73 protein-coding genes are annotated in these 82,741 nt (G+C 46.6%); 40 read left to right on the forward strand and 33 right to left on the reverse strand.

Annotated elements, in window-relative coordinates; genetic code table 11:
• The first annotated feature begins 165 nt into the window (after positions 1-165).
• A complete protein-coding gene (locus LRP50_RS18865; protein WP_274166004.1) occupies positions 166-528 on the forward strand; it encodes a DUF2799 domain-containing protein in 363 nt (120 codons plus the stop codon).
• A gap of 71 nt (positions 529-599) precedes the next feature.
• Here LRP50_RS18865 and dapD read toward each other — a convergent pair whose 3' ends face one another.
• Together dapD and LRP50_RS18875 are read right to left on the reverse strand one after the other, a co-directional pair.
• Positions 600-1,631: a 2,3,4,5-tetrahydropyridine-2,6-dicarboxylate N-succinyltransferase gene (gene dapD, locus LRP50_RS18870; RefSeq protein ID WP_274166005.1), complete on the reverse strand. Its 1,032-nt coding sequence runs from the start codon at positions 1,629-1,631 to the stop codon at positions 600-602.
• A 227-nt stretch (positions 1,632-1,858) separates the two neighbouring features.
• The gene (locus LRP50_RS18875; RefSeq protein WP_274166006.1) at positions 1,859-2,155 is read right to left on the reverse strand and encodes a YebG family protein; all 297 of its coding nucleotides are present in this window, start codon (positions 2,153-2,155) and stop codon (positions 1,859-1,861) included.
• An 81-nt stretch (positions 2,156-2,236) separates the two neighbouring features.
• On the opposite strand from LRP50_RS18875, the gene LRP50_RS18880 reads away from it, so the two are divergent.
• On the forward strand, positions 2,237-2,923 hold the full coding sequence (locus LRP50_RS18880; RefSeq protein WP_274166071.1) for a DNA-3-methyladenine glycosylase I: 687 nt from the start codon (positions 2,237-2,239) through the stop codon (positions 2,921-2,923).
• 49 nt (positions 2,924-2,972) lie between these two features.
• Here the strand turns inward: LRP50_RS18880 and LRP50_RS18885 are convergent, their stop codons facing one another.
• The gene (locus LRP50_RS18885) at positions 2,973-3,881 is read right to left on the reverse strand and encodes a LysR substrate-binding domain-containing protein (RefSeq protein WP_274166007.1); all 909 of its coding nucleotides are present in this window, start codon (positions 3,879-3,881) and stop codon (positions 2,973-2,975) included.
• Between the two features lie 107 nt (positions 3,882-3,988).
• Here LRP50_RS18885 and LRP50_RS18890 point away from each other — a divergent pair, with 107 nt between their 5' ends.
• The gene (locus LRP50_RS18890; RefSeq protein WP_476397365.1) at positions 3,989-4,945 is read left to right on the forward strand and encodes an SLAC1 family transporter; all 957 of its coding nucleotides are present in this window, start codon (positions 3,989-3,991) and stop codon (positions 4,943-4,945) included.
• Between the two features lie 123 nt (positions 4,946-5,068).
• A complete protein-coding gene (recC, locus tag LRP50_RS18895; RefSeq protein ID WP_274166008.1) occupies positions 5,069-8,464 on the forward strand; it encodes an exodeoxyribonuclease V subunit gamma in 3,396 nt (1,131 codons plus the stop codon).
• Between the two features lie 54 nt (positions 8,465-8,518).
• Here recC and LRP50_RS18900 read toward each other — a convergent pair whose 3' ends face one another.
• Positions 8,519-10,132, reverse strand: a complete 1,614-nt coding sequence (locus LRP50_RS18900; RefSeq protein ID WP_274166009.1) for a methyl-accepting chemotaxis protein — start codon at positions 10,130-10,132, stop codon at positions 8,519-8,521.
• 259 nt (positions 10,133-10,391) lie between these two features.
• On the opposite strand from LRP50_RS18900, the gene recB reads away from it, so the two are divergent.
• Together recB and recD are read left to right on the forward strand one after the other, a co-directional pair.
• Positions 10,392-13,949 carry an exodeoxyribonuclease V subunit beta gene (recB, locus tag LRP50_RS18905; protein WP_274166010.1) on the forward strand — a complete coding sequence of 1,186 codons (3,558 nt, stop codon included), beginning with the start codon at positions 10,392-10,394 and terminating at the stop codon, positions 13,947-13,949.
• Positions 13,936-15,933 (forward strand): exodeoxyribonuclease V subunit alpha, encoded by a 1,998-nt coding sequence (gene recD / locus LRP50_RS18910; protein ID WP_274166011.1) that lies wholly within the window; start codon positions 13,936-13,938, stop codon positions 15,931-15,933. The genes recB and recD overlap by 14 nt, the downstream gene beginning before the upstream one ends.
• On the opposite strand, the gene argA is transcribed toward recD, so the two are convergent.
• Complete coding sequence (gene argA, locus LRP50_RS18915; RefSeq protein WP_274166012.1) at positions 15,899-17,254, reverse strand: amino-acid N-acetyltransferase; 1,356 nt, start codon at positions 17,252-17,254, stop codon at positions 15,899-15,901. The two genes, recD and argA, sit on opposite strands and share 35 nt — an antisense overlap.
• A gap of 147 nt (positions 17,255-17,401) precedes the next feature.
• Between argA and LRP50_RS18920 the strand changes: the two genes are divergently transcribed.
• Complete coding sequence (locus LRP50_RS18920; protein ID WP_274166013.1) at positions 17,402-17,779, forward strand: DUF2850 domain-containing protein; 378 nt, start codon at positions 17,402-17,404, stop codon at positions 17,777-17,779.
• Positions 17,780-17,834: 55 nt separating this feature from the next.
• Here LRP50_RS18920 and LRP50_RS18925 read toward each other — a convergent pair whose 3' ends face one another.
• Positions 17,835-18,056 carry a hypothetical protein gene (locus LRP50_RS18925; RefSeq protein ID WP_274166014.1) on the reverse strand — a complete coding sequence of 74 codons (222 nt, stop codon included), beginning with the start codon at positions 18,054-18,056 and terminating at the stop codon, positions 17,835-17,837.
• A 227-nt stretch (positions 18,057-18,283) separates the two neighbouring features.
• Here LRP50_RS18925 and mltA point away from each other — a divergent pair, with 227 nt between their 5' ends.
• A complete protein-coding gene (gene mltA, locus LRP50_RS18930) occupies positions 18,284-19,375 on the forward strand; it encodes a murein transglycosylase A (protein WP_274166015.1) in 1,092 nt (363 codons plus the stop codon).
• Between the two features lie 98 nt (positions 19,376-19,473).
• Here the strand turns inward: mltA and LRP50_RS18935 are convergent, their stop codons facing one another.
• The 3 genes from LRP50_RS18935 to LRP50_RS18945 all read right to left on the reverse strand — a co-directional run bounded on the left by LRP50_RS18935 (position 19,474) and on the right by LRP50_RS18945 (position 22,743).
• A complete protein-coding gene (locus tag LRP50_RS18935) occupies positions 19,474-20,442 on the reverse strand; it encodes a TAXI family TRAP transporter solute-binding subunit (RefSeq protein WP_420791240.1) in 969 nt (322 codons plus the stop codon).
• Between the two features lie 124 nt (positions 20,443-20,566).
• Positions 20,567-21,400, reverse strand: coding sequence for a beta-keto acid cleavage family enzyme (locus tag LRP50_RS18940; RefSeq protein WP_274166016.1), 834 nt, complete (start codon positions 21,398-21,400; stop codon positions 20,567-20,569).
• Positions 21,401-21,423: 23 nt separating this feature from the next.
• Positions 21,424-22,743: an aspartate aminotransferase family protein gene (locus LRP50_RS18945; RefSeq protein ID WP_274166017.1), complete on the reverse strand. Its 1,320-nt coding sequence runs from the start codon at positions 22,741-22,743 to the stop codon at positions 21,424-21,426.
• 137 nt (positions 22,744-22,880) lie between these two features.
• Between LRP50_RS18945 and LRP50_RS18950 the strand changes: the two genes are divergently transcribed.
• Together LRP50_RS18950 and tcdA are read left to right on the forward strand one after the other, a co-directional pair.
• Complete coding sequence (locus LRP50_RS18950) at positions 22,881-23,792, forward strand: LysR family transcriptional regulator (protein ID WP_274166018.1); 912 nt, start codon at positions 22,881-22,883, stop codon at positions 23,790-23,792.
• 83 nt (positions 23,793-23,875) lie between these two features.
• Entirely contained in the window at positions 23,876-24,685 is an 810-nt protein-coding gene (gene tcdA / locus LRP50_RS18955; RefSeq protein ID WP_274166019.1) for a tRNA cyclic N6-threonylcarbamoyladenosine(37) synthase TcdA, read from the forward strand.
• Positions 24,686-24,777: 92 nt separating this feature from the next.
• Here tcdA and phaC read toward each other — a convergent pair whose 3' ends face one another.
• The 6 genes from phaC to LRP50_RS18985 form a co-directional block, all read right to left on the reverse strand.
• Positions 24,778-26,598: a class I poly(R)-hydroxyalkanoic acid synthase gene (phaC, locus tag LRP50_RS18960; RefSeq protein WP_274166020.1), complete on the reverse strand. Its 1,821-nt coding sequence runs from the start codon at positions 26,596-26,598 to the stop codon at positions 24,778-24,780.
• 63 nt (positions 26,599-26,661) lie between these two features.
• Positions 26,662-27,009 carry a phasin family protein gene (locus LRP50_RS18965; RefSeq protein WP_274166021.1) on the reverse strand — a complete coding sequence of 116 codons (348 nt, stop codon included), beginning with the start codon at positions 27,007-27,009 and terminating at the stop codon, positions 26,662-26,664.
• Positions 27,010-27,060: 51 nt separating this feature from the next.
• Positions 27,061-28,272 carry an acetyl-CoA C-acetyltransferase gene (locus LRP50_RS18970; RefSeq protein ID WP_274166022.1) on the reverse strand — a complete coding sequence of 404 codons (1,212 nt, stop codon included), beginning with the start codon at positions 28,270-28,272 and terminating at the stop codon, positions 27,061-27,063.
• Positions 28,273-28,321: 49 nt separating this feature from the next.
• Positions 28,322-29,062: an SDR family oxidoreductase gene (locus LRP50_RS18975; protein WP_274166023.1), complete on the reverse strand. Its 741-nt coding sequence runs from the start codon at positions 29,060-29,062 to the stop codon at positions 28,322-28,324.
• A gap of 550 nt (positions 29,063-29,612) precedes the next feature.
• Positions 29,613-30,035: a cysteine desulfurase sulfur acceptor subunit CsdE gene (gene csdE, locus LRP50_RS18980; protein WP_274166024.1), complete on the reverse strand. Its 423-nt coding sequence runs from the start codon at positions 30,033-30,035 to the stop codon at positions 29,613-29,615.
• A 15-nt stretch (positions 30,036-30,050) separates the two neighbouring features.
• Positions 30,051-31,274 (reverse strand): aminotransferase class V-fold PLP-dependent enzyme, encoded by a 1,224-nt coding sequence (locus LRP50_RS18985; RefSeq protein ID WP_274166025.1) that lies wholly within the window; start codon positions 31,272-31,274, stop codon positions 30,051-30,053.
• Between the two features lie 434 nt (positions 31,275-31,708).
• On the opposite strand from LRP50_RS18985, the gene LRP50_RS18990 reads away from it, so the two are divergent.
• From LRP50_RS18990 to rlmM, 4 genes are all read left to right on the forward strand, one after another.
• The gene (locus LRP50_RS18990) at positions 31,709-32,614 is read left to right on the forward strand and encodes a transcriptional regulator GcvA (RefSeq protein WP_274166026.1); all 906 of its coding nucleotides are present in this window, start codon (positions 31,709-31,711) and stop codon (positions 32,612-32,614) included.
• Positions 32,611-33,228 carry an alpha/beta family hydrolase gene (locus LRP50_RS18995; protein ID WP_274166027.1) on the forward strand — a complete coding sequence of 206 codons (618 nt, stop codon included), beginning with the start codon at positions 32,611-32,613 and terminating at the stop codon, positions 33,226-33,228. Before LRP50_RS18990 ends, LRP50_RS18995 begins: the two co-directional genes overlap by 4 nt.
• Positions 33,225-33,602: a DUF423 domain-containing protein gene (locus tag LRP50_RS19000; protein ID WP_274166028.1), complete on the forward strand. Its 378-nt coding sequence runs from the start codon at positions 33,225-33,227 to the stop codon at positions 33,600-33,602. Before LRP50_RS18995 ends, LRP50_RS19000 begins: the two co-directional genes overlap by 4 nt.
• A gap of 68 nt (positions 33,603-33,670) precedes the next feature.
• The gene (gene rlmM / locus LRP50_RS19005; protein WP_274166029.1) at positions 33,671-34,738 is read left to right on the forward strand and encodes a 23S rRNA (cytidine(2498)-2'-O)-methyltransferase RlmM; all 1,068 of its coding nucleotides are present in this window, start codon (positions 33,671-33,673) and stop codon (positions 34,736-34,738) included.
• Positions 34,739-34,839: 101 nt separating this feature from the next.
• Here the strand turns inward: rlmM and xni are convergent, their stop codons facing one another.
• The 5 genes from xni to queF all read right to left on the reverse strand — a co-directional run bounded on the left by xni (position 34,840) and on the right by queF (position 42,236).
• The gene (xni, locus tag LRP50_RS19010; protein ID WP_274166030.1) at positions 34,840-35,625 is read right to left on the reverse strand and encodes a flap endonuclease Xni; all 786 of its coding nucleotides are present in this window, start codon (positions 35,623-35,625) and stop codon (positions 34,840-34,842) included.
• 74 nt (positions 35,626-35,699) lie between these two features.
• Entirely contained in the window at positions 35,700-37,070 is a 1,371-nt protein-coding gene (gene ppnN, locus LRP50_RS19015; protein WP_274166031.1) for a nucleotide 5'-monophosphate nucleosidase PpnN, read from the reverse strand.
• A 301-nt stretch (positions 37,071-37,371) separates the two neighbouring features.
• Positions 37,372-38,928: a GGDEF domain-containing protein gene (locus LRP50_RS19020; protein ID WP_274166032.1), complete on the reverse strand. Its 1,557-nt coding sequence runs from the start codon at positions 38,926-38,928 to the stop codon at positions 37,372-37,374.
• Between the two features lie 131 nt (positions 38,929-39,059).
• Positions 39,060-41,330, reverse strand: a complete 2,271-nt coding sequence (locus LRP50_RS19025; RefSeq protein WP_274166033.1) for a tetratricopeptide repeat protein — start codon at positions 41,328-41,330, stop codon at positions 39,060-39,062.
• Positions 41,331-41,390: 60 nt separating this feature from the next.
• Positions 41,391-42,236, reverse strand: coding sequence for an NADPH-dependent 7-cyano-7-deazaguanine reductase QueF (queF, locus tag LRP50_RS19030; protein WP_274166034.1), 846 nt, complete (start codon positions 42,234-42,236; stop codon positions 41,391-41,393).
• A gap of 62 nt (positions 42,237-42,298) precedes the next feature.
• On the opposite strand from queF, the gene syd reads away from it, so the two are divergent.
• Positions 42,299-42,844, forward strand: coding sequence for a SecY-interacting protein (syd, locus tag LRP50_RS19035; RefSeq protein WP_274166035.1), 546 nt, complete (start codon positions 42,299-42,301; stop codon positions 42,842-42,844).
• A 5-nt stretch (positions 42,845-42,849) separates the two neighbouring features.
• Complete coding sequence (locus LRP50_RS19040; protein ID WP_274166036.1) at positions 42,850-43,623, forward strand: Zn-ribbon-containing protein; 774 nt, start codon at positions 42,850-42,852, stop codon at positions 43,621-43,623.
• Here LRP50_RS19040 and LRP50_RS19045 read toward each other — a convergent pair whose 3' ends face one another.
• The 4 genes from LRP50_RS19045 to LRP50_RS19060 form a co-directional block, all read right to left on the reverse strand.
• Positions 43,624-43,911, reverse strand: coding sequence for a hypothetical protein (locus tag LRP50_RS19045; protein WP_274166037.1), 288 nt, complete (start codon positions 43,909-43,911; stop codon positions 43,624-43,626).
• Positions 43,912-43,989: 78 nt separating this feature from the next.
• Positions 43,990-44,223 (reverse strand): DUF2789 family protein, encoded by a 234-nt coding sequence (locus LRP50_RS19050; protein WP_274166038.1) that lies wholly within the window; start codon positions 44,221-44,223, stop codon positions 43,990-43,992.
• Positions 44,224-45,867: 1,644 nt separating this feature from the next.
• On the reverse strand, positions 45,868-46,176 hold the full coding sequence (locus LRP50_RS19055; RefSeq protein WP_274166039.1) for a DUF3301 domain-containing protein: 309 nt from the start codon (positions 46,174-46,176) through the stop codon (positions 45,868-45,870).
• Positions 46,173-47,216, reverse strand: a complete 1,044-nt coding sequence (locus LRP50_RS19060; protein ID WP_274166040.1) for a DUF3549 family protein — start codon at positions 47,214-47,216, stop codon at positions 46,173-46,175. Before LRP50_RS19060 ends, LRP50_RS19055 begins: the two co-directional genes overlap by 4 nt.
• A gap of 179 nt (positions 47,217-47,395) precedes the next feature.
• Between LRP50_RS19060 and LRP50_RS19065 the strand changes: the two genes are divergently transcribed.
• A complete protein-coding gene (locus LRP50_RS19065; protein WP_274166041.1) occupies positions 47,396-47,722 on the forward strand; it encodes a YqcC family protein in 327 nt (108 codons plus the stop codon).
• A gap of 12 nt (positions 47,723-47,734) precedes the next feature.
• Entirely contained in the window at positions 47,735-48,466 is a 732-nt protein-coding gene (gene truC / locus LRP50_RS19070) for a tRNA pseudouridine(65) synthase TruC (protein WP_274166042.1), read from the forward strand.
• Positions 48,467-48,505: 39 nt separating this feature from the next.
• Here truC and LRP50_RS19075 read toward each other — a convergent pair whose 3' ends face one another.
• From LRP50_RS19075 to map, 3 genes are all read right to left on the reverse strand, one after another.
• Positions 48,506-48,883, reverse strand: a complete 378-nt coding sequence (locus tag LRP50_RS19075) for a DUF3461 family protein (protein ID WP_274166043.1) — start codon at positions 48,881-48,883, stop codon at positions 48,506-48,508.
• Positions 48,884-49,049: 166 nt separating this feature from the next.
• On the reverse strand, positions 49,050-51,671 hold the full coding sequence (gene glnD / locus LRP50_RS19080; RefSeq protein ID WP_274166044.1) for a bifunctional uridylyltransferase/uridylyl-removing protein GlnD: 2,622 nt from the start codon (positions 51,669-51,671) through the stop codon (positions 49,050-49,052).
• A gap of 59 nt (positions 51,672-51,730) precedes the next feature.
• Entirely contained in the window at positions 51,731-52,528 is a 798-nt protein-coding gene (map, locus tag LRP50_RS19085) for a type I methionyl aminopeptidase (RefSeq protein ID WP_274166045.1), read from the reverse strand.
• Between the two features lie 319 nt (positions 52,529-52,847).
• Between map and rpsB the strand changes: the two genes are divergently transcribed.
• From rpsB to LRP50_RS19185, 20 genes are all read left to right on the forward strand, one after another.
• On the forward strand, positions 52,848-53,576 hold the full coding sequence (gene rpsB, locus LRP50_RS19090) for a 30S ribosomal protein S2 (protein ID WP_028024348.1): 729 nt from the start codon (positions 52,848-52,850) through the stop codon (positions 53,574-53,576).
• 130 nt (positions 53,577-53,706) lie between these two features.
• A complete protein-coding gene (gene tsf / locus LRP50_RS19095) occupies positions 53,707-54,552 on the forward strand; it encodes a translation elongation factor Ts (RefSeq protein ID WP_274166046.1) in 846 nt (281 codons plus the stop codon).
• A gap of 87 nt (positions 54,553-54,639) precedes the next feature.
• On the forward strand, positions 54,640-55,368 hold the full coding sequence (pyrH, locus tag LRP50_RS19100) for a UMP kinase (protein WP_016958018.1): 729 nt from the start codon (positions 54,640-54,642) through the stop codon (positions 55,366-55,368).
• Between the two features lie 55 nt (positions 55,369-55,423).
• Positions 55,424-55,981 (forward strand): ribosome recycling factor, encoded by a 558-nt coding sequence (gene frr, locus LRP50_RS19105; RefSeq protein WP_028024345.1) that lies wholly within the window; start codon positions 55,424-55,426, stop codon positions 55,979-55,981.
• Between the two features lie 75 nt (positions 55,982-56,056).
• Complete coding sequence (locus tag LRP50_RS19110; protein ID WP_274166047.1) at positions 56,057-56,827, forward strand: isoprenyl transferase; 771 nt, start codon at positions 56,057-56,059, stop codon at positions 56,825-56,827.
• A gap of 10 nt (positions 56,828-56,837) precedes the next feature.
• Positions 56,838-57,686 (forward strand): phosphatidate cytidylyltransferase, encoded by an 849-nt coding sequence (locus LRP50_RS19115; protein WP_274166048.1) that lies wholly within the window; start codon positions 56,838-56,840, stop codon positions 57,684-57,686.
• A 66-nt stretch (positions 57,687-57,752) separates the two neighbouring features.
• Entirely contained in the window at positions 57,753-58,949 is a 1,197-nt protein-coding gene (gene ispC / locus LRP50_RS19120) for a 1-deoxy-D-xylulose-5-phosphate reductoisomerase (RefSeq protein ID WP_274166049.1), read from the forward strand.
• Entirely contained in the window at positions 58,946-60,301 is a 1,356-nt protein-coding gene (gene rseP / locus LRP50_RS19125; protein WP_274166050.1) for a sigma E protease regulator RseP, read from the forward strand. Before ispC ends, rseP begins: the two co-directional genes overlap by 4 nt.
• Before the next feature lie 32 nt (positions 60,302-60,333).
• On the forward strand, positions 60,334-62,733 hold the full coding sequence (gene bamA, locus LRP50_RS19130) for an outer membrane protein assembly factor BamA (RefSeq protein WP_274166051.1): 2,400 nt from the start codon (positions 60,334-60,336) through the stop codon (positions 62,731-62,733).
• Positions 62,734-62,755: 22 nt separating this feature from the next.
• Positions 62,756-63,265 carry an OmpH/Skp family outer membrane protein gene (locus tag LRP50_RS19135; protein WP_274166052.1) on the forward strand — a complete coding sequence of 170 codons (510 nt, stop codon included), beginning with the start codon at positions 62,756-62,758 and terminating at the stop codon, positions 63,263-63,265.
• A gap of 12 nt (positions 63,266-63,277) precedes the next feature.
• Positions 63,278-64,303 carry a UDP-3-O-(3-hydroxymyristoyl)glucosamine N-acyltransferase gene (gene lpxD / locus LRP50_RS19140; protein WP_274166053.1) on the forward strand — a complete coding sequence of 342 codons (1,026 nt, stop codon included), beginning with the start codon at positions 63,278-63,280 and terminating at the stop codon, positions 64,301-64,303.
• Positions 64,304-64,435: 132 nt separating this feature from the next.
• Complete coding sequence (gene fabZ / locus LRP50_RS19145; RefSeq protein ID WP_274166054.1) at positions 64,436-64,888, forward strand: 3-hydroxyacyl-ACP dehydratase FabZ; 453 nt, start codon at positions 64,436-64,438, stop codon at positions 64,886-64,888.
• A gap of 2 nt (positions 64,889-64,890) precedes the next feature.
• Positions 64,891-65,679: an acyl-ACP--UDP-N-acetylglucosamine O-acyltransferase gene (lpxA, locus tag LRP50_RS19150; RefSeq protein WP_274166055.1), complete on the forward strand. Its 789-nt coding sequence runs from the start codon at positions 64,891-64,893 to the stop codon at positions 65,677-65,679.
• Positions 65,679-66,827 carry a lipid-A-disaccharide synthase gene (lpxB, locus tag LRP50_RS19155; protein WP_274166056.1) on the forward strand — a complete coding sequence of 383 codons (1,149 nt, stop codon included), beginning with the start codon at positions 65,679-65,681 and terminating at the stop codon, positions 66,825-66,827. The genes lpxA and lpxB overlap by 1 nt, the downstream gene beginning before the upstream one ends.
• A 3-nt stretch (positions 66,828-66,830) precedes the next feature.
• Positions 66,831-67,433 carry a ribonuclease HII gene (rnhB, locus tag LRP50_RS19160; protein ID WP_274166057.1) on the forward strand — a complete coding sequence of 201 codons (603 nt, stop codon included), beginning with the start codon at positions 66,831-66,833 and terminating at the stop codon, positions 67,431-67,433.
• A gap of 73 nt (positions 67,434-67,506) precedes the next feature.
• Positions 67,507-70,986, forward strand: coding sequence for a DNA polymerase III subunit alpha (dnaE, locus tag LRP50_RS19165; protein ID WP_274166058.1), 3,480 nt, complete (start codon positions 67,507-67,509; stop codon positions 70,984-70,986).
• Positions 70,987-71,045: 59 nt separating this feature from the next.
• Positions 71,046-72,008 (forward strand): acetyl-CoA carboxylase carboxyl transferase subunit alpha, encoded by a 963-nt coding sequence (gene accA / locus LRP50_RS19170; protein ID WP_274166059.1) that lies wholly within the window; start codon positions 71,046-71,048, stop codon positions 72,006-72,008.
• 113 nt (positions 72,009-72,121) lie between these two features.
• Positions 72,122-73,438: a tRNA lysidine(34) synthetase TilS gene (gene tilS, locus LRP50_RS19175; protein ID WP_274166060.1), complete on the forward strand. Its 1,317-nt coding sequence runs from the start codon at positions 72,122-72,124 to the stop codon at positions 73,436-73,438.
• A gap of 67 nt (positions 73,439-73,505) precedes the next feature.
• Positions 73,506-73,817, forward strand: coding sequence for a c-type cytochrome (locus LRP50_RS19180; protein WP_274166061.1), 312 nt, complete (start codon positions 73,506-73,508; stop codon positions 73,815-73,817).
• 187 nt (positions 73,818-74,004) lie between these two features.
• Positions 74,005-75,354 (forward strand): sodium-dependent transporter, encoded by a 1,350-nt coding sequence (locus LRP50_RS19185; RefSeq protein WP_274166062.1) that lies wholly within the window; start codon positions 74,005-74,007, stop codon positions 75,352-75,354.
• A gap of 102 nt (positions 75,355-75,456) precedes the next feature.
• Here the strand turns inward: LRP50_RS19185 and LRP50_RS19190 are convergent, their stop codons facing one another.
• The 4 genes from LRP50_RS19190 to LRP50_RS19205 form a co-directional block, all read right to left on the reverse strand.
• A complete protein-coding gene (locus LRP50_RS19190) occupies positions 75,457-75,645 on the reverse strand; it encodes a DUF4250 domain-containing protein (protein WP_274166063.1) in 189 nt (62 codons plus the stop codon).
• Positions 75,645-75,851 (reverse strand): YaeP family protein, encoded by a 207-nt coding sequence (locus tag LRP50_RS19195; protein ID WP_274166064.1) that lies wholly within the window; start codon positions 75,849-75,851, stop codon positions 75,645-75,647. The genes LRP50_RS19190 and LRP50_RS19195 overlap by 1 nt, the downstream gene beginning before the upstream one ends.
• Positions 75,852-75,935: 84 nt before the next feature.
• Positions 75,936-76,793, reverse strand: coding sequence for a GGDEF domain-containing protein (locus tag LRP50_RS19200; protein ID WP_274166065.1), 858 nt, complete (start codon positions 76,791-76,793; stop codon positions 75,936-75,938).
• 102 nt (positions 76,794-76,895) lie between these two features.
• Positions 76,896-78,050: a patatin-like phospholipase family protein gene (locus LRP50_RS19205; protein WP_274166066.1), complete on the reverse strand. Its 1,155-nt coding sequence runs from the start codon at positions 78,048-78,050 to the stop codon at positions 76,896-76,898.
• Between the two features lie 214 nt (positions 78,051-78,264).
• On the opposite strand from LRP50_RS19205, the gene LRP50_RS19210 reads away from it, so the two are divergent.
• Complete coding sequence (locus LRP50_RS19210; RefSeq protein WP_274166067.1) at positions 78,265-79,197, forward strand: GGDEF domain-containing response regulator; 933 nt, start codon at positions 78,265-78,267, stop codon at positions 79,195-79,197.
• A gap of 51 nt (positions 79,198-79,248) precedes the next feature.
• Here LRP50_RS19210 and LRP50_RS19215 read toward each other — a convergent pair whose 3' ends face one another.
• Both LRP50_RS19215 and tsaA read right to left on the reverse strand, forming a co-directional pair.
• Positions 79,249-80,967 (reverse strand): proline--tRNA ligase, encoded by a 1,719-nt coding sequence (locus tag LRP50_RS19215; protein ID WP_274166068.1) that lies wholly within the window; start codon positions 80,965-80,967, stop codon positions 79,249-79,251.
• A 67-nt stretch (positions 80,968-81,034) separates the two neighbouring features.
• Positions 81,035-81,739, reverse strand: a complete 705-nt coding sequence (gene tsaA, locus LRP50_RS19220; protein WP_274166069.1) for a tRNA (N6-threonylcarbamoyladenosine(37)-N6)-methyltransferase TrmO — start codon at positions 81,737-81,739, stop codon at positions 81,035-81,037.
• Positions 81,740-81,864: 125 nt separating this feature from the next.
• Here tsaA and gmhB point away from each other — a divergent pair, with 125 nt between their 5' ends.
• On the forward strand, positions 81,865-82,419 hold the full coding sequence (gene gmhB / locus LRP50_RS19225; protein WP_274166070.1) for a D-glycero-beta-D-manno-heptose 1,7-bisphosphate 7-phosphatase: 555 nt from the start codon (positions 81,865-81,867) through the stop codon (positions 82,417-82,419).
• Positions 82,420-82,741 lie beyond the last annotated feature (322 nt).

An 82,741-nucleotide genomic window follows, 5' to 3' on the forward strand; every position in this document is an offset into this window, starting at 1 on the left:
TTTTCGTCTTTTTAAGAAAAGATGAAGGCAAAAAGTTAAAAAAGCCCTGACCTTACGGTCAGGGCTTTTTTGCGTTTGCACGTATTAACAAAAACTTATGAAATCGTACGGCTTATATTCAGATTTACGCGATATACTGCATGTCTGATTAGTGAGGAGGTATGCATGAGATTGATTTTAGTCAGTGTGTTCATAGTCTTTAGTTTGGCGGGCTGCGCTAGCAAGCATGTAGCTTCACTTTCAGCTGAACAAAATTGGTCGGGTTTGGCAAATTACGATGTTGAAGCAGGCCGTAAAGCGAGATCGAGCGAAGATCTGACGTCTTTGGGGGCTATTGATGCAGATCAGCAAAGACTCTATCTCTCAGTATACGAAGCGTATGCTCATGAATACTGTAAACCAGAAAATGGTTATCACATGGGTATTATTGGTAAGCCGAGAAATAGTGTATGCATCGATGACTCACCTAAAGGCTGGCTTTATGAAGACAACTGGAAAGCTGGATTAGAAGCAGGTAGGTTCTTCTAATTTCCATATTTGAAGCAGAAAAAAGACCAGCTATGCTGGTCTTATTATATTCACCGTTTACCAGTGCGAGCTTAGTTATTCGCGTGAAGCTCGGCGTTTAGTTCTACCGCAGATTTGTTGGTTAGACACTCAATCTTACCGGTCACTGAGTTGCGACGGAACAGAAGGTCCGGTTTGCCCGCAAGGTCGCGTGCTTTCACGGTTTCAACTTCAGTGCCGCTTGAGTCAAGCATGGTCACTTTAGTTCCTGCAGTAACATACAAACCTGATTCAATAGTACAACGATCACCTAGTGGGAAACCTAGGCCTGCGTTTGCACCCAATAGGCTGTTTTCACCAATTGAGATAACTAGTTGACCACCGCCGCTGAGTGTACCCATGATGGATGCGCCGCCACCGATATCGCTGCCATTGCCGACCATAACACCTGCAGAAATGCGACCTTCAACCATGCTCACACCTTCGGTGCCAGCATTGAAGTTAATGAAACCTTCATGCATCACCGTTGTGCCTTCGCCCACGTGCGCACCCAAGCGAACGCGAGAGGTATCGGCGATACGAACGCCTGCAGGGACAATGTAATCCACCATTTTAGGGAACTTGTCGACGCAATCGACCGTTAAGCTCTCACCTGCCAAACGAGCTTCGATTTGACGATCAGCAAGCTCAGGCAAGTCGATAGGACCTTTGTTGGTCCAAGCAATGTTATGCAGCAAACCAAAAATTCCATCTAGCACAATGGTGTGCGGCTTAGCGAGACGTTGAGAGATCAGCTGAAGCTTCAGGAAGCCTTCTGATACGCTGCTTGGCTTCTCATCTGAAGCTAGGATCACCAAAACCAAAGGTTGGCTTGATGACGCCGCTTTGTTTGCGAATGCAGCTGAAGCTTGTTGGTCAGCGACAGTAAATGCGGCTGCGATTGCTTCACAGTCACTTGCTTGTACATCGAAAGCGCCATTACCTTCTTTGTAAGAGACGATGTTCGCCAGCGCGGCAACTAATGCGTCAGAAGGATTGAGGATTGGGGTTGGAAAAAACGATTCGATGATTTTGCCATCTTTATTTTTGGTCGCGGTGCCAAGCGCTAGAGCAAAACTTGCCATGATGAGAATATCTCCTTGTCTCTTTACTGATCGCTGCGAAGGAGCAGTGATCGGTCAATAATAATGATTGCTTGGGGACATATTAAAGTGAAGGGCGGCAAGATTGAAGGGCGAAGAATTAGAATCCGTCAGATAAATGCACTCAGGGTAGATTTCGCGACAAATAGATCGAAATAAGTATCACGACAAAATAAAAAACGCCCCGTTATTCGGAGCGTTTTTAACAACTATGCTGCTTCGGCGTCGTCTTCTTTTGATGCTTCTGCTTTCTTTTTCGCTGGCTTTGGTGCTGGTTTGCGTTTCGCACCGAGTGCGCAAAGTACATCTTCACGATTTTGCGCTAAGAACATAGAAAGCTCTTCGCGTTGCCCTTCATCGGCAACAACGTCGCTCTTACCTAACAGTTCGAACAGCTCATCAGCCATGTCGAGCATTTTGTCATACGCATCAGCTTCCGCCTTAGAGGTAAAAGTCATCTTCTCTTCTCCATTGCGCTCAACCACATATTTGACGATAACGGCCACGGTTAACCCCTCATTAATTGTCTACTGTCTGTTTATACAGTAGAGTAAATATACGTGTCTAGTGTAACCGTAATTAGTGTGATGACATTGGAAAAATTCTCAGATATCTATTATCGCGCTGCTACCAGAAAAGGCAGCAATAGTGCTCTTGAACAGCGTTTGTCTCATCCTAAACCATTGGATGAATTGTCAGAGATCCCTGATGATCGCTGGTTAGCGACCTTTAGCCAAAAGATTTTCCAATCAGGGATGAATTGGCAAGTGGTGAGAAATAAATGGCCTAATTTTGAAGAGGTTTTCTGGGGATTTGATATCGAAAAAATGTGTTTGATCCCGCCAGAAATGTGGCAAAAGAAGGCGACAGATCCTGCCATTATCCGACATCTTGGAAAAGTGATGACGATTCCCCATAACGCACAGATGATCCAAGATGCTTGTCGCAAGCACGGGAGTTTTTCGGCGTTTGTGGCCCAGTGGCCAAGCTCAGACATCATAGGCTTATGGGCTTACTTGAAAAAGCACGGAAGCCGTTTAGGCGGTAATACGGGGCCTTACTCGTTGAGGTTGATGGGTAAGGACACATTTATCCTCTCAGGTGATGTAGAGGCGTATTTGCGTGCACATCAGATCATTGATGGTGGACGTGATACACGTAAATCTCTTCTAGCTGCTCAAGAAGCATTTAATCGTTGGCAGCAAGAAAGTGGGCGTCCGCTTTGTCAGATCAGTCAGATCATTGCATACAGCATGGGTGATAATAGCCACTAGCTTTCGGTGTTTGTTGTTCTCTGCAATGAGTTCACTTTCTCACGTTCGATTAGTCTGATATCTGCCATTGCTCACTGAAAGAGATGAAGCGATTTAGCAATGGCGAAAGATGTTTGTCTTTGTGGCGAACCAACCAATATTGACGCCTTAAATCGAGTGGAACTTCGATCAACTTTAATCGGTTATTTGCAACTGCGTGCCTTGCAGCAAGCTTGGAAAGATATGCGAGCCCGAGTCCTGCTGCGGCGCAATTGATGATGGCTTCGGTGGTTCGAAGTTCAAAAGCGATCGTCCAGTTCTCAAGTCTAGGTGCCATGCGTGAAAGAAAGTGTTCCCGTGTTCCTGATCCAATTTCACGCAACACCCAAGGGTGACTTTCTAAGTCAAACAGAGAGTATGCTTTTCTTTCTGATAAAGGATGATCAATAGCACAAGCGATACACATCTCGTCTGATAGCCAAGGTGTCATCACTAGGTCGTCACTGCCAAGCAAATGTTTATTCTCTCCTTGACCTTCAATCAAACCGATATCGAGTTCAAATGCCGTCAGTTTATCGATGACCGCTTGGCTATTGGAAATAACAAGCTCTTGGTCAATATGATTACTTTGGTTCCGAAAATCTCGCAGAAGGAAGGGGACTAACTGATTACCTATCGTATCACTCGCGCCAATGCGTAAGTGACCACTTAACTCTCCCGTTGTATCCAAGACTTTTAGAATTTCGTCGCTACGGGTGAGCAGTTCATCTGCCAACGGCAGTAAGCGCCTGCCGTGATCATTAATCAATAGACGATTATTAATCCGTTCAAACAGGTTGTGTCCGATTTGCTTTTCAAGCTCGCTGATCGCCATGCTTACCGCGGGTTTAGACAGATATAGCAACGCAGAAGCCGCAGTAATGGTTTTTTCCTGCGCAACAGCAACGAATACTTGTAATTGACGTAGAGATACAGACATAAGGTTAAGTATATCTGAATGTAGGTTTCAATATATTCAGATATATTAAAATACAGTACCGTTCTATCATAAGTCATACACTTTTTTTCTAACGATGTGACAGAACGATGCGTAGACGTTTAAATCTTCTTCCTACTCCTATGGCTGGTTTAGCTCTGGCAATAGCAAGCCTTGGCTGGAGTTGGGAAAATGCGGGTCATTTTGATGGAATGGCACAAATTATTGGCGCCATTATTGGTGGCGTTATGCTGCTGCTTATTGCGTTCAAGTTTATGTCTAACCCTAAAAATCTTTGGGCTGATCTCCAACACCCTGTAGTGGGAAGCGTTGTTCCTACCTTTGCCATGGGCGTCATGATTGTTTCCAATGCCTTGGGGAAATGGTCTCCTGTAGCCGGAGATTCGCTCTGGTTGTTAGCGGTTGCCACTCATGTGATTTTTTTGTCTTCATTTGTCTATCACCGTGCTAAGAAATTCTCCTTGAGCCATATGGTTCCAAGCTGGTTTGTACCTCCTGTGGGTCTTGTTGTTGCCGATGTGGCGTTTTCCGGTAACCCCGCATTGCGACCAATCGCCGATGCCATTTTGTTGTTTGGATTATGTTCCTACGCGCTATTACTACCGTTAATGATTTATCGCCTCATTTTTTGTGGTGAAGTCCCTGATGGGGCGAAGCCGACGATCGCGATCATGGCAGCACCTGCCAGCCTTTCATTGGCGGGCTACTTAACGGTTAGCCAATCTCCCTCTCCGTTGATTGTTGCTGTCTTGCTGGGTATTGCGCTGTTGATGACCGCAGTGATTTATCTCTCGTTTGTTTCGTTGATGCGATTACCATTCTCTCCGGGTTTTGCAGCATTTACCTTCCCTATGGTGATTGGTGCGACTGCGCTTTACAAGACGGCGACGTGGATGGACTCTATCGGTGTTGCTTCGCAATACGTCAATCAGATTTCAGTGATTGCGTTGGTTGAATTGGTTGTGGCTACGATTGTTGTTTTCTATGTATCACTGCACTATCGACGATTTATTTCGCTGCAATGGAAGCAACCGGTCGCCGCATAACCTTAAAGCCTGCATCTCGCAGGCTTTTTTCTTACTCTGCGCCCATGTGCCATGCCCTAAAATTGCACTCTTGAGAGCATTCCGCCACAATCTGTTCAATCATGTTCTCAAGAGTCTTGCCTCGTGTTCACTGTCTATCACTCTAACCAAGTAGACTTACTGAAAAGTCTGCTGGTCGCTATCGTTCAGCAGAAGCCGCTCGAAAATCCGTTCCAAAAAGAAATCATTTTGGTGCAAAGCCCTGGCATGGCCCAATGGCTAAAGCTAGAGATGGCTAAAGAGCAAGGTATTGTTGCTAACATCGAATTTCCGCTGCCTGCTACGTTTATTTGGCAGATGTTTACGCATCTATTGGAAGGGGTTCCTCAACGTAGCTTTTTCAATAAAGAAGCAATGACATGGAAGCTCATGAAAGTGTTGCCGTCCATGCTCGATACGCCTGATTTCGATGAACTTAAGCGTTATCTTGAGGATGATACCGACGAACAGAAGCTATACCAACTTGCGGGGAAAATTGCGGATATCTATGACCAATATTTGGTGTATCGCCCTGAGTGGATAAAAGCGTGGGAGAATGAACAACCCGTGCCTGAGCTTGCCGATGAGAAAAGTTGGCAGCCTCAACTTTGGCAGGCGCTTTACGATTACACACTACAGCAGGGCCAGTCACCGTTCCACCGTGCAAATCTGTATGAAGAGTTCATCGATACATTGTCATCCCATGTGACTAAACCTGATGGATTGGCCGGTATTGAACGCGTTTTTGTGTTTGGAATTTCGGCGTTGCCGCCGCGCTACTTGGATGCACTGAAAGCCCTGGGGCAGCACATCGATGTGCATTACATGTTTACCAACCCCTGTCGTTATTACTGGGGAGACATTCGAGACAAGCGCTACTTAGCTAAACGTGATGCGGCAATGGAGAGTCGAGTTAGCCGGATCAATACAGGTGATGAGCCTGCGCAGTTTTCTTTGGCGTTTGGCGGTGGAGATGCTGCAGCGGAAGTGGGCAACAGTTTGTTGGCATCAATGGGCAAACTAGGACGAGACAATCTGCTGTTGATTTCTGAGCTTCAATGCCAAGAGGTCGATCAGGGCTTTGTTGATATTCAACGTGAAAGCTTGCTTCAGAATATTCAGGCAGACATTCTGGATTTGATAGAGCAGGGTGATATTCAAGAAACCTCGACCAGTGAGAGTAAGCAGTCAATTTCGCCGGATGACCGTTCGCTCACCATTGAAGTCTGTCATAGCCCGATGCGAGAAGTCGAAGTCCTTCACGATCGACTGCTTGATATGTTGGAGTCTGAACCCTCGCTAACCCCTCGTGATATCGTGGTGATGGTGGCCGATATCAATGCTTATAGCCCAGCGATTCAAGCAGTGTTTGGTAATGCGCCGGGTGAGCGCTACATTCCTTTCTCTATCTCTGACCGCAGTGCCGATCAGGAAAGCCCAATTCTTACCACATTTTTGCGATTGCTGAGTTTGCCTGATAGTCGGTGCAGCGCTGCAGACTTGTTGGAAATCCTTGAAGTACCTTCTGTCCTACGCCGTTTTGGTTTTGATAACCGTCAATTTGAAAAAGTGAAGTTTTGGGTAGAAGAAGCGGGCATTCGCTGGGGGCTTGATGACGATACTGCCACTCATTTTTCGCTTCCCCACCAGCATCAAAATACGTGGCAATTTGGTTTGAATCGGATGCTGCTTGGCTATGCCATGCCAAGTGATCGCGGCTTGTACAATGATGTGCTTGCCTATGATGAGGTACAGGGATTAGAAGCCGATGTCGCGGGTAAGTTGGGCGAATTCTTCCGTGTTCTTAATGGTGCACAAGCCGCGCTGAGTCAGGCTCAAATTGGGCAAGACTGGGTCGCTACATTGACCGCATTGTTTGATGATATGTTTGCACTGGACACCGACGAAGAGCTTGCAGGAAAGCTGATACGTGATCAGCTCGATAATTGGCTAACTCAACTCGATGATGCGAGTTTTTTTCAACCGCTTTCTTTGGCCATTGTTCGTGATTATTTGAAAGAAAAATTGGGCGGAGAGCGTGTTAGTCAGCGTTTTCTTGCCGGTCAGGTGAACTTCTGTACCTTGATGCCAATGCGTTCTATCCCATTTAATGTGGTTTGCCTTCTAGGCATGAATGATGGCGATTACCCAAGGACGATTGCGCCTGTCGGGTTTGATTTAATGGCGGGGCGAACGCGACCTGGCGACCGATCTCGACGTGATGATGACCGCTACCTGTTCCTTGAAGCACTTCAGTCGGCGCAGCAGCGTTTATACATCAGCTATGTTGGACGTTCAGTGCAAGATAACTCCGTAAAAGTACCGTCGGTGTTGATCACTGAACTACTTGATTACTGTCGACAGGGTTATTGTTTACAGAGTGACAATGCGTTGCCTGAACATGCGTCGGGCGAAAACCTCATTGAGCATTTGGTTCATCACAACCCTTTGGTTCCGTTCAGTCGCCTCGCGTTTGAAGGGGACAGACAAAGCTATGCGTCAGAGTGGCTCCCCGCTGCAAAAGGTGAAGGTGAGCTTGCTGCCCCTTTCTTGGGGACCGAAGATTTGGTTGCTGAAAGTGGAGATGATGCCCGCATTGTTGAATTAGCTGAACTCCAGCGTTTTTGGCGTTTGCCCGTGCAGTACTTCTTCAATCGTCGATTGAAAGTCTTTTTCGAAGCGCCTGACGGTGCAATGGAAGATGCCGAGCCGTTTTCATTGGATAACCTCGAGCGTTATAAATTGCGCGATGCTCTGCTGTCTCACATCATTGAATACGGCAACAGTGAGCAATCACTAACAGACTTCTATCAACATCAAAAAGCCAGCGGGACGCTTCCATTGAGTCACTTTGGTGAGCTGACGTTAGAAAGTGAACAAGCCAGCATCCTTGGGTTATACGACAGATTAAAACCGCATTTTTCAGAACGTCGTCAACCACTCGAAATAAACCTGTCGATTCCAACTTCTCGCGGTACGGTATTATTACAAGGTTGGCTTGATGAACGTTATCGCGCTGGACGAGTGCTGTTTCGAAGCGGGAAAATCCGTGCGCGAGACAGACTGGCTGCGTGGATCGATCATCTTTGCCAATGTGCTGCGGGTGATAAAAGCGAAACGCATTTTATAGGGGTTGATGAAGACGTCGTATTAACGTCCATTGATGCCAATGAAGCTTTGAGCTATTTGAGCTTTTACCTTGAACAGTATTACTTAGGCACTGAGCGGCCTCTTCCTTATTTGCCGAATACCGCACTTGCAGGACTATTGGCGAGTATGGATAAAGCTGGCAATTGGTCTGATGATGATGTGACGTGGGAAAAAGCCAAAATCAAAATGCGTGCAGCGTTTGATAGTGGTTACATGACAACAGGTGAAGGCGAGAATACGTACGTGATGCGAGTGTGGCCACAAGCGGATGAGCAGTTGCTGAGCGATGTTCTCTCATGGGGGCAACAAGTACTCCTTCCCGCTATAAGAGCCGAAAAAAAAGAAGACTGATAATTTCTCATCAGTCTTCTCTTTTGCCTTGTGCGGTTAACTGCGCAAGGCTTTTTAAGCAGTAATATTGAACTTAGATAGTTGGCTGCGGCCTGTATCACTTAGTGATTTTACTTTGTCGCTGAGTGCGAGGGTTTCTTCACTGGCATCGCGGTTGTTGTGTGAAATGTCGCTAACGTTCACAACGCTACGAGCGACTTCCGAAGATGCACTTGCTTGTTGAGATGTTGATGTCGCGACGGCCGTGTTTAGCTGCTCCAAATCATTAATCAAGTCTGCCAATGAGGTCAGTTGTGTTTTTGCTTGGCGAGCGTGATCAAGGCTTTGGGCCGTTTTGTCTGTGCCGCTACTCATGATTTTCGCAGCTATCTGAGCGCGCTCTTGTAGCTTCTCAATGATGGCATTGATTTGAGTGGTGGACTCTTTGGTTGAGTGTGCGAGCTTTCTGACTTCATCCGCCACTACAGCAAATCCACGACCTGCACTGCCCGCGCGGGCAGCTTCAATGGCGGCATTCAATGCCAGTAAATTGGTTTGCTCTGAAATGTCATTGATCACAGTAACAACATCACTGATTTGGTCGCTAGATGCAGCAAGTTCGCGAATGTTTCGCTCTGCATCAATCACATCGCGGTTAACTTCTTCAAACTTGTTAAGAGAGACAGACAGTGCATTCTCGGCTTCGCCTACCAGAACGCGTGAGTGACGCGTGCTATTTTGCGCCGTCAGCGTGCTGGCCTCGACTTCTTTGATAGCCGATGACATCTCTTCCATCGCACTTGCTACCAAGTCTAATTCTTGGCTTTGAGTACGAATGCCGTCCGTTGAACGGTTAGCCAAATTTGCCATGGTATTGCTGTCGCTATCGAGCTGGTGGAGTGTGGTGTCCACGTTAGCCAATAAGGTCTGCAGTTGCTGGCAAGCATCGTTGAGGTTACGTGCCATTTCGCCGAGTTCGTCTTCGCTGTTGACGTCGGCTCTCGCGGTGAGATCACCTTCCGCTACGGCGCTTAAGGCTCGCTGGATTTCACGAATGGATGTCACCAGCATGCGTGATAGCGCAGTCGCCAATATGATGAGTATCAAAGTGAACGAAGCCGCCACCAGTGCCGATTTTCCTGCTTCTTGCCAAACCAAAGCTTCAAGATCGTCGATATAAATGCCAGTACCGATCAGAAGCCCCCAAGGTGCGTGGCGTTTTATGGCACTGACTTTTTCAATCGCTGTATTGCCGCCTGGTTTTGCAAACCAGTAACTACTAAATCCGCCATCTGACGGCTGTGCAGCCTGTCGCATGTTACGAAGTACTGCGCTGCCGTTACTGTCGCGGAATGTGTTGAAATCGCGCCCAATCCAGCTTTTTGAACCAGCAAGCATTGAGCCTTTTTCGTCGACGACAAAGTAGTAGCCATCGGATCCAAAACGTAAGGGCTGCAATGCTGCCATCGCACTTTTTAGCCCTTCTTTCGACGCATCTTCTTGATAGTGCTTGTCGACGATTTGCCAAGCAATATCAATGGTCTGCATCAAGTTTCCTTTTCTCTCTTGGAGAAGGTCATGGTGCAAATTTCGCACTTGAAAAGCGGTAAGTAGAATAATGCTAATCACTGAAATTCCGACAATAAGCAGCAACTTATTTCTAAATGTAAGGTTTGTAACAAACTTCATACTAAAAAAGGCTCAATTTATGTGTGTGATATAACAAATATGAAACATTAAGGGTGGCCTAATTTGAGTGGTGTATCAATAGATGCGCTTGGGATGAGAGTGGTTATATTGTGAGTTGTATCGCATACATTTTTTTCTGCGCGTAGTATGCCTAAATTTTAAAACCTTGATGTCAGTAAAGTCTGCATTGTCATTTCACTTACAATCACGCTCATACTTGATAAAATCTGATTATTCCTCTCACTTGAGTCGACATTTCATGCCAACCCAACCTCTTCATCCCATGTCATTTCCGCTTTTTGGTCATCGATTAATCGAAGCCTCTGCGGGTACAGGGAAAACGTTCACCATTGCTGGCTTATACCTTCGTTTGTTGCTAGGGCATGGCACGGATACGTCGGCACATGAAACCCCCTTAACTGTTGATAAAATTCTGGTGGTTACCTTTACGGAAGCGGCTACGCAAGAGTTGCGCGACCGTATCCGAGCACGTATCCATGATGCACGCCTTGCATTTAGCCGTGGTGAGAGTCATGACCCAGTGATAGCGCCATTACTTGAAGAGGTTCCGGATCATAAACATGCTGAGCAATTACTGTTGCAGGCAGAGCGTCAAATGGATGAAGCCGCGATATATACCATTCATGGTTTTTGTCAGCGTATGTTGACGCAGAATGCGTTTGAGTCCGGCAGTTTGTTTAGCAATGAATTTATTACCGATGAATCAACGCTGCGAGAGCGCGCTGTTTCAGATTTCTGGCGACGTCAGTTCTATCCGTTACCTAAGTCATTAGCAGGTGTTGTGCGCAGTTATTGGGGAGCACCGCTCGCGTTGTTACACGATATTAGCGTGTACTTGTCTGGGCCTCTGGTCAGTATTCAAGCCCCAGATATGCCTGACGATCTCGCTGAATTGCACAAAGACAATCTTGCCCGTATCGAGAACGTTAAAGCGCAATGGCGAGAAGCCAGCGCAGATCTGGAAGCGCTAATTTCAGGCTCAGGCGTGGACAAACGCAGCTATAGCAAGCGCTCCTTACCGAATTGGCTCGGTGAAGTTGGCGCATGGGCTCAGGTGAAAACGCAGGACTATGATCTTCCGGACAATTTGTCTCGCTTCTCTGCATCCATGCTGAGTGAAAAAACCAAAAAAGGGACAGTACCGACCCACACGGTGTTTGAGGCGATTGATGTATTGCTTGCGTCTCCTCCAACACTGAAAGATGCCTTAACGGCGCATGCGATTCGTGAAGTGCGTTTATTGCTGGCGAAAGAGAAAAGACGTTTTGGTTGGCTATCGTTTGACGACTTGTTATCACAATTGTCAGAGGCGTTAGTTCAAGACAGCGAAGGGGTCTTGGCGGAACGGATTCGTACTTTGTTTCCTGTTGCTATGATTGATGAATTTCAAGATACCGACCCTCAGCAATATCAAATTTTCAGTGATATTTATGCTGATGCGCCTCAATGTGGCCTGTTTATGATCGGCGACCCAAAGCAGGCAATTTACGCGTTTCGCGGTGCAGATATATTTACCTACATTCATGCGCGTCGACAAATCGCTGATCACTACAATCTGGGCACTAACTGGCGTTCAACTGCCAACATGGTCGCAGCTGTGAATCGTGTTTTTGCTCATGCGAATGCCCCATTCATTTATGACAATGACATTCCGTTTATCGCGGTTGACCATGCTCCGGGTGCGGACCAGAAACATTGGCACTTGGATGATTCGCCACAAGCAGCGCTGACGTTTTGGTTACCAGAAGCGCGTGACTTAGTGAGTAAGAATGATTACGAAGCCACGATGGCTTTGGCCACGGCAACCAGCATTCGCGAAATTCTGAGTGCGGGTGATGAAGATCGTGCGCATTTTTGCAAAGGTGAAAACAGAAAAGCGGTTCAGGCCAGTGACATCGCCGTGTTGGTGAGAACGGGTAGTGAAGCGGCGAAAGTCAAACAAGCCTTGGCAAGACAAGGTATTGCGTCGGTCTATTTGTCCAATCGCAGTAGCGTGTTTTCAAGCGCCCTAGCTGCCGATTTACAACGGCTATTGGCGGCGGTGCTGTCGCCTGATAATGAACGAGCACTTCGAGCAGCGCTGGCGAGTGGATTGTTTGCGCTGACAGCGACAGAACTTGATTCACTTAACCATGATGAAAAAGCATGGGAGAGAGCGGTGATTGAGTTTTCTACCTATCAGTCAGTGTGGTTTTCTCGTGGCATATTGCCCATGTTACGTCAGATGATGCAGCGACGCGGCATTGCAGAGCGATTGTTACTGGAAGAAGAGGGTGAGCGCTCACTGACTGATTTGCTTCACCTTGGTGAATTGTTACAACAGGCCAGTCAAACCCTTGATAGTCATCACGCAGTGATCCGCTGGCTTGCTGATCACATCGACACGCCAAACGGCAACAGTGAAGAGCAGCAAGTGCGCTTGGAATCTGAACGTGACTTGGTGCAGATAGTCACCATTCACAAATCAAAAGGTTTGGAATACGATTTGGTGTATCTGCCTTTTGCGTGCAACTTTAGACCGTCAGATCGACCATTCTTCCACGATGATGAGAATACGCCCACTTTGGCGCTGTCGAATCCTGAACCTGCCATTGAGTTGGCCGACAAAGAGCGTCTAGCTGAAGATCTGCGTTTAATTTACGTGGCATTGACTCGAGCCGTTTACTGTTGCTTCATTGGATTAGCGCCGCTAAAAGATGGCCGTAAATCCACGGGTGATACAGGGCTGCATAAGTCGGCATTGGGTTACTTGATTCAACAAGGCGAAGCGGGAGATGCAGATACGCTGCATTCCTCTGTGGCGGCGCTGGTTGAAGAACTGCCACAGTTTTCGGTGGTAGAACCGCCTGCGGACACAGGCAAGCTTGCCGTGCTCGAGCACAAAGATGACATCATTGCAGCCAAGCATTTCAAAGGTACCATTCGAAGAGATTGGCGTTTGACCAGTTACTCAGGGCTGGTGAAACAGGGCCACAGTTCGGCATTGCCTGACTTGCCCGCTTTTGACATTGATGCCGCAGATGAGCGTCATGAAGATGAAGAGCCGATCGACCAATATGGTTCTATTTTCCAATTTCCCCGGGGTGCGCGTCCCGGTACGTTTTTGCACACATTGTTTGAAAATGTCGATTTTGGCGAGGACATGTACAGCGACGAGGTAGCAGACATGATCCGCCATGCGCTAGCACTCGAAAACTATGACGAGGCATGGGTTCCCGTATTGCAGCGTCTACTCACAGACGTGGTGGCACAGTCGCTAGGAGAACAAGAGTTAACCCTGTCTCTGATTGATGCGCCAGCTCGCTTAACCGAGATGGAGTTCGTCATGCCCGTTGAGCGATTGCAGTGTGGTCGAGTCAATCGTTTGATACAAACTCATGATCCTTTATCGGCTCAAGCCTCTGACTTAGGGTTTGATACCGCAAGCGGCATGCTTAAAGGCTTTATTGACCTCGTGTTTTGTTGGCAAGGGCGATACTACGTGCTCGATTGGAAATCCAATTACTTGGGGGATTCGCCAGCGGATTACACCGAAGCAGCGTTGAATCAAGCCATGATCGATCATCGATACGATTTTCAGTACCAGATATATTCGCTGGCTCTGCATCGATTTCTTCGTCAACGGATTGCTAATTACGATTTTGAACGCCACTTTGGCGGTGTGTACTACTTGTTTGTGCGAGGTATTGAAGCCGATACGCGCCATGGCATTTTCTTTACCAAACCTTCTTACTCACTGATCGACGGGTTAGATGTGCTGTTTACCAACGGAGATAGCTCAAATGGCGATGAGTGAAATGCTACAAGCCTTGTATAAGCGAGGCATTATTCGAGCGATAGATCGCCAGTTCGCGTGCTTTATTGCAGATCAGCTAGCAGATCACGATGCCTCGATTTCAGGCTGGGCGGCATTGGTGAGCTTTGAATTAGGCAAAGGCAATGTGTGTGTGGATCTCGCGACCATAGACCCTACAAGATTGTTCGATTTGCCTGCGGCAGAATCTGCGCGAGTCGCAGCCTTGCTTCAACCTGAACAAGCACTATCCGCAATGACGCAGAGCCCTGTCGTGGGAACTGGGGCGAAAGCGACACCACTGGTTCTGAATGGCTCTAGGCTTTATTTGCATCGCTATTGGGCTGCTGAACAACGCGTTGTTGCTGAAATTAGCAAGCGCGTTGATGCGCTTGTGCTCCCTGATCAAACTCGCCAATTGTTGGACACGTTATTTACCCCTGACATTAGCTTCTTGAAAGCTCAGTTTCCATTATGGCCTCAGGAAGAACGTGCGCAAAAGTTGGTGGATTTCTTCGATATTATAGATGCTAATCTCGTTGATATTGATGCCATTAGCGCCTTGGTTGCATCGGGCGCAAACCACAATGCCATTTTGTCTCTTGTTCCTGATCATGCTCGTTTGAATTGGCAGAAAGTCGCGGCAGCCGTTGCTTTGAGCTACGGATTTACCGTGATATCAGGTGGCCCAGGTACAGGGAAAACCACCACGGTAGCCAAATTGCTGGCGGCACTGGTCAGCAGTAGTGATAAAGCGACGGGGTTGGACATTAAGCTGGTGGCACCCACCGGAAAAGCGGCAAACCGTCTCACTGAGTCCATTGGTCAGGCTGTGGCGGCTCTGCCTGTCGAGGCGAGTATTCGCGAGAAAATTCCAGCACAAGCCTCAACGATTCACCGTTTGCTTGGTGCCATTCCTCATCGCGTCGAATTTCGACATCATGAAGGAAATCGCCTTCACCTTGATGTGCTGGTGGTCGATGAAGCGTCGATGGTCGATTTGCCTTTAATGGCGCGATTGTTGTCAGCGTTACCCAATCATGCTCGGGTTATTTTGCTGGGCGATCGCGATCAGTTGGCCTCTGTTGAGGCAGGTGCCGTATTGGGTGATATTTGTGATGGCGCAGAGATTGGGTATAGCCCTGAGCGTGCGGCACAGTTGTCTTCACTCACCGGATTTGCATTGCAGGGGCACGAGAACGTACCGGCGGTATCTGACGGTGTGTGTTTGCTGAAAAAGAGCTATCGATTCCACGCGCGATCCGGTGTTGGTCAGTTGGCTTACGCCATTAATGCGGGTAACCCTCATCAAGTGGAAAACGTACTGAAACAAGGTTTTTCAGATATTGCGTTGCACGACTTAGATGGCGACGTTTATGGTCATGCTATCGCGCAGGCTGTCGAAGGTTACAGTGATTATCTCAATGCGTTACTAGCCGGAGAAGAACACAGACAGATACTGCGCCACTTCTCTAATGTGAGGTTGCTGTGCGCGCTGTCAGATGGGCCGTTTGGCGTAAAAGGGCTGAATACTGCCATTGAAAAGGCACTGTCAGCCAAGCGCTTAATTTCGCCGGGTGAGGAAGCGTTCTATTCCGGAAGGCCTGTTATGGTGACGCAAAACGATCACGGACTTGGGCTATACAATGGTGATATCGGCATTGTGGTGAAACACGAAGATGGATTGCGTGTGGTATTTGAAATGTCCGACGGGACGGTGAAGGCGTTCTTGCCCAGCCGCTTGCCTGAGCATCAAACCGCTTACGCGATGACGATTCACAAATCACAGGGGTCTGAATTCAATCACACGCTTTTGGTTTTGCCGCCGACACCGACGCCAGTGATGACGAGAGAGTTAGTGTATACCGGTGTTACGCGCGCTAAATCTCGGTTAGACGTTTATACCACCCGCGCCAGTTTGACGCGGGCAATACGACGTAAAACGCAGAGGTTTAGTGGGCTGGCAGACGCATTACGTGATCGTTAAGGTCAAGCGTGAGCACCTTTGAGCGGCGTTGCAGGTTATAGAGTTGCTGCTTCGCATCAGGTAACGCGCTAACGTCGGCTTCCTCAAAACCGTGCTCACGGAACCAGTGGATACTGCGTGTCGTGAGCACAAAAATGGTTTCTAATCCGTCCTGCAATGCTTGGTGTTTTATGTATTGCAGCAAACGCGTTCCTCGCTCGCTATCGCGATATTCGGGATGAACAGCCACACAGGCCATTTCCGCACTCTGGGACTCTGGGTAGGCGTAAATGGCTGCGCAACCTATGATTCGGTCATCTCGCTCAATGACAGTAAAGCGGGGAATTTCTTGTTCAAGCTGTTCACGAGAACGGCGCACCAATATACCTTGTTCTTCCAGCGGGCGGATGAGATCTAATATCCCTCCAATGTCATCGATGGTGGCTTGGCGAATGCGCTCTGCGCTTTCAGTAACAATTTGGGTCCCTATCCCTTCAATCGAGAACAGTTCTTGGATCAACGAACCGTCCACTTTGTAACTCAGTAAGTGACTTCTTGGCACGCCTGAACGGCATGCAGCTGTCGCGCCGCGTAAGAATCGAACCGTGCCTGATTGTGTATCTCCTGCTAATTCACGTTGTTGCAGTATTTCTTCCACTTGATGGGGAAATAGCTCAGACAAGACATTGCCATTAGGACCTATCACACCTTGCAACGAACAGAAACCAATCAGTTTGTCCGCATTGAGCCGAATGGCGAGTTGAGTGGCAATTTCTTCAGAGGTGAGGTTAAAGCATTCGCCAGTGACAGAGCTGGCAACGGGCCCTAATAATACGATGGCACGTTGATCGAGTTGGCGATGGATCCCTTCGATGTCGATCCTGCGGATCCGACCGCTGTGGCAAAAATCGATACCGTCATCAATCCCCAGGGGCTGAGCGATGACAAAGTTTCCACTCACGACGTTGATTTGTGCTCCTGCCATGGGCGTGTTGTTTAAGCTCATGGAAAGGCGGGCAGTGATATCGAGTTGTAATTGTCCTGCCGCCTGTTTTACGACCTCAAGCGATGCAGAATCTGTGACTCGTACACTATTATGATACGGCGTTTCTAGCCCTTGTTTTTCTAATTGTTGGCTAATTTGAGGGCGCGCACCATATACCAAAACAAGGCGGAGACCAAGGCTGTTGAGAAGTGCAATATCATTGACGATGTTGCCAAAGTTGCTGTCCGCGATCGCTTCACCACCCAACATGATGACAATGGTTTTATTTTGGTGTGCGTTCACATAAGGCGCTGACTGCCTAAATCCATTTACAAGTGCTGTACTACGAAGTTTCAACACCTTACTCCATTATTATGATTTTATATGCTTCAATTGTGACTAACTATTCTTGTCTTGGCAAGTGGAGTGATACGCCTTCAAACTATTGATGTCTACCTTTATCAGCAGTTACAGAGTTTTTATAATATGATAGTTAATAATTAGGTGTTTTTTCTCATTGGTGAGATGGTATTTGTGGGCATTGTTGGACAGGCTGTCGCGCTCTTTGTTTTGTTGATCGCCGGAACCTTAGGTTTTTTGGTCGCTAATGATATTCCCATTTTTGAGGATGCAGATCCCACTGTCATTTACGGTGAATGGATAGAGCAGGGCGTTGCGCCGTATGCCGCCGATCGTTTTGAGGTGCGTCGAGACGGTATTTATATCAAAGGGGCACGCACGACAAGCCATTATGAATTTACAGGCAAAAAGTTAATTTATACCGTTGGCAATAACACTTACCTCTATGTTGTTGAAGACGCAGAGACCATTCAACGGGAGAAGCCTTATCACTACAGTACGCCTTTTACCAAGGTGCGTTAACTTTTATGAGTTAAGCTCGGTTGAAGCATTCGTTTCAACGCATTAACGCCAGAACTTAGAAATTGCTTGGGAGTACGCGGAGTAACTCTGTCACTGACGACTGCCCCAATGCCACTTGTCGAATACGATCCGCAACATCATCATTTCCCCCAAGGCAACGACGAATACTGGTATTGATCATTTCAGTACTGCTTCCATCACTGGCAAGCGTTCGAATCCACTGATACTCAATCGAATCTATATCTAATAGTGTTTTGCGACCAATCTTTAGTTCCACTTCGAACTCCTTTTTGAAATGAATGTTTAGTTTTTAAGACACTTTCATTACGAATGATTAGAACCAATTTTGATGACATTAATGTGACAGAATGTTTCAAAGTGAATGGCGTTCGAGCTCGATCGCATTCTGAGCGCGACCAAAAGTAAGGGTTTACTGGGTTTTATTTGCAGAATATACCGGCTTCTGTCACCCTCTTTTTATTGTTTTATCTATCAGGATTAACCGTGAATCGCGCACTTTGTGTTGTTGGCATTTCTATACTTTTGGCGGCATGTGCTCGCCCTACCGATCGTGGGCAGCAGTATGTTGATGGACGTTTTAACGATGTACTCAATCCGACTGAGTTGGTCACATCAGACAAGTCAAAAGATTACACCTTGTTTCCTGCTCAATTAGAAAAAGTAGAAACCTTGTCTCCATCTTTATCGACTCCGAATCAGCCGTTATATGACAGCGTGAAGGCATGGCTGAAAGAAAGTGGCGAGCCAACGGCATTGACCGACTATGGTATTCGCTTGGAGCAAATGGGAGGGGGCGATGGTTTTGGTAATGTGCTGTTTACCGGGTATTTCTCCCCTGTGATAGAGATGCGCCATGAACCTGATGCTGTTTTTAAGTATCCGGTTTATGCCATGCCGGTGTGTGGTGACCGCTGCCCAACACGCGAGGAAGTCTATAATGGAGCGCTTGAAGGGCTTGGGCTTGAGTTAGGCTATAGCGCGTCACTTATCGATAATTTTATTATGGAAGTTCAAGGCAGTGGTTTTATCCACTTTGGTGATGACGACCAGCTTGAGTATTTTGCCTACGGTGGGAAAAATGGTCACCCGTACGTGAGTATCGGTAAAGTGCTGATTGAACGAGATCAAGTCCCTAGAGAAAAGATGTCGTTGAAAGCAATCAAAGATTGGGTTGCGGCTCAGCAAGACGAAGCGACAGTCATTGAACTGCTGAATCAAAATCCATCTTATGTTTTCTTTGCGCCGAAAGCAGCGGCACCTGTCTCAGGAACTGCTGGCATTCCATTGTTGTCGGGCGCATCGGTTGCTGCTGATCGTGAGTACCTACCAATGGGTAGTGTGCTTCTCGCTGAAATCCCACAGCTTAATGAGGAAGGCAATTGGAATGGGCAACATGTGCTCAAACTGTTGATGGCGCTTGATACCGGCGGTGCGGTGAAGAAAAACCACCTTGACCTGTACCACGGTATGGGTGAAGAAGCAGGCATTAAAGCCGGGCATCATAAGCATTTTGGGCGAGTTTGGAAGCTCACAAAGCCCGTTGAAGAAGGCGCATCTGATGTGGGTACTAAATAGCTTTGAAGCCTATTCACATCGGTGAGTTACTTTTCGACAGACAAGAAAAAGGCGGGTTTTTAAACCCGCCTTTTCGTTTTCAGAGCAATGCTATCAAATTATTTGATTAGGCCAGCTTCTTTGTAGTATTTCGCCGCACCTGGGTGAAGTGGTGCAGACAGGCCGTCAGAAACCATTTCTTCTTTTTTCAGGTTTGCGAAAGCTGGGTGAAGACGACGGAAGTCATCAAAGTTTTCAAACACAGCTTTAACCACGTTGTAGATCACTTCGTCTGGTACTTCTGATGAAGAAACAAACGTTGCACCCACACCGAAGGTGTTTACATCACCGTCGTTACCACGGTACATGCCACCTGGGATAGTTGCAGAGCGGTAGTAATCGTTATCAGAAACCAGTTTCTGAGACGCGGTGTTGTTCACTTCTACCACGACGCTATCACATGCTGTGGTTGCTTCTTGAATCGCACCACTTGGGTGACCAACGGTGTAGACCATGGCGTCGATTTTGTTATCACACAGAGCTTTAGACTGTTCTGCTGCTTTTAGCTCAGAGACTTGCTTAAAGTCATCCATTGTCCAACCCATTTCATCCATCAGCACTTCAATCGTACCGCGCTGGCCTGAACCTGGGTTACCAATGTTTACACGTTTACCTTTAAGATCATCAAAGGTTTTGATGCCAGCGTCTGCACGAGCAACAACAGTGAACGGTTCAGGGTGAACAGAGAAGACAGCACGCAGGTCTTTGTATGCGCCTTGGTCTTTAAATTTGCTTGAACCATTGTATGCATGGAACTGCCAGTCTGACTGGGCGATACCCATGTCTAGCTCGCCAGCGCGAATTGTGTTGATGTTGTAGATAGAGCCACCCGTTGATTCAACTGAACAGCGAATGCCGTGCTCTTTCTTTGATTTATTGACCAAACGACAAATTGCACCACCAGTTGGGTAGTACACACCAGTGACACCACCAGTACCGATAGTCACAAACTGATTAGCCTGTGCAGGCACGGCGGTTAAAGCAGCTGCAAAGCTCATTGCGGCCAGTGTTGGTTTTAACGCTTTCATGCTTTATTTTCCTTGTCTACGATGTGATTACTAACGCGGTGCGAGTCCGCTTGTTATAAAACTGTAATCCCTATGTGAGAATGAATTATCTGACAGTTGCTTTTTCGATCGCAAGAGATGTACTTCACGATTCAAAGCTACGAAAGATATTTTTTCTTAAGTCTTCCACAGAGTTGATATATAAACCCATATTTTGAGACAAAACAGAAATTTGCTGTACAAGTTCTGCATTGTTTTCCGCATGATGTCCTCTTAAATTTATTAGATTATTTTCGAATCCAACCCGAACATCCCCACCCAATGACATGGCTGCCGTTAAGCACTGATGTTCATGACGACCAAAAGCACATATAGCCCATGAAATCCCCATATCAGAGAGACGCTTAATGTCGAAGTCGAGTAAATCTCTTGGCGAAGACAACATGCCTTTTTTGTACTTTCCTAGTACCAATAGTAGGTGATGACCGACGTTTGGCAAAATGTTGTCATTAAGCATTTGAAAGTACAAAGATAAATCTGCCGCATCATACAAAATATATTGCACATAGATTTTGCGCTCTGCGAGTTCAAAAAAGAAGCGGCTGGCATCTTTTTCGAAGCTAGCATTAGGGCGAAGTTCTCGAAGTGCGAGCGACACTGCCTCGGGCTCGGTGCCTCTTACCAGTGCTATTTGTTCGTCTGGTTGATACAAACCCACGGCTTCGGTGGTTTGCTGAATGACCAAGCGCGAATCAAAACGTGCTCGAATTTCGGTGAGCCACTCTCGGTTTAGACCCACGTCTAGAGAGTGTTTTCCTTGTGCGTCTCGAACATGCACGTGCGCCATGGCGACGCCAGCATCAGCACATTGTGTTAAACACACGCCCATTTCATCAATCGAAAGAGGGAGCTGCCCATGTTCATCCTTGCCTCGTCTCGCGCCATTAGGCGCGACAATAATGGTTCTTCCTGAGTGCACAATTAGTCCTTAATTCAAATGCATCACGCAAATACGTGGTCCATGGTGATACTGAGTCGTCGCACGAGTTCATCAATTTCACTGTCGGTAATAATGAATGGTGGTGCCAAGAGTATGTGATGCCCATTTACGCCATCCAATGTTCCGCCCATGGGGTAACACATCAGCCCGTTGTCCATGGCTGTTTTCTTCATTTGCTGGTGGAGCGGACGGTCAGGCGAAAAAGGTTGTTTACTGGTTTTGTCTTGTACTAATTCAAGCCCAATAAACAAACCACGACCGCGAATGTCTCCAACAAATGGATGCGAGCCGAATGACTCGTTTAACTGTTTGACTAAGTATTGTCCTTTCTCTGTCACTTCTGCCATTGCGCCAGCTTCTAACGCGTCTAACGTCGCACAAGCGGCAGCGCACGCCAATGGATGCGCCATAAAGGTATGTCCATGCTGAAAGTACCCCGTTCCTTGTGAGATCGCTTCGTAGATTTTGTCGCGGATCATAACAGCACCAATGGGTTGATAACCCGCGGCTAACCCTTTGGCTAATGTCACCAGGTCGGGCACGATATCTTCCTGCTCATAAGCAAAGTAGGTGCCAGTTCGGCCACAACCGCACATCACCTCATCAAGAATGAGTAGTACACCGTATTTATCGCATATCTCTCGTATACGCTTAAAGTAGTCTTTTTCGGCAACCAGTGCGCCAGCAGTTGCACCGACAACAGGCTCGGCAACAAAGGCAATTACGGTTTCTGGCCCAACGGCGAGTAACCGCTCTTCCAATTCATTAGCAACACGCTGACCGTATTCAAAATCACTTTCTTCTGCTCGTTTATCACGATAGGCATAGCAAGGTGCAATAAGCTCACCATTCTGAAGCAAGGGCGCGAAGGGCTCTTTACGCCATATGTTTCCGCCAACGCCCAGTGCACCTAACGTATTGCCATGATAACTCTGTCGTCGAGCAATAAAACGCGTACGCGATGTTTCACCTTTTTCAATGAAGTATTGGCGAGCCATTTTCAGCGCAGCTTCAACCGCTTCGGAGCCACCACTGACAAGATAAACATGATTGAGATCGCCGGGCGCTTTATCGGCTAGCCGCTCGGCGAGCTCTTCTGCGACAGGGGAGGTGAAAAATCCCGTATGCGCATATGGAATGGCAATGAGTTGCTTTTGAATGGCGCTCAAGACGCCTTGGTGGCTATGCCCTAAGCATGACACTGCCGCACCGCCGCATCCATCGAGATATTGCTTTCCGTTGCTATCAATAAGAAATACGCCATCACCCCCTGATACTGATGGGAGTTTTGAGTGGCAATGGCGTTGCAGTATGTGTGTCATTGTTTATTCAATCCGCTGTGTAGGTGATGTGATGTGAATTTCTGCACTAAGTATTAGCGGGTTGGAAATTGAACAGCAAACGATATAAATTCAGAGGGTATTCCAAAAATTCATAATAGAAGCGAAAGGTGACAACGATGTCCATGCCGATCCCACCAATGAAAACGTTGCGTACCTTTACCGTTGTCGCGCAAACCTTGAGCTTTTCAATGGCTGGAAAGCGATTAAACCTGACACAAAGTGCTATCAGTAAACAGATCCTGCAATTGGAAGATATGATGGGGTGCGCGTTGTTTGAGCGAAGTGGTGGCAAGGTCGAGTTAACGGAGGCGGGGCGCCGATACTTGCCTTCAGTGGTTGAAGCGTTAGAAAACCTTCAGCACGCCACGTCAACCATTATGCAATCTTCTGAAACCAAAAGCCGCGTGGAAATTTCGGTTCCGCCCTCAGTAGCAAGTATGTGGTTGGTGCCTCGGTTGAATGCGTTTCGAGCTCAGCATCCCAATATCGAACTGGGTGTAAAGGCGAGCGTCACGGCAGATACACAGAACTATTATCAAAGTGATATTGCGATTCACTGCTTGCCACTTTCAATTCAAGAAGAAGAGGCAGAGTTACTGATTCGAGAAAGGCTGCGTTTGGTGGTTAACCAAAGCCAAGTGCCTTCTGAAATTTCGCATATCGACGAATTGCTCTCATTGCCGTCCATTAGTCACATCACTCGCCCTCAGATTTGGAATCAGTTTTGGCACCATTACTCCGTGGCTCCAAGCGGCCCGACGTATGGTACAGGGTTCGAACATTTCTATATGGCGATTGAAGCGGTTAGACACCAACAAGGGATGGCGTTAATTCCAGATTTTTTACTTCATGATTATTTAGATAACGACGTAGTCAGTAACCCATTAGCATTGCGTTTTGACAGCGCATACGGCTACTTTTTGTTTAGCCATGGTTTTAAGCGCAGATTAGGGCCCGTCAAACAAGTTATTGATTGGTTGAAGCGTGAAGTAATAAGACCAAGATGCCAGCCTTCTCAGCGCCTATAAACGTTGAGATAATGGACATTTTCGCGTCAAACGCGTATAAACCGCACTCCATGATGACCACTCAAAAGACTGAGCGATTTAGTATGACCACAACATCCCCAGCATCAGAAAACTATCAACAACGCTTTGGCGGCACACGTCGTTTATATGGCGCGACAGAGCTTGAGATATTAAGGCAAGCTCACGTCTGTGTGATTGGTATTGGTGGTGTGGGCTCTTGGGCGGTAGAAGCGCTGGCGCGTAGTGGTGTGGGTGCATTGACATTGATTGATATGGACGACATTTGCGTGACGAACGTGAATCGCCAAATTCACGCAATGTCAGGGACCATAGGCCAAAGCAAAATAGAAGTCATGGCAGATCGTGTTCGTGCAATTAACCCCGATTGTCAGATCAATTTAATTGATGATTTCATCTCGGAAGACAATATTCCCGAGTACATCACTAAAGATTTTGACTATGTGTTAGATGCGATTGACAGCATCAAACCCAAAACAGCGTTGATTGCATACTGTAAGCGCAACAAGATAAAAATCATCACCGTGGGTGGGGCTGGTGGTCAAATCGACCCAACACAAATTCAAGTTGCCGACCTAACGAAAACCATTCAAGACCCTTTGGCCGCGAAATTACGTAATAACCTGCGTCGTTTTCATAATTTCACCAAGACACAAGGTCGTAAGTTTGGCATTGATTGTGTGTTCTCTACCGAACAACTCAAATACCCTCAGCCTGATGGCAGTGTCTGCGAAACCAAAGCGACCGCAGAAGGGCCTAAACGAATGGATTGTGCGAGCGGCTTTGGCGCTGCCACCATGGTCACAGCTACGTTCGGGTTTGTCGCGGTATCACGCATTATTGCGAAGTTAACGGCGAAGGCTTCAGCCAAGTAATATTGTTCTGTGTAGCGAACTTTAAGCTACGCAAACCACATAGAAAAAAAGGCCACTACGTGGCCTTTTTTGATCTGAATGGCAATGCAGAATTATGCTTCAGCTTTAGAAGGGGTTTCTGATGTTTCTTCAGCGTCACGCTTAACAGCAATAGGTAGCACTTGTTTAACGTAGTCGCCAGGCGCTATCGTCAAAACAGGGAAGTTGTCAGATCCAGCTTTGTAAGGCTCAACTTTCTCTTTCGGACTGTATGCTTCCAGCCACTTATCCCAATGCGTCCACCAAGAACCTGTATTGTGCTCGGCTGAGTCAAACCACTCATCCGCAGATTCGCTTAGTTCATCATTTACCCAGTAACCATACTTACCTTTCGCAGGGTGGTTCACAATACCAGCGATGTGGCCTGATTCACCAAGCACGAAGGTTTTATTGCCACTGACGTTGAGCGCACCACGGTAGGTGCCTTGCCAAAGAGCAATATGGTCTTCTTTAGCGGATATGAAGTAGGTAGGGATTTTGATTTTGTTCAAATCAATCCACACTCCACCAACTTTAACGCCTTTGTCTTCAACCAAACGGTTATTAAGATAAAGCTCGCGTAGCATGAAGTTGTGCGTTGCAGCAGCAACATTCGTGCTATCACTGTTCCAGTACAGGAGATCGAAGTCGACAGGGCTATTGCCCTTGAGGTAATTGTCGACGTAGTAGTTCCAGTACAGGCTGTTTTCGCGAAGTAAGCTGAATGTCACGCTTAATGAGCGTCCGTCCATGTATCCGCGAGCATTGTTTTGAAGCTCAATCGCACTAACAAGGTTGTCATTAACGTAAGCGCCAACTTCTCCCGGCTGTGCGAAATCAAGCAGGGTGGTAAAGAAAGACGCAGACTTAATACGTGCTTTCATTCGCTTAGCAGCATAGTAGGCAATGGTTGAAGCCAGCACTGTGCCGCCAATACAATAACCAGCAGCATTAATTTGTGATTGGCCTGTAATGTCTTCGATGGCGCTAACGGCTTTCACCACGCCTTCAGTGACATAATCACCAAACTCTACATCACGCTGCTCAATGCCAGGGTTGCGCCATGACATCATAAATACTGTGTGGCCTTGCTCGACAAGCCAGCGCATCATGGAGTTCTTCTCACGAAGATCCAAAATGTAGTATTTGTTGATAAACGGCGGAACGATCAACAATGGCGTTGCATTGACTTTTTCCGTGGTTGGACGGTACTGGATCAACTCAAACAGTTCGTTTTTGTAAACAACATCGCCAGGTGTATTTGCCACATCTTCACCAATGCGGAACGCATTGTTGTTGGTCATTCTAACTTTGAGAATGTCAGAGCTAGATTCCAGATCTTCTTGTAATTGCTGAAGACCTTTCACCAGATTCTCACCATTTTGTTCTAATGTGAGTTTTAGCAGCTCTGGGTTTGTTCCTACAAAGTTACTTGGTGACATGGCATTGATTGCTTGACGAGAAAAGAACGTTAAGCGTTCTTTAGCTTTTTCGTCTAAGCCTTCAACGGCGTTGATGGTTTCTAAATATGTGCGGCCAAAAAGTAGGTAAGATTGTTTGATGAAATTGTAAAACATCTCATCTTGCCAGCTTTCATCTTGGAATCGTTTGTCGTCTTTTTCTGGAGCGACAACATTGGCTTTGTTAGCGGCAAGCGCTACGTTTTGCCAGATTTCCATTTGTTTTTCCCACCACTGCATTTGAATTTGCAGCATTGCGGCAGGTTGGCTTGAAGCGCCCTCAAGAAGCTTAGCGGTATCTTCCATACTCTGCTCTTGCATCGCTTTATTTAAGGGGGTGTTTGTGGCTGCCTTGCCTTGCTCGAGATCCTTCCACCATTGCTGGTTGCTATCTTGGAGTTTTTCAAGGTAGTCCGAGAAGAAGTTCTGATACATGTTTAAACCCTCTTGATCGGAAACAACCCGCCCTCATAAGTGAAGGCGGGTTGGTGACCTTATTTAAGCTGGAGTAACGGCTTTTACATTTTCAGCAGTTAGTTGCTCAAGGTCGTCTTTAAACTCTTTAGCAAGAGATTGCAGTTTGTTGCTGTCATCCATCATTTGCTGAGACAGTTTCGTCAATGCAGCAACTTGTTGGCCGCCAAATGCAGTTAGAGAAGTTACATCAGTAACGCCGCTTGCTGCTTTAACTTGAGCTAGACCCATTTCGCTGTAAGTTTTTACTGCGCTAAGTTGAAGCTCAGTGATTGTTTCAACGTTTTTAGCAACCAGTTTGTTGAACTTAACGTAAGGTGCCATTGTTTTTTCAGTTTGCTCTGAGAATGCTTTAAACATATCTGTGTACATGGTGTTTCTCCTGAGTATATTAATTAGATCCAAGGGGGTAACTTAATCGACTTAGCTATTGGCACGTTTCACGACAACAGCCGTTCCCATGCCGCCACCGATACAGAGTGAAGCCACACCGTATGTGCCTTCGCGTTTTTCTAACTCGTGGATCAGTGATACCAAAATGCGGTTACCTGATGCACCGAGAGGGTGACCCAACGCAATTGCGCCACCATTTACATTCGCTTTCTCTAAAATGGCTTCTGGGCTGACGCTATGTGTATCAGCCAGTTGGTGAACAACACCTAGAGCCTGAGCCGCGAAGGCTTCGTTGAGTTCAAACAGATCCATATCGGAAATCGATAGCTCGGCTTTTTTCAGAGCTTCGGTTACAGCACCCACTGGGCCTAAGCCCATAATTTTCGGATCTAACCCAACTTGCGCGTAGCTGGTAATTTCTGCCAATGGCGTTAGACCATGACGTTTGACCGCTGCTTCAGAAGCGACGATAACGGCACTAGCACCATCGTTCAGGCCTGATGCATTACCTGCAGTAACAGAGCCTTCGCGGTTAAATGCTGGGCGCAATTTGCCCAGACCTTCTTGCGTGCAGTCTGCTTTAGGGTATTCATCAGTATCAAAAGAAACAGTTTGGCGACGTTGCTTCACTTCAACAGGAACGATTTCATCTTTGAATCGACCCGCTTCGATTGCAGCAACGGCTTTCTGTTGGCTTTGTTGAGCGTAAGCGTCTTGTTGTTCGCGGCTTAAACCGACGAGTTCAGCAACATTTTCAGCGGTTACGCCCATGTGGAATTGGTTGTAAACATCGGTAAGACCATCGTTGATTAAAAGGTCTTTCAAACCGATATCACCCATTTTTTGGCCGCCGCGCAGAGAGCCTGACGCAGCGAATGGGATTTGAGACATGTTTTCAACGCCTGCAGCCACAACGACGTCGGCATCACCACAACGGATGTGAGCAACTGCGTCCATAACTGCCTTCATGCCGCTTCCGCAAACCATGTTGATGGCATACGCTGGCACAGTTTCTGGCAAGCCTGCAAAAATAGCGGCTTGACGACCGATGCCCATGCCTTGGCCTGCACTAACAACATTACCAAGGATGACTTCATTGACAGCTTCAGGTGCAACATTGCCTGCTTCTAGCGCGCCTTTGATAGCGACGGCTGCAAGTTGGCCTGCTGCAGTATCTTTTAGTGAACCTGTGAATGCGCCAATCGCCGTGCGTTTGGCGGCAACGATATACACTTTTTCCATGTTAACTCTTTCCTTTTTTTTACACGTAACTCGTCTTGATGAACAAGACTTAGTGCATGTACAAGCCGCCGTTGACGGACAGTGTTTCCCCGGTGATGTAAGCACCTGCATCACTTGCAAGATATGCGACTGCTTCCGCAATCTCTTCTGGGCGAGCCAGACGCTTCATCGGAATCTCACTTTTGATAGACTCCAGCACTTCTTCGCGCATGGCTTCTACCATTGGGGTTGCTGTGTAACCAGGAGCGACAACGTTTGCCGTTACGCCATAACGCGCACCTTCCATTGCTAACGCTTTGGTGAAACCAATCATGCCTGCTTTGGCAGCAGAGTAGTTAGTTTGACCAAATTGACCTTTCAGTCCGTTAACTGAGGAGATGTTGACGACGCGACAACCGCCTTTCTCGCACATGGCAGCAAAAAGAGGTTGAGTAACATTGAACAGACTGTTCAGGTTAGTGTCGATGACTGACTGCCAGTTTTCCGCAGCCATTTTCTTGAAAAGACCATCTCGAGTAATACCCGCGTTGTTAACGACAACATCGATGGTCCCTTCTTCTGACAAAAGGGTAGGAAGACGTTCTGCACATTCAGCAGTGTTGGTAACGTCTAATTCGAAAAGGCGCACTTGATCTGATGTGAATTTTTTCTCATCAAACCATTGCTCGGCACATTGTAGATTTCCCGTGAAGTAAGTGGCAATTACACGATAGCCCTCACCTACTAGTTTCTCTGTGATCGCTGAGCCGATACCACCTTTTGAACCGGTGATTAGCGCGAGTTTCTTCATTGGTGACTCCATTCTTAACAACAAGCAATTTAAATATGACCCCTGTAACTGCATTTGGAAGTCCAAAAATACAGGCACCGTTAATTTTTTAGTATTAGCGCGTAAGGGTTGAGGCTAGGGAAACTCAACTAGTCTCGGTAGAACATTAATTTATTATTATGATGGTTTTATGACCACTGGGTTCAAAGATATACAATCTTTTGAGTAAGGCAAAACGAATAGAGGGAGAATTGCAGAAACAAGATCTAGATCCACAATAAAGCGCCAAAAGTTAACGTGGTGTTAATTTTCGGTTTATTGGTTGATCGTGTTTAAATTAAATTTGAAAAATACACTTTTTTTTGGTTGGAGCGCATTAGTATTCAGCTGTTCAATTAATCGCCGAGACTGTTTAAAACAAAAGCAGTTCAAGTTAAGAAAGAAAGTCACTAATGCGCAAGTTTAATATCGGGATTATCGACTGAAGTCTCAGCTTTAAAAAGGGTATTGTACGGTAAGGTGGTTACGTAACATGGTGAAATGAATGAAAAATTAAGGCATCAAAATGGTGCTAAATGTGCTTTATCTGGTCAATAATTGCTCGAATTCCATTATTTCGAGAGGGGCTGAGATGATCAAGTAAATACATTTCTTCAAAGTATTTTTCGAAATTAAATGCCATTAACTCTTCATGTGTTTTTCCCTCTGAAGCAGCCAATATTAACGCTAACAATCCTTTAACAATGCGTGCATCTGAATCTGCTGCAAACTGGTAAGAGTTGTTGTTATTTTTCCAAATTAGCCACACATTACTTTCGCAACCAGAGATTGAAACACTTTTAGATTTTAAGTGGTCTTCCAGGCTTGGAAGCCGCTTGCCAAGCTGAATAATGAGACGATACTTATCCTCCCAGCCACGGCAATTTTTCATGCTATCAATAATGTTTGCTGTGGTAATTTCAGTACCAAAAGGGTGTGCTGGAAAATTAGTCATAATCTTTGTTCTTTCTCAAAGTAAGTCACAGGCTTTTTTTATGGCTGCAATGCAGCGCTCGATTTCATCGGCAGTATTATACAAAGCGATTGAGATGCGCACACAGCCATTTAGGCGGAGTGCATTCATCAGCGGATGCGCACAGTGTTGCCCTGAACGCACTGCAATGCCTTGTTGATCGAGTAAGGTCGCGATATCTGAGTTGTGTACGCCGTCAACGTGAAATGCCACCACACTAGCGCCTTGTTGCAATCCAATGAGCGACAGATCCTCGATGTCTTTGATGCCATCAATCAACTGTGACTGAAGTGAGGCTATGTGCTGTTCTGCGCCCTTACGATCAAGATTGTTGAACCAGTTTATCGCTTCTGCCAGCGCGAGCGCACCTGCGACATTGGGCGTACCAGCTTCAAACTTGGCAGGTGACGTCACATAAGTGGTTCCATCGAACGACACATTTTCGACCATTTTTCCGCCCCCGTGCCATGGAGGCATGGCTTCGAGTAGGGCGGGTTTGCCATACAGTGCGCCAATGCCCGCTGGCGCAAAGAGTTTGTGGCCTGAAAAGACATAGAAATCTGCATTCAGCGTATTGACGCAAACTTGTTCATGCACCACTGCCTGTGCACCATCAACGACCACAACGGCACCGTTGGCATGAGCTTTGTCAATGATGTTTTCGATAGGGTTGCGTGTGCCGGTGACGTTGCTGACATGTGCAACGGCAATGATCTTTGTCTTATGATTAAGCAGTGTGTCAAACGCTGATAGGTCGAGTTGGCAGGTCTCGGGGTCGACTGGCCATTTTACCACCTTTGCGCCCGTCTGCTCCGCGACCATTTGCCAAGGAACAATATTTGCGTGGTGTTCCATTTCGCTGACAAGAATCTCGTCGCCTGCTTGGAGCGTTTGTCTGGCATAGCTTTGGGCAATGAGATTGAGCGCTTCTGTTGCTCCGCGCGTCCAAACAATGCCCTTCACTGACGCACCAATAAAATCAGCAACAGTTTGTCTCGCCGTTTCAAAACGTTGTGTTGCTGACGCTGTTAACGAATGCGATCCACGATGAACATTTGCGTTTGCGCCTGAATAATAATCATTGATGCATTGGATGACGGACAAGGGTTTCTGTGAAGTGGCTGCACTGTCGAGATATACCAATGGTTGTCCATGGATGCGCTGCTCTAGCGATGGGAAGTCGCGGCGAATGGCATCAACATCAAAAGGTTGGGTCATCATTATTTGGGCGTCATATTGTCGAGTTTGTTGTCGGGTAGGAATGATCGCTTTTCTGTCACATGAACTCAAGTGAAAGTGCGTACGCTAACAATCTGGATTAATCTGGACTCGACGCAGGTCTTTAGCGCTGAGACTTGCCATTGAAAGGCGGATAGCGAGTATTTGATAAACCATGGGCAAAAAAAAGCACCGAGTTAAATACTCAGTGCGACGATAATCTAGTTGATAGATCAAGGTGAAAATACGGCAAGATGTTATTGCCGAGACTCGGCTGAGGCCGAAATATGCAAACACAACATCGCAACCATAGTATTGAACGAACGTAGGGAGCGTTAATCCTAGGCGCGGCTGCACTATAGGTTTTATGGGGTGACAGAACAACGGACATTTTGTAATGTAGTGCATTAGAAAAACTTATCAATTTAGGGCGAAAAATGGCCAGACGTTTACCCCCTTTAAATGCATTGCGTGTGTTTGAAGCAGCAGCGAGGCACTTAAGCTTCACTCGTGCAGCGGAAGAGTTGTTTGTTACGCAAGCTGCTGTTAGTCATCAGATAAAATCATTAGAAGAGTTTCTTGGACTCAAACTTTTCCGACGACGTAACCGCTCTTTATTGTTAACGGAGGAAGGGCAGAGCTATTTTCTCGACATAAAAGATATTTTTGTGTCTCTGGCCGATGCGACTGACCGAGTGTTGGAGCGAGGAGCCAAAGGAGCCTTGACCATCAGCTTACCACCGAGCTTTGCTATTCAATGGTTGGTGCCGCGTCTATCGGATTTTAATCAAGCACACCCTGAAATTGATGTTCGGATCAAAGCTGTCGATATGGAGGACGGCTCGCTCACTGATGATGTAGATGTCGCCATCTATTATGGACGAGGAAATTGGCCAGGATTACGTTGTGATGAACTGTATCCTGAGTTTCTTCTGCCGGTGTGCAGCCCAACCGTCTTTCATAGTGACAAACCACTAAATACACTTGCCGATCTTAAACATCACACCTTGCTTCACGACCGTTCACGACGAGATTGGACGACATACGCTAAACACTATCAGATTGCGGATATTAACCTTAACTATGGGCCTATTTTTAGTCACTCGGCCATGGTGCTTCAGGCAGCGGCGCTTGGTCAGGGGATTGCGTTAAGTAATAACGTGCTGGCTCAGCCTGAACTTGAGTCAGGACGGTTGGTGTGTCCGTTTGAACATTTTCTAATGAGTAAAAACGCCTTTTATTTGGTGAGTCAGCAAAAGGATGCTGATTCGGGGCGCATAACCGCGTTTCGTGATTGGGTGCTCGCCAAAGCCGCCGCTGAACAGGAGCAAATTTCGGCATGAATAATATCATTGTTGATGGCCCGGAGAAGGCTGACGTCACGTTCATCTTTGCGCATGGTGCGGGTGCTGATATGCATCATGAGTTTATGGAGGCAGTGGCAAAGCAAGTCGCCAATCACGGAATTCGTGTCGTGAGGTTTAATTTCCCCTATATGATCAAACGGGCTGAAGACGGAAAACGAAGACCACCAGATCGCGCCCCGAAATTGCTTGAAGCATTCACTGAAGTGGTTGAGCGTTTTGGGCGTGGTAAAACAATCATTGGTGGAAAGTCTATGGGGGGGCGTATGGCAAGCCACCTAGAAACTCTCAATATTCAAGGCATTGTTTGTCTAGGCTTTCCGTTTCACCCGCCTGGTAAGCCAGAGAAAGACAAAGGTGAGCACTTAGCGGACATGGTCAAACCGACGCTAATTTTGCAAGGAGAGCGTGATACGTTTGGTAACCGTGACGAACTAGCATGCTACCCATTTTCAGATGCTATTAGGCTCACGTTCGTGCCCGATGGCGATCACAGCTTTAAGCCACGAAAAGCATCAGGCCACACAGAGACGGGTAATCGTCAACTTGCTGCAGAGCATATTGTTAGCTTTGTGCGAGAGGTATGCCAATGAAGGGGAATCAGCTAGCGGCGTTAGGCTGTGTGTTGGCAGGTGTAGCGGTGGCATTGGGAGCCTTTGCCGCCCATGGGTTAAAATCACATGTCACACCGTATGCGCTCTCCATTATTGAAAAAGGCGTGCAATATCAGTTTTGGCACTCACTGGCGCTTATTGCTATTGGGCTTTGGTTGTATGTTTCCCCTCAGCGCTTATTGAAACTGGCGGGTGGATTTATCGCATTTGGGATCCTTTGTTTCAGTGGCAGTTTGTATGGTCTAGCACTGACGGATTGGCGTTGGCTCTGGCCTGTTACACCGATTGGCGGGTTGAGTTTTTTGCTGGGCTGGGGGATGGCAGCTTGGTCATTGTGGCGAAGAGTGAGTTAGGTGCGCTGAATCACGTTTTCTGAGGTATAATTGCGCGTTATTTTTACCACGGCATCTAAAGGCATCGTGTGAATCAGATTTTATTGTATTGCCGTCAAGGCTTTGAAAAAGAATGTGCGGGTGAGATTCAAGATAAAGCAACTTCTGTAGAAGTCTACGGTTTCCCTCGCGTCGTAAAAAACGCTGGGTATGTGTTGTTTGAATGCTACCAGCAAGGCGATGCAGAGAAACTGCTTCAAATGCTTCCTCTTAAATCGCTTATTTTTGCGCGTCAGATGGTTGCCGTTGTTGAACAGCTCTCCGATCTTGACCCTGGTGATCGTATTTCACCGATTCTTGCTCTCGGTGGTGAATTACCGAAGTGTGGTGATCTGCGTGTTGAGACGCCGGACACGAATGAAGGTAAAGATCTTCTTAAATTCTGTCGTAAGTTTACTGTGCCGCTTCGCCAAGCATTGCGTAAACGCGGCGTGTTGCTAGCCAAAGAAAACCCGAAACAACCTGTTTTGCATGTGTACTTCACTGCGCCAGGTTGCTGCTATGTGGGCTATTCGCTAAGTAACAACAACTCGCCACATTATATGGGTATTCACCGTCTGAAATTCCCAGCGGAAGCGCCAAGTCGTTCGACACTGAAGTTGGAAGAAGCTTTTCATGCGTTTATTCCTCGTGATGAGTGGGATGAACGGATTGCACCGGGAATGCGTGCAGTCGATCTTGGGGCATGTCCGGGAGGCTGGACTTATCAGCTGGTGAAGCGATCCATGTTTGTTCACGCAGTCGATAACGGTGCAATGGCTGAAAGCTTGATGGAAACGGGTCAAGTGAAGTACCACGCAGCTGATGGCTTTAAGTTCGAACCGCCGCGTAAGAACATCACTTGGTTAGTGTGCGATATGATTGAAAAGCCATACCGCGTTGCACAACTGATGGGTGAATGGATCATTGAACGATGGGCGGTTGAGGCGATGTTCAATCTGAAGTTGCCAATGAACCGTCGATACGAACAGGTGAAAGAAGACATCGATAACTTGAAAAAGTTTTTGATTGAGAACGGTGTGAAGTTTGAAATCCAAGCTAAACATTTGTATCACGACCGTGAAGAAGTGACGGTACACCTTCGTCGCCTGAACTAAGGTTTCTGGCGAAAGTGAATAATAAAAAACGGCAGCCCAAGGGCTGCCGTTTTTTATTGTCTGGCGTAAATCAGTCGGGCTATTGACGATTGACCACTTCGTTATTGCTCGGTTTTTGCGTTTGGCATGTAGCGAATATCTTGAAGGTTGAAACCCAGCGCAATATCAGTTTTTAGCGTGGCGACTTGTTTGCAACGTTGTGCGAGTTCTTGATTGCCCTCTAGCTTTTTCTGCCATTTTGGCTCAATGTCATCGGCGGCAAAAATGTGCGCTAAGGTGGTGTAACGCTGCAACAAGGTAGCAGCCGTTTTTGGACCAATACCTGGCACGCCGGATACACCACTTGAACTGATCCCTACCAAGCCCCAATAGTCGACTAATTGTGTCGGCAAGACTGCGAATTCTTTTTCAATAAAGGGGCTATCTAGCCAGCGTTGTTGGAAGTAATCGCGAATACGTAGCGTCGGCTGAAGGAGCTGACAATAGCCTTTATCTGTAGAAACAACGGTCACTTGCCCGTTTTTGCTAGCAACTTTCACTGCCAAAGTTGCGATCATGTCATCAGCTTCATCGCCGGAAGACAGCAGTGAGTCGATGCCCATGTCCCAGAACGCATCTTGAATGATGCTTAGCCCGTCGTGAAGCGGCTCGGGCATGGGTTTGCGGCCTTGCTTATATTCAGGGATTAACTCCGCACGCCAACCTCTGTCTTGTTCTGTGTGGTCAAACACCGCCACCATGTGGGTTGGATCTGAAGAGCGAATGATTTTGTTCAGAGCTCGACAACACACTTGTGCCGTTGAGGCAATATCATCAGGGTTTGGCTGGGCAGCGTGAACCCGACGAATGAGGTTCATGGCATCAATGATGACAAGATGAATAGACATGAGGTGTCCGCTAAATAAAAAATGGCCCGATAGGGCCATTCTAATTACTTGAGAGATAAATGAAAGGCTAACTGTTAGCGACCGCCATTACCTTGAACGATTTCGTAGCAGGGGACATAAGCCGTTCCAGGCAGTTTCATGCGTTGCTGCTCCACAAAGCCTCGCAGCAATTTATCCATCTTTTTCATTAAGACGGCATCACCGTTAATTTTGAATGGACCATGACGTTCAATCTCACGGATCCCTTCCTCTTTCACGTTGCCAGCAACAATGCCAGAGAAGGCTTGTCGCAGTGCAGACGCGAGAAGTTCAGGTCGTTGATTCATGTGTAAGTCGAGGTTCGCCATGTTTTCATGGTTGGGCTCAAACGGCAGTTGGAACTCGGGTGCAATTTTTAGTGACCAGTTAAACGAGTATGCGTCTCCCGTTGATTGTCGATGTTCTTTCACTGCGGGCATGCCTTGCTTGATAATGCGTGCCGCTTTTGCCGGATCGCCCACCACGATTTGATAGTACTTGGTGGCCTCTTCTCCAATGACATCGCGAATGAATTCATCGATGACACGGAAATAATCGGCACTTTCTTTAGGGCCAGTGAGTACAACGGGCATCGGCTGACCTGCATTGTCTGGATGCATTAAAATACCAAGTAAATAGAGCAATTCTTCTGCCGTCCCTGCGCCGCCAGGGAAGATCACGATGGCATGGCCGACACGCACAAATGCTTCCAGCCGTTTTTCGATATCCGGCATGATCACCAGTTCGTTAACAATGGGATTGGGGGGCTCTGCAGCAATAATTGACGGCTCGGTTAACCCTAAGAAACGGCTACCTGTTACGCGCTGTTTAGCGTGACCAATAGCTGCCCCTTTCATTGGCCCTTCCATTGCCCCGGGTCCACAACCAGTACAGATATTAAGTTCGCGCAGCCCTAGTTCATGGCCGACCTCACGGGTGTATTGGTATTCAATAGGATTGATAGAGTGTCCACCCCAACAAACCACTAGGTTAGGGTCTTTGCCTGGTACTAACGCTTTCGCGTTACGCAAAATATCGAAAATCAAATTGGTGATGTGATTTGAATTTGTAAGGTTGAAGATTTTGGCGTGCTCGAGCTGTACATTGACGTGAATGATGTCACGTAGTACCGAAAACATGTGCTCTTGAATGCCTCGAATGATTTTTCCATCTACAAACGCGTGATCGGGTGGGTTGACCAACTCTAGCTTCACCCCGCGCTCACGTCGCATGACGCGGATGTTGAATGCTTTGTATTGTTCAAGCAGTTCTTTGGAGCTGTCTGTATGGCTGCCGGAGTTAAGTACGGCTAGCGAACAGTTACGATACAGGCGGTATAAATCGCTCTGCGCGGTGTCTTTGAGTCTGTCGACCTCAAGCTGAGAAAGTAGATCCATTGCCCCGACTGGGCTGATATGAGTGATCATAGTCACCTCCTGTGCGAAGAAAACACACTGCCTAAAGAGAAAGGCTTTTTATAAACATCATTTCATTCAATGAATTATTGTTTTCAATGCTATAAAAATCAGTGTGTTAATTAACCATACACGCAGATATTTAGTTTAGCCAGTTTGACGAGATAAAAGGATGCAGTACGAGGAGGAACGTGGCGTGAAAAAGTAAAGGGTGGAGCGATAGCGATGTAAGAGAGAGCGTTCGAAGCTGCTGATGAGGTAAAGACAATACTATTGAATCAAGCAGATAACGAGTGAGTCAATTAGAGGAAGACTAAGCCCATACCAATTTGTTACGACCATTATGTTTGGCGTTGTATAGCGCATTATCTGCGCGCTCGAGGACTTGAACTGTATTGTCGTTGTCTTTGAACATGCTTGCGCCGATGGAAACCGTAACGGTTAGACGCATATCTTTGAACTTGAAAGGAAGTTTTGCGATGGTTTCACGTACATTGTTTAGCAATGACTTTCGTGTTTCTTCGTCGGCGTCAGGTAACAAGATCACAAACTCCTCACCACCAAATCGTGCAATAAAATCGGTATCACGTAAACATTGATGAATGGTTCTTGCGACAACTTTCAGTACTTTGTCTCCGACGAGGTGACCGTATTGGTCGTTGACGCTTTTGAAGTGGTCAATGTCAATCATGGCAAGGCAGAACGGTGTTTCGTAACGAATCCAGCAGCGATATTCGTGTTCTAAGCGATCATCCAGCGCCGCACGGTTATAGACTTTGGTGAGTGGGTCGAGCAGCAGTTTACGCTCTTGATCACCGAGACGACGGCGGTAGTCCATCGTTTGGCTGTAAAGCGCCTCAAGTTTTTGTTCATTGTGCTGTAGCTGTTCTAGAAGCTGTTGCTCGCGCTCTTCAAGCTCTTTGTTACGAGTCACTAACGAGGCAAGATTTACGGAAACTTGAGAAAGTTTAGGTCGCAAGGCATCCAGTGATTCTGCATCTCGGAGTTGAGTTTGAATCGTTTCAACAGAATGCTCAAGTTCATCGTTGATTGTGCTTCGTTGCGTTGATATGGATTGAGAGTTGTCAATGGATCGCCCGTTATGGCGCTGAACAATGGAGAGATCTTCATTGAGCTGTGACAAAAAAGCCTGTGAGGCTTTTCGCTCATTGCGCGTACCATCCAGGATGAGCTGAACGGACTCTAAGGTGAGTTCCAGCAGAGTTTGCGCTTCTGGCGCTAGCAGTAGTTTACTTCGAATGCTTAATAAACGATCGCCAGCTTCACCATCAAAATCGAGCTCTGTGATCAAGTGTTGCAGTTCGCTACACAGTTGATTAATACGATCGATATTGAGTAATTCTTTTGCCGTTAATCCATTCGAGGGCAATGCCAATAGCTTGAGCGCGCGTTCATAAAGCTGAAGTAGCGCGACGATTTTATTGTTATTGCCTTGTTCATGGGCATTTGGACTTATCAGCAGATTTCGCAGATCTCGTTTGAGTTGCGCAGGAAGCCCAGGTAAGCACTTTAGTGTTTCAGCACTTTGTTCGTACTGACATTCCAAGGTGCCTTTGGCTTTCTCCATTGCTTGATTATGTCTGTTGACCATGCGCTCTACCAATGCCAGTTGAGGGATCAATCTGCTGACATCGTCTTGACTGTCTAGCTCTCGTCGTATCTGTGACAACCGCTCATTGAGCAGTGGGTCTTCATGCGCTTGAGATGCTGCAATAAGGCGTGAAATTAGCCTTTTTAAGATCGTCGCTTCACGCCGCGATTTAAGAGCTAAATCACGGAATACCAGCTGTGAGTGCTGCAACTTTTCTTTCAGTGTAATGACGTCTTCATCTGACGAGAAGTTGGACATAAACTACGACTATATCTCCAAACCCCCGCCACATGCGCTTTTGCATCGACTTTGGGGCTGATAAATGAAAAACGCATGCGCGCGACCACTAGCTATAACGGTTTATTGCTTGTCTTATCAATAAATTGAAGTCAGTTTTTATCAGATTCGTGAACCGTCTGCCAGTTAATCTCACCGTTTGCCGAAGTTTTGACCTTAAGCAATCCAGTACTTATGCCATCAAGGCACGCTTGACGGACATTGTTATCGGCGAAACAAGCTGCTGGGGTGGAGTCTATGGCACTGATTTGGACCCACTGGCTGGATAGCTCATTTTTACAGGCCTGGCGGGCGGCACTGGTTGCCATCAGCAGGATGTCGATAAGCTCTTTGTCGTTGATAGAGGTAAATGCGCGAGGCAGGAAAGGGTAGTCTGCCATGCCTATACGAAGTCGGTTATCTACATCTTCAAGTCCAGCTTCTTGGACAAAATCGTCAACCAATTGCTGGATTTTCGATGCCAGACGTTCTGGTGCATTCAGGGTTTCAGCATTGGGCTCAATGTAAATGAACATGGCATCGGAGAAATGGTAAAGACGTGCGGGCTTGATGATGTGTGATTTTAAGAAATCACCCATCTGACGTTCTAATTCTAATCCTTGATGGTAGCCATGCTGAAGATAGACAACCTTCAAAAATGGCACTTCAAACATGGCAAAGCTCAGTTTGTCACTGAGGGGCTCATGGATCATTTCACCCAAATACCACTGTTCAAAATTCGCACTGGTTTTCGCGAGTGAATTCGACAATCTATCATTGAGCATTCGCAAGTTGCGCAGACCACTTCGAGGGTGGGTATACAGCTCTTTTTGAAGATCTTGCAATTGATTGAGTCGCATCGATGCTGCACGATTTCTCAGCACCAATACCAGCAACAGAACGCTTAGGCTTCCTAATAGAAATAGGTTTATTTTCTTCTGTTCAACAATGGTTTGAGTGTTCTCTGCATGCTGCTTTTGCATGTCGTCGAATTGAAGCTGTCGCTCTATGACGCGTTGGCTTTGTTTAAATGACTCAGTTTCCTGATTTCGACGTTGTGTCTCATCACGTTGACTGATTTCGTCATAGCGACGCTGAAAATACAAGGCGCTTGGGAAATCAGGTTTTTGTTCATAAGCCTGTGACAGCTGAGCGAGGCTGTCACGTTTGAGTTTATAGTTGTTGATAGCGGTTGCATGGCTTAAGGCTTGCTTTAATGCATCAATGGCGACATCCGTTTGTTGAGTCAATAACGCCTGTTCCCCTTTGACAATCAATGCTTGGGCGAGCACCTCCATGGCGTTAGCATTCTTAGCAAGCTTAATAGCGTCGTTGACATATTCCTTCGCTTGCGGGTATCGGAGCAATTTGAGGTAAGTGTTTGCAATCGCAACATTGATGTCGGCGATTTGAACGTCGCGAGCCAGAGTTTTTTCTAGTTCTAAGGCGTTAAAATAGTGAACGAGTGCGAAATTGTAGCGCCCTTGCTGGTGGTACAAGCCTGCAAGTAGTGTTTGTGTTTCGGAGAGGCCGCACTTCAAATCATACTGTTCATAGAATTCAGCCGCTTGGTTCGCGTGTTGAAGCGCTTTATTAAATGCCCCTTTTTGCTGATAAAGCTTGGTCAATGCAATGTTGGCTTGGGCAATCTGTGGTGATAAATCATTTTCGCTTGCTTGCCAGTAAGCACTGAGTAACTCGGATAGGGCGCGTTCATGAGCGTTAATGCGGAGGAAATAATTGCCTAGCGCAATTTGGTATCGCACCTTGAGTTTTAAATTCGCATCTGTCCCGAGCGCATTTTTCGCGATATCGAATTGGGCAAGGGTTTCTTGTTCATTTTCCTGTTCAGTGACAATGATAGCGTTCAGTAGCGTTGTTTCAAACGTTAGGCGTTGAACGCGGCTTGAATGCATATCAGTGAGTTTTGGGATCTCTGCAATCAGCGTCTGAAGTAGCGTTTCTGCTGCTGCTGGGTCATTGTTCAGTGTCAGCAATAGCGACGTTTCCGCGAGAGTGACTTCCAAAAGTGCTCGTTTGAGATGATGGGCGGTTGCGATCTCTTTGGCTAAGGCCAAAAACTTCCATGCTTTTTCTCGATGAAGCAAAATGCCATGCGCTTTGGCGGAAATTAAATAGGCATGCACAGTATTGAGGGGAGTGCGAATAGAGCGATCTGCTTCGTTATTGCTATGAGGTCGGTTACTTGTTTCAGCGAGTCGACGCTGCATGAGATAGCGCTCAGTGACCTGCAATGCTTGCCTTGGGTCTGTGTGTAACAAGGCTTCAGCCTCTGTGAGCACAGGTGTTGAATTAATTGTTGCGCTGACATGATTGCTTATCAGCAACGAAAAAAAAAGCAGTGCGGTTGTCAAAAATCGCATGATTAGCAGAGTCTATGATTGTGAAGAAAAAAGGCTCAGAACTCTGAGCCTGTTTCGAAATTATTGACGAGCGAGTCGGTTATTTTCGCTTGGTGTTTTACCCATGTTAGTACGATATGGGTTGATATCCAAACCACCGCGGCGAGTGTAGCGCGCGTAAACCGTTAACAATTCAGGCTGACAGTACTTCATCAGATCCGTAAAAATTCGCTCAACACATTGTTCGTGGAATTCATTGTGACGGCGGAACGATACGACATAACGCAGTAGCTTTTCACGATTGATTTTCGGACCTTTGTACGCGATACGTACTGAACCCCAATCAGGTTGGTTAGTGATAAGACAGTTGGACTTCAAAAGGTCACTGTTCAGTGTCTCACTAACCACTGGGCCTTCTGCCGCTCCTTCTAAGAGGCTTGGATCAAAGGCATAGTCGGTGATTTCGATGTCTTGGTCGTCAATATTTTCGCCACCAAATGCAATCACGGGTGTGTTGCTGAATTCTTCAAGGGGCAAGATAGTGACATCGACATCTTCGCCAGCACAGGCTGACAGGTCTTTCGCCAAGGTATCGACCACTTCCTGCCAGCTATCAAAACGCGTCTGGTTGAAGCTGTTGAGGTACAGTTTGAACGATTTAGATTCGATCAAGTTTGGACTGGTTGCTGGCAGACGCACTTCACCAATCGCGACTTGCGGTAACCCTTTGCCATTGAGCCATGACAGTTCGTAGAGTGTCCAAATGTCGTAACCGGTAAAAGGCAGTGAATCCCCAAGGTCTAGGTCATCACGATTAAGACTACGCGGTACAGGTTGCAGCAGCTCAGGAGCGTATAGCTCTTGATAGTCCGTTTTCTGACCTAGCGACAGGCCAGCAAGTTCTTTTGCATCTTGATATTTGCTCATACGGTTTTGCCACGGATCGATTAGAATGCGCAAAGTTTACTGAATCTTGAGGAATCTTGCTAATGAATCACTCTGTTACTCATGCGCTTTGGTCGTTCAGCGAGCGTTTTGTCGATGCTTGGAATATACAACATGGTTCAAAACCACAGAGCGATGCCTATTTGGGTCTTGCCTCTCCATGCGTGTTGCAAGAAACGGATGACACGGTGATTTGGCAGCCAGTAATGAGAAATGAACCTGCGGATTTCAGTAATGTTGAAGACGGTATAGGCATTAGTTTGCATGAAGACATTAAGGCTTTTTATGCCGGCCTCTACTGCGGTGATATGACAGCATCGTTTAATGGTCACCCTCTAGAGCTTATTCAAGTATGGAGCGATGAGGACTTGCCGCGCCTACAAGAAAATATGCTTGGCCATTTACTCATGCAAAAGCGATTAAAGCAAAATCCGACAGTTTTCATTGCGTCAACCGATGACGAATTTGATGTTGTGTCTATTTGCAGTGTGACAGGCGAAGTGATTAAAGAACGTATCGGGACGAAAGAGCGCAATGTATTGGCGCCAAACGTAGAGACGTTTCTCGGTATGTTGAAGCCGGAGGCATAGTAGATATGTACGTGGTTGAACTGACCTTTGAGTGTTTTGATGACACAACGATCTCTGCTGTGGATCGCTCTGTAAATGGGTTGATGGATGCTTTGCGCTATAACGGACAAGTGTTAGGGCGTGAGTTTCCAATGGTAATGGGCGATGGAGTGTTTCACGTGCGCGCAGTGTGCCCAGAGAAAGATAGCCTAAACCCTAAATATCATAGCCCTCAGGTCGCGTTGAAAATACGTCAGTTGTCAGAGGCGTGTTTATTATCGCCGAAGTTAAAAGTGCTTGGGCGTGACATTAACTCGGAAGAAAGTGCTCAAGTAGAAGATCGTTCATGGCAGGTGATGTATACCACTTATGTGCACACATGCTCACCTCTTCGCTGCGGCGAAACACTATTGCCAATTCCGCTGTATCGCTTTCCCGCCACCTTTAATGGGGATCATAAGGCGGAAATTAAGTGGCAAACAGAGTGGCAGGCGTGTGACGAGATCCAAATGGCTGGCTCGTTCAAAGCAGAGCATGCGGCATTGGCTGAAATTCAGGATGCTGACAGCCTTTTGTTCCGAAAAGGCTGGGATATTCGTGGTCGCATTGAGTACATCACTAAGGTTCCGACGTATTACTATCAATATCGAGTCGGGGGTAAGGATGCAGAATCTGAACTGGCCAGAAAGTGCCCCAAATGTGGGGGGGATTGGTTATTAGAAGCCCCACTTCATGATGTATTCCACTTCAAGTGCGATAGTTGTCGTATCGTGTCTAACCTGTCGTGGGACTTTCAGTAACTAGCTGTTCGCCATAAGGTGTTGCTCTAGGGCTTCAAGCTTTGTAGTCAGCGCCTTTACTTGCTCTTCTAAAGCTTCGATTCTCTCATCGGAGCTTTTTTTACTCTCGACCAATTCAACCTTTGGTACTTTTCCATTTTTCTTCCAATGCTGAAGCGCACTAATGATCAATGGCATAGGAACGGGCTGAGTAAGTCGACTTTTGACGAGTGCAACGCTGGGATTTTTGCCTTCACGCAGAAGTGATTGAATGGCTTGCTCTAAAATTGGAGTGAAGTCAGTGCTCATGGTGCTATCCCTTTTCATCATACCGTTGTGGCTTGTCAAAATGTTCTTCGCTACACGGTACAGATGAATACAGGAAGTTTATCCCTTGCGCAACAGGGTATCGAGTATATCGATTTGCTCGGCCCAATCTGCATCTTGTGACTTGGCTTCGTCTAAGAATTGGCGTTGGCTCGTTGTCCAAAATGTTGCCGTTAGCAAATTGTCATCGTCTGACAAACCGTGCTCTTCGATAAATTTGCGAATATCAGCAGCGTCTGATGACAGACCTAATTGCTGAAATAGGTGTTCTAAATCGTGTTCGAATACTTCCATTGGCAATGCTCTTTCTGATGTTTTTAGAAAGTATAGAAGCTGGATGAGCAAGCTGTCCTTACCTCTTGTGAGAGATCTCTTACAAGCGAGTAGGATTATCCTGTTTTATTCCAAGTAATTCTCTCTGGTGTTTATTTTTAATCATTATTTTTCATGCAGTTAAGTAATCCCCTTGAGTGTTTGATTTAAAGTGAGAGATCGATCATTCATTCATGGCTTGTGCATAAATGTGGTTCGCGTAATCTTTGCGGTGTCGGAAGGATACTGACATACGGAACAGGAACTAACACCACGGACTTGGTTAGCTCAGGATGAGCAGGTAGCGCAAGGATTGTGTTACTAGCAAGGAATGCGGCATTAGGGACAAGGATGGAACGTAGCAGTAAATAGGATATTTGCTGGTCAGGGAGACACTTAGGACAACCCAGGATGGGGGCTTAAGGAATCACTTCAGGATGAAGTAAAGGACACCCTCAGGAAGAGGATGAGAATCGAGACAGGATGACTCGACGGGTCAAGGTAAGACTGAAGGACACCTCCAGGACGGAGAGATAAGGATAGAGCTGAAGGATTCAGCCACTGATCATGGAATGATGCAGGGAGCACATTCGTAGCAGGATAGCTGCAAGTAAGACCTCAAGGGCACGACGAAAGTCGTGCCCGTTCTTTTTTCTGCGTTTTTTATTTCCTCGGTTTTGCCATTCAAGCCAGTCTTTTTCTTCTCTTCTCTTCTCTTCTCTTCTCTTCTCTTCTCTTCTCTTCTTGAATACGCATACGATAACCTCAACGGTATATCTCTAATATATATGTTAAAAAACCTGAAATATGGCTGCATAAGAGCAACGTTTTAGCGTAAAGCACTGCATATGGTGATAGAGACTTGAAAATACAGAATGTAATGTTTGTGGCAAACGCTCACTGGCTTGTGAGATATCTCTTACACGGGTGTGGGATTCTACTGTTTTCAGTGTGGAATACTGGAAATTAAAAAATATAAAAACATTTAAAAACAATTGGTTATGAATTTTTGTTTAATGTCGATCTCAAAGTGTGAGTTCAATCACTTTGAGGTTGGTTGTTTTGAAACTTGGTTCGCGTAATCTTTGCGGTGTCGGAAGGATACTGACATACGGAACAGGAACTAACACCACGGACTTGGTTAGCTCAGGATGAGCAGGTAGCGCACGGATTGTGTTACTAGCAAGGAATGCGGCATTAGGGACAAGGATGGAACGTAGCAGTAAATAGGATATTTGCTGGTCAGGAAGACACTTAGGACAACCCAGGATGGGGGCTTAAGGAATCACTTCAGGATGAAGTAAAGGACACCCTCAGGACGAGGACGAGAATCGAGACAAGATGACTCGACGGGTCAAGGTAAGACCAAAGGACACCTCCAGGACGGAGAGATAAGGATACAGCTGAAGGATTCAGCCACTGATCATGGAATGATGCAGGGAGCACATTCGTAGCAGGATAGCTGCAAGTAAGACCTCAGGGCGCGACGAAAGTCGCGCCCGTTCTTTTTTCCGCGACAAATAGATTTTTGCATTTACTTTTTGTGTTTAAAAAATAGTCCCAAAAAACAAGGGTGTTAGTGAGAGACAACATCTTGTGTCACTAACAGGTACTTCCAGTAAGCGCTTACTCTTCTTGAATGGGATATGCTGGCATGTACACGTCTTGTAAGCGCATTCCCCGCATTGTGGCATAGCCCTGATAGCAATCGATGCCATTCACAGAAAACTCAAAATAATAGCGAGTTTGTATGTTAAGCGGGCCCTTTGGCCAGCCAAAACGATGGCTTCCTCGGGCAATGGAGATCAGCTGCACCTCTATTTGCTGGCACCGACGCTGAATAAATTGTTTTGCCAACTCACTTTGACGGCGCTGCTGCCAGAATAAACTGGCAGCAATAGCAATCACAATTATCCAGATTAAATCTGCGATCATGAAGAAGCCTTAACACGTTGCTGTAACTGCTGAACTGCGCTCATTAGTGCCTCTGATGCGCTGCCATGAAGCAAAGACAACACGTGCGGACGAAGCGTTGGGATCATCACCAGATCAGCGACCATTTGTTGGAAGAAAGCTTGGTCGTCTTGCTCGGCAACGGCGATAAGAAAAACGTCTAAAAGAAGTTCATCAGTGAGTGATTGCCAGCAGCGACCCGCTATCGCAATCAACATTTCGCGGTGTCTAAGAGCCGGAATCGCTAATAACTTCTCAAGCAGTGCGCGTCTTGTTTCAGCTGGTGCGCCAGCTAAGGCTCGAACGTGAGCCGCCAGTAAAAACAGATCGGCTTCTTCTGCGTCCAACATTTCATTGATGCGCTCTTCGATTCGCGACGCTAGAGCGTTCGGGATCTCACAGTGTTCTAAACACCCCAGCAATGCGTATTTGGGCGTGGTCGGCATGCTGCTAATGGCTTTGCGAATTCTCGTTGCATTGTTATGGCGATCCATTCTTGCACAAAGATCGGCTAGACCTTGTAGGCCAACACCTTGCCATTTATCCCAACCTAGCTCGCCGGACGTGTAGTGCTGCGCATGGTCGTAATATTGACTGGCAGGTTGTTGCAACCGATCAGTCAGAAATGCATGGAACATGGCTTTTTTGTCATCTTGTGGCTTAAACGTGTATGGATTAGCCGCCAGTTTTTCTTGCTCTTCTTCGGTAGGATTTTGGTCGAGACGCGACCCCATCGCTGAAGCAACGTATTGGATGAAATCACCAAGTGCCGCTTGCTTAAGCAGCCCTCGCTCATCGAGTGGCATCTTCAAAAACCAAACCCAAGGGGCTTGATTAGGTTGCCAGAAGGCGATGCCCATTTGCGCGTGTTGTTGGGCGGGGTAGGGATAAGCCACTCGGTTTTCTTCGATGGCGATAAAATCCTTTTTGCTAATTTCAGCGACACGTCGGCTTAGATCGAAAGCGACAAATTCACAATTCGCCTGAGTAAAAATGGTGTGGAGAGAAAGCGTATTTTCCATGATAACTTCTAAATTTACTTGCCGTCGTTGGCGGAGAGCGAAAGGCGAACAGTATACCAACCATCCCAATGAAACGGGGCTGGAAAGGTAACAGGCATTTTCACTGCGTGTTATGAATAATGATATGCTAGCGCCATATTGAAATTTCAACCCATGCAGCTAAAGAAGAGAACAATTCTATGAGCAAACACCAAGAAGTTGGGGAGCTACTCGCACAGTTGCAGCAAGCGCTTGAGCACCATGGGCATTGGCAAGAAACGTCGCCTTCACCTGAAGCTTTAGGGAGCAAAGAACCTTTTGCTATTGATACCCTGACATGTACGGAATGGTTGCAATGGATCTTCATCCCAAAAATGTGGTTCCTAACGGCGCATATGCACCCGCTTCCGGTTTCGTTTTCCATTTCGCCTTATGTGGAAGAGGCGCTTCAAGGTGTTAAAGGGCACGCTGACATTACGCGAGTATCTCAAGACATTGATACCCTTTTTCAAACTCCTTCTCAGTGATACCTAAGTAAGATGCAAACCGAATTAGAAATACTATATCGTGATGAATGGCTGATTGCCGTTAATAAGCCGTCTGGCATGCTGGTACATCGTTCTTGGTTAGACAAGGGAGAAACCCGTTTTGTGATGCAAACGCTGCGTGACCAAATTGGGCAGCATGTGTATCCATTGCATCGTTTGGATCGTCCAACGTCCGGTGTTTTGCTGTTTGCTTTGTCTTCTGAGATGGCATCACAAATGATGCCTAAATTTGCAGGGCGAGACATTCACAAAACCTATCATGCGATTGTAAGAGGGTGGATCAAGGAAGGTGCGACGCTCGATTATCCCTTAAAGGAAGAACTGGATAAAATTGCTGACAAGAAAGCCACCAAAGAGCCTGAAGCCAAAGAAGCCATTACGGAATATGAACCGCTCGCGTATGCGGAGTTACCGATCCCGATGGGACGTTATCAAAGTTGTCGATACACGTTGGTGGAGATGAAACCGCATACGGGTAGAAAGCACCAATTGCGTCGGCATATGCACCATCTGAGCCACCATATTGTTGGGGATGTGAATCATGGTGATGGTAGACATAACCGATTATTCCGTGACGAATTTGAGTGTCATCAACTCCTTCTTCATGCATCACGCACGCAGTTTTCTCATCCTGTCACGGGAGAGGCGATCTTGATAGAAGCACAGGTCGATGCGGTTTGGCGACGAGTATTGGAAGGGCTGGGTTGGGACAGAGAGCTCTAAGAGCATAAAGCAGGACCTAGGATCCTAGGTCCTTTATTTTTATAACTTTTCTAGATCTGATTCGATCTCAGCGATCTTGCTGGCAACGACTTTCTCTAAGTGACGAAGATCTCGCAGGATTTTTTTCTTGGTATCCTGTTCGCCTTGCTCTTTTCTTACGATTTTATCGAGTTCATCAACAACGAGAGAAAGGCTACGGTTAATTTCTGTGACTTCGCGGAAGCGGCCACTTCCACTGTCGACCACGACGTTTTTACGTTGACGTGGGTATTTGAATTTCACACTTTTGGCGAACAGTTCGCCTTTTGCTTTGTGAAAGTAAATCTTCAGTGTGTCAGAGTTTGCCTCTTGACGAAGGGTATAGCGCTCTATGTTTTCTGGATGTTCAATACCGATATTCTGTAGATTCTGATACATAACTGCCTCTTTGCATACACACTGAATATGAGTTTATCTTTTCACTAGGTTCACTTTAGCAGCACCTTTAAAGCACACCCAATAGCACGACTGATCAATGTCTGAGACTTGTGGTTGAGATCGCCTAAAATGCTGAATGTGAGAGTAAATCCAGTTTCTTTCACCGCTAACTCGCATCATTAATCGCATCAAACAATGCTTCTCGCAATGCTTGCTGCGCGTCTTCAGTCAGTGATTGTCTCTCACCATCTGTGACAATGAAAAAGTCTTCTGCTCGTTCACCAATGGTTGTGATTTTTGCCGCCTGTAACGAGACGTTTTGACGAGCAAGTACAGCGCCAACACGCGCCAGAAGCCCCGGTGTATCAAGGGCAACGAGTTCTAGTAAGGTGCGCCTGCCAGTTCGCGTTGGTAAAAACGTGACTTGGGTTTTTACATTGAAAGCCATGAGCTTTCGTGGTGCGCGACGCACTGGGATCGTAATGGCACCGTCTTGCATTAATGCGTTTGTGACGCCCTCACGGATTTTTTCATGCCGATCCAAGGAAATTGCATCGTTGTTGGCATCAAGTACCATAAAGGTATCTAGCGCAAAACCATCTTTACTGGTCATGATTTGTGCGTCTTGAACACTGAGGTTTTTCTTGTCCAAGGAAGCAACAACGCGGGCAAACAGGCTTGCCTTGTCTTGGCTGTAGACAAATATTTCTGTTCCACCACGGGTCGCATTCTTGCTAACTAGTACCAAAGGTTCATCGGTACTGTGATTCAATATGTGCTCGCTATGCCATGCGATTTGTTTGTGTGTGTGGCGCAAGAAATAATCCGCTTTGAATCGCTGCCAAAGCAGTTCAATGTCACGTGGAGTATGACCATGTTTACGTAGCAACGCTGAAGCAAGGTGTTGATTGTGGCGAATACGTTCACGCATATCCGGTGGGTTTTCAAGTCCACGACGAAGCGCTTTTTGCGTTGAGTAGTATAACTCTGCAAGCAGTGTGCGTTTCCAACTGTTCCACAATTCTGGGTTGGTGGCGTTGATGTCGGCGACGGTTAAGCAGATGAGGTAATCGAGTCGCTCTTCGTCTCGTACCTTCTGTGCAAATTCAGTAATAACTTCTGGATCGTAGATGTCGCGACGTTGTGCGGTGACTGACATAAGCAGGTGATTGCCGACTAACCAGCTGACCAAGTTGGCCTCTGGACGCGAAAAATCATGCTCAATACAAAATGCGTAGGCCTCTTCGGCCCCAATGACAGAATGATCACCACCGCGTCCCTTACCAATATCGTGGAACATTGCGGCGAGCAGAAGGAGTTCTGGCTTGGCGAGGCGAGGGTAAACATCACAACAAATCGGGTGCTTATCGCGATTCTCTTCTTGAGAGTAGCTGTTGATGTGTTTTAAGAGGCGTATGGTGTGCTCATCAACCGTATATGCGTGGAAAAGATCAAACTGCATTTGACCAACAATTTGACTCCATTGCGGCAAATAGGCTGATAACACACCGTGCTTGTGCATGAGCGAAAAGGCTTTGTGCAGTGCATTGGGGTGGCGCGTCAGGTCAATGAACTTTTCTTTGGCTTCGGGAATATCACACAAAAAGCGATTAAGGCGACGACGCGCTGTACGTAATTGACGAAGCGTGGGGGCTGAGATGGACTCTATCGATTTGTCGTTGGCAATGTGCAAAAACATATCAATGATGGTTTCAGGCCTTGCTTGGAAGAGGGCTGGCTTACGCGCTTCAATCTGTCTGCCTCGTCGCTGAAAGTCATCACTGAGTACTTCTATTTTTTTGCTGTTAGGTTCATCCTGTATGGCGATTTCGAACAAACGGATGAGCATTTTGTTTAGTTCCGAGACGCGCCCAAGCGTTCGGTAGAAATCTTTCATCATTAGCTCAATGCCACGATTACCATCACCTTTATAACTGAGAGTTTCCGCGACAGAGGGTTGGTGTGAAAACGTTAGGCGATTGTCGTAACGGCGAAGCTCAAGGTGCAGAGCAAATCGAATGCGCCACAGCATGGTTTGGCATTCATCCAGTTCGCGAAATTCAGCGTCCGTTAAGAAACCATATTTGCTCATCTCGCGCAGGCTTGTCGCGCCAAAGTGACGGCGAGCTATCCAACTGAGTGTATGGATGTCGCGAAGTCCACCAGGACTTGATTTAATATCGGGTTCTAAGTTGTAAGCGGTATCGTGATAACGAGCGTGACGCTCTTTCTGCTCTTTGACTTTTGCATCAAAAAACTTGGCGCTTGGCCAAAATTGCTCAGAATGTATTTGCGTTTTTAGCTCATGATAAATACGTTCGCCACCGCACAACAGCCGCGCTTCTTGTAAGTTAGTGGCAACTGTCAGGTCGTCTAAACCTACGTCGATGCATTCTTTCAGTGTTCGCACAGCATGCCCCACTTCGAGCTTGAGATCCCAAAGTAAAGTGACAAATTCACTGATGCGCCTCTGATAATCTTTATCAATACCCCCTTCACTGAGTATCAATAAATCAATGTCTGATAGCGGGTGCAGTTCCCTGCGACCGTATCCACCTACGGCGACAAGCGCAAGGTTAGGATGTCGATGAAAGTTGAAGTGTTGCCACAGCCGAGCGAGGAGGTCGTCAAAATAATCTGAGCGTTGATAGACCAGATCATTCACCGATACGTTGTTCAAAAACGCGGTTTTTTGGCTTTCACCAAAAAGCACCAGCTGGTTTTTAAGTTCAACTAGGTTGAGTTGCTCATCAGTAAGCTCGTTTGGGGCGCACAAAACGTCGTTCATTTTCTTCCTTGAATCTTGCCAAAATAAAAAGTCGGCACGAAGGCCGACTTTTTTAAAATTTACGCATTATTTAGTATTCGAGGCAGCTTTTCATCGCTGCGCAGAGTCAAGATTTCACATCCAGTCTCTGTCACTAAAATGGTGTGCTCCCATTGTGCCGATTTTTTCTTATCAGCGGTGTAAACCGTCCAGCCATCATTGTCGTCCAATTCAGTGTTGAATTTTCCGGCGTTAATCATAGGCTCGATGGTGAAACACATACCTGCTTTGATTTGTGTGCGGTCACTGTTTTTGTAGTGCACCACTTGCGGCTCTTCATGAAACTCTGCGCCAATGCCATGGCCACAGTAATCTTTCACGATTGAGTATCGCTTCGGGCGATTTTTGATGAATTTTTGGATCTCTGTACCCAGATCACCAATACGAGCACCTGGTTTTACTTTTTTAAGCGCTTGGTAAAGGCTTTCCTGAGCGACATGACAAAGTGCTTTGTCTTCGGCAGAAACGTCACCAACAAGGAACATTTTTGACGTGTCACCATGGTAACCATCTTTGATCACTGTGATATCAATATTGATGATGTCGCCATCTTTCAGTACATCGCCTTCGCTTGGAATGCCGTGACAAACAACGTGATTGATTGACGTACAAATTGACTTAGGAAAGCCGTGATAATTGAGCGGCGCAGGGATCGCGCTTTGCGTTTCAGTGATGTATTTGTGGCAAATGTCATCCAACTCTTTCGTTGAAACGCCGACTTGTACATGCGGCTCGATCATCTCTAGCACGTCAGCAGCAAGGCGACCAGCCTCGCGCATTTTTTCGATTTCTTCAGCTGATTTTATCGTGGCGCTCATTGCTTTCTCTCAGTTGGCTCCCTTCTAAAACACGAGGGAGGAATGGAATGCTATCGCTACATATTATCAATCGCATCGCCTTGTGGAAACCTTACTCTCAAGCAGAGGTGCTTTTTTATGCTGGATTATAGGGTGCTTTTCATGGTATAAAGCGCGCCGAAATACGCCATCTTGGTTAATCTGAATTTCAGGTTCTATGCTGGTGGTTTCACTAAATACAATTTAACTAACTCACACACATATCGACACATGCTCCGGGGTGCCCTTTACGGGTCGGATGTATGGGATATGTGGAGGCCTAACCCCGAGAGGAATTATAATGGCTACTGTTTCAATGCGCGACATGCTTAAAGCTGGTGTTCACTTTGGTCACCAAACCCGTTACTGGAACCCTAAGATGAAGCCATTCATCTTTGGTGCACGTAACAAGGTTCATATCATTAACCTAGAAAAAACTGTACCAATGTTCAACAAAGTACTTGGCGAACTGACTAAAGTTGGTGAGCGTAAAGGTAAAGTACTTTTCGTTGGTACTAAGCGTGCCGCTAGCGAATCTGTTAAAGCAGCAGCTGAAAGCTGTGATCAGTACTACGTGAACAACCGTTGGTTGGGCGGTATGCTGACTAACTGGAAAACTGTTCGCCAGTCAATCAAACGTCTTAAAGAGCTAGAAGTACAATCTACTGATGGTACTTTCGAGAAGCTGACTAAGAAAGAAGCTCTGATGCGCACCCGTGAGATGGAAAAACTTGAAAAATCTCTGGGCGGTATCAAGAACATGGCTGGTCTTCCAGACGCTCTGTTCGTAATCGATGCTGATCACGAGCACATTGCTATTAAAGAAGCAAACAACCTGGGTATTCCAGTGTACGCGGTAGTTGATACCAACTCTGACCCAGATGGCGTTGATTTCGTTATCCCAGGTAACGACGATGCAATCCGCGCAGTTCAACTGTACCTGAACGCTGCTGCACAGTCTTACACTGAAGGCCGTAGCCAGGACATCGTAGCTCAAGCTGAAGACGAGCTAGTTGAAGTCGCTGAGTAATACAATTGCTCCTTGTGAGCGTTCTTAGCCATCAGGCTGTCATGAACGGCACTGTAAGCTAAGTAGGTTAGCAGGGGCCCATATTAGGCCCCTGATTTTTACCCAAAAGTTTCGAATCGAGGAATGAACAATGGCAACTGTTACCGCTGCCCTGGTTAAAGAACTGCGTGAGCGTACTGGCGCAGGTATGATGGAATGTAAAAAGGCGCTTGTAGAAGCAAACGCTGACATCGAACTAGCAATCGAAAACATGCGCAAAAGTGGCGCTGCGAAAGCTGCTAAGAAAGCAGGTAACATCGCAGCCGAAGGCGCTATCATCATCAAAGATGCTGATGGTGTTGCAGTATTGGTTGAAGTTAACTGCCAAACTGACTTCGTTGCTAAAGATGGTAACTTCTCTGCATTCGCTAACGAAGTTGCTGAAGCAGCCCTAGCGTCTAAAGCGACTGTTGAAGAACTGCAAGCGCAATTCGAAGAAGCACGTATCGCTCTAGTGACTAAGATCGGTGAGAACATCTCTATCCGTCGTGTTCAATACGTTCAAGGCGCATCTATTGCTTCTTACCGTCACGGCGAGCGCATTGGTGTTGTTGTTGCTGGTGAAGGCGACGCAGAAGTTCTTAAGCACGTAGCTATGCACGTTGCTGCTTCTAAGCCAGAATTCGTTACTCCAGAAGACGTACCAGCTGACGTTGTTGCTAAAGAGCAACAAATCCAAGTTGAAATCGCGATGAACGAAGGCAAGCCTCAAGAAATCGCTGAGAAAATGGTTGTTGGCCGCATGAAGAAATTCACCGGCGAAGTTTCTCTAACTGGTCAACCATTCATCATGGAACCTAAGAAATCTGTTGGCGAATTCTTGAAAGAGAAAGGCGCGTCAGTTTCTAGCTTTGTTCGCCTAGAAGTAGGTGAAGGTATCGAAAAAGCTTCTGGCATGAGCTTCGCTGAAGAAGTTGCTGCTGCTCAGAAAGGTTAATCCTTTCTAGAGAACCCAAAAGACCGCAGAATCCTGCGGTCTTTTTACAATCCCATCCGTATAAGTAAGTGCCTAAAGGTCGTGAGCATGACTACAAACCCAAAACCAGCTTATCAACGAATTTTGCTTAAATTGAGCGGCGAAGCGCTGCAAGGAAAAGAAGGCTTCGGTATTGACCCAGCCGTTCTGGACCGCATGGCGCAAGAAATTAAAGAACTTGTTGAGCTTGGCGTACAAGTTGGCTTGGTTATCGGCGGTGGTAACCTATTCCGTGGTGCAGGTCTTGCAGAAGCGGGTATGAACAGGGTTGTGGGCGACCACATGGGTATGCTAGCAACCGTGATGAACGGTCTGGCAATGCGTGATGCGTTGCACCGTGCCTATGTGAACGCGCGGGTAATGTCTGCAATCCCTTTGCAGGGCGTGTGTGACAGCTACAACTGGGCTGAAGCCATTAGCCAGCTTCGCAATGGTCGCGTGGTGATTTTCTCTGCAGGTACCGGTAACCCATTCTTCACCACTGACTCAGCTGCGTGTTTACGCGGTATTGAAATCGAGTCAGACATCGTGATTAAAGCTACAAAGGTTGATGGTGTGTTCACTGATGACCCAGCGAAAAACCCTGATGCGGAGCTTTACAGCCACCTGACTTACCAAGACGTGCTGGAAAAAGAACTGAAAGTGATGGACTTAGCTGCCTTTACTTTGGCACGTGATCACAAGATGCCGATGCGTGTATTTAACATGAATAAGCCAGGTGCTTTGCGCCGAGTTGTGATGGGTGAGCAAGAAGGCACACTAATTAATAACGGTTAATCTAATTTAATGGCATAATCCGTGAATTAGAAAAAGAATTTTCAAGGATACTCTCGTGATCAATGAAATTAACGCAGATGCGAAAGAACGCATGCAGAAAAGCGTTGAAGCGCTGAAGAATACTCTGTCTAAAATCCGTACAGGTCGTGCACACCCTGCACTTCTCGATGGTCTGTCTGTCGAATACTACGGTGCACCGACCCCTCTGAAGCAACTAGCTTCTATCGTTGCTGAAGACTCACGCACACTTGCTATCACTGTTTTCGATCGCTCAATATCGCAAGCTGTTGAAAAAGCAATCATGAGCTCAAGTTTGGGCTTGAACCCAATGTCTGCAGGTGCAGTCATTCGCGTTCCATTACCACCATTAACGGAAGAGCGTCGTCGCGACCTCGTTAAGATCGTTCGTGGTGAAGCTGAAGGCGGTCGCGTTGCAGTACGTAATATTCGTCGTGATGCGAACAGTGATTTGAAAGGTCTTCTAAAAGAGAAAGACATTTCTGAAGATGATGAGCGTCGTGGTCAAGACGACATTCAAAAGCTGACAGACGCAGCAGTAAAAGATATTGACGCGATTCTTGAAGCGAAAGAAAAAGAGTTGATGGAAGTCTAATTCCGGCTACACTCTGATTCCATTGCCAAAGCGCTGTGCTAGCAGTACAGCGCTTTTTATTTGCGAAGGATAATGATGAGCTCCCAATCCTCCTGTCTAGAGATAGATCCTAGCCTGCTTCCAAAACACATTGCCGTCATTATGGACGGAAATGGCCGTTGGGCAAAAGCGCGCGGTAAAGCCCGAATGTTTGGGCATAAGGCCGGTGTTGATGCAGTTCGAAAAACGGTTTCTACTGCCAATCGCCTAGGTATACAAGTACTAACCCTGTTTGCGTTCAGCAGTGAAAACTGGCGTCGTCCTGAAGAAGAAGTCAGCCTATTGATGGAGCTTTTTGTCACGGTTTTAGGACGTGAAGTAAAACGCCTTCACAAAAATGGTGTACGGCTCAAGGTAATCGGCGATAAGTCGCGATTTAGTCAGTCGTTACAAGATAAGATTGCATCGGCAGAAGCGATGACTGCGAACAACCGCGGACTCACTTTGAACGTGGCCGCTAACTACGGCGGACAATGGGATATATTACAAGCAGTTCAAAAATTGGCGGGTCAAGTTGAGCGGGGAGAGATTCCACCGCAACAGTTGACCGAAGCCGATATTCAAGCACATCTAACAACAGCGTTTATGCCTGATGTTGATTTGATGATTCGAACCAGTGGAGAGTGCCGCATCAGTAACTTTATGTTGTGGCAGGCAGCTTATGCAGAGCTGTATTTTACTGAACAGTTTTGGCCCGACTTCGATGAGACTAGTCTTACCGAAGCCATTGCTTGGTTTATCAACCGTGAGCGCCGTTTTGGCTGCACCGGTGAACAAATTAAGGCCATGTTACAAGTAGAAAAATAGAGGGTTTCGTTTGCTGAAACAACGTGTCTTAACGGCTTCTGTGTTAGCGCCATTAGTTATCGCAGGTATCTTCTTTTTGCCGTTCCAACTTTTTATCATTGCCGTGGCTGGTGTTACCCTGCTTGGTCAATGGGAATGGACTAAATTTGTCGCAACGTCTTCTCGTCTGGGGGCTTTTTTCGTGCCCGCAGCGGTGCTTCTTAGCTCGGCGTTTTTATTGCCACTGTCAGAATTAGGAATGAATTTATCCACCTTCAATGCAGGCGCGATTGCGTTAATCGGTGCACTGTGGTGGTTAGTGGCAACCGGTATGGTTTTGAAGTACCCCAAAGCAACAGGGTGGTGGGCTAACAGTGTACCGTTACAACAGGTTTTTGGCGTATTAACGCTGATCCCCTTTCTGTGGAGTGTACTGTTACTTCGTGCTTATCACTATGAGCTTGACCCTTTTCTCGGTGCCAAATTGGTATTGACCGTTTGTCTGCTCGTTTGGGCTGCGGATACGGGGGCATATTTTTCAGGTAAGCGCTTTGGAAAACGTAAAATGGCACCCTCTGTTAGCCCGAATAAAACCGTTGAGGGTCTTATTGGTGGTTTGATAGCCTCGGTTGCCGTCACTCTTGTTGCGGCGAACTACTTTTCGATTCCATTTTCTTCACTTCCTATGCTTGGCGTCGTCGCCTTGGTGACATCATTTGCCTCCGTACTAGGTGATCTTGCTGAAAGCATGTTTAAACGAGTGGCTGGCGTGAAAGACAGTGGCAGTATTCTCCCCGGTCACGGTGGAATACTGGATAGAATCGACAGCCTAACTGCTGCCTTTCCTGTTTTCACTGTATTGTATTTCTGGTTGGCTTAAATCATTCACCGGCTCTCAGCCGGTGAATCGCCTTTCTACCAGACGAAACAATGATTAGAGTGTTCTATGCGTAATTTAACGATTCTTGGTGCAACTGGTTCAATTGGAACGAGCACGCTCGCCGTAGTTGAAAAAAATCCTTCAGCGTACCGTGTGTTTGCGCTTTCCGCGAATGCCAATGTCAACGAAATGCTTCTACTATGTTTGAAGTGGAGCCCTAAGTTTGCGGCAATGGCAGATGAGAGCGCAGCAAAGTCTTTGCGCTTGGCGTTAGTGAATCAAGGGTCGAAAACAGAAGTATTAAGCGGCATCGAAGGTTTATGTGCGATTGCTGCGCATGACGAGGTCGATACCGTGATGGCTGCCGTTGTTGGCGCAGCAGGCTTGATGCCTACCATGGCGGCCGTTAAAGCGGGTAAGCGTATTTTACTTGCGAACAAAGAAGCCTTGGTCATGTCAGGTCAGTTTTTCATTGACGCAGTGCATCAGTATGGTGCGGAACTACTGCCAGTCGACAGTGAACACAATGCGATTTTTCAGTGTCTTCCTTCTTCCATTCAAGCGAAACCAGGTATTTGCGATTTGGCGTCTGAAGGTGTCAGTAAGATTTTGCTGACAGGCTCAGGTGGCCCATTCCGTTACACCGATATTGATGTTTTGGCGTCGGTTACCCCAGCACAAGCAATTGCTCATCCTAATTGGTCGATGGGACCCAAAATCTCAGTAGATTCCGCCACTATGATGAATAAAGGGCTGGAGTATATTGAAGCGCGTTGGCTGTTTAATGCTAAACGAGAACAGCTTGATGTGATTATTCATCCGCAGTCGGTGATTCATTCTATGGTCCAGTATCGCGATGGTTCTGTATTGGCACAGATGGGTCATCCAGATATGTGTACGCCGATAGCGTATGCTATGGCCTACCCTAATCGAATTGATGCAGGTGTGAAGCCGCTCGACTTTAGTGAAGTCGGGGAGTTTACCTTTTTGAAACCCGATTTTGATCGTTATCCTTGCCTGAAACTTGCCATTGAGGCGTGTTACGTTGGCCAAGCCGCCACCACCTCACTAAATGCGGCGAACGAAGTAGCAGTCGAAGCATTTCTAGGTGGCAAGATTGGATTTATGCAGATTGCCGAGATTAATGATGCTGTGCTACAACGTGCTGAGCTGGTGGAGCCATCAAGCATGGAATGTTTACTTGAAATTGATACTAAGGCGCGTGAAATGGCACAAGACTGTATGACGGGGTTCACTCGATGAGCGGTATTCTTTGGAATTTACTCTTTTTCATCGTTGCGCTCGGTATCTTGGTTGCTGTGCATGAGTACGGGCACTTTTGGGTCGCTCGCCGATGTGGCGTGAAAGTGGAACGTTTCTCTATTGGCTTTGGTAAGGCGATTTGGCAACGAGTCGGCAAAGATGGCACTGAGTACACCATAGCAATGATACCGCTTGGCGGTTATGTCAAAATGCTCGATGAGCGTGTTGACGATGTGCCACCCGAACAAAAAGACATGGCATTTAATAATCGCCCATTGTGGCAACGCAGTGCTATCGTGGCTGCGGGGCCTTTTGCTAATTTCATATTTGCCATCGTGGCCTATTGGCTGGTCATGGTCATGGGCGTACCTGCAATAAAGCCTGTGATTGGTGAGGTAGCTCCCCAATCTATTGCTGCGCAGGCCGGATTAGAGAGCGGCATGGAACTTACTGCCGTATCTGGTATCCAAACGCCTGATTGGGAGTCTGTTAACTTACAGCTCATTTCGCACATTGGTGATGACGAAATGACGTTGTCGGTGATGCCAAATTCGAGCGCAGGTTACACTGTCGATAAATCGCTGGATTTGGCGACTTGGTCTTATGACCCAGAGTCTCAATCAGCGTTGCGTACATTAGGATTAACGCCTTATTCACCAGAGATCACCAACGTGATCGCACAGGTTGTTGAAGGAAGTGCTGCAGAGCAGGCGGGGTTACAAGTTGGTGACAAACTCGTCTCTGTTGATGGTGAGCCTGTTGATGATTGGAATGTGGTCGTCAATGTTGTCCGAGCTCATCCAGATTCAGTACTGCCTATTGCGATTAACCGAGATGGACGCGATATGATGCTTTCACTTACTCCGAATAGTCGCGAGCAAGGGGATAAGCAAGTGGGTTACGCAGGTTTCGCCCCACAAGTTGGAGAGTGGCCTGAAACGTACCGTTTTACATTGCAGTATGGCCCATTGGAAGCCATTCCTGCCGCCATGGATAAAACGTGGCAGGTGGTGGTGCTGACTGCACAAATGATCAAAAAGTTATTCACGGGCGATGTGGCAGTGAAAAACTTGAGTGGCCCTATTTCAATCGCCAAAGGTGCAGGGATGACCGCAGACTTCGGTCTGGTATATTTTCTCGGTTTTCTCGCGCTGATTAGCGTGAATTTAGGCATTATAAATCTGTTACCGTTACCGGTTCTTGATGGCGGACACCTGTTGTTTTTTGGTGTCGAAGCCATAACACGCCGCCCCGTTTCTGAACGTGTGCAGGATATGGGATATCGGGTTGGTTCAGCCATTATCGTAGTACTGATGGCCGTGGCGTTATTTAACGATTTTGCCCGACTATAAATCAGCGTTTAGCAAGGACACTCAGAGCAGCAATGGCGATGAAAAAACTTTTACTGGCCTCTCTTCTTCTTTCTAGTTCTGTTACGGCCGATGAGTTCGTAGTAGAAGACATTCGATTTGAGGGGCTCCAGCGAGTCAGTCTCGGTGCGGCGTTGCTTTCGATGCCCGTGCGAGTTGGCGACAATATCGATGAAGGCGATGTATCAGGGATCATAAAATCCTTATTTTCGTCAGGGAACTTTGAAAACGTTCGAGTCTTCAGGGATGGCGATGACCTTTTAGTGAAGGTGATTGAGCGACCAACTGTCGCGAGTATTTCGTTTTCAGGAAACTCAGCGATCGAAGATGAACAGCTTTCGGAGAATCTCTCCGCATCAGGCTTACGGGTTGGTGAAGCGCTTGATCGCACCACGCTTTCAAATATTGAAAAGGGACTTGAAGACTTCTACTACAGCGTGGGTAAGTATAACGCGTTGGTCAACGCTGTTATCACTCCACTTCCGCGTAATCGTGCTGACGTCAAGTTTGTCTTCACTGAAGGGGTGTCTGCCACTATTCAGCAGATAAACTTCATTGGCAACACAGTGTTTAGCGACGAAGAGCTTAAAAATAATTTTAAGTTGCGTGCGGACGTGCCTTGGTGGAACTTTCTCGCCAATGAACAGTATCAAAAACAAGTGTTAGCTGGAGATTTAGAAAGCCTACGCTCGTTTTACCTCAACCGTGGCTATTTGAAATTCCGCGTTGATGCGACAAACGTCTCTATTTCGCCTGATAAAAAGGGCGTGTATATCACTCTTAACATCGACGAAGGTCAGCCTTACACAGTGTCTGACGTCAATGTCCGTGGTGGGAAGGACAGCTCAGCATTTGCATCGCTCGTCCCGTTTGAAGACGGAGAAGTCTACAGCGGTGAAAAAGTGACGCGTTTGGAAGATGAGATTAAGCGTGCACTAGGCGAGCAAGGTTATGCCTACCCTCAAGTCGCCACCATTCCTGAATTTAATGACGATGCTAATACCGTTGCATTAAACGTGAATGTCGATCCGGGCAAGCGTGTTTATGTTCGCAACATCAAGTTTTCTGGTAATCAGATCACTCGTGATGAGGTGCTACGCCGAGAAATGCGTCAGATGGAAGGCTCGTGGCTAAATGCGAAGTCGGTTGAAACCAGTAAAGAGCGTCTTAACCGTCTAGGTTTTTTCGAAACCGTTGATGTTCGCACAACCCGTGTTCCTGGTACGGATGATCAGGTCGATGTAGAGTATTTCGTCAAAGAGACCAACTCGGGCAGTGTTAACTTTGGTATTGGTTACGGTACTGAATCAGGCATTAGCTTCCAAGCGGGTTTACAGCAAGATAACTTCGCAGGTTCCGGTAATCGTTTTGGTATCAATGCCATGATTAACGATTATCAAAAAAACCTGACACTGGATTATCGCGACCCTTATTGGACACTTGATGGGATCAGTTTGGGCGGTAAGATCTTCTATAACGAGTTTGAAGCATCAGACGCAAACATTGTCGATTATACCGACAAAAGTTACGGAACTAGCCTCACGTGGGGTTTCCCATTTGATGAGCTGAACTACTTCGACTTCTCGATTGGCTACACCCATCGCCAAATTGAAAATCTGGGTGGTTATTATCAAATCCAGAAATTCCTCGACTCGATGGGAGATAATGTGACTGATGACAGCGGACTCGAAGTCGATGACTTTGATTGGTCTGTTAGCTGGAGTCGCAATAACCTCAACCGAGGTTTCTTCCCAACTGCCGGTAATTATCAAAGAGCATCTTTCCGCATGACGGTACCGGGGTCTGATGCCCAGTACTTCAAAGCACAATACGATGTAAGACAGTATGTGCCTTTGACAGAGTCACACAGCTTCTCGCTGCTCATGCGTGGCCGTCTGGGTTACGGTAATGGCTATGGTAAGAACGATGAGAACGAGTACTTGCTACCGTTTTATGAAAACTTTTATGCAGGTGGTTACTCAACACTGCGTGGTTTCCGTTCGAACACTGCTGGTCCTAAAGCGGTATACGACCAAGGTGCTGGCAATAATCCAGCGTTGGTTGGTAGTAACGACTCTGTGGGTGGTAATGCCATTGCATTGGCAAGTGTCGAGTTAATTGTGCCAACGCCGTTTGTATCCATTGAAATGAAAAACTCGATTCGAACGAGTGTGTTTGTTGATGCAGCATCGGTATGGGATACCGAGTATGACTTAGATAACGCTCGCGTTATCAGTGGGCAAGAATACATTTACGATTATAGCGATCCAAGCAACTATCGTGCGTCTTATGGCGCAGCGATTCAATGGCGCTCTCCAATGGGGCCATTGGTATTCTCATTGTCAAAGCCTATCAAGAGCTATGAGGGTGACGATGAGGAGTTCTTTACCTTTACAATTGGCCAAACGTTCTGATTTTCAATATTAGGAGAATAGATTGAAACCTACTATCAAAGCGGCAGGCCTGTGCCTAGCCATGTTCAGTGCTTCCGTGTTTGCGTCTGCAGCTGAGGCGGCTCAAAAAGTTGGCTACGTTGCGACAGGCCCTGTGCTGGCGCAAATGGCAAAGCAAAGTAACGTGAGCGAGAATCTGCGCAAAGAATTTAAAGATCGCATCGCTGAAGTGGAGCGTTTGGAAAGCAAATTGCAAAAAGGTGTTGAAAAACTGAAGCGTAATGGCGAGCTGATGAGTGATAGCGAACGCACTAAGCTTCAACGCCAACTACAATCTTATGATGCAGACTACAAACTTAAAGTCGGCAATCTTAAAGAAGATGAGCGTAAACGTAGCGCTGAAGAACAACGCAAATTGGTAGAAAAACTGCAAAAGGCCATCGCACGTCTTGCGGAAAAAGAAGGCTATGACATGGTGCTAGATCGCCAAGCCGTTTTGTATGCAAGCCCGAAAGATGACCTGTCAGAGAAAGTACTGAAAGCAGTCAAATAAGTAAGGTAAAAAATGGCTTCAATTACGCTCGCTGAATTAGCGGAAAAACTGGGTGCTGAATTGCATGGTGACGGAACTGTTGCCATCTCTTCAATAGCGGGTATGGATAAGGCCGCTGATGGGCAGATTACATTTTTGTCCAGCAGCAAGTACCGTAAGCACCTTGCACAATGTCAAGCCAGCGCGGTGATGGTCAAGGAAGCCGACCTCGCATACTGCAGTGGCAATGCGCTTGTGGTTAAAGACCCGTATTTAGGTTACGCACTGACCGCTCAACTGTTGGACTCGACGCCACGTTGCGCGACAGATATTGCACCAAGTGCTTATGTTTCGCCCTTGGCAACTCTCGGAGAGGGAGTGTCGATTGGTCACAATGCGGTGATTGAAGATGGGGCGGAGCTCGGCGCCAACGTTCAGATAGGTGCTGGTTGTTTTGTCGGGAAAAACGCAAAACTGGGCGCGAATACCAAGCTTTGGGCAAACGTGAGTGTCTATCATGGTGTTCAAATTGGTGCGTCTTGCTTAGTGCAGTCAGGCACTGTAATCGGTTCTGATGGGTTTGGTTATGCGAATGACAAAGGTCGTTGGATTAAGATCCCTCAAGTGGGAACCGTACTGATCGGAGATCGTGTTGAGATTGGCGCGTGTACGACGATTGACCGTGGTGCCCTTGATGACACTGTGATTAGTGATGGTGTGATCATCGACAATCTTTGTCAGATCGCGCATAATGTCGAGATCGGCGAAAATACCGCCATTGCTGGAGCAACGGTGATTGCGGGTAGTACTAAGATTGGCAAACACTGCGTGTTTGGTGGTGCCTGTGTAGTCAATGGGCACATTGAAATTGCTGATGGCACCACGATCACTGGTATGGGTATGGTGATGAGACCTATCACTGAGCCTGGTATGTATTCTTCGGGTATTCCACTTCAAGCGAATCGCGAATGGCGGAAAACTGCTGCACGTGTTATGAAGATCGAAGACATGCATAAACGATTAAAAGCCGTTGAAAAACAGCTAGAAGACAGCGAATAACTGCTGTCTTTGGATGGCCTGCGCTTGTAGATGCCGGAACATTGAGATACGTCTTAATTAACCGATTTCTTCAGAGTAGGCCATTTTGCGTTATCAACGACGAATAATAAGCTTTCATACGGGAATATTACTTTGAGTCGCGAAAACAACGTATTGACCATTAACGAAATTAGAGAATTGCTGCCACATCGTTATCCGTTTCTGCTTATCGACCGCGTTATTGATTTTGAAGAAGGTAAATATCTTCATGCAATTAAGAACGTTTCGGTGAATGAGCCGCAGTTTACGGGGCATTTCCCGCAGCTTCCTATTTTCCCAGGTGTATTGATCCTTGAAGCCATGGCACAAGCTACTGGCTTATTGGCATTCAAAACTTTTGGTAGTCCAAAAGAAAATGAGCTTTACTACTTTGCGAGTATCGACAACGCCAAGTTCCGTGCGCCTGTGACGCCGGGCGATCAAATGGTGCTGGAAGTAGAGTTCCTTAAAGAAAGACGTGGCATTGCAGCCTTCACAGGTATTGCAAAAGTTGATGGTAAGGTTGTGTGTTCTGCCGACCTGAAGTGTGCCAGAAGAGAGTTTTAATCGTGATCCATGAATCTGCCCAAATTCACCCAACCGCAGTGGTTGAAGAGGGGGTAACCCTCGGCGCTAACGTTAAGATTGGTGCATTCAGCTTTGTCGGTACAGGGGTGGAGATCGGTGAAGGCACCGAAGTAAAAACACACGTCGTGATCAAGGGCCCTACAAAAATTGGACGAGATAACAAGATCTTCCAATTTGCTTCAATTGGCGAAGAATGCCAAGACCTGAAGTATGCAGGTGAACCGACCACGCTGGAAATTGGCGATCGCAATACCATTCGTGAAAGTGTCACCATGCATCGTGGCACGGTTCAAGATGGTGGTCATACTCAAGTTGGCAGCGATAACCTGTTCATGATTAACGCGCACGTTGCTCATGACTGCATGATCGGCAACCGCTGTATTTTTGCCAACAACGCAACCCTTGCTGGTCACGTGACGGTAGGCGACTTCGCGATTGTTGGCGGTATGACGGCAATCCATCAGTTCTGTACGATTGGTAGCCATTGTATGCTCGGTGGTGGTTCAATCGTTGTAAAAGACGTGCCGCCATACGTGATGGCACAAGGCAACCACTGCGAACCGTTTGGTATCAATGTGGAAGGCCTTAAGCGTCGAGGCTTCGAAAAGAGCGCCATTAAAGCGATCCGTGCGGTTTATAAAGAAGTATACCGTTCAGGCAAAACGCTTGAAGAAGCGAAAAAGTCTGTTGCTGAAATGGCGAAAGACGAAGAAGCACTTCAGCTTTTTGTTGAATTCTTCGAGAAATCGAGTCGAGGTATCATTCGATAATGGCTGTTGTTGCAAAGCCGCTTCGAATTGGAATAGTCGCCGGAGAAATCTCCGGCGATATTTTAGGTGCGGGCTTTATTAAAGCGATAAAAGCGCAGTACCCCGATGCAGAGTTTGTTGGGATTGCTGGCCCAAAAATGAAGGCGTTAGGGTGTGAAACCTTGTTCGACATGGAAGAGCTTTCCGTGATGGGCTTAGTGGAAGTGCTTGGTCGCTTGTCCCGTCTTTTAACGGTTAAGCGTGAACTCGTTGATTACTTTGTCGCAAATCCGCCTGATGTGTTTGTTGGCATTGACGCGCCTGATTTCAATCTACGGCTGGAAAAGTCGCTAAAAGATGCGGGTATCAAGACGGTTCATTATGTCAGCCCTAGTGTATGGGCGTGGCGTCAAAAACGTATCTTCAAAATTGCCGCTGCTACAGATTTAGTTCTGGCGCTCTTGCCTTTTGAAAAAGCGTTTTACGATAAGTTTAATGTGCCCTGTGACTTTGTTGGCCATACCATGGCTGATGATATTCCGCTAGAAAGCGATAAATCTGCTGCTCGTGAATTGTTAGGTTTAGCGCAAAACACGCGTTATCTCGCAGTGCTTCCGGGCAGTCGTGGAGGTGAGATGAAAATCCTCGCTCCAATATTTATCGAAACCTGTAAGTTGCTGAAAGCGCGTTATCCTGACCTTGCTTTTGCCGTTGCTGTCGTAAACGAAAAGCGCCGAGAACAATTTGAGGCCGCGTGGAAAGAAATCGCACCTGAGCTGGAATTTACGTTGGTGGATGATACTGCTCGTAACGTGATTGCAGCATCAGATATGGTACTTCTAGCGTCAGGAACAGTCGCACTTGAGTGTATGTTAGTTAAGCGGCCGATGGTGGTTGGTTACAAGGTCAATGCTATTACGGCTTGGATTGCTCGTCGCCTAGTGAAAACAGAGTTCGTCTCTTTACCAAATATTCTTGCTGGAAGAGAGCTAGTGCCAGAGAGAATACAAGAAGAATGCACACCAGAAAAATTGGTGATAGAAGTTTCGCGTTTTCTTGATAGTGATAATGCTGACTTAATGGCTGAATTCACACGCTTGCATGATGTTATTCGTTGTGGCGCCGACAAAGCATCTGCGAAAGCTGTTCTCAATTTAATAGGGCGATGAACCATGGATTTTGAACCTTTTGTTTATCCAAACGCTCAGCGTATTGCTGGTGTTGATGAAGTAGGCCGTGGTCCACTAGTCGGTGCTGTTGTCACTGCTGCTGTCATTCTGGATCCCAATAACCCTATTGAAGGACTGACGGATTCAAAAAAACTGACTGAAAAAAAACGCGAAGCGCTCTTTGAAGTCATCAAAGAAAAAGCATTGGCGTGGTCACTTGGGCGTGCAGAGCCCGAAGAAATAGATGACATTAATATACTGGCCGCAACGATGTTAGCGATGGAGCGCGCCGTGGCAGGCTTATCGATTCAACCTGACTTTGTTCTCATTGATGGAAATCGCGTTCCTGCTGGGTTACCCATGCCTGGTGCTGCAGTGGTGAAAGGCGATTTACGTGTGGCGGAGATCAGTGCTGCCTCTATTCTCGCTAAAGTTGTTCGTGACCGAGAAATGGAAGTGCTGGATGCTGAGTTCCCTCAGTATGGCTTTGCAAAGCACAAAGGTTATCCAACCAAGGCGCATTTTGAAGCGCTTGAGGCCCATGGTGCAATCTCGCAGCATCGCAAGAGCTTTAAACCTGTAAAGAAAGCGCTAGGCATTGCATAATGCAGAAAGGGGAGTTTAGCTCCCCTTTTTTCTTTATCTAAATCTAATCATGAATCAGTAACGTACGAGTACTATGTCAGACCCACGCTTTATTCATCTTCGTGTCCACAGTGACTACTCCATGGTCGATGGCCTTGGTAAAGTGCCGCCTTTAGTCAAAAAAGTTGGCGAACTTGGCATGCCTGCAATGGCGCTGACCGATTTTACCAACTTGTGTGGTTTGGTGAAGTTTTACAACACGGCACAAACGTGTGGCGTTAAGCCGATCATCGGTGCTGATTTTAAAGTTCAATCACAAGCGTTTGGTGATGACCTATGTCAATTGACCGTGCTTGCAGCAAATAATGCTGGATATAAGAACCTGACGCTGCTGATATCGAAAGCCTATCTTCGTGGTCATGTTCAACACCAACCGGTTATTGACCTCGAGTGGCTTGGCGAACTGAATGAAGGGCTGATCATACTGTCAGGCGGGCGACGAGGTGATCTCGGTAAAGCGCTGCTGAAGGGCAATATGACACTCGCCAAGCAATGTGCGGCGTTTTACCAGACCCACTTTCCTGATGCGTATTACATTGAATTGATCCGTACTGGGCGTCCTGATGAAGATGCGTATCTGCACTTTGCGCTAGATTTTGCCGCGGACAACGATTTGCCCGTGGTGGCGACCAATGAAGTGTGTTTCTTGTCGTCTGATCTGTTTGATGCTCACGAAATTCGCGTCGCCATTCACGATGGATTTACGCTTGAAGATCCACGTCGTCCGAAAAACTATAGCCCACAACAATATCTTCGCACCGCTGAGGAAATGTGTGAGCTATTCGAAGATATTCCTGAAGCACTCGCTAACTCAGTAGAGATTGCAAAGCGCTGTAACGTCACTGTGCGTTTGAATGAATACTTCTTACCGAATTTTCCTACGGAAGGCTTAGAGATCGGAGAGTTCTTAGTTAAGAAATCTCAGGAAGGTCTCGAAGAGCGCCTTGAATTCTTATTCCCCGATCCTGTAGATCGCGCAAATCGTCGTCCTGAGTATGACGAACGCCTAGATATTGAGTTGCAAGTTATTAACCAAATGGGCTTCCCAGGTTACTTCCTCATCGTGATGGAGTTTATCCAGTGGTCGAAAGATAACGATATCCCAGTTGGTCCGGGGCGAGGGTCTGGTGCGGGTTCACTTGTTGCCTATGCATTGAAGATTACGGATCTCGATCCCTTGGAGTTTGATCTCCTGTTCGAACGTTTTCTTAACCCAGAACGTGTTTCCATGCCCGACTTCGACGTCGACTTCTGTATGGATAAACGCGATAAGGTGATTGATCACGTGGCGGAAATGTATGGTCGTGATGCGGTATCTCAGATCATAACGTTTGGTACCATGGCTGCGAAGGCGGTTATTCGAGACGTCGGCCGAGTGTTGGGTCACCCTTATGGTTTTGTCGATCGAATTTCTAAGATGGTGCCGCCCGATCCGGGGATGACATTGGCGAAAGCCTTTGATGCAGAGCCTCAGTTAGGTGAAGTCTATGAAGCGGATGAAGAAGTTCGTGAGCTGATAGATACTTGCCGAATCCTCGAAGGCTGTACGCGAAATGCGGGTAAACACGCAGGGGGCGTGGTTATCTCACCGACCACTATCACAGACTTCGCCCCGCTTTATTGTGACAGTGAAGGGCATTTTCCCGTCACCCAGTTTGATAAGAATGACGTTGAAACCGCAGGCCTAGTTAAGTTCGACTTCCTCGGTTTGCGTACGTTAACCATCATTGATTGGGCGCTTAAGATGATTAACCCTCGTCTTCAAGCTGAGGGCCAGGAAGCGATACGCATTGAAGCTATACCTATGGATGACATTGCTTCATTCAAGCTTCTACAAAATTCAGAAACCACCGCTGTATTCCAGTTGGAATCACGCGGTATGAAAGATCTTATCAAGCGTCTTCAACCGGACTGCTTTGAAGATATGATCGCATTGGTTGCATTGTTCCGCCCTGGTCCATTGCAATCAGGCATGGTTGACAACTTTATTGACCGTAAACGCGGCCGCGAAGTGGTGTCATACCCAGACGAAAAGTGGCAGCACGATTCGTTAAAAGAAATCCTTGAACCCACGTATGGCATCATTCTCTATCAAGAACAGGTCATGCAGATCGCGCAGGTACTGTCTGGTTACACCCTAGGTGGTGCAGACATGCTACGTCGTGCAATGGGTAAGAAAAAGCCCGAAGAAATGGCTAAGCAGCGTGCCACGTTCGAAAGCGGCGCGGTGAATAACGGCGTCGACGGTGAGTTGGCGATGAAGATCTTCGACTTGGTTGAAAAGTTCGCGGGTTACGGCTTTAACAAATCCCACTCTGCCGCTTATGCATTGGTGTCATACCAAACGCTTTGGCTGAAAACGCACTATCCAGCCGAATTCATGGCCGCGGTAATGACCGCCGATATGGATAACACCGACAAAATCGTTGGCCTTGTCGAAGAGTGTCGTCGCATGAAATTGACGATGCTACCGCCTGATGTGAATGCAGGCCTATATCGCTTTAACGTGAATGACAAAGGCGAAATTGTCTACGGCATTGGTGCGATAAAGGGCGCGGGTGAAACGCCAATTGAGAATATTATCGAGGCGCGAGAAAAAGGCGGTTACTTCCGCGACCTTTTCGATTTCTGTGCGCGTGTCGATACTAAAAAAGTGAACAAGCGCGTCATTGAAAAATTGATTCAGGCGGGGGCACTCGATCGTTTAGGCCCTCACCGTGCGGCAATGATGGCATCGTTGGACGATGCAATAAAAGCGGCCAGCCAACATCGCCAAGCTGAAGCATTTGGTCAAGCGGATATGTTTGGCGTGTTGACGGATGCACCTGAAGAAGTTGAGCATAAATATGCTAATGTTCCGCATTGGCCGGAAAAAGTGTGGCTAGAAGGCGAGCGCGAAACGCTTGGTCTGTACTTAACGGGTCACCCAATAAATAGTTATGTGAAAGAGCTCAAGCACTACATCACGTGGCGATTGGAAGATGCACATGCAACAAAACGCGATGTGGTGTCGACGGTCGCAGGCCTAGTGATCGCTGCTCGTGTGATGACAACCAAGCGTGGAACGCGCATTGGGATTCTGACACTTGATGACAGATCGGGTCGCATGGAAGTGATGCTGTTCTCAGATGCATTAGAAAAGTACCTAGATCTCATTGAAAAAGACCGAATTTTAGTCGTTTCCGGACAGGTCAGCTTTGATGACTTCAATGGTGGCCTTAAAATGTCGGCACGAGAAGTGCTTGATCTCTCTCAAGCGCGTGAAAAGTACCTGCGTAGTCTTGCTATATCCGTGACTGACAGGCAAATTGATAACAAATTTTTTGAACGATTTAGCGAAATCCTAGAGCCTTATCGTGCAGGGACCGTTCCTGTTAATCTTTATTACCAGCGTGACGACGCTCGTGCGAAGTTGGTCTTAGGTACAGAATGGCGTATTACGCCCGATGATAAGCTCATCGATGATTTAAAAACGTTGCTCGGCGACAAACAGGTCGAGTTGGAATTTGACTGATACGTTTGCCCTGTTTTAAAAACAGGGCAACTTAATTACCTGAACAGGATTCTTTCTCTATGAGTCTTAATTTCCTTGAATTTGAACAGCCGATTGCTGAATTGGAAGCAAAAATTGAAGCCCTGCGTGTAGTGTCCAAACGCGGTGACGATCCAGAGGCTGTCAATCTTGATAAAGAAATCGAGCAATTGGAGACAAAAAGCGCTGAATTGACGAAGAAAATCTTCAGTGACTTAGGTGCATGGCAAGTGGCGCAACTGGCGCGTCACCCTCGCCGCCCTTATACCTTGGATTACGCAGATCTGATTTTCACCGAGTTTGAAGAACTGGCAGGTGACAGAGCATACGCAGATGACAAAGCGATTGTCGGTGGTATGGCGCGTATTGATGGTCGTCCAGTGATGATCATTGGCCATCAGAAAGGACGTGAAACACGTGAAAAAGTGATTCGCAACTTTGGTATGCCAAAGCCAGAGGGGTACCGAAAGGCATTGCGACTGATGAAAATGGCAGAACGCTTTAAAATGCCAATTATCACGTTCATTGACACCGCCGGTGCATACCCTGGTGTAGGCGCAGAAGAACGTGGTCAATCTGAGGCCATTGCTCGCAACTTAAAAGAAATGGCAGGTTTGACTGTGCCAGTTATCTGTAATGTTGTTGGTGAAGGTGGTTCTGGTGGTGCTTTGGCTATCGGTGTTGGTGATTTCGTTAACATGCTTCAGTATTCGACTTACTCAGTTATCTCACCTGAAGGCTGTGCGTCGATTTTGTGGCGTGATTCGAATAAAGCCCCACAAGCCGCAGAAGCCATGGGCATGACTGCTCCGCGTTTGAAAGAGCTCGGTCTTATCGATAACATTATTGAAGAGCCTATGGGTGGTGCGCATAGAAACTTTGTGTTTACTGCTTCCAATATCAAGGCATTGTTACTGGCGCAACTTGAAGAGCTAGAACAACTTGATGAAGAGGCGCTTCGAGAGAGACGTTATCAACGCCTGTTGAGTTACGGTTATTGCTAAATCGTTTGCTACGTTTCTCAGCTAAGAATTGATACTGACGTTAAAAGGGCCTTGTGGCCCTTTTTTTGATTGTGGTGCTATCATATCGGCAATGCACTATCTATGAGGCACTTATGCTGTTCTCCGTGTTTGAAAATGTCCTGAGTTCTTACGCAGTCACTCCTCGTCAAATTGTTTTAGCATTCAGTGGTGGCGTGGATTCTCGCGTGATGCTGGATTTACTATCAACCTATCGAGACATCCATCCTCAGCATCGTTATCTCATTATTCATGTACATCATGGGTTAAGCCGCCATGCTGACGCGTGGATGGAACGTTGCCGTGAGTGGTCTACAGATGCAGGGTTTGACTTCAAAGGTGTAAAAGTTAAGTTTGAGAAGCAGGGTGAAAGCATTGAAAAGCAAGCCAGAGAGGCTCGCTATCGTGCTATTTCATCGAATGTTGAGCCTGATGCATTGGTGTTGACGGCACAACATTCAGACGATCAAGCTGAAACGTTCCTTTTGGCACTAAAGCGTGGCAGTGGACCTGCAGGGCTGGCGGCGATGCCCCAAATTAGAGCGCTTGGTCAAGCACAGTTGCTACGTCCATTGTTAGCGGTATCGCGACAGGAAATCGAAACTTATGCCAATGAACAGGGCTTAGCTTGGGTAGAAGATGAAAGTAATCTGGATTGCCGTTTTGATCGTAACTTTATCAGGCAACAATGGTTGCCTAAAGTTAGAGAGCGATGGCCTGGGTTTGTGAAAGCCGTTAATCGCACATCGTTGCTGTGTGCGGAACAGGAGACATTGATAGATGAGTTGTTGGAAGAGCACGATGCTCGTATTCAACTGCCTGATGGTGGCCTATCAATAGCAGTGCTACAAACTTATTCGTCACGCATGCAGGTTGCTCTACTTCGTCGTTGGTTGAAAAAGGTGATGGGACAAAGCGTCTCAAAGGTTCAGCTTAAGGAAATAATGCATTCAGTTGTTGATGCGGCGTGCGATGCCAATCCGGAAATGAGGCTTGGTGAATGGATGTTGAGACGGTTTCAAAGCACGCTCTATTGTTTGATTAAGATGAATGATGTGACGGATGAGCAGCGAGATCTAGCACTAAATTGTGTGACTGATTTACCTGATAACCTTGGCACCTTGTTGATGACAGAAAGTCGGACTGTGCACGGTCTCAGCCTTCGATCCCCTCGTGGCGAAGAAAGGGTAACGGTGAAATTTAATCCTGAAGGCGTGTACGCTCATCCTTTGGGTCGGCAAGGAAAACGCAAGCTTAAGAAGTTGTTTCAGGAATATGGTGTACCAAGCTGGATGCGAAGAAGAACACCATTGATCTATTTTGATGATCAGCTCGCGGGTGTTGCCGATTTATTTGTGTGTGTAGGATTTGAAGGGCAGGAGTGTGAACTTGTCTGGCACAAAATTCATTGAATAAGTGCGCAAGTGTTATTCACGTGTAAAAATTGATTGGTATGACATAACTATAAGTGAGGAAGCAATGAAATATATTATCTCTTTGGGGCTGGTTGCCATGATGGCGGCCGCTCCCTCATTTGCCGCTGGAGATGCGGAAGCTGGAAAAGCGAAAGCAGCAATCTGTGCTGCATGCCATGGTGCAAATGGTATCGCTGTGATTCCGGGGTACCCAAACCTAGCTGGTCAAAATTCGCAGTACATTGTTTCTGCGCTGAAAGCCTATAAAAATGGAGAGCGCACTAGCGCGCAAGCGGCAATCATGAAGCCTCAAGCTACGATGCTAAGCGATGCAGACATGGAAAACCTCGCGGCTTATTATGCACAAATGAAGTAATTGCTCAGCAGGTTCAGCTGATTAAAAGCCACAACGTCTGTTGTGGCTTTTTTATTGCTTTGGGACTAACTCGCAGATTTATATTTCGCCTGCTCGTTTTTTGGTCATTCAAATTCACTGCTATTGCTATTAATTCTAGAATTTACTAACGTACTAGCTCACTGATACGCCGTTTGAGGTAGATACAATGGCAGATGGACGCGAGCACTTTAGCTCTAGGATTGGATTTGTACTTGCCGCTGCTGGTGCAGCTGTAGGTCTTGGTAATATTTGGGGTTTTCCTACGCAAGCTGCGAGTAATGGCGGCGGCGCATTTCTGCTGGTATATCTTTTGATGATCCTAGTGGTGGCTTACCCAATGCTGGTGGTAGAAATGGCAATTGGTCGTCATGGGCAGGCCAACCCTATTGATAGTATGCGAAAGCTTGGACGCTCTCCTGTATCTAAGCGACTTGGGGGTAGCGTTGGTTTGATTGGCCTACTCGTTCCTTGTCTTGTGCTAGCGTTTTATAGCATTGTTGGTGGATGGTTAGTGTCGTTTATGTTGGCTGCAGCGGCTGACATTGTCGGTTTGACCGATGTATCTAACTGGCTAAAAGGATTCTCCGTTGAGCGAAATTTGTTTGGTGCGGCTGTTTTTTACCTTCTTACCATTTTGATTGTTCAAGCTGGTGTTAAAGAGGGGATTGAAAAGTGGTCAACCCGATTAATGCCTGCTTTGTTTGTTCTGTTCGGCGTATTGTTTGTATATGTCATGACCCTACCTGGCGCTACACAAGGATTGGCACACTACCTTATTCCTGATTTTTCTAAAGTTATGGATCGCGACTTGATCTTGGCTGCCATGGGGCAAGGCTTTTTCTCTCTAACTATCGGCGGTTGTTCGATGTTGATTTATGGCTCTTACCTAAGTCGAAAAGAGAATCTGCCAAAAATGGCGTTGAACGTCACCTTGGTCGATACGGCTGTCGCTGTTATTGCGGGACTTGTGATTCTGCCTGCCATGTTTGCGGCGATGCAACAAGGCGTAGAAATTTACGATGAGAATGGTGCCTTGTTGAGCTCATCAACATTGGTGTTTGATGTGTTGCCGATGTTGTTTGTCGGGTTAGGAGTGGTTGGTCCGTTTATCGCACTCATTTTCTTTGGTTTAATGACGATTGCTGCACTCACCTCTTCCATCTCAATGTTGGAGTGCCCGGTGTCTTTAATGAGTGAGCGCTTAGGCACGAAGCGTCCGATTGCGAGTTGGTTACTGGGTGGTCTTATTGCACTATTCAGTGCTGTGATAGTGTTTAACTTTGGCAGCATGTTTGGTCAAGTAGCGACAATTGCCACGCAATATGTTCAGCCAATTGCGGCACTGCTTTTCAGCCTTTATGGCGGGTGGGTTTGGTCGCGAAGTGAGAAACTAAAAGAGCTTCGTCAGGGGTATGACAAGATTGAGGATGGCTTGTTCTGGAAGATCTGGCCGGTATATGTGAAGTTTGTTTGTCCTGCACTGGTTATTACGGTGATTTGGATGTCATTGGCTTAATGGCTTAATGGCTTAATGGCTTAATAAGGCAATTTCGCAAGCAATGAATGAATTAAAAAACGGAAGCCTGGCTTCCGTTTTTTGTTTGTTTCTCAATAGTGATTATCGAAACTGATTTTGCTCTTTTTGGTATTCAAAGCCACCACTAGCAAGTTTTGATATTAGCGCTGATTCATCGATTTCAAAATACTTTACGAGTTCACTCAGTGACGGGAACTCGTCGCGTAGTTTCATGTTCACTATGCTCAATAGCATCACAGTGTCCATGGATTCAAATCGTTTCAGATCCATTAAGCATCCTCATGATCACTGATCAGCAGATTGGCTGCGGCAAATGCAGCTTGTTCTCTTTTCTCTTTTGGCAGAGATTCATCTGATGCTATGGCATTCAACGCTTGAACTGCACAGGCTATCGCATTGGGAATATAGCCTTGCTCTCCACTACCAATTTCCGCATAGCGTTGACGGATCAGATCACAACAACCGTAGACTTTCATTGCTACTCCTTGGATATAATTTGAGAGAAATATACCTCAAAATAGCCTTATTAAGGAGGTTTTATCATGTGATGTTTACGGGGGTTATCGGCGGTGGTTAGCTTTGTTGCGGTACATGCTGCGGTCAGCACGTTCAAACATAGAAGTGATGTTATCGCCTTGTCGGTATGCTGAACAGCCCACAGAGCTGGAAATATTGTGTGCGGTTAAGAGTGAATCTTGGGAAAGAAGTGTTTTTAGTCGGTCATTAACCAATTGTGCTGATTCTTTGGTCGCTGGGGTTAGCAGTACCGCAAACTCATCTCCCCCTAAACGGTAGCAGCGATCGGAAGCACGAATAGCTTCATTGAGTAACAATGAGAACCGACGTAGCACTTTGTCGCCATCAAGGTGGCCATAAGTGTCATTGACCTGTTTGAAGTTGTCCATGTCGAAAATCATTAAGATCAAGCCATGATTTTTTCGCTCAGTGAGCGCGACAGATTGGCGCAGGTCTTGTTCGAAGCTGATACGATTATTTAGGCCAGTCAGGCCGTCCAACATGGCAAGGTTACGAACACGGTTGTATTCAATGGCATTGCTTAAAGGGCCAGCAAGAAGGCGATGGTAGGTATGAATAAGGCTTATTTCATCATCATCGAGTTGGTAAGGTGTGCTGTATTGCAACATACCAAGCGGAGACTGGGCATATTTTAATGAGAATGTTTGTCGAAAACCTGGAGTGCCACCACGTCTAACGATATGGGAGATATCATTGTGCTCCCATATCAGACGATTGATGTCGATTTGTTTTTCCAACTCTCTGGTGAAAACTTCAAACAACTGATCGATTTCAAGTCGACCTTGAAGCTTCTGCAGCACCATTAGACGCTGATCCGCACCAAGAGGAACTCGGCGAGATTGAATCGCCGCTTTTTTTAGTTGTTCCAGTTGCGTACTCATCGAAATTGCCTCAGAAACCAATAACTATGACTGTCGTGCTTTCATGAATATAAGCAAAAAGCGTTCCAGATCATTGGTGCGCAACTGCTCTCCTCGATTTTTTTACTCTCTGTCAGAGAGAAAGTTTTGTAAATCGGATCGACGATTTTGGGCATCTTGGTAGCCCATGTCAATTAAGTGGTTGATATATTTCGGTTCGAATAACAGATAACTGGTGATAGCTGCATCTTCCGAGGGGCTAATTCCAAGGAATCGCATCAGACTACGAACGGCAATTGGCATATGGCAGTAATATCGCTCAACTAAAGGTTCAAAGGGTGATGATGGTGAGAGGTGGAAGGCATCAACTTGCCGCAGGGCCAAATTATCCGCTTTGGTTTTGTCGACGGTTGATACGAGATTATTCATTCTGTCGAGATGCTCCAGATCGGCGGATAATGTATCGGCAAAGATGGCATCCATGAGGTGTCCGCCGAGCATCGCAAGGCCTGGGGCGGGGGCGATGTGGTTTGGTGTCGGGTGAGATTTTGGCGCTAAGTCGATGATAAGTACCTTTTCAGCCCCCATTTTTAGTGCGGGGCGAAGAGGAGCAATTTGGTGGACGGAACCATCACCATAGAAGCCATGACCAATTTTTGAAGCCGGAAAAACAATTGGGATCGCTGATGACGCCAGTAAGTGCTCGGTGGTAATTTGGCTTTTTATACCAATGGCGCGAGAGCGAGTCCAGGTCGGGATATCCTTATGCCCTTGATAGAAGGTGACGGACTTACTGGTTTGGTAGTTTGACGCCGTGACAGCCAGACCATGTAAGTTTCCTGTCATGATTTGGTGTTCTATTTTACTGAAATTGAGCACTTTATTGAGAAGGTTACGAAGCGGACGATTATCGAGCAGACCAAAAGGTGGCGCACAATGATAACGAGCCTGTGCGCGAGCAAAGGCTTGTTTCCCTAAATGATGAATCATGCCCTGATATGAGCTTTCGAAGACATGTTTGGTGTGAAGATTTGACCATAGCCATGACAATTTTTTGACGCCGAGTCGGAAACATGACGTATGGCAGGCAAGTGAGGTCGCGTTTAACGCACCTGCAGATGTACCACAATATATGTTAAATGGGCTTGCATGAACTCGAGGATACCATTCAGATATCGCTTTCATCACACCTACTTGATATGCCGCACGAGCACCTCCCCCACTCAAGAGTAGTGCTATTTTTTTTGGTTGTGGATTGGTTTGTTTTTTTGATGCCATTGCGTAAACACTCGGTTTTTCTGGTCAATATTGAGTATGACTCAGAATATTGGTGTTTGAGTCATGCGCCATTTCTCGATGGTGTTTTTGATTAACTTTATAAATTGATTGTGATCAATCGCTAAAAGCTGGGGTATGGCCGTTCAAAGGCAATAAGGAAGTAGAACGGCAAATGATATATTCTTGTTCACATTTCTCCCAGTTTGGCGATTTCATGGTTCCTGCTATAACGGCGTTAGTTGCCGATGACGACAAGGCAACGGCAAAGTTGGTTGAGGTACTCCTGAATAAGTGGGGCATTCAAACTGTTGTCGCACATGATGGATTGGAAGCGTTAGAAGTGATGATGCAGCCAGCGCCACCTTCTCTTTTGCTTTTTGATTGGGAGATGCCTGGTTACAGTGGTATAGAACTGTGCGAAAAAATCCGCCAAATTGATACGACAAACCCTCCGTACATTATTATTTGCACAGCTCGCGATGCGACTGAGTACATTGTTCATGGCTTAAATCAAGGCGCGAATGACTATGTGTCGAAGCCGTTTAATACCCAAGTATTGAAAGCAAGGGTTGAGGTTGGGATGCGTACCCTTGAGCTACAATCCCGTTTGGTTGATGCGATGGTTCGTCTTGATCATTTGGCAAGTTTTGATGAATTGACGGGCTTACTAAATCGTCGGGCATTGTTTGAACGGATACATGAAGATTTCTCTCGCGCGCACAGAGCGAAGGACAACCTTTGTTTTGTTGTGTGCGATATCGATTGGTTTAAACGTATTAACGATAAATACGGGCATCCTGCTGGAGATGCTGTATTGCGTCAGTTGGGTGATTTGTTGACTCAGCAGTTACGTCCTTATGATCGGTTAGGACGAATTGGCGGAGAGGAGTTTTTGCTTCTTTTTTCTGTAACGACAATTGATAGTGCAGTGAAAGTGCTAGACCGAATTAAACTAGCGATAGAGAAGCATGATTTTGTGTATGAAGATACGCATATTACCGCCACTATGAGCTTCGGTGCGACGTTTATTGAAGCAGGGGAGCAGATCGCGAGAGTTGAGTCATATTTCAAAAGAGCCGATGAAGCGCTCTATCGCTCAAAGGAGCTAGGCAGGAACTGTGTGACGTTTTCAGACAATCTTGTTTAAAGCAGATAATAAAACGCCTCCAAGTTAGGAGGCGTTTTTCATGATAAGTGATTAAGCTAGCTTAGCTTTAATGAACTCAACCATGTTTTCAATTTCAATTGGCAATTTGTCACCACCATCACGACGATGTTTGTATTCAAATACACCGTTGTCCATGCTGCGATCACCAATGATGATGGTATGCGGAACGCCCATCAATTCCATATCAGAGAACATGACGCCTGGACGTTCTTTACGGTCGTCGAATAGCACTTCAATACCAGCAGCAGTAAGGTCAGCATACAGTTTTTCTGCGGCTTCTTTCACGCGCTCAGATTTGTGCATGTTCATTGGAACGATAGCCACGGTGAAAGGTGCGAGCGCTTCTGGCCAGATAATACCGTTGTCGTCGTAGTTTTGCTCGATGGCAGCTGCAACAACACGCGATACACCGATACCGTAACAACCCATTTCTAGGATCGTGTTCTTGCCATCAGGACCGAGAACACCCGCATTCATTTTCTCTGAGTAGTTAGTGCCCAGCTGGAAAATATGGCCAACTTCGATACCACGTTTAAGTTGAAGTGTTCCCTTACCACAAGGACTTGGATCGCCGTCAATAACAGTACGGATATCTGCCACTTCACCCAGCTCAACGTCACGACCCCAGTTAATGCCGAAGTAGTGTTTGTCGTCGATGTTTGCACCGGCACCGAAATCACTCATTGCTGCAACGCTGCGGTCCGCAATGAACGTCAGCGATAGGTTTACCGGACCAAGAGAACCTGGACCTGCACCGACAGCAGCGCGAATTTCTTCTTCAGTTGCGAATTCAAAAGGAACAGCAACTTGTGGAAGTTTCTCGGCTTTGATTTCGTTAAGTTCGTGGTCACCACGAACAAGCAATGCAACCAACTCACCATCAAACTCTTCTGATGCTTTAACAAACAGCGTTTTGACAGTCTTTTCAATTGGAAGGTTGAATTGCTCAACAAGCTCAGCGATGGTTTTTGCGTTTGGTGTATCAACCATCGTCATTTCTTGTGTAGCCGCTTCGCGTTCGCCTGCAGGGGCGAGCGCTTCAGCCATCTCAACGTTTGCAGCGTAATCAGATTCTGTTGAGAACGCGATAACGTCTTCGCCACTGTTAGCAAGAACGTGGAATTCATGAGAAGCAGAACCACCAATTGCACCGGTGTCAGCAAGCACTGGACGGTAATCAAGACCCATGCGATCGAATGCCGCGCAGTATGCGACGTGCATTGCTTCGTATGATGCTTGAAGGCCTTCTTTGTCTAGATCGAAACTGTACGCATCCATCATTGAGAATTCACGCGCACGCATAACGCCAAAACGAGGGCGTCTTTCGTCACGGAATTTCGTTTGAATCTGGTACAAATTCAAAGGAAGTTGCTTGTATGAGTTGATTTCATTGCGAACCAAGCTGGTAACCACTTCTTCAGCGGTTGGGCTTAGAACAAACGGACGCATGTGACGGTCAGTAAAGCGCAAAAGCTCAGGACCCATCTTTTCAGAGCGCCCCGTTTCTTCCCACAGTTCAAAGGGCTGAACCACGGGCATTAGAATTTCAATAGCGCCAGCGTTATTGATTTCTTCGCGAACGATTTTTTCGACCTTTTGAAGAACACGCAAACCACTTGGCATCCAAGTGTATAGGCCTGAGGCCAGTTTGCGGATCATGCCAGCACGCAACATTAGCTGGTGGCTAATGATTTCTGCGTCGTTTGGAGTTTCCTTCAGAGTACTAAGAAGGTATTTACTGGTACGCATCTATGCTATCCGTTTATCAAGTTACATTATGGAAGGTAATAAGTGAGTCATACTACCAGTGACAACTCTAATCGCAAAAGGCTTCTATGGCTGTCACCGTGATTAAAGGTTCATCGACAATAAATTTTACATTTAAGTCGAAAAGATGGACGGCATATTCTTTTGTGTCCACTTTCCCCTTTTTGTAAGCAGGGCGGGGATCTTGAGCCAATACTTCACGAATCACCTGTTCTTTGTGTTCGCAGTCTTTCTGACGATTGATTTGGTGTGCCGCGTTAGTACTAAAGATAACGTCGAGTGTCTTTGGCGCTTCGCCTGCGTAGCCACCTTCTGCACTTTCAATCGCATCTGAGTAGGGAATGTAGGGCTTGATATCGATAACTGGCGTGCCATCTACTAAATCACAACTACCAATATCGACAACAACTTGGTTGCCCACCTTTCTTACTCCTCGAACAGAAACCACTGACATACCTATACCGTTGGGTCTGAATGTCGCGCGGCTAGCAAAAACCCCTATACGTTCATTGCCACCTAAACGTGGAGGTCTAACGGTTGGCGTCCAACCTTGTTCTAGATTTTGGTCGAAAAGGAAAAGTACCCATATATGTGAAAATTGCTCAATCCCTCTAATGGCATCCTCTTGATTCGCTTCTCCGCAGAGAAGTATCGATGCCGTTGCGCTAGGTGCTAGACCCGGTTGACGAGGTACAGCGAATTTTTCTTTAAAAGGAGACTGAATTCGACCCACAGGCGTTAGTGAGTATTTCATGGCGTTGCCTTGTGATTCTTGTTGAGCGGATTTTAACATAGTTGATTAAGACTGCAGTTAGACAATAGATGATGAGGGGATTGCATGTCATAATCGCGGACTAAGCATATATAGAGGGCAGAGCATTGGCCAAACCAGCGGTATTTATTGATAGAGACGGCGTTATTAACGTCGATCATGGTTACATCAGCAAAGTCGATGACTTTGAATATATCGACGGCGTTTTTGATGCGTGCCGTGCGTTCAAAGATATGGGCTACTTACTTGTGTTGGTAACAAATCAGTCAGGAATTGCTCGTGGCTACTATAGCGAAGATGACTTTTTATCTCTTACCGAGTGGATGGATTGGAACTTTGCAGACAAAGGTGTTGAGTTTGACGGTATCTATTATTGCCCTCATCACCCTGAGCATGGTGACGAAAAGTACAAAATTGATTGTGAATGCAGAAAGCCTAAGCCTGGTATGTTTTTGTCAGCAAGAGAATATCTGAATATAGATATGACTCAATCCGTAATGATTGGCGATAAAGCTGATGATATGAGAGCTGCAGGTGATGCAGGTGTGAAGACTAAGATCCTTGTACGTACCGGAAAACAGGTGACTGAAGACGCTGAAACACTAGCAAGTGTTGTTTTGGATAGCATCGCCGATGTTCCTGGCTATTTGAAAGCGCTGTAATAGCGAGTTTTATTTTTCTTTCAATCAATTTCTTGTCCACATGCAGCCCAGGATGGGCTGTTTTTTCACCGCAATGGTTGGTTTTTGAACGCTTGAGCGTTTTTTTAGAGAAAAAGCGTTTTTTTCACTAAAAAGGTATTGCCAATATCAATTTGCTCCCTATAATGCGCTCCCTGTTGGCACGACAAAGTTCGCGTCTAACACGAGGAAAGCAAAAGTGCTTGACTCAAAAATGGAGTTGAGTTTAAATCTCTCTCCGCTCAGCGAGTCTGAGCAAGCTCTTTAACAATTTGACCTATACAATCTGTGTGGGCACTCGTAC

It is taken from the genome of Enterovibrio gelatinilyticus, assembly GCF_028683095.1.
GTDB classification, from domain to species: Bacteria; Pseudomonadota; Gammaproteobacteria; order Enterobacterales; family Vibrionaceae; genus Enterovibrio; species Enterovibrio gelatinilyticus.

Coding starts and splice junctions, on each gene's coding strand:
- LRP50_RS18865 (WP_274166004.1), top strand. CDS start 166: ATGAGATTGATTTTAGTCAGTGTGTTCATAGTCTTTAGTTTGGCGGGC.
- dapD (WP_274166005.1), bottom strand. CDS start 1,631: ATGGCAAGTTTTGCTCTAGCGCTTGGCACCGCGACCAAAAATAAAGAT.
- LRP50_RS18880 (WP_274166071.1), top strand. CDS start 2,237: ATGACATTGGAAAAATTCTCAGATATCTATTATCGCGCTGCTACCAGA.
- LRP50_RS18885 (WP_274166007.1), bottom strand. CDS start 3,881: ATGTCTGTATCTCTACGTCAATTACAAGTATTCGTTGCTGTTGCGCAG.
- LRP50_RS18890 (WP_476397365.1), top strand. CDS start 3,989: ATGCGTAGACGTTTAAATCTTCTTCCTACTCCTATGGCTGGTTTAGCT.
- LRP50_RS18900 (WP_274166009.1), bottom strand. CDS start 10,132: ATGAAGTTTGTTACAAACCTTACATTTAGAAATAAGTTGCTGCTTATT.
- recB (WP_274166010.1), top strand. CDS start 10,392: ATGCCAACCCAACCTCTTCATCCCATGTCATTTCCGCTTTTTGGTCAT.
- recD (WP_274166011.1), top strand. CDS start 13,936: ATGGCGATGAGTGAAATGCTACAAGCCTTGTATAAGCGAGGCATTATT.
- LRP50_RS18935 (WP_420791240.1), bottom strand. CDS start 20,442: ATGAAAGCGTTAAAACCAACACTGGCCGCAATGAGCTTTGCAGCTGCT.
- LRP50_RS18945 (WP_274166017.1), bottom strand. CDS start 22,743: ATGACACACATACTGCAACGCCATTGCCACTCAAAACTCCCATCAGTA.
- LRP50_RS18950 (WP_274166018.1), top strand. CDS start 22,881: ATGTCCATGCCGATCCCACCAATGAAAACGTTGCGTACCTTTACCGTT.
- tcdA (WP_274166019.1), top strand. CDS start 23,876: ATGACCACAACATCCCCAGCATCAGAAAACTATCAACAACGCTTTGGC.
- phaC (WP_274166020.1), bottom strand. CDS start 26,598: ATGTATCAGAACTTCTTCTCGGACTACCTTGAAAAACTCCAAGATAGC.
- LRP50_RS18965 (WP_274166021.1), bottom strand. CDS start 27,009: ATGTACACAGATATGTTTAAAGCATTCTCAGAGCAAACTGAAAAAACA.
- LRP50_RS18970 (WP_274166022.1), bottom strand. CDS start 28,272: ATGGAAAAAGTGTATATCGTTGCCGCCAAACGCACGGCGATTGGCGCA.
- LRP50_RS18975 (WP_274166023.1), bottom strand. CDS start 29,062: ATGAAGAAACTCGCGCTAATCACCGGTTCAAAAGGTGGTATCGGCTCA.
- csdE (WP_274166024.1), bottom strand. CDS start 30,035: ATGACTAATTTTCCAGCACACCCTTTTGGTACTGAAATTACCACAGCA.
- LRP50_RS18985 (WP_274166025.1), bottom strand. CDS start 31,274: ATGATGACCCAACCTTTTGATGTTGATGCCATTCGCCGCGACTTCCCA.
- LRP50_RS18990 (WP_274166026.1), top strand. CDS start 31,709: ATGGCCAGACGTTTACCCCCTTTAAATGCATTGCGTGTGTTTGAAGCA.
- LRP50_RS18995 (WP_274166027.1), top strand. CDS start 32,611: ATGAATAATATCATTGTTGATGGCCCGGAGAAGGCTGACGTCACGTTC.
- LRP50_RS19000 (WP_274166028.1), top strand. CDS start 33,225: ATGAAGGGGAATCAGCTAGCGGCGTTAGGCTGTGTGTTGGCAGGTGTA.
- xni (WP_274166030.1), bottom strand. CDS start 35,625: ATGTCTATTCATCTTGTCATCATTGATGCCATGAACCTCATTCGTCGG.
- ppnN (WP_274166031.1), bottom strand. CDS start 37,070: ATGATCACTCATATCAGCCCAGTCGGGGCAATGGATCTACTTTCTCAG.
- LRP50_RS19020 (WP_274166032.1), bottom strand. CDS start 38,928: ATGTCCAACTTCTCGTCAGATGAAGACGTCATTACACTGAAAGAAAAG.
- LRP50_RS19025 (WP_274166033.1), bottom strand. CDS start 41,330: ATGCGATTTTTGACAACCGCACTGCTTTTTTTTTCGTTGCTGATAAGC.
- queF (WP_274166034.1), bottom strand. CDS start 42,236: ATGAGCAAATATCAAGATGCAAAAGAACTTGCTGGCCTGTCGCTAGGT.
- syd (WP_274166035.1), top strand. CDS start 42,299: ATGAATCACTCTGTTACTCATGCGCTTTGGTCGTTCAGCGAGCGTTTT.
- LRP50_RS19040 (WP_274166036.1), top strand. CDS start 42,850: ATGTACGTGGTTGAACTGACCTTTGAGTGTTTTGATGACACAACGATC.
- LRP50_RS19045 (WP_274166037.1), bottom strand. CDS start 43,911: ATGAGCACTGACTTCACTCCAATTTTAGAGCAAGCCATTCAATCACTT.
- LRP50_RS19050 (WP_274166038.1), bottom strand. CDS start 44,223: ATGGAAGTATTCGAACACGATTTAGAACACCTATTTCAGCAATTAGGT.
- LRP50_RS19055 (WP_274166039.1), bottom strand. CDS start 46,176: ATGATCGCAGATTTAATCTGGATAATTGTGATTGCTATTGCTGCCAGT.
- LRP50_RS19060 (WP_274166040.1), bottom strand. CDS start 47,216: ATGGAAAATACGCTTTCTCTCCACACCATTTTTACTCAGGCGAATTGT.
- LRP50_RS19065 (WP_274166041.1), top strand. CDS start 47,396: ATGAGCAAACACCAAGAAGTTGGGGAGCTACTCGCACAGTTGCAGCAA.
- truC (WP_274166042.1), top strand. CDS start 47,735: ATGCAAACCGAATTAGAAATACTATATCGTGATGAATGGCTGATTGCC.
- LRP50_RS19075 (WP_274166043.1), bottom strand. CDS start 48,883: ATGTATCAGAATCTACAGAATATCGGTATTGAACATCCAGAAAACATA.
- glnD (WP_274166044.1), bottom strand. CDS start 51,671: ATGAACGACGTTTTGTGCGCCCCAAACGAGCTTACTGATGAGCAACTC.
- map (WP_274166045.1), bottom strand. CDS start 52,528: ATGAGCGCCACGATAAAATCAGCTGAAGAAATCGAAAAAATGCGCGAG.
- rpsB (WP_028024348.1), top strand. CDS start 52,848: ATGGCTACTGTTTCAATGCGCGACATGCTTAAAGCTGGTGTTCACTTT.
- tsf (WP_274166046.1), top strand. CDS start 53,707: ATGGCAACTGTTACCGCTGCCCTGGTTAAAGAACTGCGTGAGCGTACT.
- pyrH (WP_016958018.1), top strand. CDS start 54,640: ATGACTACAAACCCAAAACCAGCTTATCAACGAATTTTGCTTAAATTG.
- LRP50_RS19110 (WP_274166047.1), top strand. CDS start 56,057: ATGAGCTCCCAATCCTCCTGTCTAGAGATAGATCCTAGCCTGCTTCCA.
- ispC (WP_274166049.1), top strand. CDS start 57,753: ATGCGTAATTTAACGATTCTTGGTGCAACTGGTTCAATTGGAACGAGC.
- rseP (WP_274166050.1), top strand. CDS start 58,946: ATGAGCGGTATTCTTTGGAATTTACTCTTTTTCATCGTTGCGCTCGGT.
- bamA (WP_274166051.1), top strand. CDS start 60,334: ATGGCGATGAAAAAACTTTTACTGGCCTCTCTTCTTCTTTCTAGTTCT.
- lpxD (WP_274166053.1), top strand. CDS start 63,278: ATGGCTTCAATTACGCTCGCTGAATTAGCGGAAAAACTGGGTGCTGAA.
- lpxB (WP_274166056.1), top strand. CDS start 65,679: ATGGCTGTTGTTGCAAAGCCGCTTCGAATTGGAATAGTCGCCGGAGAA.
- rnhB (WP_274166057.1), top strand. CDS start 66,831: ATGGATTTTGAACCTTTTGTTTATCCAAACGCTCAGCGTATTGCTGGT.
- dnaE (WP_274166058.1), top strand. CDS start 67,507: ATGTCAGACCCACGCTTTATTCATCTTCGTGTCCACAGTGACTACTCC.
- accA (WP_274166059.1), top strand. CDS start 71,046: ATGAGTCTTAATTTCCTTGAATTTGAACAGCCGATTGCTGAATTGGAA.
- tilS (WP_274166060.1), top strand. CDS start 72,122: ATGCTGTTCTCCGTGTTTGAAAATGTCCTGAGTTCTTACGCAGTCACT.
- LRP50_RS19180 (WP_274166061.1), top strand. CDS start 73,506: ATGAAATATATTATCTCTTTGGGGCTGGTTGCCATGATGGCGGCCGCT.
- LRP50_RS19185 (WP_274166062.1), top strand. CDS start 74,005: ATGGCAGATGGACGCGAGCACTTTAGCTCTAGGATTGGATTTGTACTT.
- LRP50_RS19190 (WP_274166063.1), bottom strand. CDS start 75,645: ATGGATCTGAAACGATTTGAATCCATGGACACTGTGATGCTATTGAGC.
- LRP50_RS19195 (WP_274166064.1), bottom strand. CDS start 75,851: ATGAAAGTCTACGGTTGTTGTGATCTGATCCGTCAACGCTATGCGGAA.
- LRP50_RS19200 (WP_274166065.1), bottom strand. CDS start 76,793: ATGAGTACGCAACTGGAACAACTAAAAAAAGCGGCGATTCAATCTCGC.
- LRP50_RS19205 (WP_274166066.1), bottom strand. CDS start 78,050: ATGGCATCAAAAAAACAAACCAATCCACAACCAAAAAAAATAGCACTA.
- LRP50_RS19210 (WP_274166067.1), top strand. CDS start 78,265: ATGGTTCCTGCTATAACGGCGTTAGTTGCCGATGACGACAAGGCAACG.
- LRP50_RS19215 (WP_274166068.1), bottom strand. CDS start 80,967: ATGCGTACCAGTAAATACCTTCTTAGTACTCTGAAGGAAACTCCAAAC.
- tsaA (WP_274166069.1), bottom strand. CDS start 81,739: ATGAAATACTCACTAACGCCTGTGGGTCGAATTCAGTCTCCTTTTAAA.